This window comes from Roseateles sp. GW821-FHT09H10 (assembly GCF_059415865.1).
Genome location: NZ_JBWKOB010000001.1, coordinates 1 through 112,516, shown reverse-complemented (window position 1 = coordinate 112,516; position 112,516 = coordinate 1). Strand labels below are relative to the sequence as shown.

98 protein-coding genes and 1 riboswitch (1 of these 99 cut by a window edge) are annotated in these 112,516 nt (G+C 69.2%); of the genes, 55 read left to right on the top strand and 43 right to left on the bottom strand.

What is annotated here, in order from left to right; all coding sequences use genetic code 11:
- The 5 genes in view from AC07OY_RS00490 to AC07OY_RS00470 are tightly spaced (at most 60 nt apart) and all read right to left on the bottom strand, a layout consistent with a single transcriptional unit that may run on beyond the window.
- Positions 1 to 138, bottom strand: the 5' portion of a protein-coding gene (locus AC07OY_RS00490; RefSeq protein ID WP_495040563.1) for an ABC transporter ATP-binding protein. The gene continues 948 nt to the left of window position 1, outside the view; only the first 138 of its 1,086 coding nucleotides appear in the window; its start codon is at positions 136 to 138; the stop codon falls past the left edge of the window.
- Positions 139 to 198: 60 nt separating this feature from the next.
- Positions 199 to 1,284: a glycoside hydrolase 5 family protein gene (locus AC07OY_RS00485; protein ID WP_495040562.1), complete on the bottom strand. Its 1,086-nt coding sequence runs from the start codon at positions 1,282 to 1,284 to the stop codon at positions 199 to 201.
- Complete coding sequence (locus AC07OY_RS00480; RefSeq protein WP_495040561.1) at positions 1,281 to 2,267, bottom strand: aldose epimerase family protein; 987 nt, start codon at positions 2,265 to 2,267, stop codon at positions 1,281 to 1,283. Before AC07OY_RS00480 ends, AC07OY_RS00485 begins: the two co-directional genes overlap by 4 nt.
- Entirely contained in the window at positions 2,264 to 3,433 is a 1,170-nt protein-coding gene (gene galK / locus AC07OY_RS00475; protein ID WP_495040559.1) for a galactokinase, read from the bottom strand. Before galK ends, AC07OY_RS00480 begins: the two co-directional genes overlap by 4 nt.
- Positions 3,430 to 4,506 carry a UDP-glucose--hexose-1-phosphate uridylyltransferase gene (locus AC07OY_RS00470; RefSeq protein ID WP_495040558.1) on the bottom strand — a complete coding sequence of 359 codons (1,077 nt, stop codon included), beginning with the start codon at positions 4,504 to 4,506 and terminating at the stop codon, positions 3,430 to 3,432. The genes galK and AC07OY_RS00470 overlap by 4 nt, the downstream gene beginning before the upstream one ends.
- Positions 4,507 to 4,656: 150 nt before the next feature.
- Here AC07OY_RS00470 and AC07OY_RS00465 point away from each other — a divergent pair, with 150 nt between their 5' ends.
- Positions 4,657 to 5,619: an ArsR/SmtB family transcription factor gene (locus AC07OY_RS00465; RefSeq protein WP_495040557.1), complete on the top strand. Its 963-nt coding sequence runs from the start codon at positions 4,657 to 4,659 to the stop codon at positions 5,617 to 5,619.
- Positions 5,620 to 5,623: 4 nt separating this feature from the next.
- Here the strand turns inward: AC07OY_RS00465 and galE are convergent, their stop codons facing one another.
- Complete coding sequence (galE, locus tag AC07OY_RS00460) at positions 5,624 to 6,643, bottom strand: UDP-glucose 4-epimerase GalE (protein ID WP_495040556.1); 1,020 nt, start codon at positions 6,641 to 6,643, stop codon at positions 5,624 to 5,626.
- 118 nt (positions 6,644 to 6,761) lie between these two features.
- On the opposite strand from galE, the gene AC07OY_RS00455 reads away from it, so the two are divergent.
- Positions 6,762 to 7,826, top strand: coding sequence for a glycoside hydrolase family 43 protein (locus AC07OY_RS00455; protein ID WP_495040555.1), 1,065 nt, complete (start codon positions 6,762 to 6,764; stop codon positions 7,824 to 7,826).
- Positions 7,827 to 7,927: 101 nt separating this feature from the next.
- Complete coding sequence (locus AC07OY_RS00450; RefSeq protein ID WP_495040554.1) at positions 7,928 to 9,175, top strand: sialidase family protein; 1,248 nt, start codon at positions 7,928 to 7,930, stop codon at positions 9,173 to 9,175.
- Here AC07OY_RS00450 and AC07OY_RS00445 read toward each other — a convergent pair whose 3' ends face one another.
- Positions 9,176 to 11,944 carry a TonB-dependent receptor gene (locus AC07OY_RS00445; protein ID WP_495040553.1) on the bottom strand — a complete coding sequence of 923 codons (2,769 nt, stop codon included), beginning with the start codon at positions 11,942 to 11,944 and terminating at the stop codon, positions 9,176 to 9,178.
- Between the two features lie 239 nt (positions 11,945 to 12,183).
- Between AC07OY_RS00445 and AC07OY_RS00440 the strand changes: the two genes are divergently transcribed.
- From AC07OY_RS00440 to AC07OY_RS00395, 10 genes are all read left to right on the top strand, one after another.
- Positions 12,184 to 13,410 carry a cyanophycinase gene (locus AC07OY_RS00440; RefSeq protein ID WP_495040552.1) on the top strand — a complete coding sequence of 409 codons (1,227 nt, stop codon included), beginning with the start codon at positions 12,184 to 12,186 and terminating at the stop codon, positions 13,408 to 13,410.
- A gap of 1 nt (position 13,411) precedes the next feature.
- On the top strand, positions 13,412 to 14,530 hold the full coding sequence (locus tag AC07OY_RS00435) for a succinylglutamate desuccinylase/aspartoacylase family protein (protein WP_495040551.1): 1,119 nt from the start codon (positions 13,412 to 13,414) through the stop codon (positions 14,528 to 14,530).
- On the top strand, positions 14,527 to 15,918 hold the full coding sequence (locus AC07OY_RS00430; protein WP_495040550.1) for a YfcC family protein: 1,392 nt from the start codon (positions 14,527 to 14,529) through the stop codon (positions 15,916 to 15,918). The genes AC07OY_RS00435 and AC07OY_RS00430 overlap by 4 nt, the downstream gene beginning before the upstream one ends.
- A gap of 4 nt (positions 15,919 to 15,922) precedes the next feature.
- On the top strand, positions 15,923 to 16,909 hold the full coding sequence (locus tag AC07OY_RS00425) for a GlxA family transcriptional regulator (RefSeq protein WP_495040549.1): 987 nt from the start codon (positions 15,923 to 15,925) through the stop codon (positions 16,907 to 16,909).
- Positions 16,906 to 17,919: an arginine N-succinyltransferase gene (locus AC07OY_RS00420; RefSeq protein ID WP_495040548.1), complete on the top strand. Its 1,014-nt coding sequence runs from the start codon at positions 16,906 to 16,908 to the stop codon at positions 17,917 to 17,919. Before AC07OY_RS00425 ends, AC07OY_RS00420 begins: the two co-directional genes overlap by 4 nt.
- Positions 17,916 to 18,479 (top strand): arginine N-succinyltransferase, encoded by a 564-nt coding sequence (locus AC07OY_RS00415; protein ID WP_495040547.1) that lies wholly within the window; start codon positions 17,916 to 17,918, stop codon positions 18,477 to 18,479. The genes AC07OY_RS00420 and AC07OY_RS00415 overlap by 4 nt, the downstream gene beginning before the upstream one ends.
- A gap of 161 nt (positions 18,480 to 18,640) precedes the next feature.
- Positions 18,641 to 19,999: a cyanophycinase gene (locus AC07OY_RS00410; protein ID WP_495040546.1), complete on the top strand. Its 1,359-nt coding sequence runs from the start codon at positions 18,641 to 18,643 to the stop codon at positions 19,997 to 19,999.
- Positions 20,000 to 20,038: 39 nt separating this feature from the next.
- Entirely contained in the window at positions 20,039 to 21,097 is a 1,059-nt protein-coding gene (locus AC07OY_RS00405) for a substrate-binding domain-containing protein (protein ID WP_495040545.1), read from the top strand.
- A 77-nt stretch (positions 21,098 to 21,174) separates the two neighbouring features.
- Positions 21,175 to 22,149: a PEP-CTERM sorting domain-containing protein gene (locus AC07OY_RS00400; RefSeq protein WP_495040544.1), complete on the top strand. Its 975-nt coding sequence runs from the start codon at positions 21,175 to 21,177 to the stop codon at positions 22,147 to 22,149.
- Between the two features lie 287 nt (positions 22,150 to 22,436).
- On the top strand, positions 22,437 to 22,808 hold the full coding sequence (locus AC07OY_RS00395) for a hypothetical protein (RefSeq protein ID WP_495040543.1): 372 nt from the start codon (positions 22,437 to 22,439) through the stop codon (positions 22,806 to 22,808).
- Between the two features lies 1 nt (position 22,809).
- Here AC07OY_RS00395 and AC07OY_RS00390 read toward each other — a convergent pair whose 3' ends face one another.
- From AC07OY_RS00390 to AC07OY_RS00380, 3 genes are all read right to left on the bottom strand, one after another.
- Complete coding sequence (locus AC07OY_RS00390; protein ID WP_495040542.1) at positions 22,810 to 23,040, bottom strand: DUF3606 domain-containing protein; 231 nt, start codon at positions 23,038 to 23,040, stop codon at positions 22,810 to 22,812.
- An 85-nt stretch (positions 23,041 to 23,125) separates the two neighbouring features.
- Positions 23,126 to 27,163 carry a ribonucleotide reductase barrel domain-containing protein gene (locus AC07OY_RS00385; RefSeq protein ID WP_495040541.1) on the bottom strand — a complete coding sequence of 1,346 codons (4,038 nt, stop codon included), beginning with the start codon at positions 27,161 to 27,163 and terminating at the stop codon, positions 23,126 to 23,128.
- Between the two features lie 58 nt (positions 27,164 to 27,221).
- Positions 27,222 to 27,791 (bottom strand): DUF1134 domain-containing protein, encoded by a 570-nt coding sequence (locus tag AC07OY_RS00380; protein ID WP_495040540.1) that lies wholly within the window; start codon positions 27,789 to 27,791, stop codon positions 27,222 to 27,224.
- A 101-nt stretch (positions 27,792 to 27,892) separates the two neighbouring features.
- Here AC07OY_RS00380 and AC07OY_RS00375 point away from each other — a divergent pair, with 101 nt between their 5' ends.
- The 11 genes from AC07OY_RS00375 to AC07OY_RS00325 all read left to right on the top strand — a co-directional run bounded on the left by AC07OY_RS00375 (position 27,893) and on the right by AC07OY_RS00325 (position 42,098).
- Positions 27,893 to 28,327 (top strand): hypothetical protein, encoded by a 435-nt coding sequence (locus tag AC07OY_RS00375; protein WP_495040539.1) that lies wholly within the window; start codon positions 27,893 to 27,895, stop codon positions 28,325 to 28,327.
- A 33-nt stretch (positions 28,328 to 28,360) separates the two neighbouring features.
- On the top strand, positions 28,361 to 28,750 hold the full coding sequence (locus AC07OY_RS00370) for a PilZ domain-containing protein (RefSeq protein WP_495041950.1): 390 nt from the start codon (positions 28,361 to 28,363) through the stop codon (positions 28,748 to 28,750).
- A 177-nt stretch (positions 28,751 to 28,927) separates the two neighbouring features.
- Positions 28,928 to 30,019: a sensor histidine kinase gene (locus AC07OY_RS00365; RefSeq protein WP_495040538.1), complete on the top strand. Its 1,092-nt coding sequence runs from the start codon at positions 28,928 to 28,930 to the stop codon at positions 30,017 to 30,019.
- 163 nt (positions 30,020 to 30,182) lie between these two features.
- Positions 30,183 to 31,229 (top strand): histidine kinase, encoded by a 1,047-nt coding sequence (locus AC07OY_RS00360; RefSeq protein WP_495040537.1) that lies wholly within the window; start codon positions 30,183 to 30,185, stop codon positions 31,227 to 31,229.
- Complete coding sequence (locus AC07OY_RS00355) at positions 31,226 to 31,996, top strand: LytR/AlgR family response regulator transcription factor (RefSeq protein WP_495040536.1); 771 nt, start codon at positions 31,226 to 31,228, stop codon at positions 31,994 to 31,996. Before AC07OY_RS00360 ends, AC07OY_RS00355 begins: the two co-directional genes overlap by 4 nt.
- Before the next feature lie 634 nt (positions 31,997 to 32,630).
- On the top strand, positions 32,631 to 33,713 hold the full coding sequence (locus tag AC07OY_RS00350) for a lipase family alpha/beta hydrolase (protein ID WP_495040535.1): 1,083 nt from the start codon (positions 32,631 to 32,633) through the stop codon (positions 33,711 to 33,713).
- The gene (locus tag AC07OY_RS00345; protein ID WP_495040534.1) at positions 33,704 to 34,579 is read left to right on the top strand and encodes an alpha/beta hydrolase; all 876 of its coding nucleotides are present in this window, start codon (positions 33,704 to 33,706) and stop codon (positions 34,577 to 34,579) included. The genes AC07OY_RS00350 and AC07OY_RS00345 overlap by 10 nt, the downstream gene beginning before the upstream one ends.
- 68 nt (positions 34,580 to 34,647) lie before the next feature.
- The gene (locus AC07OY_RS00340) at positions 34,648 to 35,709 is read left to right on the top strand and encodes a cupin-like domain-containing protein (protein ID WP_495040533.1); all 1,062 of its coding nucleotides are present in this window, start codon (positions 34,648 to 34,650) and stop codon (positions 35,707 to 35,709) included.
- A 91-nt stretch (positions 35,710 to 35,800) separates the two neighbouring features.
- A complete protein-coding gene (locus tag AC07OY_RS00335; protein WP_495040532.1) occupies positions 35,801 to 38,005 on the top strand; it encodes a molybdopterin-dependent oxidoreductase in 2,205 nt (734 codons plus the stop codon).
- 166 nt (positions 38,006 to 38,171) lie between these two features.
- Positions 38,172 to 38,267, top strand: a riboswitch (cyclic di-GMP riboswitch).
- A gap of 51 nt (positions 38,268 to 38,318) precedes the next feature.
- Complete coding sequence (locus AC07OY_RS00330) at positions 38,319 to 40,118, top strand: S53 family peptidase (RefSeq protein ID WP_495040531.1); 1,800 nt, start codon at positions 38,319 to 38,321, stop codon at positions 40,116 to 40,118.
- 39 nt (positions 40,119 to 40,157) lie between these two features.
- Positions 40,158 to 42,098: a serine hydrolase domain-containing protein gene (locus AC07OY_RS00325; protein ID WP_495040530.1), complete on the top strand. Its 1,941-nt coding sequence runs from the start codon at positions 40,158 to 40,160 to the stop codon at positions 42,096 to 42,098.
- Positions 42,099 to 42,167: 69 nt separating this feature from the next.
- On the opposite strand, the gene AC07OY_RS00320 is transcribed toward AC07OY_RS00325, so the two are convergent.
- Positions 42,168 to 42,518 (bottom strand): hypothetical protein, encoded by a 351-nt coding sequence (locus AC07OY_RS00320; protein ID WP_495040529.1) that lies wholly within the window; start codon positions 42,516 to 42,518, stop codon positions 42,168 to 42,170.
- Positions 42,519 to 42,701: 183 nt separating this feature from the next.
- On the bottom strand, positions 42,702 to 43,403 hold the full coding sequence (locus AC07OY_RS00315) for a winged helix-turn-helix transcriptional regulator (protein ID WP_495040528.1): 702 nt from the start codon (positions 43,401 to 43,403) through the stop codon (positions 42,702 to 42,704).
- Positions 43,404 to 43,509: 106 nt separating this feature from the next.
- Here AC07OY_RS00315 and AC07OY_RS00310 point away from each other — a divergent pair, with 106 nt between their 5' ends.
- The gene (locus tag AC07OY_RS00310; protein WP_495040527.1) at positions 43,510 to 44,934 is read left to right on the top strand and encodes an FAD-binding oxidoreductase; all 1,425 of its coding nucleotides are present in this window, start codon (positions 43,510 to 43,512) and stop codon (positions 44,932 to 44,934) included.
- 4 nt (positions 44,935 to 44,938) lie between these two features.
- Here AC07OY_RS00310 and AC07OY_RS00305 read toward each other — a convergent pair whose 3' ends face one another.
- From AC07OY_RS00305 to AC07OY_RS00285, 5 genes are all read right to left on the bottom strand, one after another.
- Complete coding sequence (locus AC07OY_RS00305; protein WP_495040526.1) at positions 44,939 to 45,685, bottom strand: hypothetical protein; 747 nt, start codon at positions 45,683 to 45,685, stop codon at positions 44,939 to 44,941.
- 140 nt (positions 45,686 to 45,825) lie between these two features.
- Entirely contained in the window at positions 45,826 to 47,922 is a 2,097-nt protein-coding gene (locus AC07OY_RS00300; RefSeq protein WP_495040525.1) for a DUF4304 domain-containing protein, read from the bottom strand.
- A gap of 42 nt (positions 47,923 to 47,964) precedes the next feature.
- Positions 47,965 to 48,570: a response regulator transcription factor gene (locus AC07OY_RS00295; RefSeq protein ID WP_495040524.1), complete on the bottom strand. Its 606-nt coding sequence runs from the start codon at positions 48,568 to 48,570 to the stop codon at positions 47,965 to 47,967.
- A 155-nt stretch (positions 48,571 to 48,725) separates the two neighbouring features.
- The gene (locus AC07OY_RS00290; RefSeq protein ID WP_495040523.1) at positions 48,726 to 50,627 is read right to left on the bottom strand and encodes a sensor histidine kinase; all 1,902 of its coding nucleotides are present in this window, start codon (positions 50,625 to 50,627) and stop codon (positions 48,726 to 48,728) included.
- Between the two features lie 57 nt (positions 50,628 to 50,684).
- A complete protein-coding gene (locus tag AC07OY_RS00285) occupies positions 50,685 to 51,926 on the bottom strand; it encodes an SMP-30/gluconolactonase/LRE family protein (RefSeq protein WP_495040522.1) in 1,242 nt (413 codons plus the stop codon).
- 72 nt (positions 51,927 to 51,998) lie between these two features.
- Between AC07OY_RS00285 and AC07OY_RS00280 the strand changes: the two genes are divergently transcribed.
- The 3 genes from AC07OY_RS00280 to AC07OY_RS00270 all read left to right on the top strand — a co-directional run bounded on the left by AC07OY_RS00280 (position 51,999) and on the right by AC07OY_RS00270 (position 54,173).
- A complete protein-coding gene (locus AC07OY_RS00280) occupies positions 51,999 to 53,000 on the top strand; it encodes a TRAP transporter substrate-binding protein (protein WP_495040521.1) in 1,002 nt (333 codons plus the stop codon).
- Positions 53,001 to 53,030: 30 nt separating this feature from the next.
- Positions 53,031 to 53,648, top strand: a complete 618-nt coding sequence (locus AC07OY_RS00275; protein ID WP_495040520.1) for an ANTAR domain-containing response regulator — start codon at positions 53,031 to 53,033, stop codon at positions 53,646 to 53,648.
- Positions 53,649 to 53,852: 204 nt separating this feature from the next.
- Positions 53,853 to 54,173, top strand: coding sequence for a hypothetical protein (locus AC07OY_RS00270; protein WP_495040519.1), 321 nt, complete (start codon positions 53,853 to 53,855; stop codon positions 54,171 to 54,173).
- 44 nt (positions 54,174 to 54,217) lie between these two features.
- On the opposite strand, the gene AC07OY_RS00265 is transcribed toward AC07OY_RS00270, so the two are convergent.
- From AC07OY_RS00265 to AC07OY_RS00250, 4 genes are read right to left on the bottom strand one after another with little or no spacing between them, the layout of a single operon-like run.
- Positions 54,218 to 54,646, bottom strand: coding sequence for a hypothetical protein (locus AC07OY_RS00265; RefSeq protein WP_495040518.1), 429 nt, complete (start codon positions 54,644 to 54,646; stop codon positions 54,218 to 54,220).
- Entirely contained in the window at positions 54,643 to 55,134 is a 492-nt protein-coding gene (locus AC07OY_RS00260; RefSeq protein WP_495040517.1) for a hypothetical protein, read from the bottom strand. The genes AC07OY_RS00265 and AC07OY_RS00260 overlap by 4 nt, the downstream gene beginning before the upstream one ends.
- Positions 55,124 to 55,588 (bottom strand): SitI3 family protein, encoded by a 465-nt coding sequence (locus AC07OY_RS00255; protein ID WP_495040516.1) that lies wholly within the window; start codon positions 55,586 to 55,588, stop codon positions 55,124 to 55,126. The genes AC07OY_RS00260 and AC07OY_RS00255 overlap by 11 nt, the downstream gene beginning before the upstream one ends.
- 27 nt (positions 55,589 to 55,615) lie before the next feature.
- Positions 55,616 to 59,353, bottom strand: coding sequence for a CdiA C-terminal domain-containing protein (locus tag AC07OY_RS00250; protein ID WP_495040515.1), 3,738 nt, complete (start codon positions 59,351 to 59,353; stop codon positions 55,616 to 55,618).
- A gap of 415 nt (positions 59,354 to 59,768) precedes the next feature.
- Here AC07OY_RS00250 and AC07OY_RS00245 point away from each other — a divergent pair, with 415 nt between their 5' ends.
- The 3 genes from AC07OY_RS00245 to AC07OY_RS00235 are packed head-to-tail and all read left to right on the top strand — an operon-like array spanning position 59,769 to position 62,735.
- Positions 59,769 to 61,016 (top strand): CmpA/NrtA family ABC transporter substrate-binding protein, encoded by a 1,248-nt coding sequence (locus tag AC07OY_RS00245; RefSeq protein WP_495040514.1) that lies wholly within the window; start codon positions 59,769 to 59,771, stop codon positions 61,014 to 61,016.
- A gap of 3 nt (positions 61,017 to 61,019) precedes the next feature.
- Positions 61,020 to 61,931 (top strand): nitrate ABC transporter permease, encoded by a 912-nt coding sequence (gene ntrB / locus AC07OY_RS00240; RefSeq protein WP_495040513.1) that lies wholly within the window; start codon positions 61,020 to 61,022, stop codon positions 61,929 to 61,931.
- Between the two features lie 3 nt (positions 61,932 to 61,934).
- Positions 61,935 to 62,735: an ABC transporter ATP-binding protein gene (locus AC07OY_RS00235; protein ID WP_495040512.1), complete on the top strand. Its 801-nt coding sequence runs from the start codon at positions 61,935 to 61,937 to the stop codon at positions 62,733 to 62,735.
- 517 nt (positions 62,736 to 63,252) lie between these two features.
- Here the strand turns inward: AC07OY_RS00235 and AC07OY_RS00230 are convergent.
- A complete protein-coding gene (locus AC07OY_RS00230; protein ID WP_495040511.1) occupies positions 63,253 to 63,996 on the bottom strand; it encodes a YceI family protein in 744 nt (247 codons plus the stop codon).
- 121 nt (positions 63,997 to 64,117) lie between these two features.
- Here AC07OY_RS00230 and AC07OY_RS00225 point away from each other — a divergent pair, with 121 nt between their 5' ends.
- Positions 64,118 to 64,999 carry a winged helix-turn-helix domain-containing protein gene (locus AC07OY_RS00225; RefSeq protein ID WP_495040510.1) on the top strand — a complete coding sequence of 294 codons (882 nt, stop codon included), beginning with the start codon at positions 64,118 to 64,120 and terminating at the stop codon, positions 64,997 to 64,999.
- Here AC07OY_RS00225 and AC07OY_RS00220 read toward each other — a convergent pair.
- Together AC07OY_RS00220 and pdxR are read right to left on the bottom strand one after the other, a co-directional pair.
- Positions 64,975 to 65,769, bottom strand: coding sequence for an MBL fold metallo-hydrolase (locus AC07OY_RS00220; protein ID WP_495040509.1), 795 nt, complete (start codon positions 65,767 to 65,769; stop codon positions 64,975 to 64,977). The two genes, AC07OY_RS00225 and AC07OY_RS00220, sit on opposite strands and share 25 nt — an antisense overlap.
- A 72-nt stretch (positions 65,770 to 65,841) precedes the next feature.
- Positions 65,842 to 67,290: a MocR-like pyridoxine biosynthesis transcription factor PdxR gene (pdxR, locus tag AC07OY_RS00215; protein WP_495040508.1), complete on the bottom strand. Its 1,449-nt coding sequence runs from the start codon at positions 67,288 to 67,290 to the stop codon at positions 65,842 to 65,844.
- Between the two features lie 78 nt (positions 67,291 to 67,368).
- On the opposite strand from pdxR, the gene AC07OY_RS00210 reads away from it, so the two are divergent.
- A complete protein-coding gene (locus AC07OY_RS00210; RefSeq protein WP_495040507.1) occupies positions 67,369 to 67,842 on the top strand; it encodes a cupin domain-containing protein in 474 nt (157 codons plus the stop codon).
- Between the two features lie 63 nt (positions 67,843 to 67,905).
- Entirely contained in the window at positions 67,906 to 68,592 is a 687-nt protein-coding gene (locus tag AC07OY_RS00205) for a GNAT family N-acetyltransferase (protein WP_495040506.1), read from the top strand.
- On the opposite strand, the gene AC07OY_RS00200 is transcribed toward AC07OY_RS00205, so the two are convergent.
- The 7 genes from AC07OY_RS00200 to AC07OY_RS00170 all read right to left on the bottom strand — a co-directional run bounded on the left by AC07OY_RS00200 (position 68,558) and on the right by AC07OY_RS00170 (position 74,964).
- Positions 68,558 to 68,788 (bottom strand): hypothetical protein, encoded by a 231-nt coding sequence (locus AC07OY_RS00200; RefSeq protein WP_495040505.1) that lies wholly within the window; start codon positions 68,786 to 68,788, stop codon positions 68,558 to 68,560. The two genes, AC07OY_RS00205 and AC07OY_RS00200, sit on opposite strands and share 35 nt — an antisense overlap.
- 113 nt (positions 68,789 to 68,901) lie before the next feature.
- The gene (gene comJ, locus AC07OY_RS00195) at positions 68,902 to 69,399 is read right to left on the bottom strand and encodes a competence protein ComJ (protein WP_495040504.1); all 498 of its coding nucleotides are present in this window, start codon (positions 69,397 to 69,399) and stop codon (positions 68,902 to 68,904) included.
- Between the two features lie 75 nt (positions 69,400 to 69,474).
- Positions 69,475 to 70,620, bottom strand: coding sequence for an ATP-binding protein (locus AC07OY_RS00190; RefSeq protein ID WP_495041949.1), 1,146 nt, complete (start codon positions 70,618 to 70,620; stop codon positions 69,475 to 69,477).
- On the bottom strand, positions 70,620 to 71,336 hold the full coding sequence (locus tag AC07OY_RS00185) for a response regulator (RefSeq protein ID WP_495040503.1): 717 nt from the start codon (positions 71,334 to 71,336) through the stop codon (positions 70,620 to 70,622). Before AC07OY_RS00185 ends, AC07OY_RS00190 begins: the two co-directional genes overlap by 1 nt.
- Positions 71,333 to 72,244: a dioxygenase family protein gene (locus tag AC07OY_RS00180; protein WP_495040502.1), complete on the bottom strand. Its 912-nt coding sequence runs from the start codon at positions 72,242 to 72,244 to the stop codon at positions 71,333 to 71,335. Before AC07OY_RS00180 ends, AC07OY_RS00185 begins: the two co-directional genes overlap by 4 nt.
- A 96-nt stretch (positions 72,245 to 72,340) precedes the next feature.
- On the bottom strand, positions 72,341 to 73,048 hold the full coding sequence (locus AC07OY_RS00175; RefSeq protein ID WP_495040501.1) for an ankyrin repeat domain-containing protein: 708 nt from the start codon (positions 73,046 to 73,048) through the stop codon (positions 72,341 to 72,343).
- A 668-nt stretch (positions 73,049 to 73,716) separates the two neighbouring features.
- The gene (locus AC07OY_RS00170; protein WP_495040500.1) at positions 73,717 to 74,964 is read right to left on the bottom strand and encodes an ANTAR domain-containing response regulator; all 1,248 of its coding nucleotides are present in this window, start codon (positions 74,962 to 74,964) and stop codon (positions 73,717 to 73,719) included.
- 194 nt (positions 74,965 to 75,158) lie between these two features.
- Between AC07OY_RS00170 and AC07OY_RS00165 the strand changes: the two genes are divergently transcribed.
- Complete coding sequence (locus AC07OY_RS00165) at positions 75,159 to 76,418, top strand: MFS transporter (protein ID WP_495040499.1); 1,260 nt, start codon at positions 75,159 to 75,161, stop codon at positions 76,416 to 76,418.
- Positions 76,419 to 76,466: 48 nt separating this feature from the next.
- Here the strand turns inward: AC07OY_RS00165 and AC07OY_RS00160 are convergent, their stop codons facing one another.
- On the bottom strand, positions 76,467 to 78,227 hold the full coding sequence (locus tag AC07OY_RS00160; protein ID WP_495040498.1) for a bifunctional protein-serine/threonine kinase/phosphatase: 1,761 nt from the start codon (positions 78,225 to 78,227) through the stop codon (positions 76,467 to 76,469).
- Between the two features lie 306 nt (positions 78,228 to 78,533).
- Here AC07OY_RS00160 and nirB point away from each other — a divergent pair, with 306 nt between their 5' ends.
- From nirB to cobA, 5 genes are all read left to right on the top strand, one after another.
- Positions 78,534 to 80,984, top strand: coding sequence for a nitrite reductase large subunit NirB (gene nirB, locus AC07OY_RS00155; RefSeq protein WP_495040497.1), 2,451 nt, complete (start codon positions 78,534 to 78,536; stop codon positions 80,982 to 80,984).
- A 134-nt stretch (positions 80,985 to 81,118) separates the two neighbouring features.
- Complete coding sequence (locus tag AC07OY_RS00150; protein WP_495040496.1) at positions 81,119 to 81,865, top strand: type IV pili methyl-accepting chemotaxis transducer N-terminal domain-containing protein; 747 nt, start codon at positions 81,119 to 81,121, stop codon at positions 81,863 to 81,865.
- Between the two features lie 5 nt (positions 81,866 to 81,870).
- Positions 81,871 to 82,254, top strand: a complete 384-nt coding sequence (gene nirD, locus AC07OY_RS00145; RefSeq protein WP_495040495.1) for a nitrite reductase small subunit NirD — start codon at positions 81,871 to 81,873, stop codon at positions 82,252 to 82,254.
- A gap of 163 nt (positions 82,255 to 82,417) precedes the next feature.
- Positions 82,418 to 85,171, top strand: a complete 2,754-nt coding sequence (locus tag AC07OY_RS00140) for a nitrate reductase (protein ID WP_495040494.1) — start codon at positions 82,418 to 82,420, stop codon at positions 85,169 to 85,171.
- Positions 85,168 to 85,917 carry a uroporphyrinogen-III C-methyltransferase gene (gene cobA / locus AC07OY_RS00135; protein ID WP_495040493.1) on the top strand — a complete coding sequence of 250 codons (750 nt, stop codon included), beginning with the start codon at positions 85,168 to 85,170 and terminating at the stop codon, positions 85,915 to 85,917. The genes AC07OY_RS00140 and cobA overlap by 4 nt, the downstream gene beginning before the upstream one ends.
- A 102-nt stretch (positions 85,918 to 86,019) precedes the next feature.
- On the opposite strand, the gene AC07OY_RS00130 is transcribed toward cobA, so the two are convergent.
- Positions 86,020 to 86,385, bottom strand: coding sequence for a hypothetical protein (locus tag AC07OY_RS00130; RefSeq protein WP_495040492.1), 366 nt, complete (start codon positions 86,383 to 86,385; stop codon positions 86,020 to 86,022).
- A gap of 249 nt (positions 86,386 to 86,634) precedes the next feature.
- Positions 86,635 to 88,185 (bottom strand): methyl-accepting chemotaxis protein, encoded by a 1,551-nt coding sequence (locus AC07OY_RS00125; protein ID WP_495040491.1) that lies wholly within the window; start codon positions 88,183 to 88,185, stop codon positions 86,635 to 86,637.
- A 117-nt stretch (positions 88,186 to 88,302) separates the two neighbouring features.
- Between AC07OY_RS00125 and AC07OY_RS00120 the strand changes: the two genes are divergently transcribed.
- Entirely contained in the window at positions 88,303 to 89,067 is a 765-nt protein-coding gene (locus tag AC07OY_RS00120; RefSeq protein ID WP_495040489.1) for a type III pantothenate kinase, read from the top strand.
- Here the strand turns inward: AC07OY_RS00120 and AC07OY_RS00115 are convergent.
- Positions 89,048 to 90,118 (bottom strand): helix-turn-helix transcriptional regulator, encoded by a 1,071-nt coding sequence (locus tag AC07OY_RS00115; RefSeq protein ID WP_495040488.1) that lies wholly within the window; start codon positions 90,116 to 90,118, stop codon positions 89,048 to 89,050. The genes AC07OY_RS00120 and AC07OY_RS00115 overlap by 20 nt on opposite strands.
- On the opposite strand from AC07OY_RS00115, the gene AC07OY_RS00110 reads away from it, so the two are divergent.
- Positions 90,017 to 90,430, top strand: a complete 414-nt coding sequence (locus AC07OY_RS00110; protein WP_495040487.1) for a PEP-CTERM sorting domain-containing protein — start codon at positions 90,017 to 90,019, stop codon at positions 90,428 to 90,430. The genes AC07OY_RS00115 and AC07OY_RS00110 overlap by 102 nt on opposite strands.
- A 76-nt stretch (positions 90,431 to 90,506) precedes the next feature.
- On the opposite strand, the gene AC07OY_RS00105 is transcribed toward AC07OY_RS00110, so the two are convergent.
- Positions 90,507 to 91,025, bottom strand: a complete 519-nt coding sequence (locus AC07OY_RS00105; RefSeq protein WP_495040486.1) for a hypothetical protein — start codon at positions 91,023 to 91,025, stop codon at positions 90,507 to 90,509.
- Between the two features lie 109 nt (positions 91,026 to 91,134).
- Here AC07OY_RS00105 and AC07OY_RS00100 point away from each other — a divergent pair, with 109 nt between their 5' ends.
- Together AC07OY_RS00100 and AC07OY_RS00095 are read left to right on the top strand one after the other, a co-directional pair.
- On the top strand, positions 91,135 to 92,091 hold the full coding sequence (locus AC07OY_RS00100; protein WP_495040485.1) for an ABC transporter substrate binding protein: 957 nt from the start codon (positions 91,135 to 91,137) through the stop codon (positions 92,089 to 92,091).
- The gene (locus tag AC07OY_RS00095) at positions 92,088 to 94,436 is read left to right on the top strand and encodes a hybrid sensor histidine kinase/response regulator (protein ID WP_495040484.1); all 2,349 of its coding nucleotides are present in this window, start codon (positions 92,088 to 92,090) and stop codon (positions 94,434 to 94,436) included. The genes AC07OY_RS00100 and AC07OY_RS00095 overlap by 4 nt, the downstream gene beginning before the upstream one ends.
- On the opposite strand, the gene AC07OY_RS00090 is transcribed toward AC07OY_RS00095, so the two are convergent.
- Positions 94,433 to 95,158: a response regulator gene (locus AC07OY_RS00090; protein ID WP_495040483.1), complete on the bottom strand. Its 726-nt coding sequence runs from the start codon at positions 95,156 to 95,158 to the stop codon at positions 94,433 to 94,435. The two genes, AC07OY_RS00095 and AC07OY_RS00090, sit on opposite strands and share 4 nt — an antisense overlap.
- Positions 95,159 to 95,445: 287 nt before the next feature.
- On the opposite strand from AC07OY_RS00090, the gene AC07OY_RS00085 reads away from it, so the two are divergent.
- Together AC07OY_RS00085 and AC07OY_RS00080 are read left to right on the top strand one after the other, a co-directional pair.
- A complete protein-coding gene (locus tag AC07OY_RS00085; protein ID WP_495040482.1) occupies positions 95,446 to 96,090 on the top strand; it encodes a helix-turn-helix transcriptional regulator in 645 nt (214 codons plus the stop codon).
- Positions 96,091 to 96,194: 104 nt separating this feature from the next.
- Positions 96,195 to 96,821, top strand: coding sequence for a helix-turn-helix transcriptional regulator (locus AC07OY_RS00080; protein WP_495040481.1), 627 nt, complete (start codon positions 96,195 to 96,197; stop codon positions 96,819 to 96,821).
- A 9-nt stretch (positions 96,822 to 96,830) separates the two neighbouring features.
- Here AC07OY_RS00080 and hslU read toward each other — a convergent pair whose 3' ends face one another.
- From hslU to AC07OY_RS00055, 5 genes are all read right to left on the bottom strand, one after another.
- On the bottom strand, positions 96,831 to 98,144 hold the full coding sequence (hslU, locus tag AC07OY_RS00075; RefSeq protein WP_495040480.1) for an ATP-dependent protease ATPase subunit HslU: 1,314 nt from the start codon (positions 98,142 to 98,144) through the stop codon (positions 96,831 to 96,833).
- A complete protein-coding gene (hslV, locus tag AC07OY_RS00070; RefSeq protein WP_495040479.1) occupies positions 98,141 to 98,707 on the bottom strand; it encodes an ATP-dependent protease subunit HslV in 567 nt (188 codons plus the stop codon). The genes hslU and hslV overlap by 4 nt, the downstream gene beginning before the upstream one ends.
- Before the next feature lie 42 nt (positions 98,708 to 98,749).
- Entirely contained in the window at positions 98,750 to 100,504 is a 1,755-nt protein-coding gene (locus tag AC07OY_RS00065; RefSeq protein WP_495040478.1) for a hypothetical protein, read from the bottom strand.
- A 151-nt stretch (positions 100,505 to 100,655) separates the two neighbouring features.
- The gene (gene dksA, locus AC07OY_RS00060; RefSeq protein ID WP_495040477.1) at positions 100,656 to 101,297 is read right to left on the bottom strand and encodes an RNA polymerase-binding protein DksA; all 642 of its coding nucleotides are present in this window, start codon (positions 101,295 to 101,297) and stop codon (positions 100,656 to 100,658) included.
- 157 nt (positions 101,298 to 101,454) lie between these two features.
- Complete coding sequence (locus AC07OY_RS00055) at positions 101,455 to 102,513, bottom strand: CobW family GTP-binding protein (RefSeq protein ID WP_495040476.1); 1,059 nt, start codon at positions 102,511 to 102,513, stop codon at positions 101,455 to 101,457.
- A 125-nt stretch (positions 102,514 to 102,638) separates the two neighbouring features.
- Here AC07OY_RS00055 and AC07OY_RS00050 point away from each other — a divergent pair, with 125 nt between their 5' ends.
- Genes AC07OY_RS00050 through AC07OY_RS00020 form a run of 7 tightly spaced genes read left to right on the top strand, consistent with a single transcriptional unit; the run spans position 102,639 to position 110,327 of the window.
- Positions 102,639 to 103,520 (top strand): CorC family transporter, encoded by an 882-nt coding sequence (locus tag AC07OY_RS00050; protein WP_495040475.1) that lies wholly within the window; start codon positions 102,639 to 102,641, stop codon positions 103,518 to 103,520.
- The gene (lnt, locus tag AC07OY_RS00045; RefSeq protein ID WP_495040474.1) at positions 103,517 to 104,968 is read left to right on the top strand and encodes an apolipoprotein N-acyltransferase; all 1,452 of its coding nucleotides are present in this window, start codon (positions 103,517 to 103,519) and stop codon (positions 104,966 to 104,968) included. The genes AC07OY_RS00050 and lnt overlap by 4 nt, the downstream gene beginning before the upstream one ends.
- 29 nt (positions 104,969 to 104,997) lie before the next feature.
- On the top strand, positions 104,998 to 105,927 hold the full coding sequence (gene glyQ, locus AC07OY_RS00040) for a glycine--tRNA ligase subunit alpha (RefSeq protein WP_495040473.1): 930 nt from the start codon (positions 104,998 to 105,000) through the stop codon (positions 105,925 to 105,927).
- Positions 105,927 to 108,062: a glycine--tRNA ligase subunit beta gene (gene glyS / locus AC07OY_RS00035; protein ID WP_495040472.1), complete on the top strand. Its 2,136-nt coding sequence runs from the start codon at positions 105,927 to 105,929 to the stop codon at positions 108,060 to 108,062. Before glyQ ends, glyS begins: the two co-directional genes overlap by 1 nt.
- Positions 108,059 to 108,718, top strand: a complete 660-nt coding sequence (gene gmhB, locus AC07OY_RS00030; protein ID WP_495040471.1) for a D-glycero-beta-D-manno-heptose 1,7-bisphosphate 7-phosphatase — start codon at positions 108,059 to 108,061, stop codon at positions 108,716 to 108,718. Before glyS ends, gmhB begins: the two co-directional genes overlap by 4 nt.
- Positions 108,718 to 109,512 (top strand): lysophospholipid acyltransferase family protein, encoded by a 795-nt coding sequence (locus AC07OY_RS00025; RefSeq protein WP_495040470.1) that lies wholly within the window; start codon positions 108,718 to 108,720, stop codon positions 109,510 to 109,512. The genes gmhB and AC07OY_RS00025 overlap by 1 nt, the downstream gene beginning before the upstream one ends.
- Before the next feature lie 5 nt (positions 109,513 to 109,517).
- On the top strand, positions 109,518 to 110,327 hold the full coding sequence (locus tag AC07OY_RS00020; protein WP_495040469.1) for a M48 family metallopeptidase: 810 nt from the start codon (positions 109,518 to 109,520) through the stop codon (positions 110,325 to 110,327).
- A gap of 208 nt (positions 110,328 to 110,535) precedes the next feature.
- On the opposite strand, the gene AC07OY_RS00015 is transcribed toward AC07OY_RS00020, so the two are convergent.
- Positions 110,536 to 111,594, bottom strand: coding sequence for an MBL fold metallo-hydrolase (locus AC07OY_RS00015; RefSeq protein WP_495040468.1), 1,059 nt, complete (start codon positions 111,592 to 111,594; stop codon positions 110,536 to 110,538).
- A gap of 51 nt (positions 111,595 to 111,645) precedes the next feature.
- Between AC07OY_RS00015 and AC07OY_RS00010 the strand changes: the two genes are divergently transcribed.
- On the top strand, positions 111,646 to 112,056 hold the full coding sequence (locus AC07OY_RS00010) for a MerR family transcriptional regulator (protein ID WP_495040467.1): 411 nt from the start codon (positions 111,646 to 111,648) through the stop codon (positions 112,054 to 112,056).
- 141 nt (positions 112,057 to 112,197) lie between these two features.
- On the top strand, positions 112,198 to 112,516 hold a 319-nt coding region (locus AC07OY_RS00005), incomplete at its 3' end, for a hypothetical protein (protein ID WP_495040466.1).

The window sequence follows — 112,516 nt, the reverse complement described above, 5'->3', positions numbered from 1 at the left end:
CAGCGTGGACTTGCCGCAGCCCGAGGGGCCGAGCAGCACGATGAACTCGCCCGCGGCGATGTTCAACGAGAAGTCAGGAATGACTTCGACGGCGCCAAAGCGCTTGGTGACACCGGCGAATTCGATGCTTGCGGTCAAGGTCTGTGTCTCCGATCGGGCGCCGTTCGTTGCGGCGCCTCTGCGCGTATCAGGTGAAGGTCAACGTGAGCGGGATCCGTACTGCCTCAGCAGCTCGGCCTCGCGCTCGCGATAGGGTTTGCCGTCCGTGTGCAGCACATCATGAAACCACACCAGCGGCGGGTGGATGGTGTAGGGGCGCTGCCAGGAGTCCCAGGGCATCTTGGTCTGGCTCTTGCCGTCCACGAAACCCCAGTTGATCATGCCGACGTCCTCGCGAGCCGCGATGGGCAGGGCGATGTCGAAGGTGGAGCCCAGGCTGCGCGCCATGTACTCGGTGCAGATCAGCGGGCGGCCGTATTGCTGCAGCTGGCTGATGCGGGCCTCGAACTTCTCGGGCCAGTTGTAGTCGTGGAAGCTCACCACGTCAGAGCACTCGAGCTGGGCCTTCTGCACCGCGTTCAGCTCGGGCGAGTCCGGCGCCCAGTTGTCGCCCAGCCAGAGGCCGCTGGTCAGGGGCTGGATGGGGTTCTGGGCGCGGGCCCAGTCAAAGGCCTGGGGGATGAGCTCCGCCACCAAGGCCACCTTGTCCGGCGCCTCGCGCGGCAGGTAGTAGCCCATGCCGCCGCCCTTGTTGTCGGGCTCGTTCCAGACGTCCCAGTAGGTGACGCGCCTGTCCTGGCCGAAAGTCCTGACGATGTCCTCGACATAGGCGCGCAGCTGGGGCCAGGTCGAGCGGTCGGCGAGCTGGGGGGCCGAGGGGCTTTGCACCCAGCCGGAGTTGTGCACGCCGGGGATGGGCTCGCGCTGGGGGCCGAGCACGGGATGCGGGTCCCAGCAGGAGTCGAACAGCACGAACATCGTGAAGATGCCGTGGCGCTCGGCGATATCCAGGTAGTGGGCGATGCGCTGCTTGAAGCCGGCGGCGTCCTGCGACCACACCAGATCGTGCAGGAAGACGCGCATGGTGTTCATGCCGAGGCCCTTGGCCCAGCTCAGTTCGAGATCGATGCGCTCGGGATCGAAGGTCTCGGCCTGCCACATGGCCAGCTGGTTGATGGCCGAGGCGGGCACGAAGTTGGCGCCCAGGGCCCAGGGCTGGGCCTTGAACCAGGCGTGGGCCTGCTCAGGCGTCCAGCGGGCGGGGGTGGAAGTCGGGTTGCTCATGGTCGGGGGGCCGGGGTGAAACGGTAGGTGATCTGTTGGCGATAGACCTCGCCCGGTCGCAGCACGGCATGCTTCTGCGGCCATTCGGGGTGATGGGGGCTGTCGGGCAGGGCCTGCGGTTCGAGGGCCAGGCCGGCGTGCTTCGCGTAGGGCCGGCCATCGCGGCCGGGCGTGCGGGGCAGGAACTCGCCGGCATAGAACTGCAGGCCGGGGGCCGTGCTGCGCAACTCCAGCGTGAGGGCCGCGTCGCTGGATTGCAGCGTCGCGTTGCCGCCCAGCCAGCAGTGGTCATGGCAGGCCGGCGTCGCTCCAGCCAATGCGTTCAGCGCTTCGCTGATGCGGCGCGGTGCGCGGAAGTCGAAGGGCGTGCCGGCAACCTCGGCCTGCTCGCCGGTAGGGATCAGGTCGGCGCGGACCGGCAGGTAGCGGTCGGCGTCGATCTGCAGACTGTGGCTGCGGATGTCAGTCGCATCGCCATCGAGGTTGAAGTAGGCGTGGCTCGTCAGGTTGCACAGCGTCGGTGCCGTCGTCGTGGCTTCGATCGTCACGCTGACGGTCAGCTTCGGCTCCACGCGATAGATGGCGCGCACGCTCAGCTCGCCCGGGAAACCCTGGTCGCCATCGGGCGAACACAGCGCGAGTTCCAGCCGGTCTTCGGTGTGCGAGACGAGCTCCCACAGCTTGCGATGGAATCCGCCCGCACCGCCATGCAACTGATGTTCGCCCTCGTTGGCCTGCAGCGCAAAGTCCTGGCCGTCGAGCGCGAAGCCGGCGCCAGCGATGCGGTTGGCGTAGCGGCCGACGATGGCGCCGAGATAGCCGGGCTGGGTCAGGTAGTCGGCTGGCGTCTGGTAGCCGAGTAGCACTTCGCGTTCGTCGCCATTGACAGGCACAAGGCAGGACATCCAGGCGGCGCCTGCATCGGTGACGGAGATGCGCAGGCCGTCGGCCGAGCGCAGCTCGAACACGCGTGGCGCCGTCATGCCAACGCCCCCGCCCCGCTCGAAGCGGCGCAGACATGGACCTCGGCCTCACGGTCGTCCGGCGAACGATAGTTCGCCGTGACAGCCGCGCGGATCTCTTCCACCGCGTCCTGCGGCGCCAGCGCGATGACGCAGCCGCCGAAACCGCCGCCCGTCATGCGCGCGCCGCCGGCCTCGCCGATGACGTCCTGCACCAGGGCCGCCAGCGCATCGATGGCCGGCACGGTGATCTCGAAGTCGTCGCGCATGGACCAGTGCGACTCGCGCATCAGCTGGCCGATCTGACGCAGGTCGCCACTCGCCATCGCGTCGGCCATCAGTTCGCAGCGCCGGCTGTCGCTGATGATGTGTCGGGCACGACGGCGCACGACGAGGTCCAGCGAACCACCCAGCCGCGACCACAGCGAATCGTCCACATCGCGCAGCGCCTTCACGCCCAGGCCCGTGGCGGCTGCCTCGCATTGCTGGCGGCGCAGGTTGTATTCACTGTCCACCAGGCCGCGTTGGATCTTGGAATCGATGACCAGCACCGCCGTGCCCGCCGGCAGCGGAATGGGCTTCACGTCCAGGCTGCGGCAGTCCAGCAGCAGGGCATGGCCTTCAACGCCGAAGGAGGAACTCATCTGGTCCAGCACGCCGCATTGGCAGCCGGCGTAGACGTTCTCGGCCTTCTGCCCGGCCAGCGACATCGCCTGAGGTGTCAGCTGCCAGCCGTTGAGCGCCGACAGCGCCTGGCCGATGGCCATTTCCAGCGACGCCGATGAACTCAGCCCCGCGCCCTGCGGCACATTGCCGGCAATGGCCAGTTGGGCGCCGCCGACGGCATGGCCCCGCTCCTTCAGCACGGCCACCATGCCTTGCACATAGCGCAGCCATTGTGGGCTGGTGCTGACGTCGGCAGCCTCGCCGACGCGGAAGCGCCCCAGCGATTCACCGATGTCGCAGGCCAGCACCTCGATGACGTCGCCATCACGCGGCGCCGCGGCCACGACGGTGTCGCGGTCGATGGCGCAGGGCATGGCATAGCCCTCGTTGTAGTCGGTGTGCTCGCCAATCAGGTTGACGCGGGCCGGCGCACGGCTGAACCGCTGCGCTTCGCTGCCGAAGGCGCGCAGGAACCCCTGCGCCGCGCGTTCACGCGGCGTTGCTTGAAGTGCAGTGCTCATGCTGCCCTCGCCTGCCGCCGGTAGTGAACCGTGTCGCTGACCTCGCGCAGCCGCTGCGCGGCCGCTTCGGGCGTCAGGTCGCGCTGGGCCTCGCCCAGCATCTCGAATCCCACCATGAACTTTCGCACCGTCGCCGAGCGCAGCAGCGGCGGGTAGAAGTGGGCATGCAGTTGCCAGTGGCGCAGCGCGTCGTCGTCGGCGCGGCCCGCCTCGTGCGGCGCGCCATGCCAGCCCATGGAGTAGGGGAAGGAGCAGCGGAACAGGTTGTCGTAGCGCGTCGTGAGCCGGCGCACGGCGACGGCTAGGTCGTCGGCCTGCACGGCGCTGAGCGACTCCAGGCGCAGCGTGCGGGCCTTGGGCAGCAGCAGGGTCTCGAAGGGCCAGGCCGCCCAGAAGGGCACGACGGCCAGCCAGTGCTCGGTCTCGACAACGACGCGCTCCTGCGCGGCCAGCTCCTCCCGGGCATAGCGCACCAGCAGGGGCTCGCCTTGGGCGGCCAGGAAGTCGCGCTGGCGCATGTCTTCCTGCTCGGCTTCGTCGGGCAGCCGATCCAGCCCCCAGACCTGGCCATGAGGATGCGGGTTGGAGCAGCCCATGGCGGCGCCCTTGTTCTCGAACACCTGCACCCAGCCGTGGCGCCGGCCCATGTCGGCCGACTGCTCCATCCAGGCCTGCACGACGGCGCGCAGGGCGGGCGAATCCAGCTCCGGCAGGGTTTTGGTGTGATCGGGCGAGAAGCAGAGCACGCGGCATTCGCCAGCCACCGGCTCGGTCTGCATCAGGCCACCGGCCGCCGAACTGGCTTGCGCTTCGCCATCCGCCAGCTGCAGAGCCGCGAAGTCGTTGCCGAAGACGAAGGTGCCGCGGTAGTCGGGGTTGCGCTGGCCGTTGGCGCGGGTGCTGCCGGCGCACAGGTAGCAGCTGGGGTCATGGGCCGGCAGGGCTGCGTCATCGACAGCTTCCTGGGCCCCCTGCCAGGGGCGCTGCGTGCGGTGCGGCGAGACGAGGACATGCCGGCCCGTCAGGGGGTTCAACCGGCGGTGCACACGCTCGCTGGGATCTCTGAAACTCATGCGATGCATTGTCGCCAGTTTATTTGTTATTAACGATCAGTCATTACCCTAATCGGTGCGCTGCCGCCCAGGGAAAGCGCGCTGCGCCCCGCCGGGGTGCCCGCATAAACTCGCAACTTCTTTGGGTCCAAAGGTGGAAGAGGGGCGGATATGGAGGTTTCGGGCAGCCGGATCTTGATGGTGGAGGGCGATGCCGCGCTGGCCGTGGCCAAGGCGCTGGCCTCGGACACCCGCCAGGCGATGCTGGGCATGCTGACCCACCAGGTGCTGAACGTGTCCGAGTTGGCCTCGGCCATGGACCTGCCGCACTCGACGGTGAGCTTCAACATCAACCAGCTGCAGGCCGTGGGCCTGGTGTCGGTGGAAGTGGAGCCCGGCACGCGCGGCCAGCAGAAGCTCTGCTCCAAGCGCTACGACGAGGTGCGCCTGCGCCTGCCCGGCGCGGCGGTGGAGAGCAAGCCCAATGTCATCTCCATCAACATGCCCATCGGCAGCTACCGGCATGTGGAGGCCAAGCCCACCTGCGGCCTGGTCAGCGAGACCAAGATCATCGGCATGCTGGACGATCCGCGCTCCTTCTTCGAGCCCGAGCATGTCTACGCCCAGCTGCTGTGGTTCGGCGGCGATGGCTACGTCGAGTACGCCTTCCCCAACAACCTGCCCTACGGCGCGGTGCCTTCGCATCTGGAGCTCTCGATGGAGATCTGCTCCGAGGCGCCGCAGTTCAACGAGGACTGGCCGTCGGACCTGACGCTGTGGATCAACGAGGTGGAGATCGGCACCTGGACCTGCCCCGGCGACTACGGCGGCAAGCCCTCGCTGCTGATGCCGTCCTGGTGGCAGACCGACCGCACCACCCACGGCCTGCTCAAGCAATGGAGCGTTGGCCCCAAGTCGTCCATGATCGACGGCGTGGAGCTGAGCGCCGTCGGCATCGAGCAGCTGACCCTGCCGCAGACCAACCACATCAAGGTGAGGCTGGGCGTCAAGCCCGACGCCCGCAACCGCGGCGGCATGAACCTCTTCGGCCGCAAGTTCGGCAACTACCCGCAGGACATCGTCATGAGGGTGACCTTCGACTTCCCTCGCGGGACGGGGCCTGGCGCAGCCTGACATCTCAGGCCGCGACGTCGTAGCCGTTCGGGTTCTGCGACTGCCAGCGCCAGCTGTCGGCGCACATCTGCTCCAGGCTCAGCTCGGCGCGCCAGTCCAGCTGTGATTCGGCCCGCGCCGGGTCGGCCCAGCTCTGCGCCACATCGCCACCACGGCGCGGCACGAACTCGTGGGCCAGCGTCTTGCCGCAGGCTGCCTCGTAGGCCCGCAGCACCTCCAGCACCGAGTTGCCGCGGCCCGTGCCGAGGTTGAAGACATGCCAGCCTGGCTTGCCATGCACATGGGCCAACGCCGCGAGATGGCCGGCGGCCAGGTCCTGCACATGGATGTAGTCGCGCACGCCGGTGCCGTCGGGCGTGGCGTAGTCATTGCCAAACACCTGCAGGGCCGCGCGGCGGCCAACGGCGACCTGGGCGATGAAGGGCATCAGGTTGTTCGGGATGCCTTGCGGGTCTTCGCCCAGCAGGCCGCTGGGATGGGCGCCCACCGGATTGAAGTAGCGCAGCGCGCACAGCGACCAGGCCGGGTCGGCTGCGGCCAGGTCCTGCAGGATCTCCTCGACCATCAGCTTGCTGCGGCCGTAGGGGTTGGCCGTGCCGGTCGGCGCGTCCTCGCGCAGCGGCATGGTCTCGGCCAGGCCGTAGACGGTGGCCGAGGAGCTGAACACCAGGGTGCGCACGCCGGTCGCGCGCATGGCGGCCAGCAGGCTCAGCGAGCCCTGCACGTTGTTGTCGAAATATTCGAGTGGCTTGCGCACCGATTCGCCAACCGCCTTCAGCCCGGCGAAATGCATGACGGCCTCGATGCCCTGCTCCCACATCAGCCGGCGCAGCAGTTCGCCATCGCGCACATCGCCCTCGCGGAAGACGGGCCGCCGGCCCGCCAGCTGGGCGATGCGCTCCAGCGCCGCCGGCTTGGCATTGCTGAAGTTGTCCAGCACCAGCACGTCATGGCCGGCCTGCAGCAATTGCAGCGTCGTGATACTGCCGATGTAGCCGGCGCCGCCGGTCACAAGCACTCGCATGGGGTCTCCAGATCTTGTTCAGATCATTATTAACCAATTTACTTGTTATAAACAAGAAGAACGACTAGCATCGCGCCGGCTCGGGGCCGACAGGCCACCGAGAGAGGAGACAACACCGATGAACAACGACGACAAGCCCAGCTTGCCGCTGCGCCGCCGGGGCCTGCTGAGCCTGGCTGCGGGCCTGGGCCTGCCAGGAGCCGCGATGACCGCGCCGCAAGCTGACGCCACCTTCACCAACCCCGTGCTGCCGGGCGTCGAGGCCGGCGACCCCTGGGTCGTCTGGCATGCCGGCCGCTACTACCTGACCGCCACCTTCGACCCCGAGGGCGGGCTGTGGGTCTACAGCTCGGACAAGTTGAGCGACTGGCGCCAGGCCGAGCGCCGCAAGGTCTGGACGCCCGAGCCCCCCGGCCCATCCAACCCGCGCAGCAGCATGATCTGGGCGCCGGAGCTGCATCCGCTGGATGGCCGCTGGTACCTCTACTTCACGGCCGCCGACGGCATCGACGCCAACCACCGCCATTACGTGCTGGAGGCCGAGCACCCGATGGGGCCGTTCACGGACCGCGGCCGCGTCCACATGGCGCACGAGCGCTACTCGATCGACGGCTCGGTGCTGCGCCTGAAGGATGGGCGCCTGTTCTGGATGTATGCCGACGACGGCCTGTGGATCGCGCCCATGAGCGGCCCGACGCGCGCGACAGGCCCCGGCGTGCGCATCGTGCGCGGCGAGCACGACTGGGAGCGCGGCTGGCACAAGCGCGATGGCCGCTGGCAGAAGCAGACCGATGCGTTCTGGATCGAGGCGCCGCAGGCGCTACAGCGGAACGGCCGCGACTTCGTCGTCTACTCGGCTGGCCACACCGCCGCCGTCTACTACCTCGGCCTGCTGGAGCTGACCGGCAAGGACCCGCTCGACCCCAGGAGCTGGACCAAGTCGCCCCAACCTTTGTTCGGCCCGACCGACAAGGTCTTCGCGCCCGGCCACAACAGCTTCACGCGCTCGCCGGACGGCAAGGAAGACTGGCTGGTCTATCACGCCAAGGACCAGGACGCCGGCGACGCCAGCGGCCGCACCATGCGCATCCAACGCTTTGGCTGGACGGCCGACGGCAAGCCCGAGCTCGGGCCGGCCATTGCCAGCGGCGTGCCCCAGCGCAGGCCCTCGGGCGAAACCTAAGAGCCCTCCTCCCCTTCACTTCATGCCCGCCGCAGCGCCCGCTGCGCCGCGGTGGGGCGAACTCATCCCTGCACCACTGGAGCGCAACAATGTCCCTCCTCATGAAGCTCTGGCAAAAACTCGCCCTCACGGCCACGCTGCTGCCGGCCCTGCTGCTCATCGGCGCCTGCGCCAGCTGCGGCGGTGGCGGCGGCTCGTCATCCACGCCGCCGCCCAGCGAGCCCCCTCCCCCGCCGCCCACCCGCACCGGCACTCTGCTCAGCGACGCCTCGGTGTTCTACCCGCGCCTGATCCGCCTGGCCCACCAGGCCGACACCTCGCTGAACGGCGCCCTGATCGCCAGCGCCATCGGCTTTGACGGCGACAAGGGCCAGGGCCGCATCTTCATCAGCCGCGACGACGGCCTGACGTTCGCGTCCCAAGGCGCGGTCAGCGACGCCGCCTGGCAAAAGGGCCTGTGCTGTGGCTCGGTCTACGAGCTGCCCGCCACCGTCGGCACGCTGGCCAGGGGCACCCTGCTGTGGTCGGCCTCCATCGGCCAGGACACCCCGGGCCAGCCCATGAGGCACCCCATCTACCGCAGCACGGATGCAGGCAAGACCTGGACCTCGCTGAATGCGAACTGCGGCATCGGCCGCAAGCCGCGCGGCGGCGACGGCACCGGCATCTGGGAGCCCGAGTTCCTCGTCACCAAGGACGGCCAGCTCGCCTGCATGTATTCGGACGAGACCGACGACGGCGCCTCCCAGGTGCTGAAGATCATGAACACGGCCGACGGCGTCAACTGGACCGCGCCACGCCTGCTGGTCGCCGCCGTCAAGTCCAGCGACAGGCCCGGCATGGCCGTCACCAGCCGCCTGAGCGATGGCAGCTGGCTGCTGAGCTATGAGTTCTGCAGCACGGCCGGCCTGGACTGCCGCGTCTACCTGAAGCGCTCCGCCGACGGCCTGGACTGGGGCTCGGCGGCCGACAAGGGCTTCGAACCCAAGACGGCCGACGGGCAATGGTTCCGCCATGCGCCCACGCATGTCGGGCTGCCCACGCAAAAGCGCATCGCGCTGGTTGGCCAGATCCTCAACACCAGCGCGGGCGCCGTGGACGCGGCCGGCAATGGCGCCACCATCTTCATCAGCTCCAGCGCCGACGGCAGCGGCAACTGGACGGCCATGGCCGCGCCGGTCAAGCCGCTCAACCCACCCAGCGGCACCAACTGGTGCCAGAACTACTCGTCGCCGCTGCTGCCTTCGGCCGATGGCAAACAGCTGATCATGCTGGCCAGCGACTTCGAGACGATAGGCGGCAACCAGGTCTGCCGCACCCGCTTCGGGCGCGGCAACCTGCCCTCCTGATCAGCGCAGCTGCCAGCTCAGGCTGAGGAAGTAGCTGCGGCCGCGCGGGTCGCCATAGGTCGGGTCCCAGGTCACCTGGAAATAGCGCGACTGGTTGGTGAAGGGCGGCGCGGTGTCGGCCACGTTCAACACGCCGCCGCGCAGGCGCAGCTCCGGCGTCAGCCGATAGCTGGCGGTCAGGTCCCACAGCGAGTAGGGCTTGACGTCGCGGTCGTTCCACTCGGGCGCGGCCAGGCCAGGGGTGTTCTGGTCGCGGTAGCCGGACAGGTAGTTGTTGGCCACTGTCAGGCCGAAGGCGCCCAGGTCCCAGTCCACGCTCAGCTTGTGGCGCCAGCGCTGCACGGCCTTGTCGTCGCGGAAGCGCGCCAGGCCGCTGACCATGGGCGAGCGCGGATCGGTGTTGAACTTGTACTCCGTGATCAGCGTGCCCGCCACGCTGGCGCCGAAGCGGCCGAAGGCGGTGTTCTCGCCACGCCAGGCCAGCGACACGTCCAGGCCCGCGGTGTTGAGCTTGCCCCGGTTCTCCTTCTTCACGGTGACCGTGTCGACGAAGCCGTCGGAGAAGCGCTTCACGATGGTCGGGTCGTTGTAGTAGACCGGGTTGGTGAAGATGGTCTCCTCGCCGATCTCCGAAATGATGTCGGTCTTGCGGATGGCCCAGTAGTCGATGCTGCCGTTCCAGCTGCGCGAGGGCTCGAACACCAGCCCCAAATTGACCTGCTTGGACTTCTCGGGCTGCAGCTTGGCGTTGGAGTAGCGGTCCACCACCATCTGCGCCACTTCGCCGCTGACCGGGTCGCGCACGAAGCTGGCGGTGATGCCGTTGCGCACCGGGCGGAACAGCTCCGCCACCGTCGGCGCGCGGAAGCCCGTGCCGTAGGAGGCCCGCGCCAGCAGCGCGCGATCGGGGCGGAAGCTGATGCCGATCTTGGGGTTGGTGGTGTTCAGCCTGGGCGAGGTGGTGTTGGTGGCCGCGTCGTAGATGCCGTCGTAGCGGTCATGGCGCAAGGCGAACTGGCCTTCCCATTGCTTCGTGAAGGGCGCGCTCAGCTCGGCGAAGGCGCCCATCACGTCGCGGTGATGGTCGGTATCGGCCAGCAGCGGGCCGGAGCTGGAGCGGTCGTTGTTGACGTCGTTGCCCTTGAGCGCATCGGTGGCATGGAACTGCAGCTTCTCGCGGCGCAGCTCGGCGCCCAGGGCCAGCATCAGGTCGCCGCCGGCGAGCGAGGCCAGCGCGCGGGTCAGCTTGCCATCCAGGCTGGTGCTGCTGCCCTCGGCGATGCGCGCGGCGCCGTCGATGCGGATGGAGTTCATGAAGGCGCGGCCGGCCGCCGGGTCGTTGGCACGCTGGAAGGGGTTGTACTGGCCTGCCTTGATGCCGGCCTCCAGCTTGGTCAGCGACACCCAGCCGTCCAGGTTGGTGTCGGTGGCCTTGTTGACGCTGTAGTTCAGCGCGGCGTCGTAGTCCCACTCGCCGAAGCGGCCGACGGCACCGGCGACGACGCGGCTGGCCTCGCTCTCCACGCGGCTGACGCGCTTGCCGGCGTCTTCCAGGCGGAAGCGGAAGTCCACCGGGCCGGTGACACCGGTCACGGCCTGCAGCGAGGCCGGCAGCGTGATGCCCGAGGCCGTGCGAAAGCGCGCCGTGGCCGGCGAGGCCGAGTAGTCGGTGTCGGTCCTGGCGAACAGCGCCTCGACGAAGAGCTGGTGGTCCTCGGCCAGCTGGAAGGTGGCGCGGCCGATGACGCTGGCCTTGTCGGACTTGGGGTAGATCTCCGAGCCGGCCACGTAGTCGTAGGAGCAGCCCTCGCGGCCGCCCAGGCCCAGCGGCTGCACCGAGTTCGGATTGAGGCCGCCAGTGCAGGAGGACTTGCCGAAGTTCACGCGGCGCGAGCCGGAGTTGACGCCGCCCGGGTTCCAGGTGCCGTTGGCGTTGGAGCCCTTGAGCGCCGTGCTCGGGTTGGCCAGCACGAAGGCGTTCAGCGCGGACAGCTGGGCCGAGCTCAGGTCGACGTTGGCCGGGAAGCTGTTGCTGGAGGTCTGCGGCGGCAGGCGGGTGGGCAGGCTGTATTCCTGGATGAAGCTGCGCTGGCTGGCGTCCAGCGCGTCGAGCTTCTGCACGTCCAGCGCGGCGAAGACATTGAAGCGGTCCTTGCTCAGGTCGCCGAAGCCGCCCGAGGCGCTGAAGGTCGTCTTGCCGGCGCCGCCCTCCTGGGTGCGCAGGGCGTAGGCCGTCACGTCGGCACCCACATAGTCCTTGCGGGTGATGAAGTTGATGACGCCGCCCATGGCGTCGGTGCCGTAGATGGCGGAGGCGCCGTCCTTCAGCACCTCCACGCGCTGGATGGCGCCGGCCGGGATGTTGTTCAGGTCCACGCCGGCGTTGTCGCCGGGTGAGGCGAAGTTGGCCAGGCGGCGGCCATTGAGCAGCACCAGCGTGCTGGACACGCCCAGGCCGCGCAGGTTGGCGCCGTTGAAGCCGCGCTGGGCGCCGGACTGGTCGGAGATGCTGGCGCCGTCGGTCAGGCCACCGACGTTGGAGGTGATCTTCTGCAGCAGCTCGGCCGCCGTCGTCACGCCGGCCTTGTCGATGTCGCTGCGCTTGATGATGTCCACCGGCAGCGCGGCCTCGCCGTCGATGCGCTTGATGCTGGAGCCGGTGATCTCGACGCGTTCGAGCTTTTGTTCCTGGGCTTGCGCGGAAAGCGCCACGGCGCAGAGCATCAGAGCGGCATGCGCCAGCGGATGCCGGGTGAAGGAGCGGGTCATGTAGGCCTCGTTGTGAATGGGTGGGAGCGGATGCCATTCAGGTTAGGGAGGCGGGTCGGGACTTGCCTATGGGGTTTGGTCGCGGCGGTCGCTTGCACGCAAATGCGCGTCGCTTCTCGGCAAGCGCGCCGGGCGAGGCCGCAACAGGGCTTGCGTTGATGCGACATGCAATTGCGTCCGCAGCGCAGGTCCGGCCTAACCCGCTGGCCCGGCCCCACCAGCACTGCCAAGATCGAGGCATGAGATTCCTGACCCGCCTCACCCTGGCAGCACTGTGGTGCGCCACCACCGCCCACGCCGGCACGGCCATCGTCATCGGTGGCGCCTTGAAGAACGACAACGAGGCCGTCTGGGCCCGCATCGTCGAAGAGGCAGGCGGCGCCGGCGCGCCCATCGCCGTGTTCGCCACGGCCGCGGCCAACCCCGAGCGCAGCGCCGGCCTCATCGTGGCAGCGCTGAACCGCCATGGCGCCAATGCCGAGGCCATTCCCGTCGCCCCCCGCCTGAAGGACGTCGACCTCGCCGCCAATCTCAACGACCCCAAGCTCATCGCCAAGGTCGCCGCGGCCAAGGCCGTGTTCTTCTCGGGCGGCGCCCAGGAGTTCATCGTCGACACCCTGCAGCCCAAGGGCGAGCCGACGGCCATGCTGAAGGCCATCTGGCAGGTCTTCGACGGCGGCGGCGTGGTGGCCGGCACCAGCGCCGGCGCGGCCATCATGAGCCGCATGATGTTCCGCGACGCTCAGGACAATATGCAGATCCTGAAGGGCCAGTGGCGCGAGGGCCGCGAGTACGACCGCGGCCTGGGCTTCGTCGGCCACGACCTGTTCGTCGACCAGCACTTCCTCAAGCGCGGCCGCATCGGCCGCATGCTGCCGGCCATGCGCGCCTTCGGCTACACCCAGGGCCTGGGCGTGGAGGAGAACACCGCCGCCGTCGTCAAGGGCAGCGAGGTCGAGATCGTCGGCGCGCGCGGCGCCCTGCTGGTGGACCTGTCAGAGGCCAGCGCCGACGCCAAGCTGCCCGCCTTCAATCTGCGCGGCGCCCTCATCAGCTACCTGGACCGCGGCGACAAGCACAACCTCAGGACCGGCGTCACGACGCCCGCCGCCCACAAGCTGCGCGAGCCCAAGATCGACCCGGCCGCCAGCGACTACAAGCCCTATCTGCAGAACGACAACTACTTCCTCGACATCCTGGCGGACAACACCATCGTCACGGCCATGGCCCAGCTGCTGGATGGCCGGGCACCCGAGGTGCGCGGCCTGGCCTACCGCGTGAAGCCGCGACCGGGCGACCTGTCGCCGGAGACGGGTTTCGAATTCCGCCTCTACAAGGGACCGGGCCTGGTCGGCTGGTTCAGCGGCGCCCTCGGCGGCGAGGACTACACGGTGCTGAAGGCCAGGCTGGACGTCATCCCGGTGCGCATGTCCACGCCGCTCTTTACGCCCCTGGCTCCGAACTGACATGCGCAGCGTCCACCACACATTGCCGGCCGCCAGCGCCGGCACGCAGCGCCATGTCCGCAGCATCCACTTCGGCCGCGGCGAGTCGGGGCGCAAGGCCTATGTCCAGGCCTCCCTGCATGCCGACGAAGTGCCGCCCATGCTGGTCGGACAGGCCCTCATCGAGCGGCTGTCGGCCCTTGACGCGGCCGGCGCCATCGCCGGCGAAATCGTCCTCGTGCCCATGGCTAACCCCATCGGCCTTGCCCAGGACGTGCAGGGCTCGTCCTTCGGCCGCTTCGACCTCGGCACCGGCGTCAACTTCAACCGCCAGTTCAAGCATCTGACGGCGGCGTTGGTCCCGCTTGTCGAGCCCCAACTCGGCGCTGACGCTGCGGCCAACACGCGCGTCATTCGCGCCGCCTGCCTGCAGTTGCTGCAGGCCTGGCAGCCCCTGAGCGAAGCCGAAGCGCTGAAGCGCCTGCTGCAGACGCTGGCGATCGACGCCGACCTGGTGCTGGACCTGCACTGCGACAACCAGGCCGTCATGCATGTCTACACCGGCACGCCGCAGACCGAGGCGCTGCGGCCGCTGGCCGGCTATCTCGGCGCCCAGGCCCTGCTGTTCAGCGCCGTGTCGGGCGACGACCCGTTTGACGAATCCATCTCGCGCATCTGGTGGGAGCTGGCCGCGCATTTCGACGGCCGCTTCTCTATAGACCGCAATGCCTGCCTGGCCGCGACCGTCGAGCTGCGCGGCGAGACCGAGGTCACGCACGAGCTGGCCGAGCATGATGCCGACGCGCTGCTCGCTTACCTGCGCCACCTCGGCCATGTCGACGGCCTCGCACCGCCCGCGCCGCCGGGATGCGAGCCTTCGCCGCTGGAGGGCGTTGAGCCCATCACCGCACCCGCGAGCGGCATCGTCGTGTTCAACAAGGCCCCGGGCGACTGGGTCGAGGCGGGCGAGTTGGTCGCTGAACTCATCGACCCGCTGACCGACACGCGCACGCCGCTGCACGCCCGCACGACTGGCCGCTGCTTCGCCCGCAGCGCGCGCCGCTTCGCCACCCGCGGCATGCGCCTGGCCAAGATCGCCGGCGCCACGCCCTATCGCAGCGGCAAGCTGCTGTCGCCATGAAGCTGCGCCTGCCCAACACCTATGTGCTGCTGTTCGCGCTGCTGGCGCTGATCGCGGCCGCCACCTGGGTCGTGCCCGGCGGGCGCTTCCAGACCGAGATGGTCAATGGCAAGACGCTGATCGTCGCCGGCAGCTTCCATCTCATCGATGCAAAACCGCAGGGCTTCACCGCGCTGCTGACGGCACCCATCAAGGGCTTTGTCGAGGCGGCCCTCATCATCGGCTTCGTGCTGATCGTCGGCGGCGCCTTCGCAGTGCTGCAGCGCACCGAGGCGATCGACGCGCTGATCAAGTCCGTCGCCCGCGCCCACAGCCGCTCGGCTCTGGTGCGCGTGGCCGTCATCCCGGTCTTCGTCACGCTGTTCTCGCTGGGCGGTGCCAGCTTTGGAATGGCCGAGGAGGCCATCCCCTTCGTGCTGATCTTCATCCCGCTGGCGCTGGCCCTGAAGCTGGACACGCTGACCGGCGTGGCCATCCCCTTCGTCGGCTCGCAGGTGGGCTTTGCCACCGCCTTCCTGAATCCCTTCAACGTCGGCGTGGCCCAGGGCATTGCCGGCGTGCCGATGTTCTCGGGCCTGGGCTATCGCGCGCTGTGCTGGGCCATCGCCACGGCGGTCACCATCGCCTTCCTGATGGGGTGGGCGGCGCGCATCAGGCGTGACCCGACGCTGAGCCCGAGCTATGCGATGGACCAGGAGCGCCGCAAGACGCTGAACCTCACCAGCTTCGAGAACTTCACCGGCATGAGCGGCCGGCATCGCGCGGTGCTGTGGCTGTTCGCCGGCACGCTGCTCGTGATGATCGGCGGCGTCGTCAGGTTCGGCTGGTATATCGAGGAGATCGCCGCCCTCTTCCTCGTCATGGCCGTGGCCGTCGGCGCTGTCGCGCGGCTGTCGGCGGACGAATTCATGGCGGCCTTCCTGCACGGTGCGCGCGACCTCGTCGGCACGGCCCTCGTCATCGCGCTGGCCAAGGGCACCGTCATCCTGATGCGCGAGGGCCAGATCATCGACACGCTGCTGAACGCGCTGGCGCCGCTGGTGGCGTCCAGCACGCCGGTGCTGGCGGCGCAGAAGATGTTCGCCATCCAGTCGGTCATCAACTTCTTCATCCACTCCGGCACCGGCCAGGCCGCGCTGACCATGCCCATCATGGCGCCGCTGGCCGACCTCGTCGGCGTCACCCGCCAGACCGCCGTGCTGGCCTTCCAGTTCGGCGAGCTGACGACGCCCATCATCCCGACCTCGGGCATCACCGTCGGCGTGCTGGCGCTGTCGGGCGTGCCCTTCGGCCAGTGGGTGCGCTGGATGCTGCCGCTGCAGGGCGTCTATCTCGTCATGGCGCTGGCGCTGCTGGCCTACCCGGCCCTGACCGGCTGGGTACAGTGAGCCCATGACACCACCCGTGCGCCGCATCGGCCTGCTGCTGGAGCCGGGTTTCCCGCTGCTCGCGCTGGCCGGCGTGGTGGACAGCCTGGAGGCGGCCAACGAGCTGCAGGACGAGGCTCGCTATCGCAGCGTGGCGCTGTCGATGGGTGGCGGTTGGGTCGCCGCACAAGGCGGCGTGGCGGTGCAGGCCAGCAGCGCGGCGCCTCCCGCTGATTGGCATGCCGTCTTTGTCATCGCGGCGGAGCCCTCCACTTCTGACGCCGCCACGGTGGCCCTGCTGAAGCGCTGGGCCGCCGATGGCGTCGTGCTCGGCGGCCTCGCAGCCGGCGCAGCTTGGCTGGCGGCTGCAGGCCTCCTTGACGGCCAGCGCGCCTGCGCCGACTGGTCGCTGCTGGACGGCCTGGCCGATGCGCACCCCCAAGTCGCCTGGGCCCAGGGCCTGTGGGACATCAATGCCGCGGGCAACCGGCTCAGCGCTGCCGGCACGGCCGGCATGGACCTGTGCTGCGCCTGGCTCACCGCCCAGCATGGCGAGCGCCTCGGCCAGGAGCTGCTGCAGGCCCTGGGACTGCCGGGTCAGCGCCCGCGCGACGAACGCCAGCGCGGCGGCTACAGCGAGCAGCGCGGCGCCGGCAGCCCCAAGCTGGCCGAGGCGCTGGCGCTGATGGAAGCCAATCTCGGCGAGCCGCTGCCAACCGAAGAGGTCGCCACGCTGGTCGGCGTGTCGCGCCGCCAGCTGGAGCGCCTCTTCAAGCAGCACCTCGACACCCTGCCCTCGCGCCACTACCTGGAGCTGCGCCTGGCGCGCGCACGGCGGCTGCTGCAGCAGAGTTCGCAGTCCATCCTGCAGATCGGCCTGTCCTGCGGCTTCTCGTCGGGCCCGCATTTCTCCAACGCCTATCGCGCCCACTTCGGCCGCACGCCGCGCGACGAGCGCAGCCAGCGCGCCCAGGCCTGGCGCGCCGAACCTTCTTCCGGAGACCGCCCATGAACACCCTGCTGCTGCGCCCCGTGGCGGCGGCCGACCTGCCCGACCTGCTGCGCATGGCCGCGGCCAGCGCCGACGGCATCAGCTCGCTGCCCAACGACGAGGCCAAGCTGCGCGCGCGCATCAGCGCCTCGCTGCAGTCCTTCGCCAGCCCCGATGACGCCAGCGGCGAGGAAACCTATCTCTTCGTGCTGGAGGACGGCGGCCGCATCGTGGGTTGCTCGGGCATCGCCGCCAGCGCCGGCTTCTTCGACCGCTTCTACAGCTACCGCAACGAGTTCGTCGTGCACGCGAGCACGGCGCTGGCCGTGTCTCAGCGCATGCACACCCTGCACCTCTGCCATGACCTGACCGGCACCACGCTGTTGACGTCGTTCTATCTCGAGCCCGACTACGAGCAGGGCCCCGCCGCCCAACTGCTGTCCCGCGCCCGCCTGCTCTTCATCCGCGACAACGCGGCGCGCTTCTCCGAGCGCATCGCGGCCGAGAGCCCCGGCATCACCGACGCCGCCGGCCAGAGCCCCTTCTGGGACGCCGTCGGCCGGCGCTTCTTCGGCATGGCCTACCCCGAGGCCGAGGCCATCATCGGCGGCCGCAGCCGCGCCTGCATCGCCGACCTGATGCCGCCCTCGCCCATCTATGTGGCCCTGCTGCCCGAGGCCGCGCAGTGGGCCCTGGGCCAGTTGCATCCCGTGGGCGAACTGCCCTTCTCGGTGCTGCAGGACGAGGGCTTTGATGCTGATACCTATGTCGACATCTTCGACGGCGGGCCGACGGTGGAGGCGCCGCTGGCGTCACTGCGCAGCGTGAGGCTGGCGCGGGATGCCATCGTTCAGGACGGCCCCAGCGGCCCGCGTGATTGGGCGCTGGTCGCCTGCACGGAGCGGGCGCGCTTTCGCGCCGTGCTGGCCGAGGTGGGGCATGACGTCGATGCGGCCACCGCGGCGCGTGTGGGCGCCCAACCCGGCGAGCGCCTCGTCGTGACGCCGCTGCAGACGGAGGTGGCCGCATGAACATCCCGCTCATTCCCAGAATCGGCTTGAAGCTGCCGCGCTATCACTTCCGGCTCGGCCGCGTCGTGCATGCCGCCGATGAGTTGGACCTGTTCCGCGTGCAGACCACGCTGCTCCTCGGCAACGACCACACCGGTGCCGCCGAGCTGACGCAGCTGGAACCCACGCCCGACTTGCCGCAACGCATCGCCGCGGCCCAGCAGCAGCTGCGCGAGCGATCGGCGGACTTCGGCGACACGCTGATCTGCGAGCTGCCCGGCTGGCGCGACGCGCAGGGTGGTTCGCCCTTCTGGCAGGCCCTGGGCGCGCGCTTCTATCCCGGCGACCCGGTCGAGGCCGAGACTCGCCTGGGCCCCGATTGGCGCAGCCATCTCGCCGCACTGCTGCCGCGCCAGACGGTCTATCTGTCCTTCCTCGGCGAAGAGGCGGAGCGCCATGTACTGGACGTGCCAGATCATTACAAGCCCGTGCTTGCAGCCTTGCTGTCTGCCGGCTTCCAGCCGCCCGTGCACGCGCGCATCGACGACGGCGGGCCGGTGCTGGCCTGGCGGGTTTCCTAGGGCCATCCCCAGCAGGACATTCCCGCCCCCGGCACGGCGACGCAAGTCGACGTCGCCCCGCTGCAAGTCGCCGCCTTCCGCCGACGCACCCGCGTCACTACCGTGCCCTCCAGGGTTAGAGGCCGCCATTCCGGCGCCACCCTCCTCCGTTTGGAGAGCACATGAAATCTGTCGTGGGATTCCTGTTGTGCGGCGCGCTGGCCGCCGTGTCCTTGCCGGCCGCGGCCGGCAAGCTCTTCCTGTCTGGCGGTGCCTATGAGGACACCAACACCGACCTCTTCGTCAACGGCCTGCGCAAGGCCACCGGGCGCGACACGGGCTTCACGCCCAACATCAACAGCACCAGCAATTGCGGCACCAACTGGAACACCACGGTCTGCCCGCGCATCGCCGTCGTCACCGCCGCCAAGGACAGCTACGCCACCGGGCTGGACGCCTTCAACAACGACATCCCTGCCAGCGGCTCCAGCCCGCTGAAGCGCGGCTACTACAACCTCTTCCAGACCCACGGCTTCTCGCCGAAGTTCATCACTGCCCACGTCGACAACTACGGCGTGCACAGCAGCAGCAGCACGCCCGAGGGCCAGGCCAACATCGCCATCCTCAACCAAGCCGATGCGGTGTGGTTCGTCGGTGGCGACCAGGCCAAGATCATCCGCACCCTGCTGACCGACAGCGGCGCCGACACGCCTCTGGCCGCGGCCCTGCGCAGCCGCTGGAGCAACGGCGGCGGCAGCATCGTCATCGCCGGCGACTCGGCCGGCAACCACGCGCTCAACGTCAACATGCATGCGGCCGGCGTCAGCTATGGCTATCTCTACTACGGCGCCGACCTGCCCACCGCACCGGTCACCGGCTACGCCACGCTGGGCGATACGCGCGACGGCCTCTCGGCCCTGCGCTACCTGGAAAACGGCGCGACGATGAAGGCCCTGGGCTATCTGCCCGCCGGCATCCTCAGCGACACGCATTTCGATTCGCGCTCCGGCCGCCTCGGCCGCCTCGCCGCCGCCCTGCGCGACCTGAGCGTGGCCCAGGGCTTCGGCGTTGACGAGAACACTGGCGTGGTCGTCGACACCTCCGCGCAGACGGCCACGGTCTACGGTACCAACAAGCTGCTCATCGTCGACACCGCCAGCGCCAGCGTGCAGACCGGCAGCTACTACAAGATCAACGGCCTGCGCGTGAGCCTCCTGACGCCGGGCGACAGATACAACTATTCGAGCAAGGTCGTGACCAGCAGCAAGAGCGCCATCGGCACGGCCTACTACTACAGCAGCGCCTACAACTCGGCCGACATCTTCGCGGCGCTGGAGACCTCCAAGACCCTGACCCGCACCGTCGACCAGACGCCGACGACCAATATCGGCACGGCACCGGTGCCGGTCTACAGCAGCGGCCCCAACTATCCCGGCGGCTCGCCCACCATCCGCCTGCGCTTCACGCGCGACGCGACTAGCAAGGGCTATTACGGCAGCGGCCGCTACACGGTGGACAAGGTCAAGGTCGACATCTACTGACGACGCCCGCCGCAGGCGAATGCAGGGTAGGCTGCATGCATGACGCCCGCCCGCTTCAGCACCAGCCTGCCGCGCCGCTCGATGCTCGGCTTGCTGGGCGCCCTGGGCTTGAGCACCGCGATCGCACAACGGCTCGAACCCTCTCCGGGCGCGCCCCGGCGCGTCGTCTTCCTGGCCGAGGATTTCCGCAACGGCGGCATCACCACCGTCTACCGTGGTTTCGAGCAGGCCTGCCAGGAGCTCGGCTGGACCCTGAGCATCGTCAACGGCAAGGGCGACAAGGCGACCATCCGGCGCCTCTTCGATGAAGCCCTGAAGGCCGGCGCCGACGGCATCGTGCTCGGCGGCTTCGACGAGGCCGACATCGCCGACCGGCTGGCCACCTCCTCGCGCCGTTTACCCGCGCTGGTGGGCTGGCATGCATCGGCGCGCCATGGCCCGACGCCCTATCTGTTCGCCAATGTCAGCACCGACCCGCTGGCCGTCGCCGACATGGCCGCGGCCCTGGTCGCGCCGGCACCGGGTGCCCAGGCCGGCGTCGTCATCTTCAACGATGGCCGTTTCGACATCGCCAACGTCAAGACCCTGCGCATGCGCGAGGCCCTGGCGCGCTGCGCCCGCTGCGAGCTGCTGGCCGTCGAGGACCTGCCCATCTCCAGCGCCGCCAGGGAAATGCCGGCGGCGCTGGAGAAGCTGCAGCAGCGCTTCGGCAGGCGCTGGACCCATGTGCTGGCGATCAACGACGTCTACATGGACTCCATGCATTTCCCGCTCCAGGCCCTGGGCCGGCGCGACATCGTCGGCATCGCCGCCGGCGACGGCTCGCGCACGGCGCTGAGCCGCATCCGCTCCGGCCGCTCCCAGCAGCTCGCCACCATCGCCGAACCCACCGGCCTGCACGGCTGGCAGCTGGCCGACGAATTGCGGCGGGCCTTTGCCAGGCAGCCGCCCAGCGGCCGCGTCGCCCGCCCGATCGCCGTCACGACCGAGTTGCTGCGCGAGCTGGGCCAGCTGGAGGTCGACGACCTGCTGCCCTACCGGGCCGAGTACCGCCAGCAATGGTCGGCCAGCCCGCCGAGCGCGGCGAAATCTCCCTGAGCCCTGCCCTGCCGGCCACTGAGACGGTGCGGAGACGCTGGATGCGCAGACTGCGGCGCATCTGACCAGGAGGCGCCATGCGCAAGTTCATCTCGACAGGGGCCGCCGCCACCGCGCTGTTCGCGGCCCTCTCACAGGCTGTCGCCGCACCGGTGGTGCCGGGCTTCACGGTCACGACCCACGCGGTGGTGGCGGCCCACAACCGCATCAGCTTCGGCAGCGACGGCAGCCTCTTCATCGGCAATACCGACAACGCGATCGGCGGCGCCAGCCTGCACCGCGTGGCACCGGGCGGAGGAGTCGTTGGCAGCTATGGCCCGGCCATCTTCGATCCCGACGCGGTGCTGTTCGACGCTGCGGGCGCGATCTCGGGCGTTGCGGGCTCCGTGCTGGTGGGCGGCGATGCCATCACCGCCATCCGGCCGGACCAGACCGCGGCCGTGCTGTTCTCGGGCGCATCCGGCTTCAGCAACGTCGGCGACCTGGCCTTCGACCGCAACGGCCGGCTGCTGTTCACCGACAACGGCAATGGCGACCCGAACCGGCGCGCCGTGTGGGCCGCCGAGGGCGGCGTGCTGACCCAGCTGTTCATCGAGGCCGGCGGCCAGGCTCCCGACTCCATCGCCATCAGCGCCAGCAACCAGATCTACACCTCGCGCAGCGACGGGGGCATCAGCGTGCACGCCGCTGACGGCAGCCTGGTCAACGGCAGCTTCATCGCCGGCCTGAACCCCTCACCGGCCATCGATTTCGGCCGTGGCGGCGCCTTTGGCGACCAGCTCTATGCCCTCGACGCGCTCAGCGGCGTGCTGTGGCGTTTCGACGCGGCCGGACAGGGCACGGTGGTCGGCACCGGCTTCAGCCCCAACAGCGCGGAGATCGCCTTCGGCCCCGACGGTGCGCTGTATGTCGGCGACTTCGACAACCACCTCATCCTGCGCGTGGCCGCCGTGCCGGAACCCGGCAGCTGGGGCCTGATGCTGGCCGGGGCGGTGATGCTGTCGTCCAGGCTCAGGTGGCGTCGCGGCGAGGATGAAGAGGGTCTTGCTTGAAATGACCCGGTGCCGCCGTCCACCGGCTGGCTTGTAAGCAGCACCAAGTCCTACAGCCCTGCACCCCGACGCGAGGCATCGTCAACCAGCGCTCACGGTTGAGTGCGAGGCCCTCGCATGCGAATACCCTTCCGCTTCTGCACGCCGAACTGGTTCGGCGACCCCGGACCCGAGTTGCGCGCGCCGCAGGCCCTGCCGCTGCCGCTCTGGCGTCGCGTGCGCCAAGGCCGCCGCAGTGCCCACCGCACGCCGCCGGCGCGCCCGCTTCAAGCCAGGGCAGTGCAGGCATGAGCGGCTTCTGGATCTCCACGCCCTTCTCGCAGGAACCACGCATCGTGCTGGTCCGCTGGCGGGCCTGGGAGGTCCAGGTGCCGGCCTACGACGCGCCGACCTGGCATCTCGTCGGCTATATCGAGCACGAGCACAGCGCCAAGGTTTCCTCCGCCGTGGCCTTCGTGCACATCGACACCGAGGAGGTGACGACCAAGACGGGCCGCACCTATGCACTCAAGGGGCCGTCCAGCATCGACGCCGACGCCGCCCAGCTCTGGGACATCTGGCGCAAGCGGCATGGCGCCATCGTGCTGCGGGAGGTCACGACGGACATCCTGGATGGCAGGCAGCCGGTGGCGGTGAATCTGGTCCAGCCCGCCGGCTAGCTCACATGGCGCTCTCGTGCCGCAACTGCGCATCCTCGCTGTCAATCTCCCGCTGGAGTTCCCGCTGGCGGTCCAGATAGGCCGCCACGTCGTCTGCGCTGTCACCCACGGCTTTCACCGCGGCGATGAGCACATCGGGCGTGACCTCTAACTTCTCGGCCCAGCCCTGCAGTTCATCGTCGTCGCCCGGATTGATCCGAATGCGGCCCGGGTCGATGGTTTGATCGGACATGACGTGCTCCACAGCAATGGAACACTGAAGCTAGCCCTCTCAGCACAAGCTGGATGTCAGACAAGGGCGCGACAGCGCCCCTCACTCACCCGCACTGCCCCACATACCCACAAGCCGTGCAGAAATCGCAGCCGTCCTTGTGGATCATGGTCGCGTTGCCGCACTCGGGGCAGGGCTTGCCGGCCTGGACCTGCAGGGTGCCGGCGGCCGCGGCGAGCTTGGGCGCGGGCGTCTGCAGCAGGCCCATGTCGGTCAGCGGCTGGCCGGCTTCGTCGAGGATGCCGAGCATGGCGTAGCGGTGGATGACCAGCCGCGCCACATAGGCCACCGTCGACGGCCAGACCTGCTGGCGGCGTTCGCCGTTGAGTGAAGGCACCGGCGCCATGAAGTGGCCGAGCGGCTCGCCGACATTGAGCAGCTTGCGCAGCTTCATCGCGATCCAGCCGGGGTCCATCACGCGCATGTCCAGCGACAGCAACCGGGCCAGGCCGTCCAGCGCCTTGGGATAGTTGCCCGAGAAGCCCATGGCACAGGGCCGCGTGACCGTGCCACCGTCCGGTGTGGGCAGCACGACTTCCTTCAGCGTCAGCGTGAACTGCTCGTTGGTGGCCGGGTTGTCCACGTCCACGGCCCAGGCCAGCGTGCCGGAGGTGCCGGTGCGCGGCTCGTTGCGGCTGAACATGGCGTCGACCACCGGCGTGGCGCCGCCCTCCTGCAGCGCGCCGAGCTGTTCGCAGCGCCAGCGGATGACGGCGGCCGTCGCCGCGACGACGCCGGGGAAGAGGCGCTTCTCGCCGCTGGGCGGCATGGGCATCTCGAAGGCGCGCTCCTCGGCCACGGTGGCCAGCGCATCGAGCTTCAGGCGCAGCCAGGCCGCGTCGTTGGTGCGCAGGTCCATGGACAGGGTCTTGGCCAGGGCCGACAGGCCGCGCGGCTGCTCGGCGCCGTTGACCCAGACCTCGAAAGGCAGGTTGCGGCCGAACAGGCCGGCATCGGGGCCTTCCAGCGGCAGCTCGCCGATGAAGAGAGCGAAGTCGCCATGCGGGTGCTGAATCAGATAGCTCCAGGCCGGATTGCCGCCGGGCATGTCGGGCCGGCTGGGCCAGCGCAGCGAGGCGACGACGGCATTGGGCAGGCGCTCGACGCGCAGGCGCTGGTTGGTGCCGTCCACTTCCGCACGCAGCGGTTCTGGCTGCTTGACCTCGGGTGTCACGCTGAGCACCGAACCCAGCACGCTGTTGGGCCGGTAGGTGGCCAGGCCCTTGAGCTTGGTCTGCCAGGCCTGGATGTAGAGGCCCTGGAAGTCCTCATACGGATAGTCGGCCGGCACATTGACCGTCTTGCTGATGGACGTGTCGATGTAAGGCGCGACAGCTGCGACCATGGAGGCGTGGTCGGCCGCGCTCAGTTCCAGTGCGGTGACGAAGGCATCGCTGAGCGGCGCGTCGGTGCCGAACAGATGGCGATACAGGCGCCAGGCATGGTCCTCGACCTGGTACTCCTTGAAGCCACCGCCCTCGGTCTGGGGCAGGCGCTTCTTGCGCGTGTAGGTCCAGGAGAAGGCCGGCTCGATGCCGTTGCTCGCGTTGTCGGCAAAGGCCAGGCTGATGGTGCCGGTGGGTGCGATGGACAGCAGATGCGAGTTGCGCAGGCCCTGCGAACGGATCTTGTCCTTCAGCCCCTGCGGCAGGCGCGATGCGAAGCTGCCGCCGGACAGATACAGATCGGCATTGAACAGCGGGAAGCTGCCGCGCTCGGCGGCGAGGTCGCTGGATGCCGCATACGAAGCATCGCGCATGACCTCGCTGATATGGCTGGCCATGTCGCGCGCGGCCTGCGTGTCGTAGCGCAGGTTGAGCATGACGAGGGCGTCGCCCAGGCCGGTGAACCCGAGGCCGACGCGGCGCTTGTTGCTGGCCTCCTGGGCCTGCGCCGGCAGCGGCCAGGGCGTCACGTCCAGCACGTTGTCCAGCATGCGCGTGGCCACCGCCACGACCTCGGCAAAGCCGGCTTCGTCGAACACCGGCCTGGCGCTGAAGGGGTCGCGCACAAAGCGCGTCAGGTCGATGGAGCCGAGGCAGCAGCAGCCGTAGGGCGGAAGCGGTTGTTCAGCACAATTGTGCACATACAGACCGTTAGCATCGAAGGCGTGGACGTGCTCGACGGTCACGTCGTAGACCGTTTCGACGCCGTCGGGCTCCATGGCCTCGACCGTGGCCGTGAAGCGCTCGCGATTCAGCTCGCGACGGTAGGTGCCCAGCAATTCTTCGAGGCGCGACTGCTTGGCGCTGTCCTCGAAGCCCACCTGCTCGGCATAGCGGCGCAGGTTGTCGCCGCTGATGACCAGCTCATGAACCGCTTGGCGCCTGTAGTCACGCTCGCCGCCGCGACCGTCCGGCATGCGCTGCAGGCCGGCGGGAAGGCGGTGGCGATAGATCGTCGACGCAACACCCAGCCGCGCCAGCATGCGTTGAGCAGCCTGCAGTTGCACCAGATCGGCCTGAGTCAGGCGAACGCTGACCCCTTTGTCTTGCGCGCCCTGCACCGAACCATCGGCATCGAAAAGCCCCCTCAGCAGGCCGCGATGGAACTCCGATGAGGTCGCCTCCATCTCCGCAGTGATGCGCTTGTTGCCGGGTGCGGCGCCCAAGGCCTGAGCCAGATCGCGCAGGCCGCTGGACGCAAGCCGGAACTCGCCACGGCCGGCGACGGGGCGTTGCCAACCGCGGAAGTCGTGCCGGCTGACGATAGCCTCCCGCATCGCCGTCTCCGCCGCGTGCATCACGCTGTCGACGCTGGCCGGTCGATGGCTCACATCGCTGCCGACCGCCTTCAGCTCGGGCGCCCAGACGGACAGCACGGCCTTGTCGGTCTTCAGAGTGCCGTCGCCGATCAGCAGGCCGAGCAGATAGCCTTCGGCCTCGCTGCGTGGCCCTTCCCAACCCTGCAGCGCACGGTGGTCGTGCAGCATCAGTTCGTCGCCGGGCTTCACGTCAGCTGCGGGAGCCCACTCGGCCTCGACGAGATAGCGGGTTTTGCGCGTGACACGGCGCACCGGATGGTCGCCCGTCAATCGCAGCTCATGGCCCTCACGGGTACGCAGGCGCAGCACGGGCTTCACCCCGGTGGCGAAGAAGCCGGTCGACTCGGTCGCGTAGGCCTTGCCGTCGACGATGGCGTGGAAGGGCTTGCCGATCAGCTCGCCCACCTGCCGCGGACCTTCGCTGGTCATCGCCCAGGTGTCCGCCGTCACGCACGGGTTCGTCGCCGCAATCGTCTCGCAGTAATGCAGGTTGTTGTCGGCGTTGATGCGGTCCAGGAAGAGCACGCCCGGTTCGGCGTGGTCGTAGGTGGAGCGCATGACCTGATCCCACAGCTCGCGGGCGCGCACCTTGCGGTAGACCCACTGGCCGTCGCCGCGCTGGTAGGCGCCGGCCTCGATCTGCTCGGCGCTCGGTTGCGCCTTGTGTGCGAGCTCCACCGTGCCGTCGCCCTGCACGGCCTCCATGAAGGCGTCGGTGACGCCGATGGAGATGTTGAAGTTGCGCAGGTCGCCTTCGTCCTTGGCGTGGATGAAGGCCTCGATGTCGGGGTGGTCGCAGCGCAGCACGCCCATCTGCGCGCCGCGGCGGCTGCCGGCGCTCTCGACCGTCTCGCAGCTGCGGTCAAACACGCGCATATAGCTGAGGGGGCCGGAGGCATGGCTGCGCGTCGAGCCCACCCAGGCGCCCAGCGGGCGGATGCGGCTGAAGTCGTAGCCCACGCCCCCGCCGCGGCGCATGGTCTCGGCGGCTTCGGTCAGGGCCGTGTAGATGCCGGGCACACCGTCCTCGGGCGTGGCGATGGAGTCGCCCACCGGCTGCACGAAGCAGTTGATCAGCGTGGCCGACAGCTCGGTGCCGGCGGCCGACATGATGCGGCCGGCCGGCACGAAGCCGCGTTGCTGGGCTTCCAGGAAGGCCGTCGTCCACCTGGCGCGCTCGGCCGGCTTCTCGGCCTGGGCCAGGGCACGGGCGACGCGCTCGCGCAGCTCGTCGGCGTGCAGCTCGCCGCCCTTGGCGTATTTCTCGATGAGGACTTCGCTGCTGATGTCCTGCACGGGCAGGTCGGTGGTCGTGGTCACGGTCGCCCCAATTCAATGCTGTATGAAAATACAGTCTACGCCTCCCGGCGCAGCCACTTCAGAACGGATTGATGCTCTTCTCGCGCCGGTAATGGATATAGCCGACGCTGGCCCCGGCGCGCAGGCCCACGCCCAGCCGGATGGGCGCCAGCACGATGCCCTTGAGCCGCTGGTAGTTGATGCCGGCGCCGCCGACGTAATAGAGGCTGCCGTCCACACCGGGGAAGCGCTGGTAGATGGCGCTGGCCTTGGGCAGGTGGTAGATCAGCGTGAAGACCTTGGAGGCATTGCCGCCAACGTCGAAGCCGATGGAAGGGCCGGCCCAATAGACCCGGGCCTTGCCGCCGCCCTTCATCAGCAGTTCGCCGTCGCCATAACGCAGGCCCACGGTGAGCGCGCCGCTGGCCTCCTGGCCCCTGATATAGGCATTGGGGCGGCCCTGGTCCTTGAAGGCCTTCTCGATGACCTTGGCCAGGCCTTCGGTCGTCTCACCGAAGAAATCGGTTGCAGCCTGGAGGACGGACTCCTCGTCATAGGTGCCGTCCTTGTCGTCCGCCGCGCTGGCGGGCAGGGCCACGGCCGAGGCCAGGGCGGCGAGGTGTTGCAGATGCTGGCGGCGGTCGATCACGGCAGCCCTCCTGGGGTCCCTCATTGGAGGGGTCAGCATACGCAAAGCAGTGTGAAGTTTGGCCGCCCGTTGCTGCTGCACACAACCTAGACTCGATGGCCATGTCGTCCAACCCCGACCTCCAGCGGCTGTCCGCCGCCCTCGAATACGCCGACCTCGCTGCCGGCCTCTATCTGGCGGGCGGTGCCGATCAGGCCGCACGCCTGCTGGCCGCCGCGGCCGAGCAGCAGCTCGGCGACCTGGTGCGCCTCATCGATGCCCCGAGCGCCACGGTGGACACCCGCGAACTGCTGGCCCGCATCGCCCGGGCCCATCGGCCGGCCGTCGTCGCGCCGCGACAGGCCCCCTCGCGCGACTGGGACGAGTCGCCGGTCGAGGTCGACGGCACGCGCGACGAGATCGTCGCCCTGCTGCGCGCCGCCTGGTTCATGCTGGAAGCCATGGGCCTGGCCTCGCTGGCGCCGGAGCGCCTGCAGCAGGCGGTGGACCACAGCACCGTCTTCAGCAGCAGTGCCGCGCTGGAGCCTTTCGTCTAGGATAGTCCGGACCCACCTTCCCGGGCTGGCCCGATCAGGGAGACCATCATCAGCACCGAACGCCGCCAATTCGCCCGTGTCGCCTTTGCCTCCGGCGCCGAGCTGATCACCACGCAGGAGCATCTGCTCTGCCAGGTGCTGGACATCTCCCTCAAGGGCGTGCTGCTGCAGCTGCCGGCGGGACGCGCGCCCCAGGTCGGCATGCCCTGCCTGGTCAAGCTGCCGCTGGCCACCGGCGACATCATCATCTCCATGGCCGGCGAGCTGGCCCATATCGAGAACAGCCACGCCGGCGTGCTGTGCCGCAGCATCGACATCGAGTCCATCACCCATCTGCGCCGCCTCATCGAGGTCAACCTGGGTGATCCGGCCGCCTCGGAGCGCGAGCTCAAGGCCCTGATCGCCGCCGCCGCCCACGGCTGACCGCGGCTGCCGGGCCCGCCATAGCCGGCTTCGCGCCGGATCGCGCTCAGCGCGCTGACGCCGACTGCGTCGTCGATCCCCAGTTTGTCGAACCGGCCATAGCCGGCTTGGCGCCGTCTATTCCCGGTTTTGTCGCATCCCGCCCCCGCTGCCGGCGCCCCGCCGAGAATGGCCCGGATGGAGGACCTCAGCCCACTGCAAGCCTTTCGCCGTGTCTGCAATCTGCGCATGCTGGCCGGCGTCTACTATTTCTGCCTGCTCTATGCCGTCTCGCGGGCGCTGACCTGGTATGGCGAAGGCGGCGACCTGGGCGACGCCTTCTTCGACCTGATCCGCTTCAGCCGCCAATGCCTGCTGACCGGCATCTCCCTGCTGCTGATGGTGGCCTTGGCCGAGGCCCTGCTGGCCAGCCGGCGGTGGACGCTGCCGGCCGCGCTGACGGTGCAGGCCCTGGCCGTCAGCTCCGGCGCCGCGCTGGGCACCTTTCTGCGCTGGGCGATCACGTCCATGGGCACCGACAACAAGGTCAAGATCGGCTGGGTCATCTCCACCATCGTGCTGTGGGCCCTGCTGGGCGGCATTGCCTATGCGCTGCTGCTCTTCAGCCGCGCCCAGCGCGAGGGCCGTGACGAGCTGACCCGCCTGTTCCGCGAGCGCGAGGCGCTGAAGACCCAGCAGACCGAGGCCCAGCTGTCGGCGCTGACCGCCCAGATCGAGCCCCACTTCCTGTTCAACACCCTGGCCAACGTCAAGCGCCTGTACGAGACCCAGCCCGAGCGCGGCCGCAACATGCTGGTGGCCCTGATCGCCTACCTGCGCGCGGCCCTGCCCGGCATGCGCAAGCAGGAATCGACGCTGGCCGAGGAGCTGGAGCTGGTGCGCCACTACCTCGCCATCCTGCAGATGCGCATGGGCGAGCGCCTGTCCTTCGATATCGAGGCACCGCCCGAACTGCTGACGGCCCATCTGCCGACGCTGGTGCTGCCGACGCTGGTGGAGAACGCCATCAAGCACGGCCTGTCGCCCCTGCCCGAGGGCGGGCGCATCGTCATCCGCGCCCGCCACGCCGCCGACGGCGGCCTGAGCGTCGAAGTGGCCGACGACGGCCAGGGCTTCGGCGCGGCCAGCGGCGGCGCCGGTGTCGGCCTGGCCAACACGCGGGCCCGCCTCGCCGCGCGCTTCGGGGACGCGGCCACGCTGGAGCTGGAAGCCGCCCAGCCGCGCGGCGTCATCGCTCGCGTGAATCTGCCGGCGGAGGCGCTGGCATGAAGCTGCCCCTCGTCCAGCCTTGCACCGCTGCACGCGGACAAGTCCAGCCGGTCCCCCGTGGGGACGGCGATGCTTGCCGGATTGACCGGCAAGCACATCGCCGGACGGGCCGGCTCGGGAGCGGCCCAGCGCTCGGCCCGCGAACACAGCTGGAGTGCACCAGATGATCCGGCATGTCTGGCAATCCTGGCGCTCGCTGCGCTGGCCTGAGGCCCTGGTCTTCTTCGGCGCCGCCCTGCTCTATGGCACCCTCGACCTGACGTCGCTGCTGGAGCTGCGCGTCGGCGACCAGTTGCTGCAGGTGCTGGCCCGTCACATCACCCTGCCTCTGGTCAGCGGCGCCGTGCTGCTGCTGTGCTGGCTGCCGGCCGCGCGCAGCCATCCCGCCCACCCGGCGCGGCGCCAGCGCCTGGTGGCGGCCGCGGCCCTGGGCGCTGCGCTGGCCATCATCGGCACCTATGCGCTGGGCGCGGTCCTGCCCGGGCCGTCGCTGTGCGACCTCTATGCCCAGACCTACGGCAAGTCCAAGTGCATGATGTTCCGCTTCACGGCCGTCATCGGCGACACGCTGTGGATCTTCATGCCGGCGCTGATGGTCGTCGGCGTGCTGGAGTTCCGCACGGTGCGCCGCCGCCAGGACCAGGCCGCCCAGGACCTGCTGCGCGAGCACAGCCAGCTGCGCAGGACCGCGCTGGCCTCGCGCCTGGCCGCCCTGCAGGCCCAGGTCGACCCGGCCCTGCTGTTCGACGCCCTGGTCGCCGTCGAACAGGCCTATGGCCGCCAGGATCTCTCCGCCAGCGCCCGCCTGGAGCGGCTGATCCGCCACCTGCGCGTGGCCCTGCCGCGGCTGCGCGACGCCGGCGCCACGCTGGGCGGCGAGGCCGAGCTGATCGCCAGCTATCTCGACCTGCTGCGCGACCTGGGCGGCGCGCCGCCGGTCTTCGACTGCGAACTCGGCTCGCGTGGCGCGACCCAGCTGCCGCCCATGCTGCTGCTGCCCCTGGTGCAGCGCGCCGTGCGCCTGGGGCATCCCCGGCATTGCTGGCTGCGCGTTGATGGTCGCATCACGCTGGGCTTTGATCAGGCGGGCCTGTGCAGCGACGATGCCGACCTCGCCTCGCTGCGCGAGCGCCTTGCCGTGCTGGACGCGAAACTCGTCTGCACGAGCGGCGACGGCCGCACCGAATTCACCCTGGAGTTGCCCACGTGAGCCTGATCGCCCCGACCGCGGTGGTTGCCGAAGACGAAGCGCCTCTGCGCGGCGAACTGGTCGAACAGCTCGGCAAGCTCTGGCCCGACCTCAGCATCGTCGGCGAGGCCGCCGACGGCCTGGAAGCCCTGCGCCTGCTCGACGAGCACCAGCCCGACATCCTCTTCCTCGACATCGAGATGCCCGGCGCCACCGGCATCGACGTGGCCCGCCAGGTCAATGGCCGCGCCCACGTCGTCTTCGTCACCGCCTACGACCAATACGCCATCGCCGCCTTCGACCAGGGCGCCGTCGACTACCTGCTCAAGCCCCTGGCCGGTGCGCGGCTGTTCACCGCCATCTCGCGGCTGAAGGCCCGCCTGGGCCAGGCGCCGGCCCAGCTTGGCGGCGTGCTGGACGAACTCACGGCCCGCCCCGCGGTGGCGCCGTCCGCCACGCGGGCGCCGCTGCGCTGGATCAATGCCTCGGTGGGCCAGACCCTGAGACTCATCACCGTCGACGAGGTGATGTTCTTCCAGAGCGACAACAAGTACACCCGGCTGGCGCTGAAGGACGGCGAGGCCCTGATCCGCAAGCCGCTGAAGGAGCTCATCGACGAGCTCGACCCGCAGCAGTTCTGGCAGATCCATCGCTCGACGCTCGTGAACGTCAACGCCATTGCAAGTGTGAGCCGGGACTTCAGGGGAAGGATGCAGATCAAGCTGAAGCACGGCACGGAGATGCTGTTGGTGGCGGAGAGTTGCGCGCATCTGTTTCGGCAGATGTGAGGGTGGTTGGGTTGCTGTTGCGAAGAACGCTGCTGCTCGCTGCATTGCCGGGAGTCCGTCCCGGCGGCCGGGTAACTTTCTTCTGCGGGGCCAGAAGAAAGCCACCAAAGAAGAGGCCCTGAACCGCACACCATCGCGGCACCGGGAAGAACGGCGCGCGAAAACAACCCGCTGGCATTTCGGCAAGAAGCGAGCCGCTGCGCTCTCGCGTCTGACTTGTCACGAGCAGCATCCATCCCACCAGCAGCCCGTCCGACGCGCGGCTGCACGCCGGGCTCACGAGCAAAGACGAATGCAGCGTCGCTCGGGCGACGCGGCTGCTCGGTATTCCTGATGAGCCCGGCGTGCAGCCGGCGTTAAGGGGCGTGAAGGGGCAATGGATGGCGCTCTTCACAGGGACAGCAGCGAGAGCGCAGCGGGTCGCTTGGGGGCATGGCCCATTTCGAGCGACGCGAGCGCTTCATCCCACTCGAGTGCGGATTGCATTGAGCGCTCCTCTTTTGGTGACTTTTCTCTGGCGCGTCAGAGAAAAGTTACCCGCCATCGCGGGGCGGATTCCCGCGGCACTGCACGCGAGTCATGAGGACCTCAGCAAAAGCCCCTCCACACACCCCAACAACGGCATGATCCCCCCATGCCCAACCCCCACCAACTCCGTGGCGCCAGCCGCCTCGCCATCGACGCCACCACCGGCATCACCAATCTCGTCGAGGCCATGCATGCCGAAATCTCCCGTCTACCGCTGACCCAGCAACGCGAGAGAACAACCGGCATTACCGGCCTCGTCTACCGCAGCGTCCGCGGCGTGACGAAGCTGGTTGGCGGCGGCCTGGACATCGCCCTGGGCGCGCTGACCCCACTGCTTCAACAGGCCGACACCGACCGCGCCAATGCCGTCCAAGCGGCCTTGAACGGCGTGCTCGGCGACTACCTCGAAGACACGGCCAATCCCCTGGCCACGTCCATGAGCCTGCGACCGCTGGTCGACGGCGCGACCGGCCCGCCGCTCGTCATGCTGCACGGCCTGTGCATGAACGAGGCGCAGTGGCGCCGCGATGGCGCCGACTTCCCCGCCGCCCTCGCCGCCCTGGGCTACCGGCCGCTGGGCTTGCGCTACAACAGCGGCCGCCCCATCTGGCGCAATGGACTCGAGCTCGCCGAGCTGCTCGACGACGTGCCCGGCCCCATCACACTGATCGGCCACAGCATGGGCGGCCTCGTCATCCGCAGTGCCATCGCCCAGGCCGGCCGCAAGCGGTGGCTGAAGCGCCTCCAATGTCTCGTCACGCTCGGCACCCCCCACCAGGGCGCGCCGCTGGAGCGCGGCGGCCAGCAGGTGCAGCAGTTGCTGAACGTCAGCGCCTACTCGCGGCCACTGGCCCTGCTGGCCGCGCGGCGCAGCGCCGGCATCCGCGACCTGCGCCATGCCAGCCTGCTCGAAGCAGATGCAGGCAAGGCGAGCGTGCTGCCGCTGCCCAAGGGCGTCGCCTGCTATGCCGTGGCGGCCACGACCGCCACGAAAGCCATAGGCGCTCCCGTCCGCTGGCTGGGCGATGGTCTCGTGCCCCTGGCCAGTGCACTCGGCCAGCATCGCCTGCCGGCACGCCGACTGGCCTTCACCGATACCGCCCTCTTCACCGGCCTGGGCCATCTGGCCCTGCAGACCGATGCCGCCGTGCTGAAGCAACTGCAAGACTGGTTGACCCCATGCGCATGATCCCCGCCCTGCTGGCCAGCCTCGCGCTGACGGCCAGCCTCGCCGCCGACGCCCAGAACCTGAGCTTCCTGGACATCCTGGACCGGCCCGACAGGCCACAGCCCGACCAGCGCCTGGCCTATGGCGACGCGCCCCAGCAGTTCGGCGAGCTGTGGCTGCCCAAGGGACGCGGCCCCTACCCGGTCGTGCTGATGATCCACGGCGGCTGCTGGCAGTCCAGCCTGCCGGGGCCGGAGCTGCTGGCCTTCCAGGCCGACGCGCTGCGCAGCGCCGGCGTGGCCGTGTGGAGCATCAGCTACCGGCGCGTCGGCCATGCCGGCGGCGGCTATCCGGGCACCTTCGACGACGTGGCCCGCGGCGCCGACCGGCTGCGCGTCCTCGCCCAGCGCTATCCGCTGGACCTGAAGCGCCTCGTCGCGACCGGCCACTCGGCCGGCGGCCACCTGGCCTTGTGGGTCGCCGCTCGGCCGCGCATCGGCAGCGGCCCGCTCAAGCCCGCGGCACCCCTGCCCATCCCCGCCGTCGTCGCTGTGGCCGGCATTCCCGACCTCGCCCACGCCGCCGCCAACAAGCTCTGCGGCACGTCCGTCGACCAGCTGCTGGGCGGGCCGCCCAGCGCCGAGCGCCTGCAGGACACCTCCCCGCTGGCCCTGCTGCCGCTGGGCCTGCCGCAGACCCTGATGCAGGGCGGGCGCGACCGCATCGTGCCGCTGGCGGCCAGCGACGATTACCGCGCCAAGGCGGCCTCGCTCGGCGACAAAGTCGAGGTGATCAACCTCGACGATGCAGGCCACTTTGAACTCATCGCACCCTGGACACCGGCCGGGCGTCTGGTGGTGGAGCGCATCCGGCAGGCCCTCCCCTAGGACGGCTGGGCAATACCAGTGGCGACGGCCCCACAATCCCGCTCGTCGGCCATCCAACGGTTTCCGCCATGACGCTTTCCCCGATCAAGCCCCCGCCCCGGCCCCGCCCCGCGGCCCTGCTCGACCTGACGCCCGACTGGCTGCAATGGCTGGCCGAGAACCGGCTCTGGGACTGCGCGCCGGCCTCCATGCTGGACACCATGATCACCGCCGGCCAGGACACCGAGCTGGCCGCAGCCGCCATCGGCCAGATCGAGCAGGACCCGGTCTTCCAGGCCGCGCGCCGCCACCAGCAGATGCTGCGCAAGCTGGAGACGGTCTGCGGCAATCTGCAGAAGGTCTGGCAGCAGAACCCGGGCTATGCCGTCGTCGAGAAGCGCCGCGGCGTCGGCCGCGATGAATTCCTCGAACGCTATGTCTACGGCTGCCGGCCCGTCGTGCTGACCGACATCGCCGACGACTGGCCGGCCATGCAGCGCTGGTCGCCGGCCGACCTCAGCGCCCGCTTCGGCCATCTCGACGTCGACGTGCAGGTGGGCCGCAACAAGGACGCCCTGTTCGAGCAGAACAAGGAAAAGCTGCGCCAGCGCATGAAGGTGTCGGAGTTCGTCGACCTCGTCGTCAGCGGCGGCGCCACCAACGACCACTACCTGACGGCCAACGACGAGATGATGCGCCGGCCCGAGTTCAGGCCGCTGCTGCAGGACATCGGCGGCATGCCGCCCATCTGCGACCCGGCCCTGCTGCACACGGCGGCCTCCTTCTGGTTCGGCCCGGCGGGCACGCGCACGCCCCTGCATCACGACACGCTGATGCTCTTCCACACCCAGGTCGTCGGCCGCAAGCGCTGGCGCTTCGTGTCGCCGCTGCAGACGCCGCTGCTCTACAACCGCATGGGCGTCTACAGCCCCATCGACCTCGACGCCCCCGACTTCGCCCGCTACCCCCGCCTGCGCGAGGCCGTCGTGCTGGAGACGGTGCTGGAGCCCGGCGACACCCTCTTCCTGCCGCTGGGCTGGTGGCACCAGGTCACGTCGCTGGAGATGAGCATGTCCTTCTCGTACACCAACTTCGACGCCGGCGTGCCCAACGAATTCACTTACGAGAACCCCAGCATCGGCAACTGGTAGTCAACGACCCGGCAGGTCATGTCGCCGGGTTGACGCGGCGGGTAGGCTGGGCGCTTCAGAATCGCTCGAAAGACCGATCAGGAGACCTGCCATGTCCGATAGCCATTACCGCATCTGCCCCCTGTGCGAGGCCTGCTGCGGCCTGGAAGTGAAGACCGAAGGCGCCAAGGTCATCGCCATCCGCGGCGCCGCCAACGACGTCTTCAGCCACGGCTATCTCTGCCCCAAGGGCGTCAGCCTGAAGGACCTGCACGAGGACCCCGACCGCCTGCGCACGCCGCTGATCAAGCGCGACGGCGAGTTCGTGCCGGCCAGCTGGGACGAGGCCTTTGCCGAGATCGAGAAGCGCCTGCTGCCGATCTGGCGTGAGCATGGGCCCGACTCGGTGGCCCTGACCATCGGCAACCCGGCCGCGCACAAGGTCAGCCTGCTGGCCTACACGCCCCGCCTGGTGCGGGCCCTGGGCACGCGCAATGCCTTCAGCGCCTCGACGCTGGACCAGATGCCCAAGCAGTTGAGCGCCGGCCTGATGTTCGGCCACTGGCTGTCCATCCCGCTGCCCGACATCGAACGCTGCGACTACCTGCTCATCCTCGGCGGCAATCCGATGATCAGCAACGGCAGCCTGTGGACGGTGCCCGACTACCGCGGCAAGGCCAAGGCCATGCGGGCGCGCGGCGGGCGCATCGTCGTCGTCGACCCGCGCCGCAGCGAGACGGCCGCGGCGGCCGACGAGCACCTGGCCATCCGGCCTGGCGGCGACGCGCTGCTGCTGGCCGGCATCGCCCACACCCTCTTCGACGAGGGCCTCGTCAAGCTGGGCCGCCTGGCCGAGCACATCAACGGCCTGGAAGAAGCCCGCGCCGCCGTCGCGCCGTTTGCACCCGAGGTCACGGCCGCCGGCTGCGGCATCCCGGCCGAGGTGCAGCGCCGCATCGCCCGCGAGATCGCCGCGGCGCCGCATGCCGCCGTCTATGGCCGCATCGGCACCTGCACGACGCGCTTCGGCACCGTCAATTCCTGGCTGGTCGACCTCATCAACGCGCTGACCGGCAACCTCGATCGCGAAGGCGGCGCGATGTTCGCCAAGGCGGCCGCCTTCGCGCCCAATACCCAAGGCAAGCCGGGCAGCGGCAAGGGCATCACGACGGGGCGGCGCAAGAGCCGCGTCTCGGGCGCCCCCGAGGTCTTCGGCGAACTGCCCATCACCGTGATGGCCGAGGAGATGGAGACCGCCGGAGAAGGCCAGATCAAGGCCCTGATCAGCATCGCCAGCAATCCGGTGCTGTCGGCTCCCGGCGGCCCGCGCATCGCGCAGGCGCTGGATGGCCTGGACTTCATGCTCAGCATGGACATCTACGTCAACGAGACCAGCCGCCATGCCGACGTCATCCTGCCGGGCCTGTCGCCGCTGGAAGACCTGCACTACGACGTCGCCTTCCCTCAGCTCAGCCACCGCAACCACGCGCGCTTCTCCGGCCCCGTCTTCGACGCGCCGGCCGGCACGCCGCAGGAGTGGCAGACCATCCTGCGCCTGTGCGCCCTGCTCGAGGGCCGGGGCTTGAGCGTCGACGTGGGCCAGCTCGACGACGAGGCCATCGAGGCCGATGTGCGCCGCTTCGCCGGCGACCAGACGCCCGCCGTGCTGGCCGCCCTGCAGCCCTGGCGCGGCCCCGAGCGCCTCATCGACCTGCAATTGCGCGTCGGCCCCTATGGCGACCAGTTCGGCCGCAAGCCCGACGGCATCAACCTCGCCAAGGTCAAGGCCGCGAGCACGATCGAAGGCGGTGGCGTGGACCTGGGCGCGCTGACACCGCGCATTCCCGAGATCCTGCGCACGCCCAGCGGCAAGATCGAACTGGCACCGCCCTCGGTGCTGGCCGACCTGGCCGAGGTCAAGACCGAGCCGGCGCCCGAGTTCAGCCTCATCGGCCGCCGCGACACGCGCTCGGGCAACAGCTGGATGCACAACCTGCCCGTGCTGGCCAAGGGGCCGGACCGCTGCACCCTGCTGGTCAATCCGGGCGATGCCGATCGCCTGGGCCTGGCCGAGTTCGCCAAGATCAAGAGCGCCGTCGGCGAGCTGATCGCACGTGTCGAACGCAGCGCCGACATGAGCCCCGGCGTCGTCAGCCTGCCGCATGGCTGGGGGCATGACCTCGACGGCGTGCAGCTGGCCGTGGCACGCGAGCGGCCCGGCGTCAACATGAATGCGCTGCTGGACGATGCGGCGCGTGATCCGTTGAGCGGCAATGCCGTGCTGAGCGGCGTGGCGGTGGAGATCGCGCCGGCGTGAGCGTGCTTTTGTGTCCCGTGTGACACAAAGCAACGACACGGCAGTAACTCACGAAACCCAGACTGGCGGCAGTTCAAGCTCACGCCGCCCGTCGAGGCAGAAGTCACGCACCGCTTTCACCGGGCAGTGCATGCCGCCACCTCGGCGCCTAGACTGAAGCTGTTTTAAACCCTGAGGGCAAACCCGTCGAAAGGCAGGGACGCAAAGCCACCGGCCTAAAGCACTTGCATCACGCAGGCGCCACGGCAGCGGGGCCGCCAAGACCAGCAGGTCTTGATCGGCGTGGCCCTCTGCTTTGCACGAGAACCTGGCCATGCGCAGTACCCGCCACCTCTCTCTGACTCTCAGCCTGCTGACCGCCGCGGCCCTGGCCGCCTGCGGTGGCGGCAGCGGCGGCGACAGCCCGACCGTCCAGGTCAGCGAGTCCGTCTCGGTCATCAACCTCAGCGTGGACCTGACCGAAGGCAGCGAAGCCGTGGCCCAACCGAGCTTTCACGCCGCGGCCGTCGAGCTGGACGCGCCCGTTGACGGCGCCGAGCCGCACCGCGCCAGCGCCCGTGCCGGCGTCTCCACCAAGGGGCTGACCCTGGCCGCGCTGGACGACACGCTGCGCCGCCGCGCCCTCGCCGCCGAAGCCGGCGAGGCCAGCCCCATGGCCGCGTCCACGCCCGTCACCGTCTACACGCCGGCCCAGATCCGTGCCGCCTATGGCCAGCCGGCCCTGCCCGCCAGCACCACCGGCCTGACGGCGCCCCAAGCCGCCCAGCTCGGCGCCGGCCAGACCATCTACATCGTCAACGCCAAGCACGATCCCAACATCGTCGCCGAGCTGGCCGCCTTCAACGCCAAGTTCAACCTGCCGACCTGCACGACGCGCACCCTGGCCGCCAACACCAGCCTGCCACTGGCAGCCGCCTCCAAGACGGGCTGCGAGCTGGTCGTCGCCTACAGCACCAGCGCCGGCGCCCTGACCGCCACCGCGCCCGGCTACGACAGCGGCTGGGCCACCGAGATCGCTCTGGACGTGCAGTGGGCCCATGCCACCGCGCCGCTGGCCCGCATCGTCCTCATCGAGGCGCCGGATGCCGGCGTGGGTAGCCTGTCGCGCGCCGTCGGCCTCGCCAACCGGATGGGCCCCGGCGTGGTGTCCATGAGCTTCGGCGCCGGCGAGGGCAGCTGGACGTCCAACTACGACAGCGCCTTCACCGGCAGCGGCATGAGCTATCTGGCCGCCACCGGCGACGACGGCATGGCCGTGGCCTGGCCCTCGGTGTCGACGCGCGTCGTCGCCGTCGGCGGCACGACGCTGAGCTACAGCAGCGGCGCGCGCAGCGAAACCACCTGGAGCGGCACCGGCGGCGGCACCAGCGCCTATGTGGCCCTGCCCAGCTACCAGAGCGGCACCGTCGGCGGCTATGCCAGGCGCGCCGTCGCCGACGTGGCCTTCAACGCCGACCCCAACTCCGGCCAGTACGTGGCCCTGATCAGCCCGGGCACGACGACGACGCGCTGGGTCAGCGCCGGCGGCACCAGCCTGGCCACGCCGCAGTGGGCCGGCCTGCTGGCCGTCGCCAACGCGATGCGCGCCACGTCCAGCAAAGCCATGCTCGGCCAGCCGCATGCCGCCCTCTACCAGCAGATCGGCGCCGTGCCGACGGTCTATGCCAACGCCTTCAAGGACGTGACCACCGGCAGCCACGGCACCTGCAGCAGCTGCGTCGCCAAGACCGGCTACGACACGCCGACCGGCTGGGGCACGCCCAATGTCAGCGCCCTGCTGAGCAGCCTCAGCGGCGTCAGCGTCGCCACCTCCGGCAGCGGCACGACCACGGCGCCCGCCACCAGCGGCCCCACGCTGACGACGACCAGCCTCAGCGGCATCGCCGGCAAGGCCTTCAGCGGCACCATCGGCTACTCCACGCCCGGCGCCACCTCGCTGGACATCAGCATCAGCGGCGCCGCCAGCGGCATGAGCTTCTCCGCCAGCAGCACCGGCCTGACGGTGAACTGGGCCCGGCCCGTCGCCGGCCGCACCAACCTCGTCATCACGCTGAAGGACAACCTCGGCCAGACGACGACCGGCAGCGTGACCGTCACCATCAACTCGCAGTGATCCGGCTCTAGCATGCGGGCTCCTCATCCAGGAGCCCCCATGCGCCGTTCGCTGATCGCATCCCTGCTTGCCGCTGCCTTTGCGGCCCAGGCCGACACCACCCCCGCCGGCCACAGCTACACCCCGCCCGAAGCCTTCGCCGCCAGCACCGCGGGCGCGGCGCTGAAGTTCACCGCCCCCGAGGGCGATGCCAGCGTCACCGTCGTCGAGCTGGCCGCGGCCAAGGACGCCGCCGATGCCGTCGCCCAGGCCTGGGCCCGGGTCGACCCGGCCTTCAAGCGCACGCTGCGCCTGGCCACGCCGCGGGCCAATCGCAATGGCTGGGTGGACCAGCAGGTCTTCGAGTACGAAACCTCGCCCAACGAGAAGCTGGTGCTGCAGGCCATCGCCCGGCGCAGCAGCACCGGCGACGGCAAGGCCTGGGTCGTGCTGCTGCTGCAGGCCTCCGAGGGCACGCTGGAAAAGCGCGGCGCGCCCATGGGCAAGTTCTTCGCCAGCCTGCGTCCCAAGGGCTATGAGCGCGAGAGCTTTGCCGGCAGATCAGCCAAGCCGCTGGCGCCCGAGCGCGTCGAACAGCTCAAGGCCTTCATCGCGGACGGCATGAAGCAGCTCGACGTGCCCGGCGTGGGCCTGAGCTTCATCAACGACCGCCAGGTGGTCTGGGCCGGTGGCCTGGGCGTGCGCGAACAGGGCAAGCCCGCCAAGGTGGACGGCGACACCCTCTTCATGGCCGCCAGCAACACCAAGTCCATGACGACGGCCCTGCTGGCCCGCGCGGTGGACGCCGGCAAGCTGCGCTGGGACCAGCCCGCGGTCGAGGCCTACCCGGGCTTCAAGCTGGCTGATCCCGACGTCACCAAGAGCGTGCTGATCAAGCATCTGGTGTGCGCCTGCACCGGCATGCCGCGCCAGGACCTGGAGTGGCTGTTCGCCAGCGGCAAGGCGCCGGCCCAGTCGACCTTCGACCAGCTCGGCGCCATGAAGCCGACCAGCAAGTTCGGCGAGGTCTTCCAGTACAGCAATCTGATGGTGGGGGCCGGCGGCTACGTCGCGGCCAGCGCGCTCAAGCCCGGCAAGGAGATCGGCGTGGCCTATGACCAGGCCATGCAGGAGCTGCTGTTCGCGCCGCTGGGCATGAAGAACACCACCTTCGACTACGCCCGTGCGCTGCGCGGCAACCACGCCATGCCGCATGGCGACGCACTGGACGGCAGCACCCGCCGCGCCAGCATGGACCTGAACTACACCATCATCCCGGCCCGCCCCGCCGGCGCGGTGTGGACATCGCCGAACGACTTCAGCCGCTGGGTGCTGATGGAGCTCAACAAGGGCCGCACGCCCGAGGGCCAGCCGCTGATCGGCGAGGCCAACTGGGCCGAGCGCTACAAGCCGCAGGTCATGGTCAGCGAGGACATCCACTACGGCATGGGCCTGTTCGTCGACCGGCAGTACGGCATCACCGTGGCCTCGCATGGCGGCGACATGCTGGGCTTTCACTCCAACATGATCTGGCTGCCCGAATACGGCGTCGGCGTGACCATCCTGACCAACTCCGACGCCGGCGTGCTGCTGCGCGGGCCGCTGCAGAGGAAGCTGCTGGAGGTGCTGTTCGACGGCCGCCCGGAGGCCGACGAGCGCCTCAAGGTAGCAATAGCCAACCGCAAGGCCGAAGCCGCCAAGCAGCGCGAGCTGCTGACCCTGCCCATCCCGGCCGACGCCATCAAGCCCCTTGCTGCCAGCTATGTGTCGCCCGACCTCGGCCGCATCCAGGTCAGCAGGAAGGGCGGCCAGGTGCGCTTCCAGTTCGACCACTGGAACAGCGAGGTCGCGCTGCGCAAGAACGAGGACGGCACGCAGAGCTACATGACGATCGACCCCGGCATCGGCGGCATCGAGTTCGTACGCGACGACAAGGCGGCACAGCCCACACTGGTGCTGCGTGACGCCCAACATGAGTACCGCTTCGTGGCGGTGCGCTGATCAATAAAAAGGAAAGGCCGGTCCGCAGGCGCCGCGAGCACCTGCGCCGGCCATCACGAACGCTGCAACTCAACGCATCCTGTCGGTCTCCAGCGCGATGCGGTCGACGCTGCCGTCGCCATTGCGATACAGGCGCAGGCGGCGCAGGCCGTCGGGGCTGACGAGCAGCTCGGCATTCTCGGCGCGCCAGGTCTCCAGCGGGCTCTCGTCGACGCTGACGCCCAGGCGGCGCACGCCGACGTGGACCTTCAGCGTGCGGCCGTCGTCCAGCAGGTATTCGCCCTGGGCACTGCGCAGCATGGCGCGGTCAGCCACGGCGGGCACGGTGGGTTCCTGGGCACTCGCGGGCGCGGTCAGCGTCAGGGTGGCGAGCAGAGCGGCCGTGAGGGTGAGGGGCCGCAGATTCGTCCAGGTCTTCATGGTGAGGTACTCCTTAGGTTCCCCGAAGCCAGTCGCTTCGGCACAACCTCCAGTGCAAACCCCATGCCAACTCGGATTGCCAAGAACTTCACGGTCAAACGGCATCTTCAATCCGTATTCGCCCCAGGTGCGGGCCGGAACGCCCCGTAACGCATCGCCATGCCTCGCGATGGCGCCTGACCCTCAGCCCACCCGAGGCTTCGTCAGCACGGCGCTGCGCGTCGGTGCGAAGGCGCTGGTGCCCAGCCAGCGCCACAGGTCCTGCGCATCGCGCCTGGCCCCGTCGACACGGACATCGCCAGCGCCCAGCGCCTGCTGGGGCGAGATGTCGCCGGCCCAGATCTCCGTCAGCGCCCGCACCGTGGCATCCACCACCAGGGTCAGCTCGCGCCCGGGGTCGGTGCGGCACAGGTCGGCCACGCCCTCTTCCACCACCAGCCACCACGAGGCCTCGCCGCTGCGGGCATCGCGGAACTGGAAGTTGACGATCACGGGCCGGGCCGGGAACTCCGGGATGCGGGCGAAGCGCCGGATGTCCCACATCAGCAGGCCGGCATCCAGTTCGTCGTCGCGCAGCCGGCTGCCTATCCAGCGCGCGCCCCAGTGGCCCAGGGCCATGACGATGGGGCGCAGCTCCTCGCCGGCGGCCGTGAGGCTGTACTCCCAGACCTTGCCGGCCGCGGTGCGGCGCAGGATGCCGAACTCCTCCAGCCGCTGCAGCCGCTGGGCCAGCAGGCTGGTGGACATGCGCGGCACGCCGCGGTGCAGGTCGTTGAAGCGCTTGCTGCCGCACAGCAGTTCGCGCACCACCAGCGGCGTCCAGCGCTCGCACAGCACTTCGGCCCCGCGGGCGACGGTGCAGAACTGGCCGTAGCTGTTGTCCATGCTCACCCCTGGCTTTGCAAACGCTTCAGATTCTGGACTGGCCGGGAGCCGACGTCCCAACGATGCTGTCGACGTCGCAGCTTCGATGGACACCAGGAGACCCAAGATGACGATCAGACTCACAGCCATGAACGGCGGGGCCGTGGACCTCGATCCGGCCGCCCTGCAGGCTTTCAGGGCCGCCTTCAAGGGTCGGGTCTTGACGGCGGACGATGCGGACTACGAGGAGGTGCGCAAGGTCTGGAACGCGATGATCGACCGGCGCCCCGGCCTCATCGCGCGCTGCACCGGCACGGTCGATGTCGTGCAGGCGGTGCGCTTCGCGCGCCAGCACGGGCTGCTCTGCTCGGTGCGCAGCGGCGGCCACAACATCGCCGGGCTGGCGGTGTGCGAGGGCGGACTGATGATCGACATGTCGCTGCTGCGCGGTGTCTGGGTCGACCCGTTGCGCCGCACCGCGCTGGCGCAAGCCGGCTGCACCCTGGGCGATGTCGACCGCGAGACGCAGGCCCATGGGCTCGCCGCCGTGCTCGGCTTCGTCTCGGCCACCGGCATTGCAGGCCTCACCGTCGGCGGCGGCTTCGGCTATCTGACACGCCGCCATGGCTGGACCTGCGACACGGTGCTGTCCATGGAAGTCGTGACCGCCGATGGCGAGATCAAGCGCGCCTCGGCCGACGAGAACGCCGAGCTGTTCTGGGCGCTGCGCGGCGGCAGCGGCAATTTCGGCATCGTCACGGCCTTCGAGTACCGGCTCTTTCCCGTCGGCCCCGAAATCCTGGGCGGCGCCATCGCCTGGCAGGGCGAGGATGCGCAGCAGGTGCTCGAGGCCTGGCGCGAGTTCAGCGCCGCGGCGCCACGCGAGCTCACCAGCGTGGCCGTGCTGCGCACCGCGCCACCGGCGCCCTGGCTGCCCAAGGAAGTGCATGGCAAGCCCATAGCGGCCATCTTCATCTGCCACGCCGGCAAGGTCGAGGACGGTGAAGCGCTGCTGGCGAAGCTGCGCGAGACGGGCAAGCCCATCGCCGACATCGTGACGCGGCGGCCCTATGTGCAGATGCAGAGCCTGCTGGACGCCACCCAGCCCAAGGGCCGGCGCTATTACTGGAAGTCGCACTACCTGCCCGCCATCCAGCCCGGGCTCATCGACGCGGCCGTGGCGCACGCGGCGCGCTTCGCCTCGCCGCATTCGGCCATCCTGATGTTCCAGATCCAGGGCGCCATCGGCGAGCTGCCGGCGGGTCACTCACCGGCCGGCAATCGCGATGCGGCCTATGTGCTGAACATCGCAGGATCCTGGGAGAAGCCCGAAGACGACGCGCCCAATATGCAATGGGCGCGCGACTGCTTCGAAGCCACGCGGGCGTTCTCGACCGGCGGCACCTACATCAACTTCCTGACCGAGGAGGAAGGCCGCGACCGCGTCGAGGCCGCCTACGGCCGCCCCAACCTGGACCGGCTCGCCACGCTCAAGCAGGCCTACGACCCCGACAACTTCTTCCGCCACACCAAGGGCGTCAGCGGGTCTTGAGGGACTAGGCCGCGACCACCAAGGTCGCTTCGAGGCGGCTCGCGAGGTTGACCGCCCGCAGCAGGGTCTTGAGCGAGGCGGCGCTGACGGGCCCCAAGGCCTCTGGCACCCCGCCCGACAGATCCAGCAGCCGCGCGAGCAGCCGGGCGCGCTCGGCGCTGATGGGGCCGCCAAAGGCCAACATCTGCAGCAGCTGGCTGGAGTTGAGCTGCAGCTTGGGTCCCAGCCAGCCGCCCCATTTCCTGACGGCGGGTGCCTTGAGTTCGAACATGCGCGAGCGGCCGCGCCGCGCGTCGACCACCGCGCCATCGATGCCGCGCTCGCCCAAGTAGCGGACCAGGCGCTGCAGGCCGGCGTCCTTGACGTCGTTCGGCAGCCGCGCGAGCAGCCAGCGTTCGGTCTCGGCCGTGATGGGGGCCTGGACCTTGCCGATGCAACCCAGGCCCCGGCCCGATACATTGGCCGGGCAGCCGCGGCAGTCGTCGTCCAGGCCTTGCAGCGGCTCCAGCATGTCCCGCAGCCGGCCGACGGTGACCTGCATCGGCTTGGACGCCCCGTCCGGACCTTCGAACGCGATCTCGACGGTGCATTTGCTGGCCAGGGTCTCGTCGTCGGCGTGGGGGAATTGCTCGCGGAACTTGGCGGTCGCGGACTCGGCAATGCCGCGGTGATTCACCAGCGTGCGCAGCCGGGCCTCCGGCATGTGCCGGCGCGGCGCACAGGGCTGCTGCAGGACGAACTCAATGCCCATCGGATCCCTCCCGGCCTGGTTGGACGGCTATACAGGGAGTTTCTACGACGTCGTCGTTCTTGGGCGCCCCGCAAGCAGGTGGTCGTCACCGGCGCAGACGCCTTCCGTCCCGGCTTCGCAAATACCCTGGTGCCAGCGTTTCAGGGGCGGCGCAGCGGCTCGGCCAAGGCCTGGGTCGCCGCTTTGGCGCGTTGCTTTTCTGCCGCTGCGGCAGCACAGGCCTGTACGAATTCCTGCGCCGATCCACCCAGGCCGGCCAGCAGGCGCAGGCCCAGCTTGCCGACGCCCGGGGCGCGGGCGCCATGATTGGGCAGGCGCAGCCAGGCGGCCTCGGTCAAGGTGCGCCAGACCGGAGCCAGCGTTTCATCCGGCATGCCGCGATCCGCCCAGCTCCACAGCAGCAGGCCGAGCAGCAGGTTCTCACTGTCCTCACCCAGCACCGCGCCGACGCCCGGTCGCATCCGCGTGGTGGCCCATTCGGTCGTGCCGCTGCTGTGCTCGAAGGCGCGCAGGCGGTCCAGCACCCAGGTCTGCCAGTCAGACCGATGCTCGGACGGGAGCGCAACCACCTGGGCGGCGAGCGCCTTGAGCGTGCGGGGCTTGGTGTCGATGTCTTCCAGCCAGGCTTGCAATACCGGGCTCAGCGCTTCGCGCAGCGCGGGCTCAGCCTGCCGCCAGGCAAGCATCGCCGGGCCACCCCAGTCGTCGGCCTCGCAATGCACGGGCAGCTGGCCAGTGACCGGGTCGCGGCGCAGCCAACGGCGCCAGGCGCGCACGGCAGCCTTGTCATCAGGGGCAAGCGACTGCTCGGGATAGGCGGCGAGGCGGGCGAGCGTCGCTGGTGTGTCCTGTGCAGCAAGCTCGGCCTCGTAAGAGACGCGCTGCTCCAACTGCGACGCGTAGTCGGATGAGTTCGGGTCCAGCGGTCGGCTGTACCACTCCGCCAACGCCTGCTCCGTCGCCTGGTGGCGCAGCGGCATCAGCACGGTCAAGCCTTGCAGCCAAGACTCCATGCCGCGGCGAAGGCTCGCCTCCTGTGGCTGCTTGGCCAGCCAAGCGGCGACCTTGGCAAAGCCCCAGGAATACTGAGCGGTCACCGTGTCCTGATCCAGGCGTGTTTGCAGTGCCCGCAGGGTCGTAAACAACGCTGAAGCTTGCTGGGGCTTCTCGAGCTTGGGCAGCAGGGCCTGCAGAAGCATGGCGACGTCGTAGTTGGACTCTGACTCCTCCGATTGATGGCGGATCGGGTGCCGCGTGATCGGGGTCTCCAGCGCCAACAACTGTTGCAGCAGCGCCAGCAGCACCGCCTCGCGCTCGGGCGCATCCAGCGCTGCCACGCCCACGCCGCTTTGTAGGTCGACCAGCGGCCTGGGGTCGTCGCGCCAACGCGCCTGCCACTCGGCCAGCCAGGCGGCGGCCAGCAGCGCCGGATCGGGTCGTTGCAGATCAAGTTGCGCCCTCAACTCGGCGGCGTGGGCGGCATGGCGCGCGTCTTCGCTGGCCTCTTCAGCCTCCCGGCGCAGGGTCCAGCTGTTCTTCTTTGGCGAAGCGCCAGGCGCGGGCAGGGTCGCGCAGTTCACGCCCAATGGCTCCAGCCAGTTGCGCAGGCCCTTGATGTAGTTCGGTGACGCTGAGTCCAAGCTCAACTGGTGTTCTTGCAGCAAACGCTCGGCGCCCGCGTTGTCGCCCAGCGTGATAGCGGCCGCGACGGGCGCATCCACGTCGTCCGCATCCTCGAAGTCTCGCACCGCAGCTACCGAGGCATGGCGCGCGAACCACGGCAAAGCATGCTGCTCCACGGCTTCGACCAGTGCATCCGCCAGCGCAGGCAGGTATTCATCGGCGCTGAGCTTGATTTCCCAGCCTGCGAGCCGGTGATCTTCCGGCACCATGTTCTGCAAGCGCTCGCGCAACTGCCCGAATTCCTCACCCACCTTGTCCAGCAGGTCGGCCGACCACTCCGCGCCCGGCCGTGCGGCTTCCACGCGCTGGATGGCCGGGAACTGCAGCGCGAGGTTCACGTAGAACACCCCGCTGGCACCCGAGTTCCATTCGCCGGACTGGAAATTGATGATCTGCCAATGCCGGTCCACGCCCTCGCCGGCCTCGCGCAGCAGGTTGCGGCCCTTGCGCGTGAAGCCCCGGGCCGCCAGGGCCTGGCCCAGCCGCTTGGCCAGGTAGTCGATCTTCAGGCCGACCTTGTCGTCATGGCCGGGGCAGGCCAGCTCCTTTGCCATCTTGTCATCCTCCGTGGCGGCATCCTGCCACGGGGCATGGCACTAACGCCCCGCAATCAGGGTGGCCACCTCCGCCGCCGACCGCACGCCCAGCTTCGCAAAAACCCGCGCCCGGTGCACTTCCACGGTGCGGATGGACACGTTCAGCTCGTCCGCGATGATCTTGTTGAGCTTGCCCGCCGCCACCCGCAGCATGACCTCGCGCTCGCGCTCGGTCAGGCTGGCCAGGCGCGCGCTGCGCTCGGCTGCCTGGGCGCCCTCGGCCTGCATGGCGGCGTCCACGGCCAGGGCCTGCTCGAGGCGGTCGGCCAGCGCGTTGTCGCTGTAGGGCTTCTCGAGGAAGTCGAAGGCGCCCTTCTTCAGCGCCTCGACGACCATGGGAATGTCTCCATGGCCGGTCAGGAAGAGCACCGGATTCTTCAGCCGCAGCGCCAGCAGTTCGTCGTGCAGCCGCGTGCCGCTCATGGGCTCCATGCGCACGTCCAGCAGGAACACCCCCTTGGGCGGCGGCTCGATGGACAGCGCATCCAGCAGCGCCGGTCCGCTGGCAAACGTGCGCACGTCCAGGCCGCGCGAACGCAGCAGGAAGGCCAGCGCGTCGCGCACGCCGGGGTCGTCGTCGACGAGGTGGACGGTGCCTTTAACCATGTCAGTTCTCCGTTGGCGGCGCGGCGTTCGCGGGCCGAGCGCCGGGCCGTTCCCAAGCCGGCCCGCTTTGACGATGTGCTTGCGGCTCGATGCCGCGAGCATCGCCGTCCCCGCGGGGGACCGGCCAAGATACTCCTGGGACGAGGGGCTCCATATCAGCCATGGACGGTCTCCCGAGTGAGGGGCAGGCTGAAGGAGAACGATGCGCCGCCGGTGCTCGCATCGCTGGCATCGAGCACGCCCTGGTGGGCCTCGACGATGGAGCGGCAGATGGCCAGGCCCATGCCCATGCCCTCGGCCTTGGTGGAATAGAAGGGCGCGCACAGCTGCTCGACGCGCCGGCCCTGCAGGCCGGGGCCGTTGTCGCGCACGTCCACGCGCACGAAGTCGCCGACGACGCGGCTGCTGACGGCGATGCGCCGGCCGGCCTCGCGGGCCAGCAGCGCGTCGGCCGCATTGCGCACCAGGTTGATGACGACCTGCTCGATCAGCACCGCATCGGCCAGCACCGGCGGCACGCCGGGCGCCAGGCTGAGCTCCAGCGCGATGTCGCGGCGCTGGGCGTCGCGGCGCAGCAGGTCGACGGCGGCGCCGATGACCTCGTTGAGGTCGCAGGGCTCGTGGCGGGGCTCGCGCCGGGTCAGGAACTCGCGGATGCGCGCGACGATGCGGCCGGCATGCTCGGCCTGCTGGCCCAGGCGCTGCAGGGCGCCGAGCACGAGCTCGTCCTGCACGCCGAGCTTGGCCAGGGAGTTGCTGATGCCGGCGTTGTAGCTGGCGATGGCCGTCAGCGGCTGGTTGAGTTCGTGGGCCAGCGTGGACGCCACCTCGCCCAGCATGGTCAGCCGCGCGTTGTGGGCCAGGGTCTCGACCTCGCGGCGCTCGCGCTCCTCCAGCCGCTTGCGCTCGGTGATGTCGAGGATGCTGCCCATCCAGCCGATCTGGCGGCCCCCCGCGTCCACCAGCGGCGACTCGAACACCATCACGTCCACCATGCGGCCGCTGCTGTGCCGCCAGCGCGCCTCGAAGCCCTCGCGCGGCGCCTGGCCGGCCAGGCTGCGCCGCGTGCGCTCGGTCATCTCGTCCAACGCGTCCGGCGGCCAGTAGGGCATGGGCGGCAGCAGGCCGACGAGCTGGTCCTGGGCCAGGCCGACCATGTCGCAGAAGGTGCGGTTCACATAGAGCAGGCGGCCGTCGAAGTCGCGGGCGCGCAGGGCGACCAGGGCCGAGTCCTCCATCGCACGCCGCCAGGCGGCCTCGGTGCGGCCGGCCACCTCGGCGCGCTGCACCTGGCGCATCTGGCGGCGGATCAGCCAGGTCGCGACGGTGATCAGCGGCAGGAAGCCGGCCACCAGCACCCAGGCCAGGGGGCGCAGGCCGTCGGTCACCGGTTCGCGCAGCGTCAGCTCCAGGGCGGCATCGGCCAAGGTGGCTTCGGTCAGCGGGCTGGCCCGCAGCGGGCCGGTCAGCGCGACGCGGTAGCTGGGCCGCGGGCCCTGGGCGGCACGCAGCGGCGACTCGGTGCTGGAAGCGATGACCTGGTCGGCGCTGTCGACCAGCTGCAGGTCGTATTTGCGCGCCAGCCACCAGGGCACGCCGCGCTTGAGCAGCAGGGCCGGCGCATAGCGCACGACCAGCACGCCGTCGGGCGCCACGCGCGCCGTCAGGTGCAGGGACAGGCCGTCCTCGTAGCGGTTGGCGGCGGACTGGTCCGGCACCTCGGCCAGCACGCGGTTGTGGCCGTCCAGCCAGGTGACGGACAGCCACAGCCGCCGCAGCCCGGCGTTGACCTCGGGGTGGGCCGCCAGCAGGGCCTGGCTGGGCGGCCGTCCGGCCAGACCCTCGGCGAGCTTGTGCAGATGGGCCTGCTCCTCGTCGATGCGGCCATGCAGCTGGGCCTCGGTGCTCAGCGCATCGGAGATCAGCGTCTGGCGCTGCGACTCCTGCTCCTCGATGGCATTGCCCCGCACCCAGGCCAGCACGCCGCCCACGAAGATGAGGGACAGCAGCAGCGGCGCCAGCCACAGGCTTCGGGAAGGCAGCTCATGCGGCTTCATGGCCTGAGTCTAGGGAGGCGCGGAGGCGTCGGCGCTGTGGACTTCCACAAGCGGCCGTCAGCCCCGCAGCGGCACGGCCACGATGACGGCCGGGCGTGGCGGCGGCGTGCGGCCCTCGTCGACGCGGCCGGCCGGCAGCCAGTGGGCGACATGCGAGTTGGCCAGCACATGCAGGGCCCCGGCGACGACGACGCCGGTCGTCGGCAGCGCGAACTCGGCGTGGTGGTGCGACTGCAGCACCGTGGCCGCGGCGATGCGCGTGCCGCCGTCGGCCAACTCGAGGCGCAGCACCCGGCCCGGGTTGACGGCGTTCTGCACGCCCACCAGGCTGCCGCTGAACCAGTAGAGGCCGTCGATGCCGCCGCTGACCACGTCGTCCGGCTGCGGCAGGCGCGCGATGGCGCCGTCGGGCAGGCTGGCGCGCACGATGCCGGTGTTGACGGCCACATAGGCGGCGCTGCCGTCGGGCGCCAGCGCAATGCCGTTGGCGCCGCGGAAGGCCCCGTCGGCGCCGAAGCGCTGCGACTTGCCGTCGAGGCCGACGCGCCAGAGGCTGCCGGCCAGGGAGTCGGTGACGAGCAGGCTGCCGTCGCGCGCAACGGCGAGGTCGTTGAGCTGCAGCGCCTCGGGCACGGTGGCGCGCAGGATGCGCCGGCGGGTGGCCAGCGACCAGCAGACCACCGCGTTGCGGCGCTGCTGCCGGGCGCTGTCCTCGAAGCCGTTGGTGCTGACGGCGCAGAGCCGGTCGCGGGCCGCGTCGACGGCCAGGCCGAGCACCGCATCCAGGCCGTCGGCCGGCGTCGACAGGGACCGCAGGCGGCCGCGACTGTCCACGGCCAGCACGCGCCGCTCGGCGATGCTGCCCAGGTAGTAGCGCTGGCGCAGCGGGTCGTAGGCGATGCCCTCGGGAATCAGGCGCGCGGCGCCGGCCGGCAAGCGCAGCACCACGGGCGCGTCGGCCGTGCGCGGCGTCTGCGCCAGCAGCTGGTCGCGCAGCTCCTGGAAACCCGGCTCGGCGTCCAGCGCGTCAAAACCCATGTCGGCCATGGGCACCAGCCCGAGACCGCGGCCCAGCAGGCGCCGCAGCGTGATGACGGCGCCTGCGGCGTCGCCCGCGCGTACCTGCGTCATCGCCTCGTAGTAGACCAGCAGGCCGTCGCCGGGGCGCTGCTGCTGCAGGGCGCGGATGCGGGCGAGCTGCGCCTCGAGTTCGGGGGCGCCCTGGGCCGGGGCGGCCCCCGGCGACAGGACGGCCAGGGCCACCAGCAAGGCGGCGGCTGCGGCAGGGAGCTTGGGCATGGCCAAGTCTAGGGCCGGCGCCCTGTGGAACTCCACATGGTGGGCACCGCCCTGGGGCGCGAAGATGCGGCCATGACCACCGCCCGCCGTCTCCTGCTGGCCGCCGCACTGGCCCTGCCGTGGGCCGCCATCGCCCAGGCGCCTCTCGTCATCAAGTTCAGCCATGTCGTCGCGCCCGACACGCCCAAGGGCAAGGCCGCCCAGCGCTTCAAGGAGCTGGCCGAGGCGCGCACGGGCGGGCGGGTGCGCATCGAGGTCTACCCCAACAGCCAGCTCTACAAGGACAAGGAGGAGATGGAGGCCCTGCAGCTGGGCTCGGTGCAGATGCTGGCCCCGTCCCTGGCCAAGTTCGGGCCGCTGGGCGTGAAGGAGTTCGAGGTCTTCGACCTGCCCTTCCTGTTCAAGGACACCGAGGCCTTCCGCGCCATCACGGAGGGGCCGCTCGGCGCCGAGCTGTTCCGCAAGCTCGAGCCCAAGGGCATCCGCGGCCTGGCCTACTGGGACAACGGCTTCCAGATCATGACGGCCAACCGGCCACTGCGCCAGGTGGCGGACTTCAAGGGGCTGAAGATGCGCATCCAGTCCAGCAAGGTGCTGGACGCCCAGATGCGGGCCCTGGGCGCCGTGCCCCAGGTGATGGCCTTCAGCGAGCTCTACCAGGCGTTGCGCAGCGGCCTCGTCGACGGCGCCGAGAACGCGCCCAGCAACCTCTACACGCAGCGCATCCACGAGGTGCAGAAGCACATGACGCTGTCCAACCACGGCCACCTGGCCTATGCGGTCATCGTCAACAAGCGCTTCTGGGACGGCCTGCCCGGCGACCTCCGCGGCCAGCTGGAGGCGGCCCTGAAGGAGGCGACGGCCTATGCCAACGCCATCGCCAGCGCCGAGAACGACGCGGCCCTGCAGGGCATCAAGGCCAGCAGCCGCACCAGCCTGCACACGCCCACACCGGCCGAGATCAATGAGTGGAAGAAGGCCCTGATGCCGGTGCACAAGGAGATGGAGGCACGCGTCGGCAAGGCCACCATCGAGGCGGCCTACCGCGCGGCCGGATTCACCGCCCCCAAATAGCGCGGCACGGGACTTGCACTGCCCTGGGGCATGAACACGCCCCTGTTTGCTCTTCCGGGCCTGCGCGTGCTGCTGGCCGACGCCGGCCAGCGCCGCAGCCCCGTCATCCGCCTGGAACTCATCCGGCTGCGCTGCCAGCTCGTCGACGTCATCGACCTCGTCGCCCAGCCCGACGCCCTGCCCGCCGCCCTGCAGCGCCTGGCGCCCGAACTGCTGCTGATCGACTGCGAGCAGCCCACGCCCGCCCTGCTGGCCCAGCTGGGCCAATCCCTGCAGCAGCAGCCCCGCCCGGTGCTGCTGTTCGCCGAGCAGATGACGGCCGAGCAGATGCGCGCCGCGCTGGACGCCGGCATCAGCACCCTGCAGCTGGCCGGCCTGCCGCCGCAGCGCCTGGGCGCCCTGCTGCAGCTGGCCCTGGCCCGCTTCGAGCACGACCAGAGCCTGCAGCGCGACCTGCGCCAGACCCAGACCCAGCTGGCCGAGCGCAAGCTCGTCGAGCGCGCCCGCGGCATCCTGATGCGCGAGCAGGGGCTGGACGAGGACGCCGCCTTCCAGCGCCTGCGCCAGCTCGCCATGGACGGCGGCCAGACCCTGGCGGCCGTCGCGACGCGCCTGATTGATGCAGATCAGCTGCTGAGGGCGCGCTGAGGCCCAAACCAGGCCTCGAACTGGGGCATGGCGCACCAACAAGTGCGATGCCGCCACCCTCAGCGCTCGAACCAGCCCCCTTCGTTGAACAGCGTGATCTGGCCGTTGTGGCTCAGTCCGGATACAGCTTCAATTTGCCGGCCCCCTCCAGCATGGCTCGGACCTCGCGGCCGCGTTGACGAAGTGCAGCCCTGCAAAGCCTGGATGCAGCGCTATCAAATCGGTGATGTAGGCGCGGCAGCGCTCGGCGAACTGGTCAAACGTAACCGGCACACCTCGCAAGCAGCGCGCCAACAGGACAGGGCTTCGATCTTTGGCGTCCATCACGGTCCTTTCTTGGGAGCCCACACGACGCGGATCGTTGTCTCTGAGAGTTTTTGCGATTTCAGTGGCAGCCTTCTCGGTAGAGACCTGCCATTCGATATCGGCTTGGACGCCAGCGTTGCGCACGGCTCTCGGTTGGCGCTGGCCCGCTTTGAGCGCGACCAGAGCCTGCAGCGCGACCTGCGCCAGACCCAGCTGTGACATTGCAGCTCCCCCGACGCCAAGCGGCATCGCGCCCGATAACCCTATCGAGTCATGTTTCCAAAGATCATCGAGAAGTAGCGGCCGGTTCGTCGGTCCGTCGCCGCCGTGACGGTGGTGAGGGGGCAGCAAGGCATGTCTCCAAGCTTGCCGCCTTTGAGAATCGGCAGCCCATGGAAGACATACGCAGGCTCATCGACTCGGATGGTCCAGTTGCTTCCAGTGCCATTGCGGAGCACCTCACCGAAATAGCGGGCAGCCCCGTCGAGGAACGCCGCTTCCTGGGCTGGCTTTGTGTCGGCCGGAGTCTTGAATCTGGAAAGCACCAGCGCTTCAAGGGCATCGAGAGACGCAGCGCTCAGGTCAAGGCCTGGGCGCACCGCCTCCGGCGCCGACCGCACAAAGCGGTTGATTGCATCGTCCATGTCCATCAGCCAGAGCTGAAAGCCATCCCTGCGAGATTCGTCGCTCATCCGGATGCAGCACTGGGCTGCGCGACCAGGCGCGCATAGGCGCTCTTGAGAAAATCACCGGTCCTCCTGCTGAGCAGAGCAGTGATGTTTGTCAGCGGACAGATGGGAACTGCCTCGATCCGCCCACCATTCAGGACAGGAATTCCGTAGAAGACGGAGTCCTTGTCGTCGAGTTGCAGCTCCCACTTGCTGTTCGTGCCCTTGCGAAGAATTTCGCCGTAGTACCGAGCGGCACCGTCAAGAAAAGCCTTCTCGGAGGACTGCCTTGCCTCGCTCAAGGAAGGGTATTTCTCCAGCAGCATCTGCTCCAGGTGCACCAGCGACGCGGCCGAACCATCGAGCTTCCTCTTGCACTGCTCGGGCAATGAGTCGAGGAAGGCTTCCAGCGCTTCGTCCATATAAGCCAACCAGTACTGGAACTGGTCGTGCTTGTCCGTCTCGCCAGCAGTTGCGGCGCGTCCACCGAATCCACCACCGTCAGCGCTCAAACCTGTCCTTGAAGTCATGCGGGAAGTCGAACTTCGGGCGCCATTGAGGCTGCACCTCGGGGTCGAACAGCCCTCCTTCGTTGAACAGCGTGACTTGGCCGTTGACGCGGCGCAAGAACGCGAAGTCGCCTTCCGCGACCACCACGTCTCCCTGGGTCGCCTTGACCAGTGCCACGACGCTGTCGAACACCCCGCCGTGCGACACCTCGTAGGGCACGAACTTGTCCGGCTGGAACCCGATCGAGACGAGAGGGGTGACGCCGTACAACTCATCGCACAACTCCTGACGCTTGCCACGAGGGAAGGTGATGGCGATCCCCGCCCCCTCGATGCGTCCAAACATGCGGACAGGCTCCACCTTCTTGCTCTGCCATTTCACGGAGCCATCCAGGATCTTGTAGATCTCTTCAGCTGAAATCGCTTCCTTCAAGCTGACATCAATACTCATCGACATTGCAGACTCCAGTTTTCAGATGGCCATTCACGGATAGATGTTTCTGACAACGCCATCCACGATCACCTTGACTTCCAACAGCCCCTCCGCCGGAGCCGCTCGCAGGCGCGCCGCTAGATCTCGGGCATCGGCTTCGGGATTCTGGAAGTTTTCCGTGCTGATGACAAAACGCCGTGCCTGTCCCTTGGCAACCGAGTCCTCGATGGCGCTTTGAGCCGCTGCCGCTGATCTGCTGGCCTTCACATCAAAAACCTTGCCTTCGATGCGCGCATCCGGATTCTTGTCGTCGGAAAGCCCTTGGGCATCGCGCTCCTCCTGCGTCAGCGTCGGATTTCGTTCCGTCCGGTAACCCGCGTTGGCCATGGCCGCTAGTGCCCGGTTCTCCGCCTCGATATCTCGCTTGTTGTCTGAACCCGCATTCGGCAGGTTTGCCGTCAAGGGACCAGTCGCTTCCCCACCCATCTGCCCGGTCGGTTCGGTCCTCGACGGCACATAGACTCGATCACCGTCCTTGGTGAAGATGAAGTCCGACCAATGCGGCGCATGGCCGGGGAGGCCGGGGACCTGGAAGGGCGGCAAAGGGTCCGTACTGCCATAGCCCGGCAGCGGCAACTGGGTGTCGTTGGGATCCAGCGGCGGCTGAGGCAATTGCCCCTCATTCGGGTTGCGCGGCGCCGGCACATAGATCAGCGGCTTGCCCAGTTCCGCGATCTGCTCCGGCGTCAGGGCATCGCGGCGCAGCAGTGACTCCAGCCTGTCCTGCATGGCCCTGGCCTGCACCTCGGTGAAGGCGGCGCTGGTGACCCTGAACCATTGCTCCCGGCCTTGGGAATCGGAGGCACGCAGTTCCAGATTGCCCTCCAGCACGTCACTGCCGGGGCGCACCAGGCGGACGTTGGGCGAGATATCGCTGATCTGCGTTCCGCCCCCGGTTTCAATCGGCGACAGGATCAGCCCGTAGACGCCGCCGCGCACGCTGGCGCTCAGCCAGGCCGGCGGGTTGAATTCGCCCGTGGCGCTGACCGGCCACTCCTGAGGCATGCCCAGGGCGGGCTGGGCCAGCACGCTGGCCAGCATGAGCTCGGAGCCGCTCATGCTGGCGGGCAACACGACGCTGCCCGCGGCGCCCACCATCAGGGTCTGACCGGGCCCGGCCACGACCTGCCAGCCGGCAGGCAGTTGTGCGGTCGAGGCCGAGGACGCATAGAAGTAATGCCCCTCGGCATTGCGCACGATGGCTGCGTTCGCGTCGAGGCTGACGCTCAGGTCGCCAGGCCCGTCGGCGACGAGACTGGCGCCGAAGCCACGGCCGTCCTTGGGTGTGTATTGGAACTGCCTGGGCGTGCCGTTGCTGGGCGGCGGACTGTCTTCGATGCCGGGCGGGCCTGCGGGCTGCTCGACGTCTTCAGGGTCGTCAACCACCGGAGCAGGCGCGGGCACCGCCGGCAGCGGCGTCACCTCGACAGGCCCCGGCGCCGGCACCGGGAAGGTCTGCACGCCATCGCCATCGCCATCACCCGTGGCCGGCGCAGGCGCGGAGCGCGGCGGCGCCTGCAGGTTGTTCTGCATCAGCGAACCCAGCCAGTCTTGAGCGAAGGCCTGTGCCGGATCGCCCGGCGAGCCGGCCGCGCGGATGGCGCTGCCCAGCACGGTGTTGAAGGAGCGGGCAGCGAAGGCCTCTGCCGCTGTCATCGTGCCGGCCTTCACGGCCTCGTCGATGCTGGTCTTGATGTTGTTCCCGGTCAGCTCGGCCAGGCCGCTGGCGAAGCCGGCGATGGCGCCATCCTTGAACTTGCCGCCCAGCAGGACCTGGATGCCCCCCTGCACCGTCATGCGTGCGGCGACACCGGCGGCGGCGCCCATGCCGGCGTTCTGCAGCGCGCCGGTCAGCTCCGGCGTCAGGCCGGCCGTCAACGCGCCGGTGACGGCACCGATGAGCACGCCCTTGAGGCTCAGGTTGCCGTTGATGGCGCCGCTGGTGAAAGATGCCGCAGCACCGGCCGCCGCGGCCGAGCCGATGTAGCCAAAGTTCGCCGCACTGGCCGCCCCCGCGGTCATCCAGCTGACGAAGGCCACCATCACGATGGGCATGGCCTTGTCGAAGAAATTGCGGTGCTGGTAGATGTTGGCGCTCGGCGTGGCCCAACCCAGCTCGGGGTCGAAGCTGACCGCCGCGTCGTTGTTGAGCCTGCGCGGGTTGTTGAGGTCCAGCGCCACCAGTTCGAGTTCCTGGACGCCGCCGTCGCCGAGGCCGACGCGGGGGTTGTCCAGGCTGGGCCGGCTGACCCAGGTCGGCTGCCCGGCGTTCTGGGTGGTGTCCGGGCGCAGCACGATCTGGCTGTGGGCCCCGCCATAGAAGCGCGCGAAGGCCTGCTGGGCCAGACCATCCTGGGCCAGCCAGGCATTGGTGAACAGGGCTTCGTCGAAGACGCGCTGCGTGGCCAGCACCGGCACGCCGTTGGCGTCGCGCTGGATCTCGCCGTCGCCGACGGTGGCGTAGACGCCGGTGGGCGAGCCCGTCTCGGGGTCGGTGCCGAACTGCATCGGCACGGCTATCCAGCCAATGCCACCGCTGTCCTTGGCGGCCTGCATGGCGGCGGCATGGGTCTGGCGCACCGCCGTCAGGGCCTGGCTGAACTGGGTCAGTTGGGCATAGCGCTCGGTACCGTGCAGCCGCTGCTGCTCCAGCGCGAGGGCGTTGTTCGGCGCCGCCACGCTGCCGCCGAGCTGGGTGCGCAGCTGGGTGACCAAGGGGTCGGCCAGATAGAGGTCGAGCTGGCCCAGGCTGGCGGCGTCCCCCATGGCCACGCCGGGCTTGGGTGGCGGACCGGCGTTGAGGGCATGGTCCTGCGTCGCCAGTGTCCACAGCTCGGGGTGGGCGCCGAGCAGGGTCTGCGCGGGCTGACCATAGAGATTGGCCAGCCTGACCAGCGGCGCGGAAGCCTCAGGCCGCGCCGCCAGGCGCTCGCGATGGATCTGCTCGTAGGCGCCGTCGTCGAAGCTCAGCCACTGGCCCTGCGGCGCGGGCGTGCCCCCTTCGCGCAGCATCCAGGCCGGCACAAACTCGGGCGCCGCGGCCGCGGCTGCGGCGTCGGGCACGAAGACGGCGCCATTGACGGGATTGCCGTCGCCATCGGTCGGCGCCGGCACCCAGCCGGTGCCGGCAGCCTGGGCGACATCGGCCGGCGGCGCCGCGCGCGCAGCCTCACGCGATGCCTCGAAATCGGCCCGGACGGCCTTCAACGCGGCTTCGCGCTGGTTCAGCCAGGCGGCGCTGACCGCCGGCCCCTGGGGCAGGGCCACGGTGGCCGCGTCGGCCAGGATGGGTGCAGGTGCAGGTTCGGGCGCGGGCGCGGGCGCGGCCGCCACCGGCGGTGCCGCCGGCGTGGGCACCGGGGCCGCCGCTGGCTGAACCGGCGCGGGTGCCGCCACCTCGACGGTCGCTGCGGGCGCCGCCTGCTGAGGCAACGTGCCACCCTCGCCGCCGCCGGACTCGAAGCGCTGTTGCGGCTCGCGTTCCCGCGGCGCGAGGCGATCCCCGTCGTCCAGGCGCGGCAGCAGGCGCCGAGGTCCCGGCTCGGGCAGCCGCACAAAGACTGGCGGCTGCTGAGCCATCTCGCGCAGCAGCTGGCTGGGCGCCTGCTCGGCGGCCACCGGCTCCGGCGGCGGTGCCTCGCCGGGCGCGCCCTGGGAGGGCGCGTCAGCGTCGCCGTGCAGCGGTTCGAGGGCTTCGAACGCCGCAACGCTGTAGTTGTCCAGCCTCATTGGGCACTCCCTGTATTGGTATTCAGACCGGACGCATTGAAACGGCCGCCACCGGCGGCGGCAATTGCGGGCGCTCCTAGAAATGCACCGCGCCCACGGCAGGGGCATCACGCACCAACACGCGTTGCACCTCCACGCACCGCCGCGGCGCAAACGGCCCGCGACAACGCTTGCCATGCGCCAAGCGCGTGCAAAGCTGCCCTCGCGGGCCCGTTGGAAAGCTGGCACGCAACCTGCGTTAACCGGATCGAGGCCTGCAATGGCGCAGGCCTCTCGGGCCGGCCGGCTGATGAATCGGCCGGCACTTCGGGACAACGGCGTCCGACCTCTCCTATTGCGTCTTCGCTGCTGAAGTGCGGCGCAGGCGGAGCGTGGCTGCGACGCCGTTGCGCCCTGCATGACTCAGGAGCCCGTGATGACCGCCAGCGACAACTCGACGACCACGCCCCACCCGCAACGCCGCAGTGTGCTTGCTGCGGCGGCCGCCCTTCCCTTCGCGGCCCTGGCGGGCGGGGCGTGGGCCCAGGGCTCGGACAAGCCCGAGAAGGAGGAGGTGCGCATCGGCTTCATTCCGCTGACCGACTGCGCCTCGGTGGTCATGGCCTCCGTGCTGGGCTTCGACAAGAAGTACGGCATCAAGATCATCCCGACCAAGGAAGCCTCCTGGGCCGGCGTGCGCGACAAGCTCGTCAACGGCGAGCTCGACATGGCCCATGTGCTCTACGGCCTGCTCTACGGCGTGCACCTCGGCGTGTCCGGCCCCAAGAAGGACATGGCCCTCTTGATGACGCTGAACCGCAACGGCCAGGCCATCACCCTGTCCAAGAAACTGGCCGAGGCCGGCGCGGTGGATGGCGCATCGCTGGCCAAGGTCATGGCCAAGGACAAGCGCGAGTACACCTTCGCCCAGACCTTCCCGACCGGCACCCACGCGATGTGGCTGTACTACTGGCTGGCGGCGCACGGCGTGCATCCGATGAAGGACAGCAAGGTCATCACCGTGCCGCCGCCGCAGATGGTGGCCAATATGCGCGTCGGCAACATGGACGGCTATTGCGTCGGCGAGCCCTGGGGCCACCGCGCCATCATCGACGGCATCGGCATCACCGCCACCACCACCCAGGACATCTGGCCCGAGCATCCCGAGAAGGTGCTGGGCACGACCGGCGACTTCGTCAAGAAGTACCCCAACACCGCGCGCGCCGTCATCATGGCCGTGCTCGAGGCGAGCCGCTGGATCGACGCCGGCCTGATGAACAAGAACAAGATGGCCGAGACGATTGCCGACAAGGCCTACGTCAACACCAGCGTGGACGCCATCAACCAGCGCATCCTGGGCCGCTACCAGAACGGCCTGGGCAAGACCTGGGACGACCCGCGCCACATGAAGTTCTTCGACGACGGTGCGGCCACCTATCCCTATCTGTCCGACGGCATGTGGTTCCTGACCCAGCACAAGCGCTGGGGCCTGCTGAAGGACCACCCCGACTACCTCGGCGTGGCCAAGGCCATCAACCAGACCAAGCTCTACACCGAGGCCGCCAGCGCGCTGAAGATCAGCGTGCCCAAGGACCCGATGCGCAGCTCCAAGTTCCTCGACGGCGTGGTGTGGGACGGCAAGGACCCCGCCAAGTACGCCGACAGCTTCAAGGTAAAGGTCTAAGCCATGGTCTCCGCCGTCTTCCACTCCCCCGGCGAGGCCAGTGTTGCCGCCTCGCCCGCCGCCGCCCCCGTCGCCGTCAGCCGCCCCGCGGCCGCCACCGAGGTGCCCCAAGCCAAGATGAAACCCAAGCGTGATCCCATCGACTGGCGCGCCGTCGCGCTGCGCGTGCTGCCGCCCGTCATCAGCATCGCGCTGCTGATCGGCCTGTGGGGCCTGGCCACGATGAAGGGCGGCAGCTTCCCGACGCCGGCCGCCACCTTCGACGCCGCCGTCAAGCTGTTCGCCGACCCCTTCTACCGCAACGGCCCCAACGACCAGGGCATCGGCTGGAACATCCTGAACTCCCTGGGCCGCGTCGGCATGGGCTTCGGCCTGGCCGCCGTCGTCGGCATTCCGCTGGGCTTCCTCATCGGCCGCTTCGAGTTCGCCAACCGCATGGTGTCGCCGCTGATCGCGCTGCTGAAGCCGGTGTCGCCGCTGGCCTGGCTGCCCATCGGCCTGCTGGTCTTCAAGAGCGCCAACCCGGCCGCCATCTGGACCATCTTCATCTGCTCGATCTGGCCCATGGTGGTGAACACGGCGGTGGGCGTGCAGCGCGTGCCGACCGACTACCTCAACGTGGCCCGCGTGCTCAAGCTGAGCGAGTGGAAGGTCATCACCCGCATCCTGCTGCCCGCGGTGCTGCCCTATGTGCTGACCGGCGTGCGCCTGTCGGTGGGCACGGCCTGGCTGGTCATTGTCGCGGCCGAGATGCTGACCGGCGGCGTCGGCATCGGCTTCTGGGTCTGGGACGAGTGGAACAACCTCAACGTCGCCCACATCCTGATCGCCATCTTCGTCATCGGCACCGTCGGGCTGCTGCTCGAATGGGCGCTGATCTCCCTTGCCAAGCGCTTCACCTTCGAAGGGGACTGAACCATGACCAAGCCTTTCATCCAGGTCCAGAACGTCGAGATGTCGTTCAGCACCCGCAAGGGCCGCTTCCATGCGCTGCGCGACATCCAGCTCGACGTGCAGCGCGGCGAATTCATCACGCTGATCGGCCACTCCGGCTGCGGCAAGTCCACACTGCTCAATCTCATCGCCGGGCTGCTGCAGCCCACCGAGGGAGCGCTGATCTGCGATGGCCGCGAGATCGCCGCCCCCGGCCCCGAGCGCGCCGTCGTGTTCCAGAACCATTCGCTGCTGCCCTGGCTGTCCTGCCTGGACAACGTGCTGCTGGCCGTCGAGTCGGTGTTCGGCGGCAAGGAGGCCTCGGCCAAGCTCAAGGTGCGGGCCCGCGCCGCGCTGGAGCTGGTCGGCATGAGCCATGCGCTGCACAAGCGCCCGCACGAGATCTCCGGCGGCATGAAGCAGCGCGTCGGCATCGCCCGGGCTCTCGCCATGGAGCCCAAGGTGCTGCTGATGGACGAGCCTTTCGGCGCCCTGGACGCGCTGACGCGCGCCAAGCTGCAGGACGAGCTGCTGAAGATCGTCGCCCGCACGCAGAGCACCGTCATCATGGTCACGCATGACGTGGACGAGGCCGTGCTGCTGAGCGATCGCATCGTGATGATGACGAATGGGCCGGCCGCCACCATCGGTGAGATCCTGCAGGTGGGCATCCCGCGTCCGCGCGTGCGCGTCGAGCTGGCCGAGGACCCGCGCTATGTGCATGCGCGCAAGGAGGTCATCGACTTCCTGTACACGAGGCATGCTCACGTCGAGCAGGCGGCTTGAGGCGCTGGTTCGCCTTTGCGTAGAAGGCGCCTCATCGTGGCATTGCCGGGAGTCCGTCCCGGCGGCCGGGTAACTTTCTTCTGCGGGGCCAGAAGAAAGTCACCAAAGAAGAGGCCCTGAACCGCACTCGAGCATCACGCCGCCATCAACGGCGCGCGAAAACATTCACCGTCATGTCGGGTCGATGCGAGCCGCTGCGCTCTCGCGTCTGACTTGTCACCGGCGACGCTCATCGCCGCATCGCACCTGTTAACGCGCGGCTGCACGCCGTGCTCACGAGCAAACAGCCCAAGTCAGCGTCGCCCGGGCGACGCGGCTGTTCGGTACTCCTTGATGAGCCCGGCGTGCAGCCGGCGTTAAGCGGCTTGAAGAGGCGATGGATGGTGCTCGGCACAGGTAGGCGAGAGCGCAGCGGCTCGCATCGGGGTGCGGCCCGCTTCGAGCAAAGCGAGCGCCTGATTCCGCTCGAGTGCGGATTGCATTGGCGCTCCTCTTTTGGTGACTTTTCTCTGGCGCGTCAGAGAAAGCCGCAGGCTTCGCTAAAAGCTACCCGCCCTGCCGGGGCGGACTCCCGGCTCACTGCAGCGAGCTCCTGAAGGTCTTGGCAAAAGCACCCAACACCTAAGGCTTTTTTTGAAACGCCCAGCGCGTCGATCACATTGCCCGCATCCCCATCCTCCCCCTGCACCCCCTCGATCTGGATCTGGATGGCCAGGTCGTCGCTGACCAGGTCGAGGTAGGCATCCAGGCCGAAGTCCGAGCGCTTGACGGTGGTGGTGGCCGAGAAGCCGACCGACATCTTCTTGCTGATCTGGTTGGGCGCGAGCTTGTTGAAGCGCAGCTGCAGCACCACCGGCCGGGTCACGCCGGCCAGGGTCAGCTCGCCATGCAGCCGGCCCTGGGCGCCCTCCCCGCGCTCCAGGCGCGTGCTGCGGAAGTCGATGCTGCTGGCGCCCTTGAAGAGCTTGGCCCAGGCCGAGTCGCCGCGCACCTGGTTGTTCCACGTCGCGTCGCCCAGGTCGATGGAGGCCACCGGCAGGGACACGGCGACCGAGGAGCGCGACCAGTCCTCGGCGTCGAAGACGAAGCTGCCCGGCTTCATGCGCACGCTGCCGACCAGGCTGATGAAGCCCTGGTGCTCCAGGCTGAAACTCACGCGCGACAGCTTGCTGACGATGGCATAGCTGGCCGGCGCGGCGGCCGCGGGGGTGGCAGCGAACGCCAACAGGGCGGCCAGCAGCGGGTGGCGAAGAGAGGTCATCGGGGATCCTTGCTCGGGTTGAAAACAGGTGGCCCGTTGTAGTGATCCCCGCCCTGAACGGCCTGAATCCGCTCTGAAATCTTCTGAATGGCTCTGATTTCATGCTGAAAATGCGCCCGGCATGGACAGACCCGCCCTCACCGCCGCCCCGTTTCGCCTGCTGGACTGGCGCGTCGACCCCGCGCGCGGCCTGCTGACGCCCCTGCAAGGCGGTGAAGCCCTGCGCCTGGACGCGCGCGCCTTCCAGCTGCTGCTGCACCTGGCGCACCACCCGGGCGAGGTCGTCAGCATCGATGAACTGCTGGACGAGGTCTGGACCGGCGTCGTCGTCAGCCCCGACTCGGTCTACCAGGCCATCGCCGGCCTGCGCCGGGCCCTGGGCGACGATGCCAAGGAGGCGCGCTACATCGCCACCGTGCCGCGCCAGGGCTATCGCCTCGTCGCGTTGCCGCAAGCGGATGAAGTTGCGCCTGCGCCGCCGCAACCACCATCCCAGCGGTCGCGACGCGGCCTGATCGGCGCCGGCCTGGGCCTGGCCGCCGTCGCGGCTGGCCTCGCGTGGTGGCTGCCCCGCGCGCCCGCGCCAGGCACCCGTGCCGTGGCGGTGCTGCCCTTTTCCGACCTCACCGACGCGATGGACCAGGAGCCGTTCGCCGACGGCATGACCGAGCAGATCATCGACACCCTCAGCCGCCGCCCCGGCTGGCAGGTGCCGGCGCTGTCGCGCGTGATGTTCTACAAGGGCAAGGAAGTGGCGATGGCGCAGCTGGCCCGCGATCTTGGCGTGCACCATGTGCTGGAGGGCAGCGTGCGCCGCTCGGGCGACACGCTGCGCGTCAGCGCCCGCCTCGTCAATGCGGCCGACGGCTATGTCGTCTGGTCGGAGTCCTTCGACCGCCCGGGCACCGACCGCCTGGCCGTGCAGGCCGAGGTGGCCACCGCCGTCGGCCAGGCCCTGGGCCGGGCCCTGGACCCCGCTCAGGCCGCGACCATCTCGAAATAGCGCTCGAAGGACGCGTCCACGGCGGCCCGTCCGCCGCCGATGATGTTCAGGCCCCAGGTGAAGCCGTAGACGTCGTCGAAGGGCACGCCGCGCAGCCGCGCCTGCGTCTCGCGAATGAACGACGGCCGCGCCGGCACATGGTTGGGCACGCTGTACATGAAGCTCACATGGCGCCGGTCCTGGGCCACATGCAGGGAGTCGCCCGCCAGCAGCAGCGAGCGCCCGGCGCCCTGCCAGTGCAGCACCGTGCTGCCGGGGAAATGGCCGGGGCAGCGCAGCAGCGTCGCGCCGCGCCCCAGGGCCAGGGTGTCGCCGCGCCAGAACTCCACCCAGCGCGAGCAGCGCGCCACCCAGTCGCGGTCGTTCTCGTGCACGAAGATGGGCACGCCGCCGAGCGCATCGCTCCAGCGCACCATGGCCGAATAGAAATGCGGATGCGAGATGGCGATGCGCTCCACGCCGCCACGGCGCTTCAGCTCGGCCACGGCCTCGGGCGTGACGAGAGCGGTGGTCTCCCACAGCACGCCGGCCTCGGGCAGGTGCAGGGCCCGCTGCGGGATGGCAAAGCCGGGCGTGACGCCCACACCGAACAGCGCGTGGTCCATCTCCAGCCGGTTGCGGTGGGTGCCGGCCAGCTCCTCATGCGTGGTCCAGGCCTGGCCCTGCCAGCCCACGTACTGGCGCTCGTCATTGCAGATGCGGCACAGCATCGGCGGCTGCGCGCTGTCCTCGTGTTCGGTCCCGCAGGTGCGGCACATGAAGTGGGGCATGGAGGTCTCCTGGGATGGCAGGCGCCAGCTTAGGAAAGCCCATGGCTCCTTCACAGAGCCAAGTTTGGCGATTCAGAGGGTGCCAAGCACCTGGGCCAGCCGCTTGACCGCCTCCGGAATGCGTGCCGCCGTGATGCTGCCGTAGCCCAGCACCAGGCCAGGCATGCCGCCCCCCTCGCCCATCCAGTAGCGGCTCAGCGGCTCGACGCCCACGCCGGCGGCCCAGGCGCGGCGCGTCAGTTCGTCCGTGTCGACGCCCGGCAACCCCACGGCCAGGTGCAGGCCGGCGATGGCCGGATAGATGTGCGCCCGCTCGCCGAGATGGCGCCTGAGCATCTGCTCCAGCACGCGCCGCCGCTCGGCGTATTCGGTGCGCATGCGGCGCACATGGCGCAGCAGATGGCCCTCGGCGATGAAGTCGGCCACGGCCGCCTGCATCAATGCCGGCGAGCCGAAGCCTGACGCATGCTTGGCCGCCACCAGGGCCTCGCGCGCCCAGGCCGGCACGACGACATAGCCCAGGCGCAGGGCCGGCAGCAGGATCTTGGACAGCGTCCCGACATAGAAGACCCGGCCGTCGCGGTCCAGGGTCTTGAGCGCATCCAGCGGCCGCGGCGTGAAGCGGAACTCGCCGTCGTAGTCGTCCTCGATGACGACGGCCTGGCGATCCGCCGCCCAGTTCATCAGTTCGCGCCGGCGCGCCAGCGACATGGCCATGCCCAGTGGCGACTGGTGCGAGGGCGTCACGCAGACGATGCGCGCCTCCTTCGGCAAGGCTTGCACCACCAGGCCTTCGGCGTCCACCGGGATCGGCGCGAGCCGCGCGCCCGCGCCCAGCAGCGCTGCCCGCATGGGCGGGTAGCCCGGGTTCTCGATGGCCGCCAGCGTGCGGCCCGGCGTGACCAGCACGCGGGCGATCAGGTCCAGCGCCTGCTGGGCCCCGGCGGTGACGATCACGTCGGCCGCCGTGCAGGCCACGGCCCGGGACGACGACACATGGCCGGCGATGGCCTCGCGCAGCGCGAGCAGGCCCTGCGCCTCGGGGTAGCGCGCCGGCTCGCGCGCGGCGGCCTGCAGGGCGCGCGTCTGCAGGCGGCGCAGCACGTCGAAAGGGAAGCTCGACACCTCGGGCATGCCGGTCTTGAAGTGATACGCCGGCGCCGGCCCGCTGGTGAGAGGCGCCGGCCAGCCGCCCGTCTCGCCGCGCAGCCAGCGGCTGTCGGCCCAGGGCGCGACGCTGGCGCGATCCGACACGGCCACCGCCGCCTTGGGCAGTTCGGCCACGAAGCTGCCCGCCGCGCCGCGCGACTCCAGCCAGCCCTCCGAGGCCAGCAGCTCATAGGCTGCCACGGCCGTGTTGCGCGACACGCCCACCTGCGCCGCCAGCTCGCGCGAAGCCGGCAGACGCAGGCCCGGCGCGAGCCGGCCATTGGCGATGGCCTCGCGCAGGGCCGCGTGCAGGCTGGCCAGGCGCGAACCGCGGCCGCCGAGTTGCAGATCGAGTTCCAGGCTTGGATCCATAGCTTCTCTTCGACTTGGCCCTTTTGTGGAGCCAACACCTGGCGCACTCTAAGGCCTCGGCCACACGGACTCTTCACCATGCTCCAACTCCAGCCCCATCTCAGCCCCTTCGTCACCTCGGCCCTGCGCCGCGCCGGCCTGGCCGACTGGATGCCCGAGGGCGCAGGCAAGTGGTCCCTGCCCCTGCAATTCCTGCCCGACGGCGGCGGCTGGGTGGAGCTGATGCTGCTGAGCCCCGGCACCCGCCTGGGCTGGCACCGCCACCATGGCGAGGTGCATGCGCTGAACCTGCAGGGCAGCCGCCGCCTCAACGACGGCCGCGTCATCGCCGCCGGCGACTATGTCTTCGAGCCCGAGGGCAATGTCGACTGGTGGGAAGCCATCGGCGACGAGGCCCTGCTGCTGCATGTCGTCGTGCGCGGCGACGTCGACTACGTGGACCCCGCCGGCCAGGTCAGCCTGCACATCGACACGGCCAGCCGCATCGCCGACTACGAAGCCCATTGCGCCGCCCTGGGGCTGCCCTCGCGCGTGCTGGAACTGTCGGCATGACATCAATCTCCCGGCGGGAGGTCTGCTGCCACGTCCTGTCGTCCGGCTGGCCTAGGCTGCCACATGGACTTCGATTGCACGGATGACGCGGCCCTTCTGGCCGCCTGGGGCCACGGCTGGGCCCGATCACGCGGCACGGCCGCCCCGCAAGCCCTGGAAGACGGCGCCTGGCGCGTTGTCGTGGGCCTGCCGGGCCACCGCGAGCGCCACCTGCTGCCGGCCTGGGAACTGCCGCGCCTGCGCGCCTGGGCCGAACGCGAGGCGCGGCCCGGCGTGTGGCTCAAGGTGCTCGCCGATCCCGCCGCGCTGGCCCTGCCGCCGCCGTGGACGGTGCATGCCACCGAGTACCTGATGAGCACGCCGCTCGATGCGCCGGCCCCGTCCGCACTGGCGGCCGGCTATGCGCTGGACTGGGTGGAGGACGGCGCCAGCATCGAATGCCATGTGCGCGCCGCCAACGGCGACCTCGCGGCCCGGGCCCGCGCCGGCCTGGCCGGCCGGCATGCCATCTTCGATCAGGTCGTCACCGAGGCGGCCCATCGCCGTCGCGGCCTGGGCCGGCAGGCCATGTCATGCCTGAGCATCGCCGCGCGGGCGGCCGGCGCCGACACCGGCCTGCTCGTCGCCACCGAGGACGGCCGCGCCCTCTACTCGGCCATGGGCTGGCGGCTGGTATCGCTGATGACGGCGGCCAGCGTGGACGAGGCGAGCCAGATCAGCGAACCCGCCACTTGCTCGACCGATCCATGACAGCGCCCAGGATGGCGATGAGCCCCCCAGCAATGCCCAGTGCGGGCAGCCACGGGTGGATGAACAAGCCCATGAAGAACAGCCAGAACGAGAAGGCCAGCAGACCGCCCCAGCGGAACCAGGGCTTCATGTTGATGCTGAGCTCGACGCCGCAGTCGCGGCACCGGGCCGCGTCCGGCGCGCCCTCGGTCTGCACGGCACCGCCACATACGGGACAGCGATTGGAGGCAAGCCTTCGGAACAACTGGACTCGCATGGGCTCCGTCATATGCTTCCCTGATTCAAGACAGGGCAATGTAGCGAACGCGCTCAGCCCTCTCCAGCGACGGCGGCAACCTCGATCAATTTCGTCGGTGGCGCCAGCTCGCCGTCTTTCAGCAGGATTTCACTGAAGGGCGCGGGCTCGGACAAGCGTTCGAAGAACAGGTCGATCACCCCAGCGCCCTCGCCGAGCAGCGACTGCGCCACCACCAGACGGTAGTGGCCTGGCGCCAGCCGAACGATCCGGCCGCTGTCAAACTCCTCCGGCCCTTCAACGATCACCATGCCCGAATCAACCGCGAAGGGAACGGCGATCACTCGCTGGTAGGTTTCCTTCGCAACATAGGGTGCAGTGCTCGCCCTCACATCCGCGTCGCCGAATTCGTCCAAGGCACGAAAGCAGGCCACGGACTCGCGCCGCGCAAACCCTTGGGCGAAATGCGTGTCCGTCCATTCGCAGCCAGGCAGCTTCTCGCTCTGGTCGAACACCATGAACTGCCCATAGGAAAAATACATCTGCGGATGCAGCGGATCTTGGTCGGCCAAGCAGGCCTCCAGCCCATCGAGTTGATCACCATGCGCGGCACCACTTGTACCAGCGACCGCTGCAACAGCGTCTGGCTAGAACACCACCTCGGCCCGCAAGCCCCCCTCGGGCCGGTTGGCCAGCAACAGCACCGCCCCCTGGCGCCGCACCAACTGCTGGGCGATGTAGAGGCCCAGCCCGGTGCCTCCGGTCGCGCGGTTGCGCGAGCCCTCGACGCGGCGGAAGGGTTGGCGCACACGCTCCAGTTCGGCCTCGGGGATGCCGGGGCCGTCGTCTTCCACCACCAGCCGCGTCACGCCGGCGGCGAGGTGCACGCTGACGCGGGCAGTGCCCGCATAGCGCAGCGCATTGCCGACGAGGTTGTCGACGACGCGTCGCAGCGCGACCGGGTCGGCGCTGATGACGGCGGGCGGGCCGTGGAAGGTCGCGGCAGCTCCCGTCTCCGCGAGGTCATCGACCGCCGACTGGGCCAGGGCGGACAGGTCCACCCGCTGCGGCTCCGCCACGTCGGCGGGGCGGAAGACATCGATGACGCTCTCCACCAGCCGGTTCATCTCGCGCAGGTCGTCGATGCAGCGCTCGCGCACCTTGGCCTCCACCTCGCCCGTCTCCAGGCGCAGCCGCATGCGGGTCAGCGGCGTGCGCAGATCATGGGAGATGGCCGCGATCATCAGGCCGCGCTCCTCGAACTGGCCGCTGAGCTCGGTGGCCATGCGGTTGAACACGGCGGCAGCGTCGCGCACTTCGCGCGTTCCCTCGTCCTCGTTGAGTGCAGGCGCCGGGCGGCCCTGGGCCAGCGCGGGCGTCAGCCCCTGGGCCGCGGCCACCAGGCGGCGCACCGGCCCGGCCAGCCAGCGCGAGCCCCACCAGGCGGCCAGCGCGATGACGAGCAGGCGCACGCCATAGTCGATGACGCCGCTGCGCCAGGGCAGGGACGAAGGGGGCAAGGACGGGAAGGTCGGCATGCGCGCCGGCATCTGGGCGCCAGGCTCGCGGCGCGGCGGCGGGCCCTCGCCGAACCCTTCCCCATGCATGGGCGGCGGCGGTGGCCCGCCTTCGGCGTGCATCGACGGTGGGCCCGGCCGCTCGCCCGGGCTGCCCAAGCCGCCCACCGCCTGGGTCACCAGGCTCCAGGCCGCGAAATGGCTGACGGTCAGCGTCACCCACATCAACAGGAAGAGGCGCAGGCCCAGGCGATCCCAGTCCTTCCAGGGCTTCATCAGCACGGGCTCACCTCGGCATCGAACAGATAGCCCTCGCCGCGCACGGTGCGGATCAGGCTGGGCTCGCGGGCCGTGTCGCCGAGCTTGGCGCGCAGCCTCGACACGGCCAGGTCGATGCTGCGGTCGTTGACCTCGACGCCGGGCGCACGGGTCAGCTCGATGAGTTGGTCACGGTTGAGCACCCGGCCCGGGCGCTGCGTGAAGGCGGCCAGCAGGCGGAACTCGGCACTGGACAGCGCGATGCCGACGTCCTCGGCAGTGATGAGCTGGCGCGTCATCCGGTCGAAGCGCCAGCGGCCGAAGCGCAGCAGCCGCGTGTCGTCGTCGATGTTGGACGCCTGGCCCTTGTTGGCGCGCCGCACCAGGGCCTGCAGGCGCGCGACCAGTTCGCGCGGCTCGAAGGGCTTGGCGAGGTAGTCGTCGGCGCCCAGCTCCAGGCCGACGACGCGGCTCATGGTGTCGCCGCGCGCCGTCAGCATCAGCACCGGCGGCGCGTCGGCTTGCGTGCCCAGCCAGCGCAGCAGCGCAAGGCCGTCCTCGCCGGGCAGCATCAGGTCGAGCACGATGACATCGGGTCGCTGCGCCGCCAGCGCCTGGCGCATGGCCTGGCCATCGGCCGCCGCGCCGACCCGCCAGCCAAAGCCTTCGAGATAGGCCTGCAGGCTGGTTCGGATCTCGGCATCGTCGTCGACGACCAGGCAGTGGCCAATCATGCAGAGATACCGACCCTCAGGGTCGCGACATAGCCGGCACTGACCGAGCCGGTGACGGTGGCGAGCTGGGTGGTGTAGCCATCGCTGAAGATGTTGTCGCTCGTGAAGCTGATCTGCGACAGATTGCCCGCGCTGCCCGTGTAGCCGCTGCTCGCGTAGACGGCGCTGCTGACGTCGTTGGGGAAGGCGATCTGCGAGGTCTTGAGCTTGTTGCTCCAGCTGCTGGCCGTGTTGGTGGAGCGGTAGACCTCGAAATGCATATGGGGCATGCGGCCCGAATAGCAGCCAGGGAAGATGGTCTGGAACGTGGCCGTGCCGTCGGTGGCCGTGGCCTGTACGCCGCGCAGGTAGTTCTCGGCCGTCACGCCGCTGGAGTACATCGAGTAGCGGCCCAGGGCGTCGCAATGCCAGAGGTAGACGGCATAGCCGGACAGGTCGGCGCAGGACGCATTGGTGTTCACAAGCTCAATGATGACCTGAAGCGGCACCCCCGTGGCGATGCCGCTGGCGCCGGCGATGCTGGAGCGGATGTCGCTGCGCACGACGCCCGACAGCGTCAGCACGTTGGCGATGCTGCCATTGGCGGTGTTGGAACCGTCGCCAGGGTAGGGGCCGGCAGTCTCCTCCGGGATGACGGAGCAGCTGCTGCTCGTCGAGCCACCGCTGGAGCTGCCGCTGCCGGATGAACCCGAGGAACCCGACGACGAGGAGGAATCGCTCGTCGCGCTGCTGCCACCGCCGCCGCAGCCGGCCAGCGTCACCGCGCCGGCGCCGCCGAGGGTCATGGCGCCGGCACCCAGCAGCCAGCGCAGCGCCACGCGGCGCTCGAAGGCCTGCTGGTGCAGGCGGCTCAGGTCGTGGGCCAGGCCCAGGTCGTGGTCGTGCTTGGCGTCGTGTTCGTGGTGCATTGCAGCTCCTTCGGTGGTCGGATGCAGGCATTGCACCGCCGCGATGTATCGGGCGGATCGGCAGATTGTGTCGGCGTCGACACAGCCGGTGCAGCGTCAGAGATGGGGGCGCCCCACGCCCATGACCTCCCAGCCCGCGCCGTGGTCATAGGTCGAATGGCGCGAGGACGAGATGCGGAAGCTGCCGTGGCAGAGCCGCCGCAGCAGTGCGTCGGGGCGCAGATGCCAGCTGGCCCAGGACAGGGGCGTGTCGCCCTGCGCGTCCTGCGCATCCACGCGCGCGCCGTGGGCGATCAGGTGCTCGACGGTCGGCTCGCTGCAGTAGGCGGCGGCGCGATGCAGCGCGGTCTCGCCGCGAGTGCGGGTGTCGCGCATGAAGCAGCCCGTCTCCACGCCGGGCCGCGTCGCACGGTTCGGATCGGCGCCATGGGCCAGCAGCACCTCGACGACGCGGTCGTAGTCGGGCCGGTTGGCCTTGCAGCAGGCCATGTGCAGCGGCGTCTCGCCGGTGTCCTCCAGCGCGTGGTTGACGTCGGCGCCCAGCTCGATGAGGAACTGGCACAGCCGCCAATGGCCGTGGAAGGCCGCGCCGTTCAGGCCCTGGTTGTCGCCCAGGGCGGCCAGTGCCGCGCCCTGCGCCAACAGGTGGCGGATGCCGCTGACGTCGCCGTAGTAGGCACACCAGCTCATCAGGCTCACGCCGTAGCCATCCGCGGCGCTGGCAGGATGGCCGGAGGCCAGCAGCTCGAAGATCAGATCGGTGCGCCCGTCGGCAATGCGGGCGAAGCGTTCGTCATCGGTCATGGCAGGGGGCTCCGGTTGGGCGGATCGGAGCATTGTGTCGAGGGGGGCAATATGGATGCGTTGCTTTTGCGCAGAGTGCGTCTGCTCGGTGCATTGCCGGGAGTCCGTCCCGGCGGCCGGGTAACTTTCTTCTGCGGGGCCAGAAGAAAGTCACCAAAGAAGAGGCCCTGAACCGCACACGAGCGCGGCGCCGCCATCAGCGGCGCGCGAAAACGCCCAGCGGCATCGCGGGAAGAAGCGAACCGCTGCGCTCTCGCGCCTGACTTGTGAAGCTCCCGACCCATCGAACCGGCGGCCCGTCCGACGCGCGGCTGCACGCCGTGCTCACGAGTTGAAGACCCAACTCAGCGTCGCTCGGGCGACGCGGCTGTTCGGCATTCCCTGATGAGGCCGGCGTGCAGCCGACGTTAACTGGCGTGAAGGTCCGATCGCTGGCGCTCCTCACAAGTCGTAGGCGAGAGCGCAGCGGTTCGCATCGGGGTGCGGCTCAGTTCGAGCGAAGCGAGCGCTTCATCCCGCTCGAGTGCGGATTGCATCAGCGCTCCTCTTTGGGTGACTTTTCTCTGGCGAGTCAGAGAAAAGTTACCCGCCCTGCCGGGGCGGACTCCCGGCTCACTGCATCGAGCTGCTGAAGGTCCTGGAGAAAGCATCCAACACCCAAACCAACCTCACCCCAAGATCAACTGCAACGACCCCTGCAGCGCCTGGATCAACGCCTCCAACGCCTGCAGCAGCCTCTCGCTCCCTTGGTGCATGCGCTGCACCGCATCCCCCTGCTCCACTCTCAACCCTCGCAGCAGCAACAGCCAGGCTTCATCGACCGCCGCAAATGCCGGCTGCAACGCAGGCCCTGCCAGCGGCGCGGCGCGCACCTCGTCATAGGCCTTGATGAACTCGTCCAGGCCCGCGGCCAGGCCGCTGGTGTCATGCCCGGGAATGACCTGCGCGAGCAGGCCTTCCTTGGCCAGGCGCTGGCTCAGGAGCCGCAGCCGCGTGACCTGGGCGAGCAGGCCCACCGGCCGCTGGCCGGCACGCTCGGACAGTTTCGCCACCAACACCTCGCTGCTTTCCAGCAGACGCTGGGCGGCCCGATCACTGCGGGCCAGGTCCGGCTGGCGGTTGCCCAGGGCCGCATCGAGCTGCGTCCAGGCGGCTGATACGGCGCCCAACTCTTCCGCCAGATCCTGGCGCAGCAACTCGCCCAGCCGCGCCAGGTTGCCGGCCACGCGCTCGGCCGAAGCGTCCAGCAGGGCCTGGGCCTCGCGACGCTCGGGCGGGGCCAGCTTGGGCCATTGGCGCAGGGCCTGCAGCTTGACGAGGCGCTGGCTCAGCATGCGCTGGGCGCCGGCGCGCTCCAGCGCCTCCGCCAGCTCGCTGGTGTGCACCACACCGCGCGCCACCTCGGGCAGCTTGGACTGGGTCTGCATGGCGGTATTGCGCAGCAGCGCGAAGGCCGCGGCCTCGTCGATGCCGCGGGCCTGCATCAGCAAGCCCTTGGCGCGCTCCGTCCACTTGCGCTCGTCGAGCTTGGCCTGGGCCGCCTGCTCGCGCGCCTGCTGATGGCCGGCCAGGTCGCGGGCCCACAGCAGGGCCTGGCCCAGCACGCCGGCATCGACGTCGGCGGGCAGCCACTGCACCGCGCCACGGGCCAGCACGGCGCGCCTTTCAGCGTCGCTCGGCGGCGGCGACAGCAGCACGGCCGGCAGGCCAAAGGCCCGATCGGAGTGCAGCAACTGCGCCAAGGCGGTGCGATCCGGGCACCAGATCAGGCCCAGGGCCGGCCCCTCGGCGGGCGCGGCAAGCTCGGAAACGGTGCACAGCGACCAGCCCTGAGCCTGCAAAGCAGCGGCCTGGGGCGGCAACTCGGGGCTGCAGATCAGCGTGGGCGACAGAGGAGAAGCGACGGTGTCGGACATGGTTTCGGGAGTCACGCCCCAAAACGGCGCAAGAAACAGGCCAGCGTCATTGCCGGCGGGCGGGCATGAGGTTTGCAAGTATCGGCGCGTGGTGCTCGCAATGGTGCGGGCTCCCTCCCGCTGTGACGTCCTGCCGCCCAGGCAAGACCGGTGGGCGGCCGCGGGCGCTTGCAGCCAGCAAGATCGAGCCCGAGATGTCCGCCCTGCAAAACTTCAAAAACGCCGGCCACAGCCCCACGCTGTTCGCCGCCTTTCTGTATTTCGCGTTTTCCTGCTGCATCTGGGTGCTCAACGGCGCGCTGGCGCCCTTCATCAGCGAGGCCTACAACCTGACGCCGGCACAGAAGGGGCTGATGCTGTCGATTCCCATCATGGCCGGCGCGCTGATGCGCTTTCCGCTGGGCCTGCTGTCCCAGTACATCGGCCGCAAGAACGCGACGCTGGTGGAGATGGGCCTGATCGCCGTCGCCATGCTCTACGGCTTCTTCATGGTGAAGAGCTATGACGACCTGCTGGCCATGGGCGTGCTGCTGGGCATTGCCGGCGCCAGCTTCGGCGTGGCCCTGAGCCTGGGCTCGGGCTGGTATCCGCCGCAGTACAAGGGCCTGGCCATGGGCCTGGTGGGCGCGGGCAATGTGGGCACGGCGGTGTCCGTCCTCGTCGCGCCGCCGCTGGCCCAGGCCCATGGCTGGCAGACGGTCTACGCCTTCGCGGCTGCGGCCATCCTGTTGCCGATGGTCGTCATGATCGTCTTCGCCAAGGAGCCGCCCGACGTCGACGCCCACGCCTCGCTGCGCGAGCACGTCGCCTGCCTGTTCGAGAAGGACGGCTGGGCTTTCAGCCTGATCTACGGCGTGACCTTCGGCGGCTTCATCGGCCTGATCACCTTCCTGCCCACCTACTACTACGACCAGTTCGGCGTCTCCAAGGTGCAGGCCGGCCAGCTGACAATGCTCGCGGCCTTCATGGGCGCGGCGGTGCGCGTCGTCGGCGGCGCGCTGTCTGACCGCTGGGGCGGCGTCAATGTGCTGACGCTGGTGCTCGTCGTCGTCGCCATCAGCCTGGCCGGCGTGGGCCTGGCCAGCGGCTCGCTGGTGCTGACGACGCTGCTGCTCATCGTCTGCTTCGCCGCTCTCGGCGCGGGCAATGGCGCCCTCTTCCAGCTGGTGCCGCTGCGCTGGCCGGCGGCCACTGCGGTGGCCGGCTCGATGATCGGCGAGATCGGCGCACTCGGCGGCGGCCTGGTGCCCAACCTGATGGGCCTGTCCAAGCAGCATGCCGGCACCTACGCCTGGGGCTTCGTCGTCTTTGCCGTGCTGTCCGTGCTGATGCTGGGCGTCATGCGCGTGATGCAGATCCGCTGGACGCGCACCTGGGCCGAGAAGGGTGGGCGCGCACGCCGCGTGGCGGCGGCAGCCAAGGAGGCGGAGCCCGTGCACTACCAGCGCGTCTAGGCGCCTTCGCCTGGCTTCACGGCCCGCTTCGGCGGGCCGTTTGCTTTCTCAACGGGGTAGAAAAGCCAGCCAGGCGATCAGCAGCAGGTTGAGGATGGCCGACAGGCCAAAGGCGATCTGCCAGCCCGACACAGCGGCCTCGCGCGGGCGAGCAGCCTTCGCAGATGCGGGCTGATCGCGCGCCGCCAGTCGCTCCAGCGCCAGCAACAGTTCGTCGGCGGTCTCGAAACGCGCTTTGGCCTCTCTCGCAATGCCGCGCATGACGAGGCGATCGAGCGGCATCGGCACGCTGGGTTGCAGCCGGCTGACGCTGGCCGGCTCGCGCTTGTAGCGGGCCAGCTGGTAGGGCTCGATCTCGCCATAGGGCAGCTTGCCGGTCAGCGCCTGGTAGAGGGTCACGCCGAGGGCGAACAGGTCGGAGCCCGCATCGGCGGGAACCGGCGGGTCCTGCCATTGCTCGGGGTTGATATAGCTGGGCGTGCCGGCATGCAGCTCATGCGAGGCCGCCGGCGCACGCGGGCTCAGGGCCACGCCCAGATCGAGCACCCGCCATTGGCCGTCGTCGCCGAAGTGGAGATTGGCCGGCTTGATGTCGCGGTGCACGACACCGGCCGCATGCAGCAAGCTCAGTGAGCGCGCCACGGCACTCGCGAGCGCCTGGGCCTGGGCCACATCCAGCGGCCCCTTGGCCAGCAATTGCTCCAGCGTGTGGCCGCCATGCCAGTCGAAGACGGCATAGAAATGCGTGGCGCCGTCGGCGGGCGCATGCACGCGCACAAAGCCGCCGGAACTCCAATCACGGCCGCCACGTCGCCGATGCCGTGGCGCTTCGGCCAGGCGCAAACCCAGCCAGATCTCATGGGCCAGCATGGCCCGCTCCTCGGGGTCGTCGGCGCGGCCGGGGCGCAGCATCTTCAAGGCCACGAGGCGGCCGCTCGACAACTCGCGCGCCTGCAGCAGGCGGTGCACGCCGTTGTCGGCGACGAGGGCCGTGACCTGGTAGCCATCCAGGGTCGAGCCGACGCCCAACGGACCGGGGCTGGGCAGGGTGCGGCCCAGGGCAGCGAGGTCGCTCAGGCCGGGATCGGCCAGGTCCTTCACGTCCAGCACCAGGGCGGTCGCGTTGTCGCTGCTGCCCGCCGCCAGCGCCGCCTGGGTCAGCGCATCGGCGGCGGCCTGGGCGCCCTCCGTCGTGCGCAGCACATCGGCGATCTGGCGGCTGCGCAGCGCGCCGTGCACGCCGTCGCTGGTCAGCAACAGGCGGTCGCCGACCTTGAGCTCGCCGGCGCTGTGGTCCAGGCGCAGCGCATCGTCCAGCCCCAGCGCGCGCGTCAGGCCGGCGAAGTCACGGCGCTCCATGCGGTGGTCCTGGGTCAGCAACAGGCATTGGCCATCACGCAGCAGCCAGGCGCGGCTGTCGCCGACATGGGCCAGCGCATAGCGGCGGCCGCGCAGGGCGATGGCCGTCAGCGTCGTCAGCGCCTCGCGCGGCTGGCCGTCGGCACCGGGGCGGCGGTTGTGCGAAGCCAGCCAGGCGTTCTGGTGGCCGAGCAGGCGGTCCATCGCGACGCTGGTGTCCCAGTCGGCCGGCACGCCGTGGAAGTCGCGCAGCAGGCTCATGACCGAGGTCTGGGCAGCCATCAAGCCATCGGCGTTGGAGTTCTCGCCGCCGCTGACACCATCGGCCAGCGCCGCCACCCAACCGCGCTCCGCCTCATGCGAAGCCGGGGCCTGAACGCCGGCGAAGTCCTCGTTGCGAGGACGCTTGCCCTGCAGGCTGGACAGGCCGGTGTCGAGTTCGAAGCGCATGTGTGGTTGTTGTTAGTGATTCGCGGGCCGAGCGCCGGGCCGCTCCCTAGCCGGCCCGCACTGGCGATGTGCGTGCTGGTCGAGCCGGCACGCATCGCCGTCCCCGCGGGGGACCGGCCAAGGTACGCCTTGGACGAGGGGCCTCATCTTGGTGCAGTTTCAGGATGAGTGCACCCGCACCGGGACAGCAAGCGCTTCGGCGTGGGGCGCCGCTGGTCGTTTTGCACGCTGCGGCAGGACTGGAGGCCAGCTTCATCGCTGGCACATGCCTTGCAAAGCAATTGGCAGGCCACTCAGGAGTTCGGCATGAAGAAGATGAAGCTCGTGATGGTGGGCAACGGCATGGCCGGCGTGCGCACGCTCGAAGAGCTGCTGAAGATCACGCCCGACCTCTATGACATCACCGTCTTCGGCGCCGAGCCCCACCCCAACTACAACCGCATCCTGCTGTCGCCGGTGCTGGCCGGCGAGCAGACGATCGACGAGATCATCCTGAACCCGCTGTCCTGGTACGCGGACAACGGCATCACACTGCACCTCGGCAAGACGGTCACAGAGATAGACCGCGTGCGCCGCCGCGTCATCGCCGCCGATGGCACCGCGGCTGAATACGACCGCCTGCTGATCGCGACCGGCTCGAATCCCTTCGTGCTGCCCGTGCCGGGCAAGGACCTCGAAGGCGTCATTGCCTACCGCGACATCGCCGACACCAACGCGATGATCGATGCGGCCACCCAGTACAAGCACGCCGTCGTCATCGGCGGCGGTCTGCTGGGGCTGGAGGCCGCCAACGGGCTGATGCTGCGCGGCATGCAGGTGACTGTCGTGCACCTGGTCGACACCTTGATGGAGCGCCAGCTCGACGGCGTGGCCGGCGACCTGCTGCGCAAGTCCCTGGTCGACCGCGGCCTGAACTTCATGCTGGGCGCGCAGACGCAGGAACTGCTGGGCAACGCGGCCGGCCGCGTGCGCGCGATCAAGCTCAAGGCGGCCGATGGCCAGATCGTCGAAGTGCCGGCCGATCTCGTTGTCATGGCTGCCGGCATTCGCCCCAACACCGCCCTGGCCGAGAAGGCCGGCCTGCATTGCAGCCGCGGCATCGTCGTGACCGACACCATGCAGACGGTGACGGACCCGCGCGTCTACTCGGTCGGCGAATGCGCGGCCCACCGCGGCATCGCCTACGGCCTGGTGGCGCCGCTGTTCGAGCAGGGCAAGGTCTGCGCGACTCACCTGGCCCAGTTCGGCATCGGCCGCTACCTGGGCTCCTCGGTCAGCACCAAGCTCAAGGTGACGGGCATCGACCTGTTCTCAGCCGGCAACTTCACTGGCGGCGCCGGCACGGAAGAGATCGTCATGAGCGACCCCTTCGCCGGCGTCTACAAGAAGCTGGTCATCCAGAACGACCAGCTCGTCGGCGCCTGCCTGTACGGCGACACGGTGGACGGGGGCTGGTACTTCAAGCTGCTGCGCGAGGGCCGCAAGATCGCCGACATCCGCGACAAGCTGATGTTCGGCGAGGCCGGCGCCAACATCGGCGACGTGGGTCACCAGGGCGTCAGCCGCGCGGCGTCGATGGCCGACACCGACGAGGTCTGCGGCTGCAACGGCGTGTCCAAGGGCAGCATCTGCAAGGCCATCCGCGACAAGGGCCTGTTCACGCTGGACGAGGTGCGCAAGCACACCAAGGCCTCGGCCAGCTGCGGCAGCTGCACCGGCCTGGTCGAGCAGCTCATCATGTTCACGGCCGGTGGCGACTACTCGGCAGCGCCCAAGAAGAAGGCGATGTGCGGCTGCACCGAGGCCAGCCACCAGGATGCCCGCGACACCATTGCCAAGGCCCATCTGCTGACCAAGGAAGAGGTCTTCCACGCCCTCGACTGGAAGACGCCCAATGGCTGCGCCACCTGCCGCCCGGCCATCAACTACTACCTGATCTCGACCTGGCCCAAGGAGGCCCTCGACGATCCGCAGAGCCGCTTCATCAACGAGCGTTCCCACGCCAACATCCAGAAGGACGGCCGCTATTCGGTCATCCCGCGCATGTGGGGCGGCGAGACGACGAGCTCGGAACTGCGCCGCATCGCGGATGCGGTGGACAAGTACCAGATCCCCACCGTCAAGGTCACCGGAGGCCAGCGCATCGACCTGCTAGGCGTCAAGAAGGAAGACCTCGTCAACGTCTGGAAGGACATAGCCATGCCCTCGGGCCATGCCTATGCCAAGGCCCTGCGCACGGTGAAGACATGCGTCGGCAGCGAGTGGTGCCGCTTCGGCACGCAGGACAGCACGCAGATGGGCAAGGACCTGGAGCGTGCGCTGTGGCGCATGTATGCCCCGCACAAGGTCAAGATCGCCGTGTCGGGCTGCCCGCGCAACTGCGCGGAGGCCGGCATCAAGGACGTCGGCGTCATCGGCGTGGACTCGGGCTGGGAAATCTATGTCGCCGGCAACGGCGGCATCAAGACCGAGGTCGCCGAGTTCTTCTGCAAGCTGAAGACGGCCGAGGAAGTGCTGGAGTACAGCGGCGCCTTCCTGCAGCTCTACCGCCTGGAGGGCTGGTACCTCGAGCGCACGGTGCACTACGTCGCCCGCGTCGGCCTGGACCACGTCAAGAAGCAGGTCCTTGAGGACGCCGACCGCCGCAAGGCGCTGTGGGCGCAGCTGCAGTTCAGCCTCGACGGCGAGCCCGACCCCTGGTTCGATTTCGACCAGGCCCGTGTCGACCTGCGTCAATTCGAAAAGGTCGGCGCCTGATGTTGATGAGCCCACCCCCTACCGGCTTCGCCGGCCCCCTCGAAGGGGGCGCTGCCAGTGGCCTGGCAAAGCCAGTTCCGCGGCAGCCGCGCGGTCATGCACTACTGGACCGCCGTTCGATCCTCTTCTGTGGATTGGGTCTGGCCGCCGGCCCAGCCCTGGCCCAGGGCCGCATCAACCAGCTCGGCGAAGCCATCGACAAGGCCGGCGCCCAGCGCATGCTGAGCCAGCGCATGGGCAAGGCCTGGCTGGGCCAGCTGCGCCCCGAACTCGCCGATCGCGCCCGCTCGGTGCTGCAGGTCAGCGAGGCCCGTTTCGAGAAGCAGCTCACCGAGTTGCTGGCCTTCGCCCCCACGCCCGAGATTGCCGGCAGCTACAAGGCCATTCAGCACCGCTTTGGCGACTACCGCGCCCTGCTGAAGAGCAAGCCCAGTGCCGAGCGCGTCGGCGAGTTGCTGCAGACCTCGGGCGAGATGCTCAGCCTGGCCCAGGTTGCGACCGGCCAACTGCAACAGCGCTCCGCCGCGGCCACGGCCATGCTGGTCAATATGTCGGGCCGCCAGCGCATGCTGTCGCAACGCCTGGCTCTCTTCTTCATGGCTGGCCAGCAAGGTGCGCGGGCCGATCTGGTCGCCAAGGAAACCGTCAAGGCCCGCGCCGAGTTCGAGACCGCCATGCGCGTGCTGTCCGCGGCCCCCGAGGTGACGCCCGCCATCCGCGACAACCTCGAGCTGGCGCGCAATCAGTGGGTCTTCCTGCAGTCGGCGCTGGCCGGCGAGAGCCAGGGCCCGGAGGCGGCCAGCAACGTCTTCGTGGCGAGCGAGAACCTGCTCGCCGTGATGGAAACCGTGACGGGGCAGTTTGCCCGCCAACTCGGATGACAACCATGGACGACTGGACCCGCATCTGCGCGCTGCAGGACATCCCCGTGCTGGGCTCGCGCCGTGTGCAGCGCCCTGTCGGCGTCGACGTGGCCCTGTTCCGCAATGCCGAGGACGAAGTCTTCGCGCTGCTGGACCGCTGCCCGCACAAGGGCGGCCCCTTGAGCCAGGGCATCGTCTTCGGCAAGAGCGTCGCCTGCCCGCTGCACAACTGGACCATCGGCTTGAATGACGGCACGGCCCGCGAGCCCGATGAGGGCTGCACGCCGAGCTTTCGCGTGAAGCTGGAAGGTGGCGACGTCTTCCTGCTGCAAAACGAGCTGGACACCTTGGCTCTTGACCTTCCTGCACCTGTCGCAGGCCCGAAGATTTCGATTGCGGTGGCTTGAGCGGCGAAGGCCTGACTGCCTAGAAGAACATGAGCGAGACAAAGCCCACCTGCCCCTATTGCGGATACGCGCTGAAGCGCGATCCGCTATGCGGTGACACGCAGCACTCCCCTCTCGTCCCCTCGCCAAGCGAGGGGCTCCACAGCCGAGGGTGGGTATGACCATGCGCGAAACGAAATCCACATGCCCGTACTGCGGCGTAGGCTGTGGTGTTGTGATCGAGCACGATGACACGCAGATCACCGGCGTGCGCGGCGACCCCGACCACCCGGCCAACTTCGGGCGCCTGTGCACCAAGGGCACCAATCTGCACCTGACGGCCACGCCGGTTGTCATCCAGCATCAGCGCCTGCGTGAGCCGCAGAAGCGCGGCGCACGCAGCGCACAGCCCGAAGTGGTGAGCTGGGAGCAGGTCAACCGCGAGATCGCCGACAAGCTGCTGGCCATCCGCGCTGAACACGGTCCCGAGTCCATTGGCGTCTACATCTCCGGCCAGCTGCTGACCGAGGACTATCACGCCTTCAACAAGCTGGCCCGCGCCGTCATCGGCACGCCGCATATCGACTCCAACTCGCGGCTGTGCATGAGTTCGGCCGTCGTCGGCTACAAGCAGGCCCTGGGCGCCGACGCGCCGCCCTGCAGCTACGAGGACATCGAGCTGGCCGACTGCGTGCTGATCAGCGGCGCCAACCCGGCCTGGGCCCACCCCATCCTGTTCCGCCGCCTCGAAGCGGCGCGCGGCAACAAGCAGGGCCGAAATGCACAACATCGGCTCATCGTCATCGACCCGCGCCGCACCGAGACGGCCGAGCTCGCCGACCTGCATCTGCAGATCCGCCCCGGCACCGACGTAGCCCTGTGCCATGGCCTGCTGCATGCCGTCATCTGGCAAGGCTGGACGGCCAACGGCTTCATCGAGCAATCGACCGAAGGCTTCGACGCTCTGAAGGAACTGGTGCGCGACTGGGCACCGTCCCGCGCCGCCCAGGTCTGCGGCGTCAAGGAAGCGGACATCTGGCAGGCCGCTGAATGGTTCGCCACCTCGCCCTCTTCGCTCAGCCTCTACTGCCAGGGCCTCAACCAGAGCAGCAGCGGCACGGCCAAGAACACGGCCCTCATCAATCTGCACCTGGCCACGGGCCAGATCGGCAAGCCCGGCGCCGGCCCCTTCTCGCTGACCGGTCAGCCCAATGCCATGGGCGGCCGCGAAAGCGGCGGCATGGCCACGCTGCTGCCCGGCCATCGTGACCCGGGCAGAGCCGCGGACTGGGCGGAGATCGAGTCGCTGTGGGGCGTGCCCGGGCTGCCAGGCAAGCGCGGCCACACCGCTGTCGAGATGTTCGAGGCCGCCGCGCGCGGCGAAATCAAGGCGCTGTGGATTGCCTGCACCAACCCGGCCCAGTCCATGCCGGATCAAGCCACTGTGCGCAAGGCGCTGGAGCGCTGCGAGCTGGTCATCCTGCAGGAGGCTTTCGCCCACACGGCCACAGCCAAATACGCCGACTACCTGCTGCCCGCCGCCACCTGGGGCGAGAAGGAAGGCACGGTCACCAACAGCGAGCGCCGCATCAGCCGCGTGCGCCCGGCCGTGCCGGCGGCCGGTGAGGCGCGGGCCGACTGGCGCATCGTGCGCGACGTGGCTGAACTCATCGATGCTGGCCTCGCCCGCCCGTCGCGCATCGTCGCCAACGGTCCGGAAGACCTGTGGAATGAACACCGCGAGTCCACGCGTGGCCGCGACCTCGACATCACCGGCCTGTCCTGGATCACGCTGGACACCGAAGGCCCGCAGCAGTGGCCCTATGTGACGGGCTCGACCCCGCGCCTCTATACCGACGGCCGCTTTGCCACCGCCGATGGCCGCGCCCGCTTCATCACCAAGCCCTACACGGCCACTGCCGAGACCGCATCGCCGAAGCGCCCGTTCGCGCTGACCACCGGCCGCATGCGCGACCAATGGCATGGCATGAGCCGCAGCGGCAGCGTGCCGCGCCTGTTCGCCCATGAAGGCAAGCCGCTGGTGCGCATCCACCCCAGCGACGCCGCCCGCCGCAAGCTGGCCGAGGGCGAACTCGTCCATGTGCGCTCCAAACGCGGCGAGGTCGTGCTGCCGCTCAAGCTCGACGAGAACGTGCCGCTGGCCGGTGCCGACATCGCCATGCACTGGGGCGACGAGTTCATCGGCGCCCAGCTCGGCATCAACGCCGTCACGCAAGGCGCCTTCTGCCCCGACTCCAAGCAGCCCGAACTGAAGTTCAGCGCCGTCGCCATCGAGCCCGCCGACCTGCCCTGGCGCCTCAGCGCCTGCGCCTGGGTCGCACCCGCCGACGGCCCGCGCCTGCGCGAGCGGCTGCGCGCACTGATGCCGCGCTTCGGCTATGCCCACTGCCTGCCCGAACCGGCCAAGGGTGAGCAGGTGGGCTGGGCCTTCGAAGCCGCCTGCGCCGAGGCGCCGGCGGCCGAACTGGTCGAGGAACTTGCCGCCGTGCTGGGCCTGAACAACCCCGCCGTGCTGCGCTACGCCGATGCCCAGCGCGGCCGGCTGCGCCTGCTCAATCTCGACGGCGATGATTTGCAAACCGCACCGCTGCAGGCGCTGCTGCGCGTCGGCCAGCATGAAGAAGGCGCCTGGCTGGTCGACCTGTGGCGCGAGCGCACCGCGGCCGCCACCGTCGGCCGCTGGCTGCTGTCGCCCGGCGCACCGCCGACCAACATGACGGCGGCCAGCCCCCAGGTCTGCAACTGCTTCGATGTGCGCGAGGACGTCATCCGCCTGACGCTGCAGCGCTGCAGCGGCAGCCCCACCGAAAGGCTCGCCCAACTGCAGGCCGAGAAACGCTGCGGCACGCAATGCGGCTCCTGCCTGCCGACCTTGCGCCGCCTGGTCGCCACCACGCCTGAGGAAGTACCGGCATGAACCACATCGTCTCTCTTGTTGGCGCCGGCCCTGGCGATCCGGAACTGCTGACCGTCCGCGCGCTCAGGCGCATCGAGGCCGCCGATGTGGTGCTGGCCGACGACCTCATCGACCCACGCGTGCTGGGCCTCGTCGAGGGTCGCCTGCTGCGCGTCGGCAAGCGCGGCGGCTGCATCTCGACGGACCAGCACTTCATCCATGCGCTGATGATCAAGGAAGCCCGCGCCGGTCACCGCGTCGTGCGCCTCAAGGGCGGCGACCCCTTTGTCTTCGGCCGCGGTGGCGAGGAGGTCGATGCGCTGCGCGAGGCCGGCCTCGACGTGGAAGTGGTGTCAGGTCTGACCAGCGGCATCGCCGGCCCGGCCGCCGTCGGCATCCCGGTCACCGACAGACGCGCCTCGCCCGGCGTCATCCTCGTCACCGGCCATCCCGGCGAAGGCCGTGCCGAACCCGACTGGGCGGCCCTGGCGCGCACCGGCCTGACCCTGGTCATCTACATGGGCGTGGCGCGCTCGGCCGACATCACGGACAAGCTGTTGGATGCGGGATTGAAGGCCGATCTGCCAGCGGCCGTCGTCAGTGCGGCACATACGGCGCAGCAGCGACATGCGGTGACGACGCTGGCTGGATTGCCGGACTGCATTGCGCGCGAGGGTCTGAAGAGCCCGGCCCTCTTGGTCATCGGCGAGGTCGCCGCCCACGCGGCGCTCGATGCCGTTCAGCAGGGCGCTCGCCAAGTAGGCTGAAGCGCCGCCGGTGCTGGGTCACGCAGTTACCGGCCTGCGCCTAGGCACTGAGTGCTGACGATGCAGCCGACGTTGAAGTCGCGCTGCGCGAACTCGACAGGCTCAGGGCTGCTGCTCCAGGGTTTCGATCAGGAAGAGGATTTCGGCGGCCATGGTGTGGCTCAGCTCCGGGGCGGAGGCGAGGCCACGGTCGCGACTGCCGGCGAAGACGGCTTGGAGTGCACGGATGAAGTTGTGCAGACGAGCGAACTCCGGATCGGCGGCCAGTCGCTGGAGCAGCGTCTCAGCTTCGGCCGGATTGCCTGCGCCGAGGTGCTGCGTGACGCGGAGGACCAGGCGGCCCGCTGCGTCGTGGTTCTCGCCGCCGGCGCGGCGGTAGTCCAGGTAGCAGCGGATGGCCTGGCCCTGCGCCTGCGTGGCAGCGGCTGGATTGCCGGCATCGGTTTCGATTTCAGCGAGCTTGTCCATGCATCGCCTGGTTAAGCGGGCTGGAACCGGTGCTTCGCACTAGGAGTCGCCCGGGGAGTCGAAGGAGAACTCGGCGGGGGCGCCGAAGGCGTTTTGATGGTACTGGCCGCAATCGGCCAGAACATCATCAACTCCGACGATGCAGAGCGATCGACGGCGTGCTGCACAGGCGCGCCCCGACCGGCACTCCTGCGGCAACGCCAACAAGGTCTATCTGGCTTGGCCGGCACAAGCCTGCCGGCAGTCGCCTCAGCTCAGCTTGAAGCTGCTCACCAGCCCGGCCAGGCGCACCGCCTGCTCCTTCAGCGACTGAGCCGCCGCGGCGGACTCTTCCACAAGCGCGGCGTTCTGCTGCGTCATCTGGTCCAGCTCCGTCACCGTGCCGTTGACCTGGGCGATGCCCTGGCTCTGCTCGACGGCGGCGGCGCTGATCTCGCCAATGATGTCGGTCACGCGCTGCACCGAGCCGACGATGTCGGTCATGGTCGTGCCGGCGTCGTTGACGAGATGGGTGCCGGCCTCGACGCGCTCGACGCTGGCGCCGATCAGCGCCTTGATCTCGCGGGCGGCTTCCGCCGAACGCTGGGCCAGCGAACGCACCTCGCCGGCGACGACGGCGAAGCCGCGGCCCTGCTCGCCGGCACGCGCGGCTTCCACCGCGGCATTCAGCGCCAGGATATTGGTCTGGAAGGCGATGCCGTCGATGGTGCCGATGATGTCGGCGATCTTGCGGCTGGCGTTGTTGATCTCGCCCATGGTGCTGACGACGCGCGACACGACATCGCCGCCGCGACCGGCCGTCTCGGCGGCGGCGCCGGCCAGCTGCTTGGCCGTCTGCGCCGAGTCGGCGCTCTGGCTGACGGTGCCGGTCAGCTGGGTCATGGAGCTGGAGGCCTGCTGCAGGTTGGAGGCCGTCTGCTCGGTGCGCTGCGACAGGTCCATGTTGCCGGTGGCCACCTCGGTCGACGCGACCTGGATGCTTTCGGCCGACTCACGCACCTGGCCGACGATCTCGGACAGGGACTTCTGCATGGCGGCCAGGGCCTGCATCATCTCGGCGGACTCGTCGGTGCCGCGGGCCTCGGGCGCGCGCGACAGGTCGCCGTCGGCCATGCGCTCGGCAAAGCGCTTGGCCGCCACCAGCGGGCCGATGATGGAGCGCGAGATCAGCACCGCCAGCGCGCCGCCGGCGATGACGCAGACGGCGAAGGCGACCAGGAAGCCGACGAAGATGCCGCTGATGGTGCTGTCCACCTTGGTGAAGACTTCGTCGCCGCGCTTCTTCAGGTCGCTCTCGATGCCGTTCAGCATGGCCAGGGCCGGGTCGTAGGCAGCGTCGGCGGCCTTGATGTCCTCGAAGGCGGCCTGGGCGTCGGGATAGCTGTCGGCCAGGATCTTCTCGGCCACGGGCTTGACGGCCTTGCGGTAGTCGGCCATCAGGCCGCGGAACTTGGCCAGGGCTTCCTTGCCCTTCTCTTCGGTGGAGATGGCGCCGAAGTCGTCCATGGCCTTGTCCAGACCCGCCTGCGCGGCATCCCACTCCTTCTTGGCGCGGGCCATGCCGTCCTTGTTGAAGATGGAGGCCACCAGCGTGGAGGTGGCCGCCTTGCTCTGCAGCAGCTGGCTGCGCGCTGCCATCGTGATGTTGGAGGCCGGGATCAGTTTCTGGGTGATGCCCTGGATGGCCTTCTGGGACACGTTCAGGCCGAAGCCGCCCACGGCCACGAGCAGCGCCGTCATCGCGAGGATGATGCCGAAGGCCAGCCAGAGGCGGGCTTGGATGCGCAGACGTCGCAGCATGGGGTTCTCCTGGAGAAAAAGGGCGATCAGAAGTAACCGCCGATTGAAGCAGAAACCCGAACGGGCAGATACAAATGCGCTGGTAGGCTCGCGGCATCGTTCACGCCACAGCCTCCCATGAGCTTTCTGGCTATCGACATTGGCAACACAAGACTGAAGTGGGCCGTCTATGAAGACGACGCCCAGCCTGGCAGCCAGCCGCTGCAGCACGGTGCCGTCTTCCTGGAAAACATCGACCGGCTGGCCGACGAGGACTGGCAAGGCCTGGCCCCGCCGACCCGCATCCTCGGCAGCAATGTGGCCGGCGACGCGGTGCGGCGCCGCGTCGAGGAGCAGATGGAGCACTGGGATCTCAGCGCCCGCTGGGTGGTGCCGGCGCCGGAGACGGCCGGCGTCAAGAATGGCTACGACCACCCCACCCGCCTGGGCGCGGACCGCTGGGTGGCCGTCGTCGGCGCCCATGCCCATGCGCGCATGCGCGGCTTCGACGGCCCCGTCCTCGTCGTCATGGTGGGCACGGCGGTGACGGTGGAGGCCTTGTCCAGCCAGGCGGAGTTCCTGGGCGGCCTCATCCTGCCCGGCCACGGCATCATGCTGCGCGCGCTGGAAGGCGGCACCGCCGGCCTGCGCGTGCCCACCGGCGAGGTGCGCGACTTCCCCACCAACACCAGCGACGCGCTCACCACCGGCGGCACCTTCGCCATCACCGGCGCCATCGAGCGCATGTTCCGCCTGCTGACCAGGCGCGAGGGCCGCGAGCCCCTGCTGCTGATGACCGGCGGCGCCGGCTGGAAGGTGGCCCCGGCGCTGGACGCGCCTCACGAGCTCATCGAAGGCCTGATCTTCGACGGCCTGCTGGCCATCAATTCGGCGCGGACCTGATCTTGTCGACCAGCTCGCGCGCCGAGCGCACGCCCAGGCGCTGGTAGAGCTTGCGGGTGTGGTCGACGACGGTGCTGGGCGCGACGCTCAGCCGCTGGGCGACCTCGGCCTGGGCCAGCCCCTGCATCAGCAGCCGGGCCACGGCGGCCTGGCCGCTGGACAGCTCGAAGCGCTGCAGGCGGCGCTCGTCGGCCAGTTCGCGCGGCTCGAAGCGGCGCAGCTGCACCTGGGTCCAGCTGGGCGCATCGCGCTGGACGGCGTCCAGCCGGCAGGCCTTGAACTCGAACCGGCCCCAGGGGCTGTCGATGAATCGCGTGACCGGGCCCTGGCGCGCCGCCACATGCAGGCTGGCTAGCACCTCCTCGGTCGGCGCCTGGGCGGGCAGCAGGCCCGGACCCGAGCCCGCCAGCAGCAGCAGGCGCTGGGCGCCGGCGCTGGCATGGCCGAGCCGGCCCGTCTCGTCCAGCAGCAGCACCTCGGCCGCCTCGGGCGCGGGCTGCCAATGCTCGGGGGCGCAACGCGGCGTGGCGTCGCGCGACAAGGCCTGGGCCAGATGCGGCAGCAGCGGCAGCAGGCGTGCCTCCTCGCTGGCCGTGAAGCAGGGCTCGCCGGGCGCGCGGTACAGCACCAGTGAGCCAAGGGGCTGGCCGGCCCGCGAGCGCACGATGAGCTCGACGCGGTAGCGAAAGCCCTGGGGCCGCCAGATCTCGGCATACAGGGCCGAGCCGAGAAAGCGCGCCGTGTCCAGCTGGGCCGCGCTGTTCAGCACGGCGCCCGAGCGCAGGCCCTGGGCGAAGGACGGCATGGCCTCGGCCTCGCGCTTGTTGTGGAACTCGTCGAAATAGAGCCTGGCGACGGCTTCGTCCACCGGACCCTCGACGCAGTAGCGCGTCAGCGCGCCGTCGCCATCGCACCAGTCGAACAGGTTGCGGCTGGACGGCACCAGGGCATGCAGCTCCGCCAGCAGGGCCGGCATGACGAGCGGCGTGGGCAGGTCCAGCGAGCACAGCTCGCGCAGGCGGCTCAGCTCGCGGGACTTCTTCGGCGTCATGCGGGTGATTCTCCCGAGCCGTCGGGCGGCGCGATTCACCAGTCTTGGGGATGGCGCGCAAGGCCTGACCCGGCATGGTGCCCCCTTGCCAGGGGGTATCGCGCTCCCGGCGCTTGCCCCGGCAACCGGGGCCTGACTCCAATCGACTATTCGGCCAGCAGCGGCACCGACCAGTTCACGAGCTTCAGCTTCTCGGCTGAGGGTGGCGCGGTGTTCCAGGCGCAGGCGGTGCCGGAGCCGGGGACCTGGGTGTTGTTCGGGCTGGGGCTGGGCGTGGTGGGCTGGCTGCAGAGGCGGCGGGCCCGCGCATGAGTTGCAGCAGGCATCGGCGGCGCGCCACCCGCCGATGCCTTGTCACGGCCGCCATGAAGCGGCCGTCGGCAGGCCTTCAGACCTGCACCACGCAGGAAATCATGACCGCGGTTGCCGCCCCGATGCACCAGGCAGCACCTGCTGTGCTGTTGATCCAGTCCTGAGCGGCCTGATAGTCGCCCTCGATGGGATAGATCGCGAACGTGAGTTGCGGATCGTTCGGGCAAGCGGGGCCCGAGCTGTCGGGGCCCGTCCCGCTTTCGAGCGCCCAAGCGTCGCCAGCCGCAGGCAGTGGCGGCGCCTGCATGACAAACAGGGAACGTTGCTGCTGAGGAGCTTGCGCCGGGCAATCCGCGCAACGCCCGCTCACCGTCCCGTTCGCAGCAAAACCGGTCAGCTGCAACCCGGCGACGGGTGCCGGCGCAACGGCGCGCACGGGGGTCGCATCCATCTGGAAGGCTGCAACGGCGCCGGCGGTGCTGGTCCAGAGTGCGAAGTCAATCGCGGGCGGAGACGGCTGCGGTGCCGGCGAAGGGGCTGGCGGGACGCCCGTCTTGATCACCTTGAGCCAGCTGTATCGAACAATGGTCGCCATAAATCCTCCTTGGATTGAGCACGCCATAAACTTCAGCGCGGCTGGAGAATAGCGACCTGTAACAGCGAGCAACAGTGGCCGAATGGACCGGGTCGTACGGATTGGACTCTTGGCATTTGCACTTGCAGCCATCGTCGCCCTGGCGTGGTGGTGGCGCGGTTCCGCCAAGGCGAACACCTCCCAGCAGATCGTGGTGCTGGCACGCGGCAATGCCGAACAGGATGTCTTCGTGAAACGCTTCGTGCAGGCCTTGGCTGAACGGCATCCCGGACTTTTGGCCCATACCAAGGTACGAGCGGTCAGCGTGCCCGGGGAGCCTGAGGCCATGCGGGCCGAACTGCAGAGCATTGCGAGTCAACGCCCCACCCTTTGGGTCGCCCAGAATGGTCGGCAAGCGCAGGCGGCGCGCCGCGCAGCACCGGACATTCCCCTGGTCTTCTCGCTCCAGATCGATCCGATAGCGATGGGTGTTGTGTCGAATCTGTCCAAGCGCGCGGAACCCAGTGTCGGGCTCTGGACCAATGACGAACTCGACGCAAAGCGCCTCGAGATGTTGATCGATGCCTACCCTTCGCTGCGCCGCATTGCCGTCGTCGCCGACGCCGAGTGGCTCGCGGCCTCGAAAACCAGACAACAGGGTTTGCAGGAAGTTGCCGCGGCACGAGGCGTTGCCGTCCAATTGCTGATCGCGACCACGGCGGATGAAGCCATCGCGAAAACCACCGCCCCGGAGTTTTCGCAGGTCGAGGCCTGGTGCCTTCCCCGCACCGTCCTCAGCCTGAACGGCCAACTGGGCCGCCACCTGTTCGCACGCGGCCAACCGATCATGTCCGCCACCGCGCAGGACATCCACGAGTTCGCCCACCTCAGCTACACCTTCATGCCTGGCATGGTCGAACCCACGCTGGCGGATCTTGCCGCGCGGGTCCTTCAAGGCGAGCGGGCCGGATCCATCCCGATCCAGATGCCGCATCGCTTTCAATTCGCCGTCCGCATCTCTTCCGATCAACGCCTGCCGATGTTGAATCCAGATGTGGTTCGACGCGCCGATCTGGTCGTCCGATGATGATCTGGACGAGCCGAGAGCGCCGCCTTTCACCGCTTGCGCGTCGCTATGCCTTCCGCTTGTGTGGGCTGACGCTGCTGCTGCTGCTGGTTTCGGGTGCGGTCCAGATGCGGTTCAGCTACCGCGAGTCACTGGACCACATCGAACAACTCCAGGCCGCGCAGGCGGAAAGCGCGGCGCGTGAGATCGCCAGCTATCTGTCCGGCATCGAGGCCAGCCTGCGTGACGTTGCCAAGATGCCCTGGGGCACGTCGAACTTCGGCCCGACCCAGCGGCGTGAGGAGTTCTATCGCCTCATGCAAATGGTGCCCGCCATCATCGAGCTTCAAGCCGTGGATGGCGATGGCCGCGAGACGCTGGCGGTCTCTCGCCGGGTGGCTGCGGCTCCGGCAAAGCCGGGCCGGATGTTCGACGAGCCCGCCCTGATCGATCTGTCGGCAAAAGACCCGCTGCATCGCGGCCGCAGCTTCTTCCGCGAGGGCCATATACCCACCATGCGGATTGCCGCGTTCGATGGCACGGGGGCCGTCGTGGGCACCGTCGACCTGAGGCTGCTCGGAGAGATCGTTGCGCGCCTGCAAACCTCGGACGGAGGGGTGGCCCTGATCGTCGACGAGGTCGGAACCCTGATCGCCCATACCCGCATGACCGAGGTGCTCAATCGCCAGGATCTGTCCGGCACCGAGATCTTCCGGCAGATGCGCGCCGCGTCATCGGACTTGCGCGGCGTCTCGGCGACCAGCCTTCAGGGCAAGCCCGTGATCATCACGAGCGCCAAGGTGGCGAACAGCGGCTGGCGCGTCCTCATGGAACAGCCCCGCAGCGAGGCGTTGGAGCCCGTCCTGGCCACGCTGAGCCGTACGCTGGTGCTGATGCTGCTGGGCGGGTTTGCCGCCCTGTTCCTGGGGCTGGTCTTTGCCCGACGAATGGCGGCCCCCATCGTCGCGCTGCGAGAGGCAACGGCCAGGATCGTGTCCGGGCAACTCGACTTCGACCTGCCCACGCCGCGGATCAACGAGCGGCATGACGAGATCGAAGACCTGGCCGGCGATTTCAACCAGATGGTGCACCGCCTCCGCGATCTCTACAGCAGCCTCGAAGCCAAGGTCGCCGCCCGCACCCAGGAACTCTCCGCCGCCCGCGACGTCCTCGAAGACCGCGCCGAGGAGATCGAGATCCTCAACGGGCGCCTGATGACGCAGCTCGATGAAGCTTCCCTGCGCAAGGACGAAGCCGAGCGTGCCAATGCCGCCAAGACCCGCTTCCTGGCCGCGGCCAGCCACGACTTGCGCCAGCCCATGCATTCCATCAGCCTGCTGATCGGCGTGCTGCGCACCCGGCTGACCGACCCGGCGCAGATCGACATCGCCGACAAGGTGCAGTCCTCGGTCACGACGATGGAGAACCTGTTCGGCAACCTGCTGGACATTTCCAAGCTCGATGCCGGCGCCGTGCACCCCCACGTCGAGGACGTGGACCTGGGCTGGCTGCTGGACCGGGCGGCGCAGACCTGGCTGCCACAGGCCCAGGAGAAGGGCCTGACCCTGCGGCTGCGGCCCGGCCGCTGGGTCGTGCGAGGCGACGCGACGCTGCTGGAGCGCATCGTCGGCAACCTGCTCGCCAACGCCATCCGCTACACGCGCAGCGGCGGCGTGCTGGTGGGTTGCAGGCGCCGCGGCGAACAGTGCGAGCTGCAGATCTGGGACACCGGCCCGGGCATTGCCGAGGAACACCGGGAGGCCATCTTCGAGGAGTTCTTCCGCATCGGCGCGCCCGGCACGGGTCAGGAGAAGGGCCTGGGGCTGGGCCTGTCCATCGTGCGGCGCTGCGTGCACATCCTCGGCTACTCGATCAGCGTGCAAAGCCGCGAGGGCCGCGGCTCGGTGTTCAAGGTCATGCTGCCGCTGGCGGCCGGCGCCGTGGCGCCACACGCCATCAGCAGCACCATGGACACGCCGCCACAGGCGCTGGAAGGCAACTTCATCCTCGTCGTCGATGACGAGGCCACCAACCGCGAGGCGGTGCGCGACGCGCTGCTGGGGGCGGGCTGCCACGTCGTCATCGCCGACAGCGCCGACGACGCCTTGGCGCAACTGCAGGCGCATCTGCGCACGCCCGACCTCATCCTGACCGACTTCCAGCTCGGCACCTCGGGCGACGGCCTGGACGTGATCCGGCGCCTGCGCGCCCACTACGACGAGGAGATACCGGCCCTCGTGGTGACGGCCAACACGGATGCCCGGCTGGGCGCCGAGGCCGGCGCCCTGGGTGCCGGCCTGCTGCACAAGCCTGTCGGGCTGCAGCGCCTGCTGCTGGCGCTCAAGGAGTCGCTGGAAACGGCCTAGGCGTCGTCGAAGCGCAGGCCGATGCGGCCGGCGGCCACGATGGCCTGGGTGCGCGTGGTGACATTCAGGGCCCGCAGCACGGCCGATGTGTGGGCCTTCACGGTGCTCAAGGACAGGTCGAGCTCGCGCCCGATCAGCTTGGCCGGCTTGCCCTGCAGCAGCAGGTGCAGCACCTCGGCCTGACGCGGCGTGAGGCCGAGGTCGGCGGGCCGGCGCGGCGCGATGCCCGTCGGGAACTCGGGGCCGGCCGGGGCGGTCGCCACCATGGGCGTGACCGCGGCCGAAGGCGTCATGGCCGGCGGCGTGGCCGGCGCCGGGTTGCGTGCCGCCAGGAAGACGCTGGGTGGCAGATAGATGCCCTTGGCCAGGATGAGCTTGAGCGCGCCGATCATGACGGCCGAAGTCGAGCTCTTGGGAATGAAGCCCATGGCGCCGGCGTCCAGGGCCGCCAGCACCGTGTCCTTGTCGTCGGCCGAGGACATGACGACGACCGGCATCTCCGGATGGGCCTCGCGCAGCCGCCGCACGCCTTCCAGGCCCGAGGCGCCCGGCAGGCCCAGGTCGATCAGGACGAGATCGGCCGCGCCGCGCTCCTCGATGACGGCCACGGCCTCCTCGCAGCTGCCGGCCTCCCAGGTCTCCAGGGGCTGGACGAGGGGGCGCAGCAACAGGGCAATGCCCTCCCTGAACAAGGTGTGGTCGTCGACGAGCAGGACTCTCATGGGGGCGAAATAGGTGCGAGCCAATAGTAGCGAGCAACGGCCGGACGAGGCCGGCCCAGGCATTGGGCTTTTGGATAGGCCTCAGTGGCTAGCCACGCTCACAAACCCTCACAACTCGGCCGGCTTGGCCACCCGCCTGCCGCCCCATTCGAGCGGCAACGCCGCGCCGCGACGAGCGCGGGCCCGCCCATCCGGCTCGTCCGTACTGGCGATGTGGGAACGAGGCCCGCCCATCAAACTTGTCAGCAATCAAACCGCTGTCATCACTATTCGATTGGGAGATCTTCATGCTGACCGCCCTTCAGAACCATGCAGCAAGCCCCCGGGTCCAGCCGGGCTTCCCCTCTCCGGCGAATGCCTGCCAGCTGCTCGCCGCCCTGCCCCAGCCCATGCTGGTGGTGAGGCCGGACAGGCGCCTGCTGTTCCGCAACCGCAGCGCCGACGGCCTGCTGCGCGACCGGCGGGTGGACATCAGCGCGGAGCATCTGATGCAGATCGGCCAGCTCGACGCGCCGCGCCTGGAAGCACCGCTGCGCCTGGCGCTGGCCGGCTCCTCGTCCCATGTCGGGCTGTGGTTCACGCCGCAGATCAGCACCGGCTGGCTGCACTGCATGCCGCTGCCCGAAGACCTGGCCGCCAGCACCGGCTGGACCGAGGACGCGGTGCTGCTGGTCATCCACCTGGACCAGCCCGCGCTGACGCAGGCCGCCCGCATCGATGCCCTGGCGCGCCACAGCCGCCTCAGCGCCACCGAGCGCCATGTGCTGATGCTGCTGGGCGATGGCATGACGGTCGAGATTGCCGCGACTCATCTCGGCCTGTGCCTGTCGACGCTGCGCAGCCATGTGCGCAATCTGCTCGGCAAGACGCAGACCCCCACGCTGATGCAGCTGCTGCGCTGGGTGGGCAGCGGCCAGGCCTTGCCACACTGAACCCAGGGAGGGTCGGCCGAATGGCCGATGGCAGCGGGCGTCGGGCATGGACACACTGCGCAGCATCAGACGGCGTCATCGCGCCGCAGTGCTCAGGGGGTCTCATGTTGCACACCAGTCCTGTCCCGGCGCCCGCCCGCGCCTGCCCGCCGACCCGGCCACGCGAGCTGTTCGGCGCGCTGCCGCAGCCGCTGCTCGTGCTGCTGCCGGATGGCCGGCTGCTGTTCTCCAATGCCAGCGCCGACCAGCTGCTGGCCAAGGGCGCGGAGTTGCAGGCCGGCGCGCTGACCCGGCTCGGCCAGCTGGACATGCACCAGCTGCAGGAACTGCTGGGCCAGGCCGCCGCGGGTTCACCGTCGCGGCGCGGCCTGTGGTTCACGCCGGCGCTGACCACCGGCTGGCTGCATGCCGCGCCGCTGGCGCCCGCCATCGCCCAGGCCTTCGACTGGCCGCTGCACAGCGTGCTGCTGGCCGTGCACCTGGACCAGCCCGCGCTGTCGCAGGCGGCCCGCATCGACGCGCTGACGCGGCAGTACGGCCTCAGCCGCGCCGAGCGCCATGTGCTGCTGCTGCTGGCCGATGGCGAGCCGGCGGAAGCCGCCTCCCGCCATCTCGGCCTGCGCCTGAGCACGGTGCGCAGCCATGTACGCAGCCTGCTCGGCAAGACACGGGCGCCGTCGCTGATGCAGCTGCTGCGCTGGACGGGCTCGGCCCAAGCCCTGCCGAACTGAAACCCGGACCTAGAGGATGAAGCGGCTCAGGTCTTCGTTGGCGGCCAGGGCGGCGAGCTTGGCGTTGACGGCCGCCGCGTCCAGCGACACGGTCTGACCCGAGTTGCGCGGCGCGTCGAAGCTGATCTCGTCGAGCAGCCTCTCCATCACCGTCGCCAGGCGTCGCGCGCCGATGTTCTCGGTGCGCTCGTTGACCTCGAAGGCGATCTCGGCCAGGCGGCGGATGGCGTCGGGCTGCAGGTCCAGCGTGACGCCTTCGGTCGCCAGCAGGGACTGGTACTGCTTGACCAGGCTGGCATGGGTGCTGGTCAGGATGGCCTCGAAATCGGCCACCGACAGGGAGTCGAGCTCGACGCGGATGGGCAGGCGCCCCTGCAGCTCGGGGATGAGGTCGCTGGGCTTGGCGAGGTGGAAGGCCCCGCTGGCGATGAAGAGGACATGGTCGGTCTTCACCAGGCCGTATTTGGTCGACACCGTCGTGCCTTCCACCAGCGGCAGCAGGTCGCGCTGCACGCCCTGGCGGGACACCTCGGCGCCACCGTGCTCGTTGCGCGAAGCCACCTTGTCGATCTCGTCGATGAAGACGATGCCCATTTCCTGGGCATTGGTCAGCGCCGTCGCGCGGATCTCTTCCTCATTGACGAGCTTGGCCGCCTCCTCGTCGACGAGCAGCTTCATCGCCTCGGCGATCTTGAGCTTGCGGGTCTTCTTCTGGTTGCCGCCAAACTGGCTGAACATGCCCTTGAGCTGCTCGGCCATGTCCTCCATGCCGGGCTGGTTGCCGAAGGGGCCCAGCACTTCCATCGTCGGCTTGGGCGCCAGCAGGTCGAGCTCGATGTCCTTGTCGTCGAGCTGGCCCTCGCGCAGGCGCTTGCGAAAGCCCTGGCGGGTCGTGTTGTCTGCCTCGGAGCCGGGCAGCAGCACGTCGAGGATGCGCTCCTCGGCGGCGTCCTCGGCGCGCGTCTGGCAGCGGCGCATGGCCACCTCGCGCTCCTGCTTGACGGCCACTTCGACGAGGTCGCGCACGATGGAGTCCACGTCCTTGCCGACATAGCCGACCTCGGTGAACTTGGTCGCCTCGACCTTGATGAAGGGCGCGCCGGCCAGCCGCGCCAGGCGGCGCGCGATCTCGGTCTTGCCGACGCCGGTCGGGCCGATCATCAGGATGTTCTTGGGCGTGATCTCGCCGCGCAGCTTCTCGTCGACCTGCTGGCGGCGCCAGCGGTTGCGCATAGCGATGGCGACGGCGCGCTTGGCGGCCTGCTGGCCGACGATGTGGCGATCGAGTTCGGAGACGATTTCCTGAGGCGTCATGGAGCTCATTCCAGAACCTCCAGCGTGTGGTTCTGGTTGGTGTAGATGCAGATCTCGCCGGCGATCTCCAGCGACTTCTTGACGATGTCGGCCGCGCTCAGTTCGGTGTGGTTCAGCAAGGCCTTGGCTGCGGCCTGGGCATAGGCGCCGCCGGAGCCGATGGCGACGATGCCCTGCTCGGGCTCCAACACGTCGCCATTGCCGGTGATGATCAGGGAGGCCGTCCTGTCGGCCACGGCCAGCATGGCTTCCAGGCGGCGCAGCACGCGGTCGGTGCGCCAGTCGCGGGTCAACTCGACGGCGGCCCGCACCAGATGACCCTGGTGCTTCTCCAGCTTGGCCTCGAAGCGTTCGAACAGCGTGAAGGCATCGGCCGTCGCGCCGGCGAAACCGGCCAGCACCTGGTCGCGATAGAGCTTGCGCACCTTGCGCGCGCTGGCCTTGACGATGGTGTTGCCCAGCGTCACCTGGCCGTCGCCACCGATGGCAACCTGCCATCCGGTGGGCGTCTGGCGGCGCACCGAGACGATGGTGGTGCCGTGATAGACGGCGGAAGAGGAATCAGAAGACATAGCCGTTCCAGTTGAGGTCCGGCCCGAGTTTCGCAAGGCCGGTCAGTTGATTCTGACTTTCACCTTCGCGTGCTCGTTGATGCCCATGGCGCCGAAGAACAGCGCGACGAGGCGGTGGGCGTCGTTGAAGACCACCGAGCGGTTCTCGCTGCGGCGCTGCAGCACCCAGTTCAACAGGTCGCCGGCGGCCATGAAGTCCAGGCGGATGAGCTTGGTGCAGGAGATGTTGATGAGGCTGGCCTCGCCAACCTCGCCCGACATGACGCGCAGGTTGTCGGAGATGTCGCCGCTCAACTGGCCCATCAGTTCGAGCTGGACCACGCTGGCCTCGGCCACGCTGGTGTCGAGGAAGGTCGACTGGGCCTCGGCCTGCATCGAACTGGTGGGCGGGTTGTGCGTCGACGAGCCTTCGCCGCCGATGCGCACGCGGCATTTGGCGCGCTCCCAGGACGGCGGCGAGACCTCGTAGGTCACGCAGTAGTCGATGGCGGCCTCGTCGAACTGGTCGGGCCGGTTGGCCAGGCGCAGGGCCTCCAGGCGCAGCATCCACAGCGCCGGGTCGGTATCGCGTTCGCCGACGGGGGCCTGCTCCTTGAGCTGGTTCAGGAAGCGGTCGCCACCGATCCAGCGCTGGTCGACCTGCTGGTTGGCCCAATGGCGGAACAGGGAGCGCAGCTGGATGGCGGCCTCGATCTCGACCTCGTCCGCCACGCCCCAGTCGAAGACCCAGGGCATGGGCAGGGTCTCGCTGCGCTTTTGCAGCAGGGACACATCCTCGGCTGTCAGCGTGGATGGCGCCGTCCAGCTGACCGCGCTGGCCTTGGCCATGGGCGAGCGGTTGGACTGGCGCGTCGATTCCGCCACCAGCTTGGGCATGGAGAACCATTGCGGCGCCGACAGGCCGAACTGCTGGGCGTACTCGACGGCCAGCGCCTCGAAGCGGCCCTGGGCGCCGGTGGCGCGGTAATGGTCGAACAGCACCAGCCAGGTCTCGCCATGCAGGTTGCGGCTGCCGCCCGGGCGCACCAGTTCGGTCAGCGCGCGCTCGCTGTTCTCGTAGTCGGCGTTGGCGAAGGCGATGACGGCCTCGTCGAGCTCGGGGTCGTGGACGACCTCCTGCACCTCGACATCGGGCGTGGACTCGGCCAGCGTGAAGGACAGCGGCATGTCCAGCGGCGGCAGGTCGGGCAGGCGGCTGGGCGGCGAATCGGACAGCGGCGGGATGGCCGCGCCCATGGTCACGGCCGCCGGCGGCGTCGGCGCCTGCAGGCGCTCCACCTCGCGGGGCGTGGAGAACTCGCTGACGCGGCCGCCATCGGAGGACGGCGGCGGCGCGGCCACGGTGGACGAGAACGCCACCGGCCGCGTGCTGGTGTCAAAGAAACCGGGCTGCTGCTTGGGCACGGCCTGCGTCGTCGCAAAGCTCTCGCCCACCATCTGCTGCTCGATCTCGTCGATCTTGGCTTTCACGCCGAGGTCGATCTTGGAATTGGGCTCGCTGATGCGCTCATCGTCGCCCAGCTTGGAAGGCGAGGCGGCCAGGGCAGCGAGCTGCTCGGGCGTCAGGCCCTCGCGGCGGATGCGGCGCAGCATGTCGAGCTCGCGCTTGCGCACGAAGTCGTTGCGGCGCTTGCGCTCCACCATGGCGCGCAACTCGGCCTTGGCCAGGTCGCCCTCGGGGTCGTCCTGGCGCGAATTGATCTCGGACCAGTCCGTCGTGGGGTTGGCCACGAAGCGCGCAACCTTGCGGAAGAAGCTGTCGCCTTCCTTGGGGTCTGCGGGCTTGGATTCGGACATATCTCTGAGTATCCCTAAGCTTTTGCGGGCCGAGCGCCGGGCCGCTCTTTAGCCGGCCCGCCTGAGGCGATGTGCTTGCCGGTCAATCCGGCAAGCATCGCCGTCCCCTCGGGGGACCGGCCAAGGTACTCCTTGGACGAGGGGCACCATATCAGTCCCCGAACATCTTCTGCTTGAGCTCGCGGCGCTGTTGCGCTTCAAGCGACAGCGTCGCGGTCGGACGGGCGATCAGGCGGCCCAGACCGATAGGTTCGCCGGTTTCGTCGCAATAGCCATAGTCGCCGCTGTCCAGACGTGCGATGGATTGCACGATCTTCTTGAGCAGCTTGCGCTCGCGGTCGCGGGTGCGCAGCTCCAGGGCGTGCTCTTCCTCGATGGTCGCGCGGTCGGCCGGGTCGGGGACGATGGTGGTGTCCTCGCGCAGATGCTCGGTCGTCTCGCCCGCGTTGGACAGCACGCCGTCCTTCAGCTCGGTGAGCTTGGCGCGGAAGAACTCGATCTGCTTGGCGTTCATGTACTCCGAGTCCGGCATGGCCAGGACTTCGGCGTCACTCAGCTCGGCGCCCGATTTGCTCTTCCAGGCGTTGGCCAGCTTGGGGTCGCCCTTGGCGGCCACGCGCGGTGTCTCGTCGACATGGGCGCCGGCGCCTCGCGCGGGCGGTTTCGGCGGAGCGAAACGATCGGCAAAACGGTTGGCGGGCGCTGGCGCGTCAAGCATCGCGACGTCGGCGCCGACGTCGGTCTTCTTGCCCTTGGCGGGCGCAGCGGTTTTGGGGGCCGGGGTCTTGCTCACAGTCTTCTCCTCGCTCAGGGCTTGCATCGGCGCGGTGTCAGACCTTGATCCCACTGCTTTTCAGCCGGCTGCCCAATTTTGAGCGCGGCGGATTGTAGCCATGCGGAACCGTTGGTCCGTAGCCCCCCGAAACCGGTGTTCCCGGGGGCCAAAAACATCACGCCAAACAGCCTTCCAAGCCTTGCATCAGGACCTCTTTGGGCAGGTCGATGCCAATGAACACCATCTTGCTCTGCTTTTTCTCTCCCGGCATCCACCTGGGACCGAGATCGGACCCCATCATCTGGTGCACACCCTGGAAGATGACCTTCTTCTCCGTGCCTTTCATGTGTAGGACGCCCTTGTATCTCAGCATCTTGGGACCGTAGACCTGGACGATGGCGCCCAGGAAATCCTCCAGCTTGGCCGGATTGAAGGGCTTGTCCGAGCGGAACACGAAGCTCTTCACGTCATCGTCGTGGGCGTGGTGGTGCGGGTGGTCGCAGTGCTCGCCATGCTCATGATCGTGGTGGTCGTGATCATGGTGATGATGGTGGTGGTCGTGATCGTCCGCTTTCAGGAAATCGGGGTCGATCTCCAGCTTGGCGTTCAGATTGAAGCCGCGCAGGTCGAAGATCTTGGTCAGCGGCACTTCGCCGAAATGCGCCGTCTGGATGGGCGCCCGCGGGTTCATGTGCTTGATGCGGTGGGTCAGGGCCTCGACGGCCGCCGGCTCGACCAGGTCGGCCTTGCTGACGAAGATCTGGTCGGCAAAGCCCACCTGCATGCGCGCTTCCTGGCGGGTGTTGAGCTGCTCCTCGGCATGCTTGGCATCCACCAGGGTCAGCACCGAGTCCAGCAGATAGCTCTCGGCGATCTCGTCGTCCATGAAGAAGGTCTGGGCGACGGGGCCGGGGTCGGCCAGGCCGGTCGTCTCGATGACGACGCGGTCGAAGTCCAGCTCGCCCTTGCGGCGCTTGGCAGCCAGGTCGGACAGCGTCGTGCGCAGGTCTTCGCGGATGGTGCAGCAGACGCAGCCATTGCTCATCTGGATGATCTGCTCGTTGGTGTCCGACACCAGGATGTCGGTGTCGATGTTCTCTTCGCCGAACTCGTTCTCGATGACGGCGATCTTCTGGCCGTGGGCCTCGGTCAGCACCCGTTTGAGCAGCGTGGTTTTGCCTGCGCCAAGGAAGCCGGTCAGGATGGTGGCGGGGATGAGGCCTTTGTCAGACATAGCGGGGACCGTTTCGAAAGAAGGCAGCCAAGATAGGGGCTAGGCGCCGGGAAGCAAGAGGGATCTCGGGTTTTGTCAAACCAATCGGCTATTCTGTCCCTTCCGCAATACCCTGACAGCTCCCCTTGAGCGAACCGCATTCAGGCAGGCCCCCAGTTCGCGGGGCCGCCAAACACCCTCACGAGGCCCGTGGCTTGCTGGAACGCATGCTGGAGTTCCTGCACCCCGGCCCCGATTCCAAGACCGAACTGATCGAGACCCTGGCCGATGCCGAGAAGCGCGAGCTGATCGAGCCCGAATCGCGCCAGATGCTGGAAGGCGTGCTGCGCATGGCCGAGCTGTCGGCCGGCGACGCCATGGTGGCCGCGCCGCGCATGGACCTGCTCGACATCGACGCCCCCTATGACGAGCTGCTCGGCATCGTCATCGACAGCGGCCACTCCCGCTTCCCGGTCTACGAGAACACGCGCGACAACATCATCGGCATCCTGCTCGCCAAGGACCTGCTGAAGATGCAGCGCGCGCCCGAGCTGAACCTGCGCGCCCTGCTGCGGCCCACCGTCTTCGTGCCCGAAAGCAAGGGCCTCAACGAGCTGCTGCGCGACTTCCGTTCCAACCGCAACCACCTCGCCATCGTCATCGACGAATTCGGCAACACGGCCGGCCTCATCACCATCGAGGACGTGCTGGAGGAGATCGTCGGCGAGATCGAGGACGAGTTCGACGAGAAGGACGGGGAATCGGGCCTCTACACGCTGGCCGACGGCAGCCTGCGCGTCGCCGGCGATGCGAGCATTGCCGCCGTCAACGGCGCCTTCAGCCTGGCCCTGCCCGACAACGACTTCGACACCATCGGCGGGCTGGTCGCCCATGAGCATGGGCGCGTGCCGCGCCGGGGCGAGGTCGTCACGGTATCGGGTCTGAACTTCGCTGTCATGCTGACCCGGGGCGGCGCGGTGCGCTGGTTCAAGGTCACGCGCTCGTCCGAAGAAGAGTCCGAGGCGTGAGGCCGGCGCTCGCCGCGGCCCTGGCCCTGGCTGCAGGTCTGCTGCAGACGGCGGCCTTCGCCCCCACCGACGCCTGGTGGGCCCAGATCGCCGCCCAGGCCCTGCTGTTCGCCCTCGTCGCCCGCGCCACGCCGCGGACGGCGGCCCTGTGCGGCGCGGCCTTCGGCTGGAGCTGGCTGGCCTCGGGCCTGTGGTGGCTCTATATCAGCATGCACGACTTCGGCGGCATTCCGTCCGCCGCCGCCGCCGGGGCCGTCGGCCTGCTGGCGGCCTTCCTGTGCGGCTATTACGCGCTGGCCCTGGGCCTGACGGCGCGCTGGATCGCGCCGGGCCGCTGGCGGCTGCTGGCCGTGGTGCCGGCCTGGCTGCTGGCCGAGCTGGCACGGGCCACCTGGTTCAGCGGCTTCCCCTGGATCGCCTCGGGCTATGCGCATACGGTGGGGCCGCTGGCGGGCTGGGCGCCATGGGTGGGCGTCTACGGCATCACGGCGCTGGCGGCGCTGGCATCGGCTGGTCTGGCGCTGCTGAAGGAACGCCGCTGGACCTGGGCCGCGCCGGCCCTGCTGCTGCCGCTGGCCGGCGCCCTGCTGCCCCAGGACTTCACGACCTCGAGCGGCCGCGTCGCGCTGTCCCTGGTGCAGCCCAGCATCCCTCAGGACCAGAAATTCGACCCGGCCCGCTTTGCCGCCAACCTGGAAATCCTGGCCGGCCTCATCGAGTCTGCCAAGGGCCAGGTCGTCATCACGCCCGAGTCCGTCGTGCCCCTGCCGCTGGCCGAGCTGGACCGGGCGACGCTGGTGCGCCTGGCCAATCCCGAGCGCCCCGCCCTGCTGGGCACCTTCCTCGGCAATGCCGACGAGGGCTTCGTCAACTCCGTCGTCGGCCTGGGCACGGACTACCACTACGGCAAGCGCCATCTGCTGCCCTTCGGCGAGTTCATCCCGCCCGGCTTCGGCTGGTTCGTGCGGTCCATGAACATCCCGCTGGACGACCAGGCCCGCGGCGACCACCAGCGCCCCTGGGCCGTGGCCGGCCAGAAGCTGCGCCCGCTGGTCTGCTACGAGGACTTGTTCGGCGAGGACGTCGTGCAGAGCGCCGCTTCGGATGCCAGCCCCGAGGCGGCGACGATGTTCATCAATGTCAGCAACCTGGCCTGGTTCGGCACCGTCATGATCCAGGACCAGCATCTGCAGTTCTCGCAGATGCGCGCGCTGGAGTTCCAGCGGCCCGTCGCGCGCTCGACCAACACCGGCGCCACCGCCGTCGTCGACCACCACGGCCGCATCACCGCCCGCATGCCGCCGCTGCAGCGCGGCGTGCTGGAGGCCGAGGTCGAGGGCCGCCGCGGCGCCACGCCCTATGCCCGCTGGCTGGCCGCCTTGGGCCTGTGGCCGCTCTGGGGCTTGTCCCTGTTGGCCCTGACGGCGGTGCGCAGGGCGGCCCAATAGAATCGGCCACCCCCTATTCCCCTCGCCCCATGCTGACCTTCCAGCAAATCATCCTGACGCTTCAGGACTATTGGTCCAAACAGGGCTGCGCCCTGCTCCAGCCCTACGACATGGAAGTCGGCGCCGGCACCAGCCACACCGCCACCTTCCTGCGCGCCCTCGGCCCCGAGCCCTGGAAGGCCGGCTATGTGCAGCCCAGCCGCCGCCCCAAGGACGGCCGCTACGGCGAGAACCCGAATCGCCTGCAGCACTACTACCAGTACCAGGTCGTGCTCAAGCCCGCGCCGGCCAACATCCTGGAGCTCTACCTGGGCTCGCTGGAGGCCCTGGGCTTCGACCTGAAGAAGAACGATGTGCGCTTCGTCGAGGACGATTGGGAGAACCCGACGCTCGGCTGCTGGGGCCTGGGCTGGGAAGTCTGGCTCAATGGCATGGAGGTGACGCAGTTCACCTACTTCCAGCAGGTCGGCGGCATCGACTGCAAGCCCATCACCGGCGAGATCACCTATGGCCTGGAACGCCTGGCCATGTATCTGCAGGGCAAGGAGTCGGTCTACGACCTGGTCTACACCGACGGCCTGACCTACGGCGACGTCTTCCACCAGAACGAGGTCGAGCAGTCGACCTACAACTTCGAGCACAGCGACGTGGACTTCCTGCTCAGCGCCTTTGCCGCGCACGAGAAGAAGAGCCAGGAGCTGATGGTCGAGAAGCTGGCCCTGCCCGCCTACGAACAGCTGCTGAAGGCCGGCCACAGCTTCAACCTGCTGGACGCCCGTGGCGCCATCTCGGTGACCGAGCGCGCCGCCTACATCGGCCGCATCCGCAACCTGGCCCGCGCCGTCGCGCAGAGCTATGTCGAAAGCCGTGCGCGCCTGGGCTTCCCGATGGCGCTGAAAGAGCGCGCCGACGAAGTCATTGCGCAGATCGAACTGAAGAACAAGAAGGCGGCCGCGTGATGACGAACCTGCTCGTTGAACTGTTTGTCGAAGAGCTGCCGCCCAAGGCGCTGAAGAAGCTGGGCGAGTCCTTCGCCGCCGTGCTGGCCGACAGCCTCAAGGCCCAGGGCCTGGCGGGCGCCGACGCCGCCGTCGCCTCCTTTGCCTCGCCGCGACGCCTCGGCGTGCATGTCACCGGCGTCGCTGCCAAGGCCGCCGACAAGGCCGTGCAGCAAAAGCTCATGCCCGTCGCCGTGGCCCTGACCGCCGACGGCCAGGCCACGCCGGCCCTGCTGAAGAAGCTGGCCTCCGTCGGTGCCGGCCCCGAGGTCGTGCCCCAGCTCAAGCGCCTGCCCGATGGCAAGGCCGAGGCCCTGTTCTGGGACAGCGTGCAGCCCGGCGCCACGCTGGCCCAAGGCCTGCAGAAGGCCCTGGACGAGACCCTGGCCAAGCTGCCGATCCCGAAGGTCATGAGCTACCAGCTCGCCGACGGCTGGACGGATGTGAAGTTCGTGCGCCCGGCTCACCGCCTGATCGCACTTCACGGGGAAACGGTCATCGGTGTCCAGGCCCTCGGCCTTGAAGCCAGCAACATGACCGAAGGCCACCGCTTCGAGTCCCCGCGACAGGCTTTCGCGATCAAGTCCGCCGACAGCTATGCCGCGCAGCTGCGCGACCAGGGCGCCGTCATCGCCAGCTTCGCCGAACGCCGCGCCGAGATCGCGCGCCAGCTGAAAGGCGCGGCCGATGCGCTGAGCCTGACGCCCATCGATGACGAGGCCCTGCTGGACGAAGTGACCGCCCTGGTCGAGCGCCCGAACGTGCTGACCTGCGCCTTCGAAGCCGAGTTCCTGGCCGTGCCCCAGGAATGCCTCATCCTGACGATGAAGGCCAACCAGAAGTATTTCCCGCTGCTCGATTCCCACGGCAAGCTGACCCGCCACTTCCTGGTCGTCAGCAACATTGCGCCTGCCGACGCCAGCGCCGTCACGCAGGGCAACGAGCGGGTCGTGCGCCCGCGCCTGGCCGACGCCAAGTTCTTCTTCGACCAGGACCGCAAGAAGAAGCTGGCCGACCGCCTGCCCGGCCTGGCCAAGGTCGTCTATCACGGCAAGCTGGGCAGCCAGGGCGAGCGCGCCGAGCGCGTCACCGCGATTGCGCATGCCATCGTCAACCAGCTCAGCATGGCCACCCTGCCCTACACGGTGGAGGCCGACGACGAGTTCAAGGTGCTGGACAGCAAGGTCAAGCAGGCCGCCACGCTGGCCAAGTGCGACCTGCTGACCGACATGGTCGGCGAATTTCCCGAGCTGCAGGGCATCATGGGCGGCTACTACGCCCGCCACGAGGGCCTGCGCGACGGCGTCGCCATCGCCATCGAAGACCACTACAAGCCGCGCTTCGCCGGCGACGCGCTGCCGCGCAACCACACCGGCACCGTCGTGGCCCTGGCGGACAAGCTGGAGACCCTGGTCGGCCTGTTCGGCATCGGCCAGCTGCCCACCGGCGACAAGGACCCCTTCGCGCTGCGCCGCCATGCGCTGGGCGTCATCCGCATCCTGGTCGAGAAGAACCTGCCGCTGGACCTGCCGGCCCTGATCGACGCGGCCGTGCCGCCCTTCGGCGAGCTGATCAGCAACCCGCGCGAGGCCCTGCTGTCCTTCTTCGCCGACCGCCTGGCCGTCTCCTTGCGCGACCAGGGCTACAGCGCCCAGGAAGTCGACGCCGTGCTGGCCCTGCAGCCCACCCGCCTGGGCGACGTGCCCAAGCGCCTGGTGGCCGTGCGCGCCTTTGCCGCCCTGGCCGAGGCCGCCTCGCTGGCCGCGGCCAACAAGCGCGTCGGCAACATCCTGAAGAAGGTCGAAGGCGAGCTGCCGACCGAGGTCAAGGCCGAGCTGTTGAAGGAGGCTGCCGAGCAGGCCCTGGCCGCCGCCATCGCCGCGGCGCAGCCGGCTGCTGACCTGCTGTTCGAGCAGCATGACTACACCGGCTCGCTGAAGGCCCTGGCCGCGCTCAAGGGCCCGGTCGATGCCTTCTTCGACGACGTGATGGTCAATGCCGAAGACCCGGCCCTGCGCGCCAACCGCCTGGCGCTGCTGGGTCGCCTGCACGCGGCCATGAACCGCGTGGCTGACCTGTCACGGCTGGCGACTTGAAGAAGCCCCAGATGCGCGCCGACCACGCCCATGGCATGAAGCTGGTCATCCTGGGCCGCGACGGCACGCTCAACCGCTACCGTGACGACCACGTCAAGGCACCCGAGGAGCTCGACCCGCTGCCGGGCGCCATGGAGGCCGTCGCGCGCCTGAACCACACCGGCTGGCACACGGTGCTGGCCACCAACCAGGCCGGCATCGGCCGCGGCCTGCTCGACATGGCCTCGCTGAATGCCGTGCACCTGCGCCTGAACCAGCTGCTGGCCGAGAAGGGCGGGCGCCTGGACGCCGCCTTCTTCTGCCCGCACACGCCGGAGGAGGGCTGCGACTGCCGCAAGCCCCTGCCCGGGCTGATCCAGCAGATCGGCGAGCGCTTCGATGTCGAGCTGAAGGATGTGCACATGGTCGGCGCCTCGCTGACCGACCTGCTGACGGCGCAGAACGCCGGCTGCGTACCTCATCTGGTCTTGACCGGGCCCTTCGGCAACCTCGGCACCGATGAGCTGGCCAATCTGCTCGTGCAGGTGCCGCATGCGCGCGTGCACGACGACCTGACGAGCTTTGCCGAGACCCTCATCCAGGAAGAGCGCCGACGCATCGCCGAGGCCCGCGGCCAGGCCTTGACCCCCGATACCCAGGCCGGAGACCTGCACTGATGTCCACCGTGTTGAGCGCCATCCGCTCGCTGATCTTTGTCCTCGTCCTCATCATCACCGTCATCCCCTGGGCGACCGGTGTCCTCATCCTGTCCATCTTCCGCCGTGGCGACCCCATCTACTGGGCCTGCGCCAACTGGCTGAAGATCGCCATCTGGAGCGCCCGCTGGATCTGCGGCATCCGCTGGCGCATCCACGGCATGGAGAACCTGCCGCCGGCCGAGGACCGCAAGGCCGGCGTCGTGCTGCTGTCCAAGCACCAGAGCACCTGGGAGACCTTTGCCTATCCGGCCCTGTTCAGCCACCCGCTGGCCTATGTCTTCAAGCGCGAACTGCTCTATGTGCCCTTCTTCGGCTGGGCCATGGCGCGCATGGACATGATCCACATCGACCGCAGCCGCCGCACCGAGGCCTGGAGCAAGGTGCTGGCCCAGGGCAAGCGCCTGGGGGGCCAGGGCAACTGGGTCATCATGTTCCCCGAGGGCACGCGCATCCCGCGTGGCGAGGTCGGCGAATACAAGACCGGCGGCACCCGCCTGGCCATCGAGGCCGGCCTGCCCGTTGTGCCCATCGCGGCGACGGCGGCACGCTGCTGGCCGCGCAAGAGCTTCCTGCTGCGCCCCGGCATCGTCGACATCTCCATCGGCCAGCAGATCCGGCCCGAGGGCCGCGAGCCGGGCGAGCTGATGCTGGAGGTCAAGGACTGGATCGAGAGCGAGATGCGCCGGCTCGACCCGCAGGCCTACCGCAACCCTCCGCCCGCCGGCGTCGCCGGCACCGCCAACCAGCACTGAGCACCATGCCCGCCAAGCGCCCGGCCCCACTCCTGCAGGACAGCCAGCTGTCGCTGTTCGACGTGGAGCCGGAAATCACGCCCGCCGAGCCCGGCGCGCCGCGCGCGCGGCGCGAGCTGCTGCTCGGCCAGCACCGCATCGGCTACGAGCTCAAGCGGGCGCGCCGGCGTTCCATCGGCTTCGTCGTCGGGCCGCAGGGCCTGCGCGTCAGCGCGCCGCGCTGGGTGCCCATCAACGAGATCGAGCGCGCCCTGCATCACAAGGGCGAATGGATCTTGCGCAAGCTCGTCGAGCAGCGCGAGCGCCAGCAGCGCATCCAGGCCTCGCGCATCGAATGGCTGGACGGCGGCCGCCTGCCCTATCTCGGCGAGGCCCTGACCCTGGTGCTGGCCCCCGCCGAGCGCGAAGTCGTGTGGGATGCCCAAACGCGGCAGCTGCGCCTGCCGCTGCCGCTGGGCGCTTCGGCCGAGCAGATCCGCGACCTGGCGCAGTCCTGGCTGCAGGCCCGCGCCAAGGAAGATTTCCTGCCGCGCTGCCATCAGTTCGCCGGGGCCCTGGGCGTGTCGATGAAGACGCTGCGCCTGTCCTCGGCGCAGACGCGCTGGGGCAGCGCCAGCGCCGACGGTTCCATCCGCCTGAACTGGCGTCTCATCCACTTCGCGCCGGCCATCATCGACTATGTCGTCGCCCATGAACTGGCCCATCTGCGCGAGATGAACCACAGCCCGGCCTTCTGGGACACGGTGCGCTCGGTGCTCCCCGATTTCGAGCGCTCCCGCGACGCGCTGCGCGAGGAATCCATCGTGGTCCAGTGAGGCGGCAAGCCGGGAGATCTCATTGCAATGGTTTGCAGTGAATACTACCCAGCCACTGCCATCCCGCCGTCTTCGCAACAAGCAACACTTCGCTTCGACGCTGTCACACAGGTACCGGGACCGGTCCAGCCGGAGGGAGCGAAGGTACCGCGCTAAGCAAGATCGCCGCCGACGATGCAAATCGTCGGCGGCGTTTCTCTTTGGGCGCTCAGCCCGGGCTGAAGCGATACACGCCGTCGGCGCCCAGCTCGCGCTTCAGTTGGCCTTTCAGCCACAGCGCATGCAGATGGGCGATGGCCTCGCCCATCGCGAAGGTGGTCTGGTGCAGGTCGAGCTTGCGCTTGAACAGCACCGGCAGCAGGCCGGCCGCATGCGTGGGCTCGGCGCTGCAGGCGGCCACGACCTCGGCCAGGCGCTCGTCATGGTGCTCGCGCAGCTGGTCGATGCGTTGGTGCAGGCCCGTGAAGGGCTTGCCGTGGGAAGGCAGCACCAGGGTGTCGGCCGGCAGGTCCAGATAGCGCACCAGGGAGTCGAGGTACAGCGTCAGCGGGTCGGCCTCGGGCTCGACGTCGACGACGGACACATTGGTCGAGATGCGCGGCAGCACCATGTCGCCGCTGATCAGCAGCTTCGCTTCCTCGCAGAACAGGCTGATGTGCTCGGGCGCGTGGCCGTAGCCGGCGATGCAGCGCCAGCTGCGCCCACCGATGTCGATGACGCTGCCATCCATCAGCCGGCGATAGCTGGCCGGCACGACCGGCACCATCTTGGGGTAGTAGTCGGCGCGGGCGCGGATCTTGTCCAGCGAGTCCGGGTCGGTCAGCCCATGGCTGCCGAAGAAGGCGGCGGCCGACGCGCCGCCCATGCCCACCGTCGAGCTGCTGGCCAGGCGCGCGAGGTTGAAGTCCGTCGCGCTTATCCACAGCCGGCAGGCCCACCTCTCGGTCAGCCAGTGGGCCAGGCCGAGGTGGTCGGGGTGGAAGTGGGTGGCGATGACGCGCAGCACGGGCAAACCGTCCAGGTGAGCGGCAAAGACCTTGTCCCAGTTGGCGCGCGTGTCGTCGCTGGCGATGCCGCAGTCGACGATGGTCCAGCCCTCGCGGCCGTCGATGCGGTCGCGCAGCAGCCAGAGGTTGATGTGGTCCAGCGCAAAGGGCAGGCCCATGCGCACCCAGCGCACACCCGGCGCCAGGTCCAGCGCCTCGCCGGCTTGGGGCAGGGTATCGCCCAGGGGGTAATGCAGTTCGGATTCGCGTGCGTTGGCCATGATGCTGCTCGGCTCGATTTAGACTGACGTTTACGTCAATCGAGTGTAGCGATGCCCCCCCGCAAGTCTGTCTCCGCCGCGACCGAAGCCCCGCAGCTGACCTTCACGATCACCGAGCTGGCGGCCGAGTTCGACATCACGCCGCGTGCCATCCGCTTCTACGAGGAGGCGGGCTTGCTCGAGCCCGGCCGCAAGGGCCGCAACCGCATCTACACGCCGCGCGACCGCACGCGGCTCAAGCTGACGCTGCGCGGCAAGCGCCTGGGCCTGGCCCTGCAGGAGATCAAGCAGCTCGTCGACATGTACGACAGCCAGGCCAGCGCCGCGCCCCAGCTGCGCGCCTTCCTCACCATCCTGGCGCAGCACCGCGAGCAGCTCGAGCAGCAGCGTCACGACATCGAGGTCACGCTGGCCGAGATCCAGCAGCACGAGAAGCGCTGCCGCAGCCTGCTGGGGGCCTGAAGACGCCGGCCAAGTGTGACGCTTTGCCGGGAGACGCCTCTAATTGCGTCGCATGGGGGACAAACCCCGCTGACGGCTTGCAAAAGCCTGTCTAGAGTCCGCCGCTCAGCCAATCGGCTGTACCGTCTCTGTGGAGCTGTCATGACACTCGGACCGCGCCCTGCCCTGGCGCTTGCCCTGCCCGCCATCGCGGGAGCCCTGCTGATGCTGGCCCAAACGGCCAGCGCCCAACAAGATGCCCCCAAGGCCAATGAGAGCCTGGAGCGCGCGCAGAAGGCCGCCGACGCCGTCTTCCACTGGATCAAGCTCAACGCCGACAAGGGCGCGAGCCGCGACAAGCCCGCGGCAGCCCCGGCTCCGGCACCAGCGCCGGCCCCCGCACGCAAGCCCGCCCCCGCCCCGGTAGCGGCGGCTCCGAAGCCCGCTGCGGCCCCCACCGCGACGGCGGCCGTGGCGGCGC

What these genes read in the sequence shown, in the direction of transcription:
- AC07OY_RS00225 (WP_495040510.1), top strand. Translation starts at nt 64,118, where the DNA reads ATGGACAGACCCGCCCTCACCGCCGCCCCGTTTCGCCTGCTGGACTGG.
- pdxR (WP_495040508.1), bottom strand. Translation starts at nt 67,290, where the DNA reads ATGGATCCAAGCCTGGAACTCGATCTGCAACTCGGCGGCCGCGGTTCG.
- glyQ (WP_495040473.1), top strand. Translation starts at nt 104,998, where the DNA reads ATGCTGACCTTCCAGCAAATCATCCTGACGCTTCAGGACTATTGGTCC.
- AC07OY_RS00230 (WP_495040511.1), bottom strand. Translation starts at nt 63,996, where the DNA reads ATGACCTCTCTTCGCCACCCGCTGCTGGCCGCCCTGTTGGCGTTCGCT.
- AC07OY_RS00275 (WP_495040520.1), top strand. Translation starts at nt 53,031, where the DNA reads ATGAACACGCCCCTGTTTGCTCTTCCGGGCCTGCGCGTGCTGCTGGCC.
- AC07OY_RS00410 (WP_495040546.1), top strand. Translation starts at nt 18,641, where the DNA reads ATGAAATCTGTCGTGGGATTCCTGTTGTGCGGCGCGCTGGCCGCCGTG.
- galE (WP_495040556.1), bottom strand. Translation starts at nt 6,643, where the DNA reads ATGCGAGTGCTTGTGACCGGCGGCGCCGGCTACATCGGCAGTATCACG.
- AC07OY_RS00110 (WP_495040487.1), top strand. Translation starts at nt 90,017, where the DNA reads ATGCAGCTCCGCCAGCAGGGCCGGCATGACGAGCGGCGTGGGCAGGTC.
- AC07OY_RS00455 (WP_495040555.1), top strand. Translation starts at nt 6,762, where the DNA reads ATGAACAACGACGACAAGCCCAGCTTGCCGCTGCGCCGCCGGGGCCTG.
- AC07OY_RS00270 (WP_495040519.1), top strand. Translation starts at nt 53,853, where the DNA reads ATGCAGCGCTATCAAATCGGTGATGTAGGCGCGGCAGCGCTCGGCGAA.
- AC07OY_RS00160 (WP_495040498.1), bottom strand. Translation starts at nt 78,227, where the DNA reads ATGCGCTTCGAACTCGACACCGGCCTGTCCAGCCTGCAGGGCAAGCGT.
- AC07OY_RS00010 (WP_495040467.1), top strand. Translation starts at nt 111,646, where the DNA reads ATGCCCCCCCGCAAGTCTGTCTCCGCCGCGACCGAAGCCCCGCAGCTG.
- AC07OY_RS00285 (WP_495040522.1), bottom strand. Translation starts at nt 51,926, where the DNA reads ATGCCCAAGCTCCCTGCCGCAGCCGCCGCCTTGCTGGTGGCCCTGGCC.
- AC07OY_RS00445 (WP_495040553.1), bottom strand. Translation starts at nt 11,944, where the DNA reads ATGACCCGCTCCTTCACCCGGCATCCGCTGGCGCATGCCGCTCTGATG.
- AC07OY_RS00340 (WP_495040533.1), top strand. Translation starts at nt 34,648, where the DNA reads ATGACGCTTTCCCCGATCAAGCCCCCGCCCCGGCCCCGCCCCGCGGCC.
- AC07OY_RS00185 (WP_495040503.1), bottom strand. Translation starts at nt 71,336, where the DNA reads ATGATTGGCCACTGCCTGGTCGTCGACGACGATGCCGAGATCCGAACC.
- AC07OY_RS00310 (WP_495040527.1), top strand. Translation starts at nt 43,510, where the DNA reads ATGACGATCAGACTCACAGCCATGAACGGCGGGGCCGTGGACCTCGAT.
- AC07OY_RS00400 (WP_495040544.1), top strand. Translation starts at nt 21,175, where the DNA reads ATGCGCAAGTTCATCTCGACAGGGGCCGCCGCCACCGCGCTGTTCGCG.
- cobA (WP_495040493.1), top strand. Translation starts at nt 85,168, where the DNA reads ATGAACCACATCGTCTCTCTTGTTGGCGCCGGCCCTGGCGATCCGGAA.
- AC07OY_RS00465 (WP_495040557.1), top strand. Translation starts at nt 4,657, where the DNA reads ATGGAGGTTTCGGGCAGCCGGATCTTGATGGTGGAGGGCGATGCCGCG.
- AC07OY_RS00090 (WP_495040483.1), bottom strand. Translation starts at nt 95,158, where the DNA reads ATGAGAGTCCTGCTCGTCGACGACCACACCTTGTTCAGGGAGGGCATT.
- nirD (WP_495040495.1), top strand. Translation starts at nt 81,871, where the DNA reads ATGGACGACTGGACCCGCATCTGCGCGCTGCAGGACATCCCCGTGCTG.
- AC07OY_RS00130 (WP_495040492.1), bottom strand. Translation starts at nt 86,385, where the DNA reads ATGGACAAGCTCGCTGAAATCGAAACCGATGCCGGCAATCCAGCCGCT.
- AC07OY_RS00220 (WP_495040509.1), bottom strand. Translation starts at nt 65,769, where the DNA reads ATGCCCCACTTCATGTGCCGCACCTGCGGGACCGAACACGAGGACAGC.
- AC07OY_RS00335 (WP_495040532.1), top strand. Translation starts at nt 35,801, where the DNA reads ATGTCCGATAGCCATTACCGCATCTGCCCCCTGTGCGAGGCCTGCTGC.
- AC07OY_RS00450 (WP_495040554.1), top strand. Translation starts at nt 7,928, where the DNA reads ATGAAGCTCTGGCAAAAACTCGCCCTCACGGCCACGCTGCTGCCGGCC.
- AC07OY_RS00395 (WP_495040543.1), top strand. Translation starts at nt 22,437, where the DNA reads ATGAGCGGCTTCTGGATCTCCACGCCCTTCTCGCAGGAACCACGCATC.
- AC07OY_RS00330 (WP_495040531.1), top strand. Translation starts at nt 38,319, where the DNA reads ATGCGCAGTACCCGCCACCTCTCTCTGACTCTCAGCCTGCTGACCGCC.
- AC07OY_RS00265 (WP_495040518.1), bottom strand. Translation starts at nt 54,646, where the DNA reads ATGAGCGACGAATCTCGCAGGGATGGCTTTCAGCTCTGGCTGATGGAC.
- AC07OY_RS00375 (WP_495040539.1), top strand. Translation starts at nt 27,893, where the DNA reads ATGTCGTCCAACCCCGACCTCCAGCGGCTGTCCGCCGCCCTCGAATAC.
- AC07OY_RS00415 (WP_495040547.1), top strand. Translation starts at nt 17,916, where the DNA reads ATGAACATCCCGCTCATTCCCAGAATCGGCTTGAAGCTGCCGCGCTAT.
- AC07OY_RS00235 (WP_495040512.1), top strand. Translation starts at nt 61,935, where the DNA reads ATGACCAAGCCTTTCATCCAGGTCCAGAACGTCGAGATGTCGTTCAGC.
- AC07OY_RS00170 (WP_495040500.1), bottom strand. Translation starts at nt 74,964, where the DNA reads ATGTCCGACACCGTCGCTTCTCCTCTGTCGCCCACGCTGATCTGCAGC.
- AC07OY_RS00165 (WP_495040499.1), top strand. Translation starts at nt 75,159, where the DNA reads ATGTCCGCCCTGCAAAACTTCAAAAACGCCGGCCACAGCCCCACGCTG.
- AC07OY_RS00485 (WP_495040562.1), bottom strand. Translation starts at nt 1,284, where the DNA reads ATGAGCAACCCGACTTCCACCCCCGCCCGCTGGACGCCTGAGCAGGCC.
- AC07OY_RS00055 (WP_495040476.1), bottom strand. Translation starts at nt 102,513, where the DNA reads ATGTCTGACAAAGGCCTCATCCCCGCCACCATCCTGACCGGCTTCCTT.
- AC07OY_RS00360 (WP_495040537.1), top strand. Translation starts at nt 30,183, where the DNA reads ATGATCCGGCATGTCTGGCAATCCTGGCGCTCGCTGCGCTGGCCTGAG.
- AC07OY_RS00470 (WP_495040558.1), bottom strand. Translation starts at nt 4,506, where the DNA reads ATGAGTTTCAGAGATCCCAGCGAGCGTGTGCACCGCCGGTTGAACCCC.
- AC07OY_RS00295 (WP_495040524.1), bottom strand. Translation starts at nt 48,570, where the DNA reads ATGGTTAAAGGCACCGTCCACCTCGTCGACGACGACCCCGGCGTGCGC.
- AC07OY_RS00190 (WP_495041949.1), bottom strand. Translation starts at nt 70,620, where the DNA reads ATGAAGCCCTGGAAGGACTGGGATCGCCTGGGCCTGCGCCTCTTCCTG.
- AC07OY_RS00305 (WP_495040526.1), bottom strand. Translation starts at nt 45,685, where the DNA reads ATGGGCATTGAGTTCGTCCTGCAGCAGCCCTGTGCGCCGCGCCGGCAC.
- AC07OY_RS00435 (WP_495040551.1), top strand. Translation starts at nt 13,412, where the DNA reads ATGCGCAGCGTCCACCACACATTGCCGGCCGCCAGCGCCGGCACGCAG.
- AC07OY_RS00025 (WP_495040470.1), top strand. Translation starts at nt 108,718, where the DNA reads ATGTCCACCGTGTTGAGCGCCATCCGCTCGCTGATCTTTGTCCTCGTC.
- glyS (WP_495040472.1), top strand. Translation starts at nt 105,927, where the DNA reads ATGACGAACCTGCTCGTTGAACTGTTTGTCGAAGAGCTGCCGCCCAAG.
- AC07OY_RS00015 (WP_495040468.1), bottom strand. Translation starts at nt 111,594, where the DNA reads ATGGCCAACGCACGCGAATCCGAACTGCATTACCCCCTGGGCGATACC.
- AC07OY_RS00080 (WP_495040481.1), top strand. Translation starts at nt 96,195, where the DNA reads ATGTTGCACACCAGTCCTGTCCCGGCGCCCGCCCGCGCCTGCCCGCCG.
- AC07OY_RS00180 (WP_495040502.1), bottom strand. Translation starts at nt 72,244, where the DNA reads ATGCACCACGAACACGACGCCAAGCACGACCACGACCTGGGCCTGGCC.
- nirB (WP_495040497.1), top strand. Translation starts at nt 78,534, where the DNA reads ATGAAGAAGATGAAGCTCGTGATGGTGGGCAACGGCATGGCCGGCGTG.
- hslV (WP_495040479.1), bottom strand. Translation starts at nt 98,707, where the DNA reads ATGTCTTCTGATTCCTCTTCCGCCGTCTATCACGGCACCACCATCGTC.
- AC07OY_RS00125 (WP_495040491.1), bottom strand. Translation starts at nt 88,185, where the DNA reads ATGCTGCGACGTCTGCGCATCCAAGCCCGCCTCTGGCTGGCCTTCGGC.
- AC07OY_RS00300 (WP_495040525.1), bottom strand. Translation starts at nt 47,922, where the DNA reads ATGGCAAAGGAGCTGGCCTGCCCCGGCCATGACGACAAGGTCGGCCTG.
- AC07OY_RS00210 (WP_495040507.1), top strand. Translation starts at nt 67,369, where the DNA reads ATGCTCCAACTCCAGCCCCATCTCAGCCCCTTCGTCACCTCGGCCCTG.
- AC07OY_RS00175 (WP_495040501.1), bottom strand. Translation starts at nt 73,048, where the DNA reads ATGACCGATGACGAACGCTTCGCCCGCATTGCCGACGGGCGCACCGAT.
- AC07OY_RS00430 (WP_495040550.1), top strand. Translation starts at nt 14,527, where the DNA reads ATGAAGCTGCGCCTGCCCAACACCTATGTGCTGCTGTTCGCGCTGCTG.
- AC07OY_RS00095 (WP_495040484.1), top strand. Translation starts at nt 92,088, where the DNA reads ATGATGATCTGGACGAGCCGAGAGCGCCGCCTTTCACCGCTTGCGCGT.
- AC07OY_RS00325 (WP_495040530.1), top strand. Translation starts at nt 40,158, where the DNA reads ATGCGCCGTTCGCTGATCGCATCCCTGCTTGCCGCTGCCTTTGCGGCC.
- AC07OY_RS00245 (WP_495040514.1), top strand. Translation starts at nt 59,769, where the DNA reads ATGACCGCCAGCGACAACTCGACGACCACGCCCCACCCGCAACGCCGC.
- AC07OY_RS00390 (WP_495040542.1), bottom strand. Translation starts at nt 23,040, where the DNA reads ATGTCCGATCAAACCATCGACCCGGGCCGCATTCGGATCAATCCGGGC.
- AC07OY_RS00115 (WP_495040488.1), bottom strand. Translation starts at nt 90,118, where the DNA reads ATGACGCCGAAGAAGTCCCGCGAGCTGAGCCGCCTGCGCGAGCTGTGC.
- AC07OY_RS00205 (WP_495040506.1), top strand. Translation starts at nt 67,906, where the DNA reads ATGGACTTCGATTGCACGGATGACGCGGCCCTTCTGGCCGCCTGGGGC.
- AC07OY_RS00425 (WP_495040549.1), top strand. Translation starts at nt 15,923, where the DNA reads ATGACACCACCCGTGCGCCGCATCGGCCTGCTGCTGGAGCCGGGTTTC.
- AC07OY_RS00365 (WP_495040538.1), top strand. Translation starts at nt 28,928, where the DNA reads ATGGAGGACCTCAGCCCACTGCAAGCCTTTCGCCGTGTCTGCAATCTG.
- hslU (WP_495040480.1), bottom strand. Translation starts at nt 98,144, where the DNA reads ATGAGCTCCATGACGCCTCAGGAAATCGTCTCCGAACTCGATCGCCAC.
- AC07OY_RS00140 (WP_495040494.1), top strand. Translation starts at nt 82,418, where the DNA reads ATGCGCGAAACGAAATCCACATGCCCGTACTGCGGCGTAGGCTGTGGT.
- AC07OY_RS00290 (WP_495040523.1), bottom strand. Translation starts at nt 50,627, where the DNA reads ATGAAGCCGCATGAGCTGCCTTCCCGAAGCCTGTGGCTGGCGCCGCTG.
- AC07OY_RS00280 (WP_495040521.1), top strand. Translation starts at nt 51,999, where the DNA reads ATGACCACCGCCCGCCGTCTCCTGCTGGCCGCCGCACTGGCCCTGCCG.
- AC07OY_RS00255 (WP_495040516.1), bottom strand. Translation starts at nt 55,588, where the DNA reads ATGTCGATGAGTATTGATGTCAGCTTGAAGGAAGCGATTTCAGCTGAA.
- AC07OY_RS00085 (WP_495040482.1), top strand. Translation starts at nt 95,446, where the DNA reads ATGCTGACCGCCCTTCAGAACCATGCAGCAAGCCCCCGGGTCCAGCCG.
- AC07OY_RS00250 (WP_495040515.1), bottom strand. Translation starts at nt 59,353, where the DNA reads ATGAGGCTGGACAACTACAGCGTTGCGGCGTTCGAAGCCCTCGAACCG.
- AC07OY_RS00065 (WP_495040478.1), bottom strand. Translation starts at nt 100,504, where the DNA reads ATGTCCGAATCCAAGCCCGCAGACCCCAAGGAAGGCGACAGCTTCTTC.
- AC07OY_RS00315 (WP_495040528.1), bottom strand. Translation starts at nt 43,403, where the DNA reads ATGGACAACAGCTACGGCCAGTTCTGCACCGTCGCCCGCGGGGCCGAA.
- AC07OY_RS00020 (WP_495040469.1), top strand. Translation starts at nt 109,518, where the DNA reads ATGCCCGCCAAGCGCCCGGCCCCACTCCTGCAGGACAGCCAGCTGTCG.
- AC07OY_RS00350 (WP_495040535.1), top strand. Translation starts at nt 32,631, where the DNA reads ATGCCCAACCCCCACCAACTCCGTGGCGCCAGCCGCCTCGCCATCGAC.
- AC07OY_RS00480 (WP_495040561.1), bottom strand. Translation starts at nt 2,267, where the DNA reads ATGACGGCGCCACGCGTGTTCGAGCTGCGCTCGGCCGACGGCCTGCGC.
- galK (WP_495040559.1), bottom strand. Translation starts at nt 3,433, where the DNA reads ATGAGCACTGCACTTCAAGCAACGCCGCGTGAACGCGCGGCGCAGGGG.
- AC07OY_RS00320 (WP_495040529.1), bottom strand. Translation starts at nt 42,518, where the DNA reads ATGAAGACCTGGACGAATCTGCGGCCCCTCACCCTCACGGCCGCTCTG.
- ntrB (WP_495040513.1), top strand. Translation starts at nt 61,020, where the DNA reads ATGGTCTCCGCCGTCTTCCACTCCCCCGGCGAGGCCAGTGTTGCCGCC.
- AC07OY_RS00440 (WP_495040552.1), top strand. Translation starts at nt 12,184, where the DNA reads ATGAGATTCCTGACCCGCCTCACCCTGGCAGCACTGTGGTGCGCCACC.
- AC07OY_RS00120 (WP_495040489.1), top strand. Translation starts at nt 88,303, where the DNA reads ATGAGCTTTCTGGCTATCGACATTGGCAACACAAGACTGAAGTGGGCC.
- AC07OY_RS00405 (WP_495040545.1), top strand. Translation starts at nt 20,039, where the DNA reads ATGACGCCCGCCCGCTTCAGCACCAGCCTGCCGCGCCGCTCGATGCTC.
- AC07OY_RS00420 (WP_495040548.1), top strand. Translation starts at nt 16,906, where the DNA reads ATGAACACCCTGCTGCTGCGCCCCGTGGCGGCGGCCGACCTGCCCGAC.
- AC07OY_RS00345 (WP_495040534.1), top strand. Translation starts at nt 33,704, where the DNA reads ATGCGCATGATCCCCGCCCTGCTGGCCAGCCTCGCGCTGACGGCCAGC.
- AC07OY_RS00105 (WP_495040486.1), bottom strand. Translation starts at nt 91,025, where the DNA reads ATGGCGACCATTGTTCGATACAGCTGGCTCAAGGTGATCAAGACGGGC.